111 protein-coding genes and 2 pseudogenes (1 of these 113 cut by a window edge) are annotated in these 113713 nt (G+C 62.6%); 78 read left to right on the forward strand and 35 right to left on the reverse strand.

Annotated elements, in window-relative coordinates; all coding sequences use genetic code 11:
* Positions 1–360 precede the first annotated feature (360 nt).
* Positions 361–1215, reverse strand: coding sequence for a class I SAM-dependent methyltransferase (locus IEV82_RS04645; RefSeq protein WP_188480820.1), 855 nt, complete (start codon positions 1213–1215; stop codon positions 361–363).
* Between the two features lie 285 nt (positions 1216–1500).
* Here IEV82_RS04645 and IEV82_RS04650 point away from each other — a divergent pair, with 285 nt between their 5' ends.
* The 3 genes from IEV82_RS04650 to IEV82_RS04660 all read left to right on the forward strand — a co-directional run bounded on the left by IEV82_RS04650 (position 1501) and on the right by IEV82_RS04660 (position 3557).
* The gene (locus tag IEV82_RS04650; RefSeq protein WP_188480821.1) at positions 1501–2877 is read left to right on the forward strand and encodes a site-specific DNA-methyltransferase; all 1377 of its coding nucleotides are present in this window, start codon (positions 1501–1503) and stop codon (positions 2875–2877) included.
* Positions 2874–3092 (forward strand): DUF7220 family protein, encoded by a 219-nt coding sequence (locus IEV82_RS04655; RefSeq protein ID WP_188480822.1) that lies wholly within the window; start codon positions 2874–2876, stop codon positions 3090–3092. The genes IEV82_RS04650 and IEV82_RS04655 overlap by 4 nt, the downstream gene beginning before the upstream one ends.
* Positions 3093–3167: 75 nt before the next feature.
* On the forward strand, positions 3168–3557 hold the full coding sequence (locus IEV82_RS04660; RefSeq protein ID WP_188480823.1) for a hypothetical protein: 390 nt from the start codon (positions 3168–3170) through the stop codon (positions 3555–3557).
* A gap of 76 nt (positions 3558–3633) precedes the next feature.
* Here IEV82_RS04660 and IEV82_RS04665 read toward each other — a convergent pair whose 3' ends face one another.
* Positions 3634–4206 (reverse strand): DUF3489 domain-containing protein, encoded by a 573-nt coding sequence (locus IEV82_RS04665; RefSeq protein ID WP_188480824.1) that lies wholly within the window; start codon positions 4204–4206, stop codon positions 3634–3636.
* Positions 4207–4301: 95 nt separating this feature from the next.
* Positions 4302–4574 carry a hypothetical protein gene (locus tag IEV82_RS04670; RefSeq protein ID WP_036751164.1) on the reverse strand — a complete coding sequence of 91 codons (273 nt, stop codon included), beginning with the start codon at positions 4572–4574 and terminating at the stop codon, positions 4302–4304.
* A gap of 111 nt (positions 4575–4685) precedes the next feature.
* On the opposite strand from IEV82_RS04670, the gene IEV82_RS04675 reads away from it, so the two are divergent.
* The 3 genes and pseudogenes from IEV82_RS04675 to IEV82_RS04685 all read left to right on the forward strand — a co-directional run bounded on the left by IEV82_RS04675 (position 4686) and on the right by IEV82_RS04685 (position 7588).
* Complete coding sequence (locus IEV82_RS04675) at positions 4686–5246, forward strand: hypothetical protein (RefSeq protein WP_188480825.1); 561 nt, start codon at positions 4686–4688, stop codon at positions 5244–5246.
* Positions 5194–6884, forward strand: a pseudogene (locus tag IEV82_RS04680) (phage terminase large subunit family protein). The gene IEV82_RS04675 and the pseudogene IEV82_RS04680 overlap by 53 nt, the downstream one beginning before the upstream one ends.
* A gap of 86 nt (positions 6885–6970) precedes the next feature.
* Positions 6971–7588, forward strand: a complete 618-nt coding sequence (locus IEV82_RS04685) for a DUF1989 domain-containing protein (RefSeq protein ID WP_188480826.1) — start codon at positions 6971–6973, stop codon at positions 7586–7588.
* A gap of 25 nt (positions 7589–7613) precedes the next feature.
* On the opposite strand, the gene IEV82_RS04690 is transcribed toward IEV82_RS04685, so the two are convergent.
* Entirely contained in the window at positions 7614–8504 is an 891-nt protein-coding gene (locus IEV82_RS04690) for a DUF1186 domain-containing protein (protein ID WP_188480827.1), read from the reverse strand.
* Between the two features lie 65 nt (positions 8505–8569).
* Here IEV82_RS04690 and IEV82_RS04695 point away from each other — a divergent pair, with 65 nt between their 5' ends.
* From IEV82_RS04695 to IEV82_RS04720, 6 genes are all read left to right on the forward strand, one after another.
* Entirely contained in the window at positions 8570–8785 is a 216-nt protein-coding gene (locus IEV82_RS04695) for a phage head-tail joining protein (protein ID WP_188480828.1), read from the forward strand.
* A gap of 78 nt (positions 8786–8863) precedes the next feature.
* A complete protein-coding gene (locus IEV82_RS04700; RefSeq protein ID WP_229747672.1) occupies positions 8864–10312 on the forward strand; it encodes a phage portal protein in 1449 nt (482 codons plus the stop codon).
* A gap of 4 nt (positions 10313–10316) precedes the next feature.
* A complete protein-coding gene (locus tag IEV82_RS04705) occupies positions 10317–11345 on the forward strand; it encodes a head maturation protease, ClpP-related (RefSeq protein WP_188480830.1) in 1029 nt (342 codons plus the stop codon).
* Positions 11346–11351: 6 nt separating this feature from the next.
* Complete coding sequence (locus IEV82_RS04710; RefSeq protein WP_188480831.1) at positions 11352–11723, forward strand: head decoration protein; 372 nt, start codon at positions 11352–11354, stop codon at positions 11721–11723.
* Between the two features lie 57 nt (positions 11724–11780).
* Positions 11781–12365, forward strand: a complete 585-nt coding sequence (locus IEV82_RS04715; RefSeq protein WP_229747712.1) for a major capsid protein — start codon at positions 11781–11783, stop codon at positions 12363–12365.
* On the forward strand, positions 12365–12676 hold the full coding sequence (locus IEV82_RS04720; RefSeq protein ID WP_188480833.1) for a head-tail joining protein: 312 nt from the start codon (positions 12365–12367) through the stop codon (positions 12674–12676). Before IEV82_RS04715 ends, IEV82_RS04720 begins: the two co-directional genes overlap by 1 nt.
* 26 nt (positions 12677–12702) lie before the next feature.
* Here IEV82_RS04720 and IEV82_RS04725 read toward each other — a convergent pair whose 3' ends face one another.
* Positions 12703–12984, reverse strand: coding sequence for a sll1863 family stress response protein (locus IEV82_RS04725; RefSeq protein WP_188480834.1), 282 nt, complete (start codon positions 12982–12984; stop codon positions 12703–12705).
* A 65-nt stretch (positions 12985–13049) separates the two neighbouring features.
* On the opposite strand from IEV82_RS04725, the pseudogene IEV82_RS04730 reads away from it, so the two are divergent.
* The 6 genes and pseudogenes from IEV82_RS04730 (at position 13050) to IEV82_RS04755 (ending at position 19280) form a co-directional block, all read left to right on the forward strand.
* Positions 13050–13682: pseudogene (locus IEV82_RS04730) on the forward strand (DUF6441 family protein).
* Between the two features lie 203 nt (positions 13683–13885).
* A complete protein-coding gene (locus tag IEV82_RS04735) occupies positions 13886–15049 on the forward strand; it encodes an AI-2E family transporter (RefSeq protein WP_229747673.1) in 1164 nt (387 codons plus the stop codon).
* A 754-nt stretch (positions 15050–15803) separates the two neighbouring features.
* On the forward strand, positions 15804–17807 hold the full coding sequence (locus IEV82_RS04740; protein WP_188480835.1) for a TadE/TadG family type IV pilus assembly protein: 2004 nt from the start codon (positions 15804–15806) through the stop codon (positions 17805–17807).
* A complete protein-coding gene (locus IEV82_RS04745; RefSeq protein WP_188480836.1) occupies positions 17804–18364 on the forward strand; it encodes a TadE/TadG family type IV pilus assembly protein in 561 nt (186 codons plus the stop codon). The genes IEV82_RS04740 and IEV82_RS04745 overlap by 4 nt, the downstream gene beginning before the upstream one ends.
* Positions 18365–18369: 5 nt before the next feature.
* Complete coding sequence (locus IEV82_RS04750) at positions 18370–18798, forward strand: TadE/TadG family type IV pilus assembly protein (protein WP_188480837.1); 429 nt, start codon at positions 18370–18372, stop codon at positions 18796–18798.
* Positions 18799–18911: 113 nt separating this feature from the next.
* Entirely contained in the window at positions 18912–19280 is a 369-nt protein-coding gene (locus IEV82_RS04755; protein WP_188480838.1) for a response regulator, read from the forward strand.
* Between the two features lie 49 nt (positions 19281–19329).
* Here the strand turns inward: IEV82_RS04755 and IEV82_RS04760 are convergent, their stop codons facing one another.
* A complete protein-coding gene (locus tag IEV82_RS04760; RefSeq protein WP_188480839.1) occupies positions 19330–20040 on the reverse strand; it encodes a LuxR C-terminal-related transcriptional regulator in 711 nt (236 codons plus the stop codon).
* A gap of 540 nt (positions 20041–20580) precedes the next feature.
* Here IEV82_RS04760 and IEV82_RS04765 point away from each other — a divergent pair.
* From IEV82_RS04765 to IEV82_RS04800, 8 genes are all read left to right on the forward strand, one after another.
* The gene (locus tag IEV82_RS04765) at positions 20581–23754 is read left to right on the forward strand and encodes a PAS domain S-box protein (RefSeq protein WP_188480840.1); all 3174 of its coding nucleotides are present in this window, start codon (positions 20581–20583) and stop codon (positions 23752–23754) included.
* 208 nt (positions 23755–23962) lie between these two features.
* Positions 23963–24148, forward strand: coding sequence for a Flp family type IVb pilin (locus IEV82_RS04770; protein ID WP_188480841.1), 186 nt, complete (start codon positions 23963–23965; stop codon positions 24146–24148).
* A 36-nt stretch (positions 24149–24184) separates the two neighbouring features.
* Entirely contained in the window at positions 24185–24688 is a 504-nt protein-coding gene (locus tag IEV82_RS04775; RefSeq protein ID WP_188480842.1) for an A24 family peptidase, read from the forward strand.
* A gap of 33 nt (positions 24689–24721) precedes the next feature.
* A complete protein-coding gene (gene cpaB, locus IEV82_RS04780) occupies positions 24722–25492 on the forward strand; it encodes a Flp pilus assembly protein CpaB (RefSeq protein ID WP_188480843.1) in 771 nt (256 codons plus the stop codon).
* A gap of 56 nt (positions 25493–25548) precedes the next feature.
* Positions 25549–26799: a CpaE/TadZ family protein gene (locus tag IEV82_RS04785; RefSeq protein WP_188480844.1), complete on the forward strand. Its 1251-nt coding sequence runs from the start codon at positions 25549–25551 to the stop codon at positions 26797–26799.
* 44 nt (positions 26800–26843) lie between these two features.
* A complete protein-coding gene (locus IEV82_RS04790; protein ID WP_229747675.1) occupies positions 26844–28316 on the forward strand; it encodes a TadA family conjugal transfer-associated ATPase in 1473 nt (490 codons plus the stop codon).
* A gap of 19 nt (positions 28317–28335) precedes the next feature.
* Complete coding sequence (locus tag IEV82_RS04795) at positions 28336–29331, forward strand: type II secretion system F family protein (protein WP_188480845.1); 996 nt, start codon at positions 28336–28338, stop codon at positions 29329–29331.
* Positions 29332–29343: 12 nt separating this feature from the next.
* Complete coding sequence (locus tag IEV82_RS04800; protein ID WP_188480846.1) at positions 29344–30321, forward strand: type II secretion system F family protein; 978 nt, start codon at positions 29344–29346, stop codon at positions 30319–30321.
* 94 nt (positions 30322–30415) lie between these two features.
* Here the strand turns inward: IEV82_RS04800 and IEV82_RS24000 are convergent, their stop codons facing one another.
* Positions 30416–30781, reverse strand: coding sequence for an Hpt domain-containing protein (locus tag IEV82_RS24000; protein ID WP_373285173.1), 366 nt, complete (start codon positions 30779–30781; stop codon positions 30416–30418).
* 56 nt (positions 30782–30837) lie between these two features.
* On the opposite strand from IEV82_RS24000, the gene IEV82_RS04810 reads away from it, so the two are divergent.
* The 3 genes from IEV82_RS04810 to IEV82_RS04820 are packed head-to-tail and all read left to right on the forward strand — an operon-like array spanning position 30838 to position 32990.
* Complete coding sequence (locus tag IEV82_RS04810) at positions 30838–31110, forward strand: hypothetical protein (RefSeq protein ID WP_188480848.1); 273 nt, start codon at positions 30838–30840, stop codon at positions 31108–31110.
* A gap of 59 nt (positions 31111–31169) precedes the next feature.
* Positions 31170–32141 carry a sensor domain-containing diguanylate cyclase gene (locus IEV82_RS04815; RefSeq protein ID WP_188480849.1) on the forward strand — a complete coding sequence of 324 codons (972 nt, stop codon included), beginning with the start codon at positions 31170–31172 and terminating at the stop codon, positions 32139–32141.
* A gap of 3 nt (positions 32142–32144) precedes the next feature.
* The gene (locus tag IEV82_RS04820) at positions 32145–32990 is read left to right on the forward strand and encodes an EAL domain-containing protein (protein ID WP_188480850.1); all 846 of its coding nucleotides are present in this window, start codon (positions 32145–32147) and stop codon (positions 32988–32990) included.
* Positions 32991–33094: 104 nt separating this feature from the next.
* Here the strand turns inward: IEV82_RS04820 and IEV82_RS04825 are convergent, their stop codons facing one another.
* Both IEV82_RS04825 and IEV82_RS04830 read right to left on the reverse strand, forming a co-directional pair.
* Entirely contained in the window at positions 33095–33640 is a 546-nt protein-coding gene (locus tag IEV82_RS04825; RefSeq protein ID WP_188480851.1) for a YaeQ family protein, read from the reverse strand.
* A 93-nt stretch (positions 33641–33733) separates the two neighbouring features.
* Positions 33734–34693, reverse strand: a complete 960-nt coding sequence (locus tag IEV82_RS04830) for a LysR family transcriptional regulator (RefSeq protein WP_188480852.1) — start codon at positions 34691–34693, stop codon at positions 33734–33736.
* A gap of 141 nt (positions 34694–34834) precedes the next feature.
* Here IEV82_RS04830 and IEV82_RS04835 point away from each other — a divergent pair, with 141 nt between their 5' ends.
* The 18 genes from IEV82_RS04835 (at position 34835) to IEV82_RS04920 (ending at position 54100) form a co-directional block, all read left to right on the forward strand.
* The gene (locus tag IEV82_RS04835) at positions 34835–35611 is read left to right on the forward strand and encodes a transporter substrate-binding domain-containing protein (RefSeq protein WP_188480853.1); all 777 of its coding nucleotides are present in this window, start codon (positions 34835–34837) and stop codon (positions 35609–35611) included.
* A gap of 183 nt (positions 35612–35794) precedes the next feature.
* Positions 35795–36442: an amino acid ABC transporter permease gene (locus IEV82_RS04840; RefSeq protein WP_188480854.1), complete on the forward strand. Its 648-nt coding sequence runs from the start codon at positions 35795–35797 to the stop codon at positions 36440–36442.
* Positions 36443–36460: 18 nt separating this feature from the next.
* The gene (locus tag IEV82_RS04845) at positions 36461–37117 is read left to right on the forward strand and encodes an amino acid ABC transporter permease (protein WP_188480855.1); all 657 of its coding nucleotides are present in this window, start codon (positions 36461–36463) and stop codon (positions 37115–37117) included.
* A 15-nt stretch (positions 37118–37132) separates the two neighbouring features.
* Positions 37133–37903, forward strand: coding sequence for an amino acid ABC transporter ATP-binding protein (locus IEV82_RS04850; RefSeq protein ID WP_188480856.1), 771 nt, complete (start codon positions 37133–37135; stop codon positions 37901–37903).
* Positions 37900–39252 (forward strand): aminotransferase family protein, encoded by a 1353-nt coding sequence (locus IEV82_RS04855; RefSeq protein WP_188480857.1) that lies wholly within the window; start codon positions 37900–37902, stop codon positions 39250–39252. Before IEV82_RS04850 ends, IEV82_RS04855 begins: the two co-directional genes overlap by 4 nt.
* Entirely contained in the window at positions 39249–39941 is a 693-nt protein-coding gene (locus IEV82_RS04860) for a CoA transferase subunit A (RefSeq protein WP_229747676.1), read from the forward strand. Before IEV82_RS04855 ends, IEV82_RS04860 begins: the two co-directional genes overlap by 4 nt.
* Positions 39928–40581 (forward strand): 3-oxoacid CoA-transferase subunit B, encoded by a 654-nt coding sequence (locus IEV82_RS04865; RefSeq protein ID WP_229747677.1) that lies wholly within the window; start codon positions 39928–39930, stop codon positions 40579–40581. Before IEV82_RS04860 ends, IEV82_RS04865 begins: the two co-directional genes overlap by 14 nt.
* A gap of 8 nt (positions 40582–40589) precedes the next feature.
* Complete coding sequence (locus tag IEV82_RS04870) at positions 40590–41897, forward strand: ArgE/DapE family deacylase (protein ID WP_188480858.1); 1308 nt, start codon at positions 40590–40592, stop codon at positions 41895–41897.
* Between the two features lie 3 nt (positions 41898–41900).
* Entirely contained in the window at positions 41901–43076 is a 1176-nt protein-coding gene (locus IEV82_RS04875) for a thiolase family protein (RefSeq protein ID WP_188480859.1), read from the forward strand.
* A gap of 10 nt (positions 43077–43086) precedes the next feature.
* A complete protein-coding gene (locus tag IEV82_RS04880) occupies positions 43087–44244 on the forward strand; it encodes an amidohydrolase (RefSeq protein WP_188480860.1) in 1158 nt (385 codons plus the stop codon).
* 2 nt (positions 44245–44246) lie between these two features.
* The gene (alr, locus tag IEV82_RS04885; protein ID WP_188480861.1) at positions 44247–45362 is read left to right on the forward strand and encodes an alanine racemase; all 1116 of its coding nucleotides are present in this window, start codon (positions 44247–44249) and stop codon (positions 45360–45362) included.
* 233 nt (positions 45363–45595) lie between these two features.
* The gene (locus IEV82_RS04890) at positions 45596–45832 is read left to right on the forward strand and encodes a hypothetical protein (protein WP_188480862.1); all 237 of its coding nucleotides are present in this window, start codon (positions 45596–45598) and stop codon (positions 45830–45832) included.
* Positions 45833–45887: 55 nt separating this feature from the next.
* The gene (locus IEV82_RS04895; RefSeq protein ID WP_188480863.1) at positions 45888–46379 is read left to right on the forward strand and encodes a YciE/YciF ferroxidase family protein; all 492 of its coding nucleotides are present in this window, start codon (positions 45888–45890) and stop codon (positions 46377–46379) included.
* A gap of 57 nt (positions 46380–46436) precedes the next feature.
* Positions 46437–48440 carry a protein-L-isoaspartate(D-aspartate) O-methyltransferase gene (locus tag IEV82_RS04900; RefSeq protein WP_229747678.1) on the forward strand — a complete coding sequence of 668 codons (2004 nt, stop codon included), beginning with the start codon at positions 46437–46439 and terminating at the stop codon, positions 48438–48440.
* A gap of 62 nt (positions 48441–48502) precedes the next feature.
* The gene (locus tag IEV82_RS04905) at positions 48503–49264 is read left to right on the forward strand and encodes a PRC-barrel domain-containing protein (protein WP_188480864.1); all 762 of its coding nucleotides are present in this window, start codon (positions 48503–48505) and stop codon (positions 49262–49264) included.
* Positions 49265–49363: 99 nt separating this feature from the next.
* Positions 49364–51163 (forward strand): SLC13 family permease, encoded by a 1800-nt coding sequence (locus IEV82_RS04910; RefSeq protein WP_188480865.1) that lies wholly within the window; start codon positions 49364–49366, stop codon positions 51161–51163.
* Positions 51164–51224: 61 nt separating this feature from the next.
* Positions 51225–52436, forward strand: a complete 1212-nt coding sequence (locus IEV82_RS04915) for a permease (protein WP_188480866.1) — start codon at positions 51225–51227, stop codon at positions 52434–52436.
* Positions 52437–52585: 149 nt separating this feature from the next.
* Complete coding sequence (locus IEV82_RS04920; protein WP_188480867.1) at positions 52586–54100, forward strand: malonate--CoA ligase; 1515 nt, start codon at positions 52586–52588, stop codon at positions 54098–54100.
* On the opposite strand, the gene IEV82_RS04925 is transcribed toward IEV82_RS04920, so the two are convergent.
* From IEV82_RS04925 to IEV82_RS04950, 6 genes are all read right to left on the reverse strand, one after another.
* Positions 54097–54876: an SDR family oxidoreductase gene (locus IEV82_RS04925; RefSeq protein WP_188480868.1), complete on the reverse strand. Its 780-nt coding sequence runs from the start codon at positions 54874–54876 to the stop codon at positions 54097–54099. The genes IEV82_RS04920 and IEV82_RS04925 overlap by 4 nt on opposite strands.
* A gap of 3 nt (positions 54877–54879) precedes the next feature.
* Positions 54880–56457, reverse strand: coding sequence for an FAD-dependent monooxygenase (locus IEV82_RS04930; RefSeq protein ID WP_188480869.1), 1578 nt, complete (start codon positions 56455–56457; stop codon positions 54880–54882).
* Positions 56454–57899 (reverse strand): aldehyde dehydrogenase family protein, encoded by a 1446-nt coding sequence (locus IEV82_RS04935; RefSeq protein ID WP_188480870.1) that lies wholly within the window; start codon positions 57897–57899, stop codon positions 56454–56456. The genes IEV82_RS04930 and IEV82_RS04935 overlap by 4 nt, the downstream gene beginning before the upstream one ends.
* Before the next feature lie 27 nt (positions 57900–57926).
* A complete protein-coding gene (locus tag IEV82_RS04940; RefSeq protein WP_188480871.1) occupies positions 57927–58700 on the reverse strand; it encodes an IclR family transcriptional regulator in 774 nt (257 codons plus the stop codon).
* Positions 58697–60628, reverse strand: a complete 1932-nt coding sequence (locus tag IEV82_RS04945) for a TRAP transporter permease (RefSeq protein WP_229747679.1) — start codon at positions 60626–60628, stop codon at positions 58697–58699. The genes IEV82_RS04940 and IEV82_RS04945 overlap by 4 nt, the downstream gene beginning before the upstream one ends.
* Positions 60629–60696: 68 nt before the next feature.
* Entirely contained in the window at positions 60697–61647 is a 951-nt protein-coding gene (locus tag IEV82_RS04950; RefSeq protein ID WP_188480872.1) for a TAXI family TRAP transporter solute-binding subunit, read from the reverse strand.
* Between the two features lie 111 nt (positions 61648–61758).
* Here IEV82_RS04950 and IEV82_RS04955 point away from each other — a divergent pair, with 111 nt between their 5' ends.
* Genes IEV82_RS04955 through IEV82_RS04960 form a run of 3 tightly spaced genes read left to right on the forward strand, consistent with a single transcriptional unit; the run spans position 61759 to position 64225 of the window.
* Positions 61759–62928 carry a thiamine pyrophosphate-binding protein gene (locus IEV82_RS04955; RefSeq protein WP_229747680.1) on the forward strand — a complete coding sequence of 390 codons (1170 nt, stop codon included), beginning with the start codon at positions 61759–61761 and terminating at the stop codon, positions 62926–62928.
* Complete coding sequence (locus IEV82_RS23530) at positions 62910–63476, forward strand: thiamine pyrophosphate-dependent enzyme (protein ID WP_229747681.1); 567 nt, start codon at positions 62910–62912, stop codon at positions 63474–63476. The genes IEV82_RS04955 and IEV82_RS23530 overlap by 19 nt, the downstream gene beginning before the upstream one ends.
* Positions 63476–64225 (forward strand): sulfite exporter TauE/SafE family protein, encoded by a 750-nt coding sequence (locus IEV82_RS04960; protein ID WP_188480873.1) that lies wholly within the window; start codon positions 63476–63478, stop codon positions 64223–64225. Before IEV82_RS23530 ends, IEV82_RS04960 begins: the two co-directional genes overlap by 1 nt.
* Before the next feature lie 54 nt (positions 64226–64279).
* On the opposite strand, the gene IEV82_RS04965 is transcribed toward IEV82_RS04960, so the two are convergent.
* From IEV82_RS04965 to IEV82_RS05000, 8 genes are read right to left on the reverse strand one after another with little or no spacing between them, the layout of a single operon-like run.
* Complete coding sequence (locus tag IEV82_RS04965; protein ID WP_188480874.1) at positions 64280–65830, reverse strand: flotillin family protein; 1551 nt, start codon at positions 65828–65830, stop codon at positions 64280–64282.
* Between the two features lie 23 nt (positions 65831–65853).
* Positions 65854–67329 carry an aldehyde dehydrogenase family protein gene (locus IEV82_RS04970; protein WP_188480875.1) on the reverse strand — a complete coding sequence of 492 codons (1476 nt, stop codon included), beginning with the start codon at positions 67327–67329 and terminating at the stop codon, positions 65854–65856.
* A gap of 4 nt (positions 67330–67333) precedes the next feature.
* A complete protein-coding gene (locus IEV82_RS04975; RefSeq protein WP_188480876.1) occupies positions 67334–68476 on the reverse strand; it encodes an ABC transporter ATP-binding protein in 1143 nt (380 codons plus the stop codon).
* Positions 68469–69206, reverse strand: coding sequence for an ABC transporter ATP-binding protein (locus IEV82_RS04980; protein ID WP_085632708.1), 738 nt, complete (start codon positions 69204–69206; stop codon positions 68469–68471). The genes IEV82_RS04975 and IEV82_RS04980 overlap by 8 nt, the downstream gene beginning before the upstream one ends.
* Complete coding sequence (locus IEV82_RS04985; RefSeq protein WP_188480877.1) at positions 69203–70138, reverse strand: branched-chain amino acid ABC transporter permease; 936 nt, start codon at positions 70136–70138, stop codon at positions 69203–69205. Before IEV82_RS04985 ends, IEV82_RS04980 begins: the two co-directional genes overlap by 4 nt.
* Positions 70135–71001, reverse strand: a complete 867-nt coding sequence (locus IEV82_RS04990) for a branched-chain amino acid ABC transporter permease (protein WP_188480878.1) — start codon at positions 70999–71001, stop codon at positions 70135–70137. The genes IEV82_RS04985 and IEV82_RS04990 overlap by 4 nt, the downstream gene beginning before the upstream one ends.
* Before the next feature lie 54 nt (positions 71002–71055).
* Positions 71056–72258, reverse strand: a complete 1203-nt coding sequence (locus IEV82_RS04995; protein ID WP_188480879.1) for an amino acid ABC transporter substrate-binding protein — start codon at positions 72256–72258, stop codon at positions 71056–71058.
* 13 nt (positions 72259–72271) lie between these two features.
* Entirely contained in the window at positions 72272–73717 is a 1446-nt protein-coding gene (locus tag IEV82_RS05000; protein WP_308420407.1) for an aldehyde dehydrogenase family protein, read from the reverse strand.
* 122 nt (positions 73718–73839) lie between these two features.
* Here IEV82_RS05000 and IEV82_RS05005 point away from each other — a divergent pair, with 122 nt between their 5' ends.
* From IEV82_RS05005 to IEV82_RS05040, 8 genes are all read left to right on the forward strand, one after another.
* Entirely contained in the window at positions 73840–74733 is an 894-nt protein-coding gene (locus IEV82_RS05005) for an AraC family transcriptional regulator (protein ID WP_188480880.1), read from the forward strand.
* Positions 74734–74869: 136 nt separating this feature from the next.
* Positions 74870–75598 carry a GntR family transcriptional regulator gene (locus tag IEV82_RS05010; RefSeq protein WP_188480881.1) on the forward strand — a complete coding sequence of 243 codons (729 nt, stop codon included), beginning with the start codon at positions 74870–74872 and terminating at the stop codon, positions 75596–75598.
* A gap of 44 nt (positions 75599–75642) precedes the next feature.
* Complete coding sequence (ligM, locus tag IEV82_RS05015) at positions 75643–77028, forward strand: vanillate/3-O-methylgallate O-demethylase (protein WP_444543187.1); 1386 nt, start codon at positions 75643–75645, stop codon at positions 77026–77028.
* Positions 77029–77120: 92 nt separating this feature from the next.
* Positions 77121–78095 carry a TRAP transporter substrate-binding protein gene (locus IEV82_RS05020; protein WP_188480883.1) on the forward strand — a complete coding sequence of 325 codons (975 nt, stop codon included), beginning with the start codon at positions 77121–77123 and terminating at the stop codon, positions 78093–78095.
* A 3-nt stretch (positions 78096–78098) separates the two neighbouring features.
* A complete protein-coding gene (locus tag IEV82_RS05025) occupies positions 78099–78602 on the forward strand; it encodes a TRAP transporter small permease (RefSeq protein ID WP_188480884.1) in 504 nt (167 codons plus the stop codon).
* Positions 78599–79903: a TRAP transporter large permease gene (locus IEV82_RS05030; protein ID WP_188480885.1), complete on the forward strand. Its 1305-nt coding sequence runs from the start codon at positions 78599–78601 to the stop codon at positions 79901–79903. The genes IEV82_RS05025 and IEV82_RS05030 overlap by 4 nt, the downstream gene beginning before the upstream one ends.
* Before the next feature lie 7 nt (positions 79904–79910).
* On the forward strand, positions 79911–80870 hold the full coding sequence (locus IEV82_RS05035; RefSeq protein WP_188480886.1) for a VOC family protein: 960 nt from the start codon (positions 79911–79913) through the stop codon (positions 80868–80870).
* Between the two features lie 20 nt (positions 80871–80890).
* Entirely contained in the window at positions 80891–81676 is a 786-nt protein-coding gene (locus IEV82_RS05040; protein WP_188480887.1) for an arylamine N-acetyltransferase family protein, read from the forward strand.
* A gap of 8 nt (positions 81677–81684) precedes the next feature.
* On the opposite strand, the gene IEV82_RS05045 is transcribed toward IEV82_RS05040, so the two are convergent.
* On the reverse strand, positions 81685–82884 hold the full coding sequence (locus tag IEV82_RS05045; RefSeq protein WP_188480888.1) for an ROK family transcriptional regulator: 1200 nt from the start codon (positions 82882–82884) through the stop codon (positions 81685–81687).
* Between the two features lie 195 nt (positions 82885–83079).
* Here IEV82_RS05045 and IEV82_RS05050 point away from each other — a divergent pair, with 195 nt between their 5' ends.
* From IEV82_RS05050 to IEV82_RS05065, 4 genes are all read left to right on the forward strand, one after another.
* Complete coding sequence (locus IEV82_RS05050) at positions 83080–84099, forward strand: sugar ABC transporter substrate-binding protein (RefSeq protein ID WP_188480889.1); 1020 nt, start codon at positions 83080–83082, stop codon at positions 84097–84099.
* 92 nt (positions 84100–84191) lie between these two features.
* On the forward strand, positions 84192–85253 hold the full coding sequence (locus tag IEV82_RS05055; RefSeq protein ID WP_188480890.1) for an ABC transporter permease: 1062 nt from the start codon (positions 84192–84194) through the stop codon (positions 85251–85253).
* On the forward strand, positions 85253–86020 hold the full coding sequence (locus IEV82_RS05060; RefSeq protein WP_188480891.1) for an ATP-binding cassette domain-containing protein: 768 nt from the start codon (positions 85253–85255) through the stop codon (positions 86018–86020). Before IEV82_RS05055 ends, IEV82_RS05060 begins: the two co-directional genes overlap by 1 nt.
* 187 nt (positions 86021–86207) lie before the next feature.
* On the forward strand, positions 86208–87131 hold the full coding sequence (locus tag IEV82_RS05065; protein WP_188480892.1) for a mechanosensitive ion channel family protein: 924 nt from the start codon (positions 86208–86210) through the stop codon (positions 87129–87131).
* Positions 87132–87137: 6 nt separating this feature from the next.
* Here the strand turns inward: IEV82_RS05065 and IEV82_RS05070 are convergent, their stop codons facing one another.
* The 8 genes from IEV82_RS05070 to IEV82_RS05105 all read right to left on the reverse strand — a co-directional run bounded on the left by IEV82_RS05070 (position 87138) and on the right by IEV82_RS05105 (position 93946).
* Positions 87138–87551: a universal stress protein gene (locus tag IEV82_RS05070; RefSeq protein WP_188480893.1), complete on the reverse strand. Its 414-nt coding sequence runs from the start codon at positions 87549–87551 to the stop codon at positions 87138–87140.
* Positions 87552–87580: 29 nt separating this feature from the next.
* Positions 87581–88561, reverse strand: a complete 981-nt coding sequence (locus IEV82_RS05075) for a zinc-dependent alcohol dehydrogenase (RefSeq protein WP_188480894.1) — start codon at positions 88559–88561, stop codon at positions 87581–87583.
* Complete coding sequence (locus IEV82_RS05080) at positions 88558–89319, reverse strand: SDR family NAD(P)-dependent oxidoreductase (RefSeq protein ID WP_188480895.1); 762 nt, start codon at positions 89317–89319, stop codon at positions 88558–88560. The genes IEV82_RS05075 and IEV82_RS05080 overlap by 4 nt, the downstream gene beginning before the upstream one ends.
* Positions 89312–90619: a histidinol dehydrogenase gene (gene hisD, locus IEV82_RS05085; protein ID WP_188480896.1), complete on the reverse strand. Its 1308-nt coding sequence runs from the start codon at positions 90617–90619 to the stop codon at positions 89312–89314. The genes IEV82_RS05080 and hisD overlap by 8 nt, the downstream gene beginning before the upstream one ends.
* Positions 90620–90631: 12 nt before the next feature.
* Complete coding sequence (locus tag IEV82_RS05090; protein ID WP_188480897.1) at positions 90632–91957, reverse strand: TRAP transporter large permease; 1326 nt, start codon at positions 91955–91957, stop codon at positions 90632–90634.
* Between the two features lie 13 nt (positions 91958–91970).
* Entirely contained in the window at positions 91971–92483 is a 513-nt protein-coding gene (locus tag IEV82_RS05095) for a TRAP transporter small permease (RefSeq protein ID WP_188480898.1), read from the reverse strand.
* Between the two features lie 110 nt (positions 92484–92593).
* A complete protein-coding gene (locus IEV82_RS05100; RefSeq protein ID WP_188480899.1) occupies positions 92594–93739 on the reverse strand; it encodes a TRAP transporter substrate-binding protein in 1146 nt (381 codons plus the stop codon).
* 21 nt (positions 93740–93760) lie between these two features.
* Complete coding sequence (locus IEV82_RS05105; protein ID WP_188480900.1) at positions 93761–93946, reverse strand: hypothetical protein; 186 nt, start codon at positions 93944–93946, stop codon at positions 93761–93763.
* A 143-nt stretch (positions 93947–94089) separates the two neighbouring features.
* Between IEV82_RS05105 and IEV82_RS05110 the strand changes: the two genes are divergently transcribed.
* Positions 94090–95112 (forward strand): LacI family DNA-binding transcriptional regulator, encoded by a 1023-nt coding sequence (locus IEV82_RS05110; RefSeq protein ID WP_188480901.1) that lies wholly within the window; start codon positions 94090–94092, stop codon positions 95110–95112.
* A gap of 13 nt (positions 95113–95125) precedes the next feature.
* Here the strand turns inward: IEV82_RS05110 and IEV82_RS05115 are convergent, their stop codons facing one another.
* Positions 95126–95893, reverse strand: a complete 768-nt coding sequence (locus tag IEV82_RS05115; protein WP_188480902.1) for a DeoR/GlpR family DNA-binding transcription regulator — start codon at positions 95891–95893, stop codon at positions 95126–95128.
* A gap of 246 nt (positions 95894–96139) precedes the next feature.
* Between IEV82_RS05115 and glpD the strand changes: the two genes are divergently transcribed.
* From glpD to glpK, 9 genes are all read left to right on the forward strand, one after another.
* Positions 96140–97735, forward strand: a complete 1596-nt coding sequence (glpD, locus tag IEV82_RS05120; protein ID WP_229747684.1) for a glycerol-3-phosphate dehydrogenase — start codon at positions 96140–96142, stop codon at positions 97733–97735.
* A gap of 10 nt (positions 97736–97745) precedes the next feature.
* Positions 97746–98834 carry an ABC transporter ATP-binding protein gene (locus IEV82_RS05125; RefSeq protein WP_188480903.1) on the forward strand — a complete coding sequence of 363 codons (1089 nt, stop codon included), beginning with the start codon at positions 97746–97748 and terminating at the stop codon, positions 98832–98834.
* 10 nt (positions 98835–98844) lie between these two features.
* Positions 98845–99942, forward strand: a complete 1098-nt coding sequence (locus tag IEV82_RS05130; protein ID WP_188480904.1) for an ABC transporter ATP-binding protein — start codon at positions 98845–98847, stop codon at positions 99940–99942.
* Positions 99942–100811, forward strand: coding sequence for a carbohydrate ABC transporter permease (locus tag IEV82_RS05135; protein WP_188480905.1), 870 nt, complete (start codon positions 99942–99944; stop codon positions 100809–100811). The genes IEV82_RS05130 and IEV82_RS05135 overlap by 1 nt, the downstream gene beginning before the upstream one ends.
* A gap of 4 nt (positions 100812–100815) precedes the next feature.
* Positions 100816–101682 (forward strand): carbohydrate ABC transporter permease, encoded by an 867-nt coding sequence (locus IEV82_RS05140; RefSeq protein ID WP_188480906.1) that lies wholly within the window; start codon positions 100816–100818, stop codon positions 101680–101682.
* Positions 101682–101951, forward strand: a complete 270-nt coding sequence (locus tag IEV82_RS05145; RefSeq protein ID WP_188480907.1) for a hypothetical protein — start codon at positions 101682–101684, stop codon at positions 101949–101951. Before IEV82_RS05140 ends, IEV82_RS05145 begins: the two co-directional genes overlap by 1 nt.
* Positions 101951–102229, forward strand: coding sequence for a DUF2160 domain-containing protein (locus tag IEV82_RS05150; RefSeq protein ID WP_188480908.1), 279 nt, complete (start codon positions 101951–101953; stop codon positions 102227–102229). The genes IEV82_RS05145 and IEV82_RS05150 overlap by 1 nt, the downstream gene beginning before the upstream one ends.
* A gap of 76 nt (positions 102230–102305) precedes the next feature.
* Positions 102306–104018, forward strand: coding sequence for an ABC transporter substrate-binding protein (locus IEV82_RS05155; RefSeq protein ID WP_188480909.1), 1713 nt, complete (start codon positions 102306–102308; stop codon positions 104016–104018).
* A gap of 126 nt (positions 104019–104144) precedes the next feature.
* Positions 104145–105635, forward strand: a complete 1491-nt coding sequence (gene glpK / locus IEV82_RS05160; RefSeq protein ID WP_188480910.1) for a glycerol kinase GlpK — start codon at positions 104145–104147, stop codon at positions 105633–105635.
* 48 nt (positions 105636–105683) lie between these two features.
* On the opposite strand, the gene IEV82_RS05165 is transcribed toward glpK, so the two are convergent.
* Positions 105684–106673: an NAD(P)H-quinone oxidoreductase gene (locus tag IEV82_RS05165; protein ID WP_188480911.1), complete on the reverse strand. Its 990-nt coding sequence runs from the start codon at positions 106671–106673 to the stop codon at positions 105684–105686.
* Between the two features lie 226 nt (positions 106674–106899).
* Between IEV82_RS05165 and IEV82_RS05170 the strand changes: the two genes are divergently transcribed.
* A complete protein-coding gene (locus IEV82_RS05170; protein WP_188480912.1) occupies positions 106900–108189 on the forward strand; it encodes an O-acetylhomoserine aminocarboxypropyltransferase/cysteine synthase family protein in 1290 nt (429 codons plus the stop codon).
* 78 nt (positions 108190–108267) lie between these two features.
* Here the strand turns inward: IEV82_RS05170 and IEV82_RS05175 are convergent, their stop codons facing one another.
* Positions 108268–108960 carry a metal-dependent hydrolase gene (locus tag IEV82_RS05175; RefSeq protein WP_188480913.1) on the reverse strand — a complete coding sequence of 231 codons (693 nt, stop codon included), beginning with the start codon at positions 108958–108960 and terminating at the stop codon, positions 108268–108270.
* A gap of 138 nt (positions 108961–109098) precedes the next feature.
* On the opposite strand from IEV82_RS05175, the gene bchE reads away from it, so the two are divergent.
* The 5 genes from bchE to IEV82_RS05200 all read left to right on the forward strand — a co-directional run.
* Positions 109099–110763 (forward strand): magnesium-protoporphyrin IX monomethyl ester anaerobic oxidative cyclase, encoded by a 1665-nt coding sequence (bchE, locus tag IEV82_RS05180; RefSeq protein ID WP_188480914.1) that lies wholly within the window; start codon positions 109099–109101, stop codon positions 110761–110763.
* Between the two features lie 31 nt (positions 110764–110794).
* A complete protein-coding gene (bchJ, locus tag IEV82_RS05185) occupies positions 110795–111358 on the forward strand; it encodes a bacteriochlorophyll 4-vinyl reductase (RefSeq protein WP_188481407.1) in 564 nt (187 codons plus the stop codon).
* Between the two features lie 89 nt (positions 111359–111447).
* Positions 111448–111735 (forward strand): Asp-tRNA(Asn)/Glu-tRNA(Gln) amidotransferase subunit GatC, encoded by a 288-nt coding sequence (gene gatC, locus IEV82_RS05190; RefSeq protein ID WP_188480915.1) that lies wholly within the window; start codon positions 111448–111450, stop codon positions 111733–111735.
* Entirely contained in the window at positions 111735–113219 is a 1485-nt protein-coding gene (gene gatA, locus IEV82_RS05195) for an Asp-tRNA(Asn)/Glu-tRNA(Gln) amidotransferase subunit GatA (protein ID WP_188480916.1), read from the forward strand. The genes gatC and gatA overlap by 1 nt, the downstream gene beginning before the upstream one ends.
* Before the next feature lie 23 nt (positions 113220–113242).
* Positions 113243–113713 carry the 5' portion of a hypothetical protein gene (locus IEV82_RS05200; protein WP_188480917.1) on the forward strand. The gene runs 237 nt beyond the window's last position, so the window shows 471 of its 708 coding nt (coding positions 1–471); its start codon is at positions 113243–113245; the stop codon falls past the right edge of the window.

Raw genomic sequence — 113713 nt, forward strand, 5'->3', positions numbered from 1 at the left:
CGACATCATCGCCCGCATCTCCGATATGCCGGTCTCGCGCCTGCACGAGTTGCTGCCGTGGGAATGGGACGGGGCCACGCCCCTGGTCAAGGTCGCTTGACCGCGGCCTCCAGCGAATGCTTACAATCCAGATGCCACCCGCAGCGCCTGAAACCCTCGTGAATTCAAATATATGACTGGCCGTCTAGGGTGGATACCCCGCGGATGCCGGAATCCAGCCGGAGTTCACTGGACCCCCTGCCGTGAAGTCCAAGCTCTTGCTCGTGAGCGGAGGGTAATGTTTCTGCTCAGAGGCGTCTGAGGTCGGCAATCTTTCGGAACGAACGTTCGGCTGCTTTTGCGAAGGCTGGCCTCCAACGCTCAGACGGGCGCCCTGGCCGAAAGCAGCGTCATTGTCACCGGCACCCGCAGGCCATGCTCGGTCTCAAATCGCCTGAAGCCGGCGGCGATATCTGCCTTGATGGCGGTGAGCTGCGTCTTGGTGGCACCCTTCAAATCCATGATGCGAGCCGCTGGACCCATGGAGCCGATGCTCGCCGCAGCCTCCGTCGCAGGCCCGCGCGTCTCGAGGATCACCTCGAGGGGACTGGCGCTGGCATCCATCCATCCCGCTGCCATGAGGATGGCCAATGCACGGTCAGTGTTGGCAAATGCCAGAGGGCCTGGGGCGTCGGGGTCAGAGTCGATCGGTCCCAGGTGCCGGATCGCAGCCTCAGTCGGGATGCGAAACCATGGGTTGGCCTCACCGCGTCGCCATACGACTGCGGACAAATAGCCACCGGGCCGAACTGCGCGAAGCAGGTTTGTGAAGGCGGCAGTGGGATCGGCGAAAAACATCACTCCCATCCGGGAGACGACACGGTCGAAGGAGGCGGGCGCGAAGGCATATGTCTGCGCATCGGCATGCAGATAATCGACGGAGGCGCTACCCTCTCCAGCCGCGGTGGCACGAGCCTTGTCGAGCAGCACCTCGGAGATATCCACACCGGTTACCGAGCCGTCGACTCCGACCCATTCAGCCGCTCGACGCGTCACCGCTCCGCTGCCGCAGCCGACGTCGAGCACATTCATCCCCAGTTCGATAGCCGCGCAGGTGAGCAGTGGATCATTCATGGGCGCGTGCAGCGTTTCGAGGTCTGCCTCGAAAGCTACCCATTTCGCTCCGAAATCGGAGTTCCAGAACTGCCGCTGCGCCGCGTTTGTTTCATCGGTCAACTCAATCCACCTCGCCAAACCTGTTGTTCATGTCCGTACGCGTGATCAAACGGTAGCCGGAGCCAAGGTAGCACAGGTTCGTTGGCTGGAGATTATTTTGTTATGAGATCGCTCTTCTCAGTCTGAGCCAGACTTGGCCATCTGACCAGAACCGTCAGATGCCCCTCCGCCGGCAAAGCGGACGCCGATCGTTCAGGCCGGGCCCGAGGCCAGCATTCTGCTCCGTGAGCGCGAAGTCGGAACGCGTCAGACTATCACTACCACTCTCACTCAGGATGCTCCTGCATGACCCTCGCCTTCGCCCCCGAGCGGATCGAGCACTGGCCGCTTGCGCGCCTGCAGCCCTACGCGAAAAACGCGAAGCTGCACGGAGCCGACCAGGTCGCAAAGATCGCCGCCAGCATGGCCGAGTTCGGCTGGACCGTGCCCTGCCTCGTCGCCGAGGATGGCGAACTGATCGCAGGCCACGGGCGCGTGCTGGCGGCAACGCAGCTGGGGTTGACCGAAGCGCCGGTAATCGTGCTTGGCCATCTGACCGAGGCGCAGCGCCGGGCCTACCGGATCGCGGACAACAAGCTGACCGAACTCGGTACCTGGGACGAGGCGCTGTTGTCGGCGGAACTGACCGACCTGCTGGCCGAGGATTTTGACCTGTCGCTGGTCGGCTTTTCCGATGGTGAATTGGACAAGCTGCTGGCCTACGTGCCGGAGGGGGACGGCGACGAAGGTGGCGCCGGGGGCTCCGTGCCGCCGGTGACCATCCCCGAGCCGCCGCGCAATCCGGCATCGCGCACGGGCGACCTGTGGATCCTCGGCGATCACCGGCTGCTCTGCGGCGACAGCACCAGCGCGGTCGATGTGCGCCGTCTGATGAATGGCGAGCGGGCGATCCTGTTCGCGACCGATCCGCCGTACCTCGTCGACTATGACGGCTCGAACCACCCGACCCGGAACAAGGACTGGTCGGCGTCCTACGGCACGACATGGGACGACAGTTCGCAGGGTGCGGAGCTCTACGATGGTTTCATCGCGGCCGCCGTGGCCGAGGCCATCACCGAGGACGCCGCCTGGTACTGCTGGCACGCGTCACGCCGTCAGGCAATGCTGGAAGCCTGCTGGGAAAAGGTGGGCGCGTTCGTCCACCAGCAGATCATCTGGGTGAAGGACCGGGGCGTGCTGACCCGGTCGCACTACCTCTGGAAGCACGAGCCCTGCTTCATGGGCTGGCGCCGCCCGAACCGCCCGCCCAAGGTCGCCGAGGAAACGCTGCCATCGACATGGGCGTTGCCCAGCTTCGCCAAGGACGACCGGCCCGACCACCCCACGCCGAAGCCGCTCGACGCCTTCGGCATCCCGATGCGCCAGCATGTGGCGCGGGGCGGCCTCTGCTACGAGCCGTTCTCGGGCTCCGGCTCGCAGATCATGGCGGGCGAGGCCAACGGCCGCCGCATCTTCGCGATGGAAATCAGCCCGGCCTACATCGATGTCGCCGTTGAACGCTGGCAGGCCGAAACCGGCCGCGACGCGATCCTCGACGGCGACGGTCTTTCCTTCGCGCAGGTGAGGACCGAACGGCTGGGCAACAATGCCGACGCCCCGGCCGGTACGCCGGCAACGGACACCGCCCCCGAACCCGCGCGAAAGCGCAAGACCGCCGCGTGAAACAGTCCCGCCGCATGTCGCTTGTGGAGTCCGTCGCCAACGTGACCGTCGGCTACGGCGTTGCCGTCGTCACGCAGATCCTGATCTTCCCGGTCTTCGGGCTGCACACGACGCTGGCGCAGAACCTGAAGATGGGCGCGGTGTTCACCGTGGTGAGCATCGCTCGTTCATTCGCCATACGGCGGGTGTTTGAAGCGATGCGCGGGAATAAGTAATGCCCAGAGAACAACAGTCTTTGGTTTTCCGCACATAGCTTATAGCCTGCCCACAAACGAGCAGGGATCAGAAAAATGTCTGAGCTGGAAGTCAAAGGGCTTGATCGCACTGAATGGGGCAGCTCGATCATCCGCCTGCATCGCTCCCATAGAAGTGGCATTGGACGGTACGGCGTTGCGAGAATAGTCAATGCCGCCGATCCATCACGCTCATGCGATGCGGTGCTGCTGGGCCATGATGACGAAACCGCGATCTACATGGCTTTCGACGCTAGGCAATCCCTTGGCGTCAATAAGGGCCAGCGTTTGAGTTTTGAACTGGAGGAACTTAGGTGGTTCGGCAAACTTTGCTGGTACCTTAAGACTCCGGACCCCCGGATATACATTCCTGCTTGGCTTGCAGCTTGGTCAGTGGTTCTCGGTCTCTTGGGTTTCTTGCTTGGCGTCATCTCGCTCTTGAAATAGCTGGATTCGAACACACCCAACGACTTGCCGCCGCCCCGTAGGGACGGCGGTCATCAGCTTGTCGGGGTCCGGCGCGTCAGGCGGCGGGGAGTTTGTACACGCGCCCCCGATCCTCGACCTTCTCCGAGGTCACCTCGAGCCCGAGCTTCTTCTTCAGCGCCCCGGCTATCGCGCCGCGCACCGTGTGCGACTGCCAGCCCGTCGCGGCCATGATCTCCTCGATGGTCGCGCCGTCCGGTGCGCGCAGCATGGCGATCAGCGTGGCCTGCTTGGTGCCCTCGCGCGGTGTGCGCGTCTTGAGCGCGCACTCGATCTCGGCGGGGGTGTCCGGCGCGGGCTGCTCGGTCGGTGCATCCGTCGGGCCCGCAGGCGCGGGGTTCGCGTTCTCCGGCTCGATGCCGATGGCGGCGAGGCCCGCGTCGGTGGCGACCAGCGTGACGCCGTGGCCGTCGCCGGTCTCGCGCCAGACGGGCTCGCCGTTGCGCATGTCGGCGTCGACCTCTTCGAGGAAGCCCTTGGCGAGCATCGCGCCGACCACCTTGGCGGCGGCGCCACCGCGCAGGCTTTCGGGCAGCGGCAGGGCGATGTGCTCGGGCCGCTGGGCGGCGGCGCTCAGGATCAGGGCTTGGGTATCGGAAAGCTTGGTCATGGGGTCGTCTCCGTATTCGGGCCCGCGTCATGCGGCGCCTTCTACGACCCCGAGCCGCGCAGGGCGCGCGGCAGGAGTTCCGGCTGGGCCGGAGATCAGCGGGCGTGTTCGCCTTCGCCGAAAGCGCTGTCGGTGATGCGCTTCAGGAGGCTGGCGTAGTGTTCGAGAGTGCCGACCATGGCCCAGCCCGCCTCGTCGGGGGCGCAGTTGAAATGGTCGTCGCTGAGCGCCTGCAGGCGCGCGAGCATCTCGTCGATCTCGGCCTTCTTGCCGATAAAAGCGGCGAGCGCGGCTTCCTTGTTTCGGCGCGCCTTCTCGGCGCGGAGTTCGTGGCGCGGGGTGGTGATCGGGTTCAGGCGGGTGGTCATCTCGGTTGCTCCGGGTGAGTTGCATCGTCCTTGTGGGATGGACGTTCGCTCCGTCTCGGAGGCTTATCAACTCGATAAGCACATGATCTTGAATGATAATCGGAGCCGTCGATGCAGGGCATGAGCGAGCGCCAGTACGCCGCCCATGTCGGGCTGTCGCGCGGCGCGATCCAGAAGGCGAAGTCGGCCGAGCGGCTGGTTCTCTATCCCGACGGCAGCATCAACGCGGCCGCCAGCGACGCGCGGCGGGCGGAAACCACCGATCCGTCCAAGACCCGCAAGCCGCCTGCGCCGAAGCTGAAGCCCGTCCCCGAGGCGGCGGTGGCAGCGGTCGGAGACACGCTCCGCGAACAGGGTCTGGCGGTCCCGGCCGTCGGCGGCGGCACGACGTTCCTGCAGGCGAAGACGGCGAACGAGGTGCTGAAGGCGCAGGAACGGCGCATCCGGCTGCAGAAGCTGAAGGGGGAGTTGATCGAGCGGGCCCGTGCGCTGGCGCTGGTGTTCCGGCTGGCGCGGGAGGAGCGGGACGCATGGGTGAACTGGCCTGCGCGCGCGGCGGCTCTGATGGCGGCGGAGCTGGGCGTGGAACCGGCCGCGATGCAGAAGGCCCTGGAAAAACATGTACGCGCCCACCTCATTGAGCTCGCCGAGGTCCGGCCCGACTTCAGGTGATGATGGCGCACTGACGGACTTCGACGGCGCGGGCGAGATCCTGCGCGCCTGGGGCAACGGGCTGCGGCCCGACCCGGACCTGACGGTCTCGGAATGGGCGGACCGGCACCGGATGCTCTCGGGCCGCGCCTCGGCCGAACCGGGGCGGTATCGCACGGTGCGCACGCCCTACATGCGCGAGATCATGGACCGTCTGTCGCCCGGCGATCCCACGCAGCGGATCGTGTGCATGAAGGCGGCGCAGGTCGGCGCGACCGAGGCGGGCAACAACTGGATCGGGTTCGCCATCCACCAGGCGCCGGGTCCGATGCTGGCGGTCCAGCCGACGGTGGAACTGGCCAAGCGCAACTCGCGCCAGCGCATCGACCCGCTGATCGACGAGAGCCCCGATCTGCGGGAGCGTGTCAAACCGGCCCGATCCCGCGACGCGGGCAACACGATGCTGTCGAAGGAATTCGCGGGCGGCATCCTGATCATGACGGGCGCGAACTCGGCGGTTGGGCTCCGGTCCACCCCCGCACGCTACATCTTCCTCGACGAGGTCGACGCCTATCCGGCTTCGGCCGACGAGGAAGGCGACCCGGCGACGCTGGCCGAGGCGCGGTCGGGTATCACCTCTCGGCGCTCTACTCGCCGATCGGCTGGCTGAGCTGGGAGCGGATCGTGCGGGCATGGGACGCGGCCCAAGGCTCGGACGAGGCGATCAAGGCGTTCCGCAACACCATCCTCGGCGAGACATGGGTCGAGACCGGGGAAGCGCCCGACTGGCAGCGGCTGGCCGACCAGCGCGAGACCTGGGATGGAGGGACTGTTCCAGAGCGCGGCTTGTTCCTGACAGCTGGCGCCGACGTGCAGAAGGACCGGATCGAGGTCGATGTCTGGGCGTGGGGCAGGGGACTTGAGTCCTGGCTGATCGATCACCTGGTCATCGAGGGTGGACCCGGCGATCCGGCGTGCTGGCAGCAGCTGAGCAATTTGCTCGGCCAGACATGGGAGCATGTTTCCGGTCAGAAGATGACGATCGCCAAGCTGGCGATCGACACCGGCTACGAGACGAGTGCCGTCTATGCCTGGTCGCGTCAGGTCGGCTTCGCGCAGGTGGCGCCGGTCAAGGGCGTCGAGGGGTTCAACCGCTCGAGCCCTGTGACCGGCCCGACCTATGTGGACGCGACCATCGCGGGCAAACGGCTCCGGCGCGGGGCCCGGCTCTGGACGGTCGCCACGTCGACCTTCAAGACCGAGACCTATCCCTATTTGCGTCAGTCCAGGCCGACGCGGGAGGACATCGAGGCTGGTCACCCTTGTCCGCCCGGAACGATCCATCTGCCAAACTGGGCGGACGGAGAGTGGTTGAAGCAATTCACGGCCGAACAACTGGTCACGGTCGCGACCCGCCGCGGCTTTGCAAAGCTGGAATGGCAGAAGTTGCGCGAGCGCAACGAGGCGCTGGATTGCCGGGTCTATGCGCGGGCCGCTGCGTGGATTGCCGGGGCTGACCGATGGTCCGAGGTGCGGTGGCAAGAGCTGGAGCGGCAGCTTGCGGTGGAACCGGACAAACCAGACGGCGATCCCGGCGCGACACACGCGCGACGTCCCTCGGCGCGGCGGAGGTCCGTGCGGTCCACTTACATGGGGTAAAACGACAACACGGCTGAGCCAGGTCTGCTTGCGACGCTCCTCAAACTCTGTTCTGGTTGCTCAATCCCAAGAACGGAGCCGGAAAAGTGTCCACTGAACCTGAAACATTTACCCTTCCGGCTCGGCGGGGTCGTGCAGTCCGTCTGAGCAAGGGCGAGGCGATCCAGATCGTCAACACCCATGGCACTCAAGTCGTGGACACATGGGTGTTCAACGCTGAAGATTTGACGGAATTCCTGTCGAACGAGCACATGCGTCCGACGCTTGGCAAGCTGTGGCCGGGCGAGGGCGACGCGCTGATCACCAACCGGCGCCGGCCGATCATGATCATGGAGGAGGATACGTCACCCGGGCGCCATGACACACTGATCGCGGCCTGCGACGATTATCGCTACGGCTTGCTGGGCTGTACGGACTATCACGACAACTGTACCGACAATCTGCACGCCGCGATGCGGCGGATCGGGCTCGAGGCACCGGAATGCCCCAGCCCGTTGAACCTGTGGATGAACATTCCGGTCACCGCAGATGGCGTGACCAGCTGGGGAGAACCGCTGTCCAAGGCAGGTGATCATGTCGTTCTGCGGGCGCAGATGGACTGCATTGTCGCCATGTCAGCGTGCCCGCAGGATATCCTGCCTATCAACGGCGCGGCCTGTCAGCCGACCGAGGCCCATTACAGGCTTCTTGATCGCCAAGCCTGATTGCTCGGTTTGTGCCAGCTGAACACTACAGGCAGCACTTCTTGAACTTCTTGCCGCTCCCGCAGGGGCAGGGGTCGTTGCGGCCAAGCTTTTCCGGGGCTTTTGCAAGGGCCTCGGTCCACGGCGCCACACGCAAGGCGTTGTCCACTTTGCGGAGTTTCTGTCGGGTCAGGAACTCATCGGAATAGCAGTGCCATTTCGACAGTTCGTCAATGGCGTCGGTGATCGGGGATTTCTGATACCAGCGGTTGGCGGGTGAAACGTCTTCGTTGAGGGTCGCCTCCAGATCCTCGAGAAAATGCCCGAAGTCACAATACTCTTCAGGAATGAGGCCCTGCTCGAATGCCTCGCGCACGGCCTCTGACATGTCCTCGAGCCCAAGGGCGGCGATGGCGTCCATCCAGCCGGTGAGGAGCTCCGTGGGTGCCCTGGAACAGCGCTGGCGATAGGTCTGGAAGTAGTCCTCGATCACCGGACGTTGATCGGGATGCAACAGTGCGATCAGGACGAGAGCATTCATCAACGACAGACGCGCGAATTCATCGGCCTTCCTGTCCTCGATCGCGTCGAACACGGGCTGAAGGTCCCCGTCGAATGTTCCGGCGATGACGCGAAAGCTTGTTTCGGTCACCGCGTCCCCAAGAAGATGGTCGATGACCTTGGTTGGTTGACGGAGCATCTGGACCAATGGGCGATAGGCACGTGGGTCCTGCCATTCGCCCAGCAGGTGGAAGATTGGAATGAGCGCGATCACGTCAGCGTCTTTCATCGCAGGGATACGTTGATGGGTCAGTCGGGTGACCAGATCGACGAAGACCGGTGCCATTTCCTCGCGCCGGGCGCCTGCTTCGGCCATGGCTTCCTTCGGGAAAATGTCGTCGCGCGCGAGATCGCGCATGATGTCTGCTGGGGTCATGGCTCTGCCTTCACTCGTTCGGCTGTTGGCGCAATGAAACATATTTGCAGGTCAGGTCAATTCAGATGCCGACATCGACGGAACTCCGTGCCCGACGAGACGCCCTGTCTGCACAACGTTCCTCTGGCGTGGCGCGTTTCAGCTACGACGGAAAGACGGTGGACTATCGCAGCGTGGCCGAAATCGACCGTGCCATCGAGGCGCTGGACCGCGAGATCGCAGCCCTGGAGGGACGGCGCATTGTCCGCCATGTGCGCATCACCACATCCAAGGGGCTGTAGTTCATGGGGCTGTTCGACCGGTTTCGCCGCTCCGAAAGGGGCGGTCCTGCCGCCGTGCGTGCGCGCCTGGAGGGGGCGATGTCGAAGCGCCGACTACGTGGCTGGAACCCACCGCTGGAAAACATCAACTCGCTGGTCGCTTCGGGCGGGCCAAAGCTGCTGGCCCGTGCGCGGGAACTGGTGGTCACCAATGGCTATGCGGCGAATGCCTGCGAGGCCTTTGCGTCAAACATGGTGGGCGATGGCATCAAGCCGTCCTCGCTCATCGAGGATGCAAGCCTGCGCGACCGCGTCCAGCGGCTCTGGCTGGCCTGGACCGACGAGGCGGACGCCGATGGGCTGACCGACTTCTACGGTTTGCAGGCCATGGTGGCGCGCGAGATGTTTGTGACGGGCGAATGTTTCGTACGGATGCGTCCGCGCCGGGCTGAAGATGGTCTGCTGGTGCCGTTGCAGCTGCAGCTTCTCCAGTCCGAGATGCTGCCCTTCGAGAAGACGGGCACGGCGGCAAATGGAAACCCGATCCGTTGCGGCATCGAGTTCGACCCGATCGGTCGGCGCGTGGCGTATCATTTCCGCCGCAGTCATCCCGGTGACAGCACGGATCAGCGGGTGGCAATGCCAGAGACGGTGCGCGTGCCCGCCGAGGACGTGCTGCACATCTACCGCCCCATCGATGCGGGGCAAATTCGCGGCCTGCCGCATGTGGCTCCGGCCATGGTCCGGTTGTTCCTGCTGGACCAATACGACGACGCCGAACTGGACCGCAAGAAGACCGCGGCGATGTTCGCGGGCTTCATCATCAAGACCGCGCCGGAAGACCCGATGATGGGAGAGAGCGAGGCTGACCTCGACGGCGCAGCAATCGCCAGCCTCGAGCCCGGCACGATGCAGGTGCTGCTGCCGGGTGAGGATGTGAAGTTCTCCAGCCCCGCCGATGTCGGCGGTGGCTACGAGGCATTCCAGTATCGCACATTGCTGGCGGTCTCGGCCTCGTTGGGTCTGCCGTATCATCTGGTCACAGGCGATGTTCGGCAGGCGAACTATTCGAGCCTGCGGGCCGAACTGGTCGAGTTCCGCAGACGCGTGCAGCAGCTCCAGCACGGGGTGATCGCGCATCAGCTCTGCCGCCCCGTCTGGGCGCGCTGGCTGGAGACGGCGCAACTGGCGGGTCGGCTTGACCTGTCTGATCCTGCGGCTGCGCGCATGGTGCAATGGATCCCGCCCCGTTGGGACTGGGTCGATCCATTGAAGGACATTCAGGCGCAGGTGCTTGCCATGGAGGCGGGCATCACCTCGCGGCGCAAGGTGGTCGAGGCCACGGGCTACGATGTCGAGGAAGTGGATCGCGAGAATGCGGCCGATGCCGCACGGACAAAGCAGCTGGGGCTCAGGTACAGAACCAGCCCCGGAGAGACGCAGGGTGCCCGCGCGACGCCCGCAACGCGGCCGGGTCCCGGCGACGGGGCCGAGGCCGACAAGGACGACGACGCGGCCATGAGCGACCGCGCCACCACTCAGGAGTAAGACCATGAACAGCTGGTACACGATCCGCGCCCGGGCAACGGGCGCGGAAGTGCTGATCTATGACGAAATCGGCGCCTATGGCGTCTCGGCCAAGGGCTTTCTGGCCGAGCTGGGCGCGCTGCCGGATGATGCGCCCATCGATCTGCGGCTCAACAGTCCCGGTGGCTCGGTTTTTGACGCCGTCGCCATTTACAACGCGCTGAGCCGTCACGCCGGTGCCATCACGGTCTGGATCGACGGCATCGCCGCCTCGGCGGCAAGCTATATCGCCATGGCGGGCGACGAGATCGTCATGCCGGAGAATGCCTTCCTGATGATCCATGATCCCTCCGGGCTGGTCATGGGCACGGCGGCGGACATGCGCGACATGGCCGGAACGCTTGACAAGATCGCGGCCAGCATGACCCGGGGATATGCGGCCAAGTCTGGTAAATCCGAGGAGGACATCGCGGCGCTGCTGGCGGCCGAGACCTGGTTCGACGCCAAGGACGCTCTTGAGGCAGGGCTTGCCACGCGCCTCGCGGAGCCCGTGCGCATTGCCGCCAGTTTCGACATTGGACGGTTCCGGAATGCGCCGCCTGCACTGGTCGAGGCAGTCGAGACAATAGAGCCGGAAGCAGACGCAGGGACGGGGCCCGACATCGTTGGAGATGACAACGATGTTCACCCGGTCGCGGACGCAGCGCCGCAGTTGGAGAGCGCTCCGGGTGTTCCGGACGCGAACAGCCAATCGAGCGGGGCGGAAAGCTTCGGTGAAGATGCCTTCACACTGCCTGATGCCGGGGCGATCCGCGCGGAAGCCATCGCCCATGCGCGTGCGGTGATCGACCTCTGCCGCCTTGCAGGCCAGCCGCAAATGGCAGGCCGGTTCCTCGAGGAGGACGCCAGTCTGGACGCGGTGCGCGCGAAGCTCCTTGCAGCGAAGGCCGAAGTCACGCCTCAGATCAGCTCCCATCACCCGCAACCCGGGCCCAGTGAGACCACGCGCCCCTGGGGTGATGTCATCGCCCGTACCTTCAAGTTGAAAGGATAAACCAGAATGACCACGCTATCCGAGCCCAAACACGCGGGCGGCTTCCTCGTCTGGGAAGTTCTGCGCGACTACACCCGCGAAACCGTCACGCTCGCGTCTGGCGCTGGCAAGCTCCCGGCCGGCACCGTGCTGGGCAAGATCACCACGGGCGGCAAATACACCACTCTTGCGCCGGCTGCCTCCAACGGCAGCCAGACTGCCGCCGGCATCCTCTGGGCCGAGGTTGATGCGGCAAGTGCCGATGCACCAGGCGTCGTTCTCCTGCGCGGACCGGCCATCGTGAACCGTCACGAGATCGGCTTTCCAGAGGATGCCACCGAGGGGCAGATCACCACCGCCACCACGGCTCTGGCAGCCCTCGGTATCATTCTGCGCTGAGCCACGGCGCGGTTCCCCCATCACATCAAGACCAGAAGGAGGCACGCTGTGGCCACCATGGACATCTTCGAAGGCGATGCCTTCTCCATCATCGAGCTGACCCGCGCGCTCGAAAACATCCCCTTCAAGCCCGCGATCCTGTCGGGCGCGGCGCTCTTCGGCAGCCGCGGCGTGCGGGCGCGCACCGTGATGATCGAAAGCGTGGACGGCACGCTGGGTGGGCTGGCCGCCGGGCAGGTGCAGCTGCGCGCCGAATGTGGCTCGGCCTTCTTTGCCGATCTGGTTGCCCACAAGGAGGTGCGTGAGACGTACCTGAACACAGCAGCTGCCGCTGATCTGCGGGGCAGGGTGGGGGAAGAAGTCAGCTTCGGTGGCATCACCTTTCGCCGCTATCGGGGCGGGCTGGGCTTCGGCGTGCCCACGGACAAGGCGTATTTCTATCCCGAGGGCGTCGAGGGTCTGTTCGAGATCTACTACGCTCCCGCCGACACCTTCGAGACGGTCAACACCGTCGGCCTGCCGCTTTATGCGCGCATGATCCCCTATCGGGATCGCGACGAATGGGTGCGCCTCGAGATCGAAAGCAACCCTCTGCCGATCTGCACCCGGCCGCAGGTGCTGCGCTCGGCACGGCGGACCTGATGACGGCCGTCGCCATGGCGCTGGACGCGCTGTTCGCCGATGGCAATATCGGGGTCGATGCCGTCTATACTGCTGATGGCGGTGCGCCCGTTCTTGTCCGTGTGGTCACGCGCCGCGCGGATGATATTGCGGGTTTCGGCGATGCGCGCATCTGGTCAGAAACCACGAGGTTCGACCTGCGCGTGGCCGAAGTGGCGAACCCGCGCCCGGGCGACCGGATTGAGATCGATGGCGAGGCCTTCCTCATCCAAAGCGAGCCTGTCCGTGACCGTGACCGGCTGGTCTGGACCGTCGATCTGAGGCCTGCGTGATACTGAAACCGGCGCTGATCGGTTTTCTAGAACCGGCTCCAGGCCTTCTGGAAGGAGCTTGAGATATTCTCCCAGGCACTTTCCATGCCTTTGCGCATGTCGTCCCAGGCGGCTTCGCTGGCTGCCTGTGCTTCCTTCATCTTGGCCTGAGCCTCGTCGCGCTGCTTGCGCATTTCAGCAAGCTGCTTCTCGTATTTCGCCTCGTTCTCGGCCTCAGCGACCTTGGCCTTGGCCTGCAGCTTGTCGATTTCGGCGTTCCACTCATCGAGTTGCGCCTTCATTTTTTTCACGTACGCGTCGCGATCCATCTTTTTCTCCTTCATGTTGTAAACAGAGTATCACACATGCGCCCCGAAGGCGAATTGCCGGACCAATGAAACTCAGGCTCGACATCGATCCCGACATCGTCGCGATGATGGCGGCCGATGTCGCGGCTGGCGAACGCGCCGTGTCGGCTGCCATGCGCGAGGCCGGGACCGGGCTGAAGTCGGCCTGGCGGCTGCAGATAACCGGCGCGGGGCTCGGCACACGGCTGGCCAACTCGATCCGGAGCCAGAACTTCCCCAAGTCGGGGGAGAGCCTGAATGCCGCGGCACTGGTCTGATCGAACGCCCCAGTAATTGACGGCGCGCACGATGCAGGTCCGCTGATCCGCTCCAAAGACGGGTTCTGGCTGGCGATCCTCACTCCGGCCGCAGGAAAGACCACAAAGGGTGGGCGAATTACCCCCGGCGAATGGGAACGCCGCACGGGGTTGCGCCTTCGGTTCATCTCCCGACGCCGCGGACCCAGCCTGCTGGTGGCAGAGGGGCGGTTGAATTTGAAAGGGCGGGCGGTGGTGTCGCGGTCAAAGACCGGGCGCGGCCTGACAACCGTTCCAATCTTCCTGCTGGTCCCGCAGGTAAAACTGCGCAAGCGGCTTGACCTGGCGCGGGGTTCAGAACGGGCGATGGACGATGTACCGGGGTTGATTGTGGCGAATTGGTTGGAGAGAAAAGGAAGCTGATGTCTTCCCCGCGGACGAAACAGTCATTCCTGCGAGGATGCTTCAGCCACGTCGCTCAGGTGGCAACCCCGAATGTCTGAAGCACGATCGCGAAATATTCCCCGTTTCTTTGTAACGTTCGCCGCTTGGCTGCGTTGAGCTTCGAAGACACCTGCAGACACGGAACCGATGTCGCTACTGCACGCCACCCCAGCTGTGCAGCATTGGTCGACCTGTATCATCGACCATGCTCGGTCGACCTAGTGGAGCGCATACCCATGAGCAATCCGGACAACTCTAACGCGACCAACAGGCTCCTAACAGCGATCATGATCCTGATGACCCTTGCGGTGATTTATTTTGCCAAGGATATCGTTCTTCCAACAGTGCTGGGGTTCATGCTGGCGCTGACGCTTGGACCGTGGGTACGGTGGCTGTCGCGCTGCGGTATCCCCTCAGCGCTGTCCGCAACGGTGCTGATCTTCGGCTTTGCGGTGCTGCTGGGAATTGCGGTCCTGCTGCTGGGCGGAAAGGTGACCAGCTGGTTCGACGAAATCCCCCGCATATCGTTCGAATTGCGTGAAAAGCTGCGTGGGATCACTGACTCGGTAGCAGCGGTTCAGAACGCCTCGGAACAGGTCGAAGACCTCGCCAAGGGAGGCGATGACACTGCAGAAACGGTGGTCCTGCAGCAGCCTGGCATGTTGACCACTGTCGTCAGCAACCTTGCCAGCTTTCTCACGTCGCTGGTGGCGGGGCTCGTCCTGGCGCTGTTTCTGCTGTCTTCCGGCAACCTGTTCTACGTCAAGGTCGTCGAATCCTTCCCGAGTTTCGCCGACAAGAAGCGTGCCCTGACCGCGATCTACGAGATCGAGAAACGCATGTCGCGTTACATCGTTGCGATCACCGTCATCAACGCCCTGCTGGGGCTCGCCATTGGATCGACTATGTATCTGCTTGGCATGCCCTATCCGTTTGTCTGGGGCATTGCGGCGTTTTGCCTGAACTATCTTCCGTTGATCGGCGCGATCGTTGGCATGCTGGGTGTTGGCGCCTTTGCAATCGTTCACTTCGACAACATCTACTACGCGATGCTGGCGCCCATAGCCTATCAATCGCTCACAGCGCTGGAGGGACAGTTTCTCACACCGGTGCTGTTGGGGGCTCGCCTGCAGTTGAACGCGGTCGCGGTATTTCTGACGGTCATCTTCTGGACCTGGCTATGGGGGCTTCCGGGGGCGCTGATGGCGGTCCCGATCCTCGCACTGATAAAGGTGATCTGCGATTACGTCCCCGGTCTTGCGACCTTTGGCAATTTCCTGAGCGGCCGCACCATCGATCCCACCCTCCAAACGTTGGACGCGCGTGAAAATCATCCTGCGCAATGATCAAATGGCGGAATTCCGCATCACGCCGAAAGCTTTGAAATCGGCTTTGGCGTTTACCCCATACTCACGCAAATTTCATTGCATAATGCGCATGCGGGCAATCAATCTTGGGATCGGCAACTTTTCAAACGGCCTCACACCACAACCAGCAGCTTTGGCAAACAAGGGGTCGTCCCCAGCTTCCTGAGCGTTGTCGAAGCCTGTGTGCCCCACAGCATCACAGAATGCGGCACCGCCCCAACAGGCGACTGCTTGCGACAAGTGACGAGTGTCCAAAAAGGGCTGCGACCAATCAGCTGCACCCAGCGGCATCTCAGCCTGTTAGCGTTGGCAGCAGAGGCTCCCTTGCGACTGTCGGTTAAACCTTCAATTTTGGAAACGAAATTGCCCACCCCACGGGAAACCATCCTCGCCGCACTGCACACGCGGCTCTTGTGGCTGAGCGGCATTCATTTGTGACCCGCGCAAGGCAGATTGCAGCGAGTCTGTTGTTGCGGGTTGCATGCTCAGACATCACCCTTGACCCTCGGGCATGAGTGGCCGGCTGATAACTTGGCTCTTTTCACGTCTAAGGCGATCCGGCTCGGATTGATGGCGGCTTCAGCTCAATCCGGCAGGTCAACGTGCGTGGGACTGGTCAACCGACCCGGCCATTTGGCCAGCTATTGTCGGGCGCCGAAACTGAATACGGTCTGACTTCATTCCATGCTGCAAGGTTTCCATTCTGAACTCAGGACTACGATAGGGCCATCACATGAAGCGGAACCCAAACGGAAAGCGAGTGCCGAATGTCGCACAGGCGTTCCGAGGTCTTTCGCGCAAGGCTTGTCTTGCAGCTTTCGGGATACGTCAGGATGGCGCGGTGGCGATCGTCACTGGTCTGGCGATCCCGGTTCTGTTGGGCTTTGCCGGATTGGCACTTGAATACGGGACCATTCTCGGGGTTCGGGCTCAGGCGCAACGCACAGCGGATTTTGCCTCTCATGCCGGAGCCGTCGCGTATTCGCGATCGGGAGATGAAACCCAGATGATCAATGCGGCCAGAGGTGTCGCCGAGTTGAACGGGTTCAGCGCCGCCGAAATCGTCGTGTCGCTTGATGCGTCCGTTCCGACAGCGTCCGGAGCCGCTGTCCGCGCCACCATCACGACACCAAAATCGCTTTATCTTCCGCGCATTATCGGCAGCAACGGCTCGGTCGATGTTGTGGCTTCAGCGGTCTCGGGGGCGACGGGCGGCGCGCCCGCCTGTGTGCAGGCCCTTGATCCCGGTGGCACCGGCATCACCCTGTCAGGTGGCACGGCATTGCAGTCCAACGACTGTGGCATCGCCTCGAATTCCGGAGTTGCTGCGCCCTGTGGCACCAGCATTGTCGCCGAGGCGGTCAGCTACGATTCCGACACGGCGCCCCGGACCGACGGGTGCAATACGATCACTGACCCGAATGGCGGCGCAGCAGATATCGTGCGACGGCCGACCACTGATCCGTTGGCGGGAACCAGCGCAATCTTGCTGGCACAAAGCCTGATGGCAGAGACAGAGCTGCTTCCAGCGCCTGATGCTGTGGTTGTTGGCGCAGGGCCGAACATCGAATTCGGCTGGAACGCCAACGCGACCAGAGCACAGGCGCAAGCGATCGGCTGTACGGCCAGTTTCAACAACAGCATCGATGAATGGATTTTTTCCTGTCCTGGTTTGTCCACCGTTAACATCGGGAATATCACCATCGGTGGCGGACTGCGGCTGAGCTTCAACCCGGGGGCGTCCTCGGCGATTGTCTACAACGTGTCCGGCAGTATCCGGAACACGGGCACGCAAATGACCTTTCCAGGCGGCGTCTACAATATCGCACTGGGCATCGTTACCGGCGGCGGGTCGGTCACTGAATTCGGCGCAGGCACGTACCGGATCGGTCGTTCGACCCACAGCTGTGAGGGACAGCGCTACAGTATCTGCAACACCAGTCAGCTGACCTTTGCGGGGCCCAGCAGCTTTGTTCTTACCGGAGGGTTCCGGAATACCGGTGGGTCGACCTTGACGCTGGGTACAGGGGACATGAACAGTTTCCAGTTCGGGCCGTCATCCGGTGGCGATGCGATCTCTCTTGGCGGTGGATCCCAAACCTTCATGGGGGACGCCAGTGCGGGCGTTTTCGAGATGGCGGGGCGCATCAACGGAGGTGGCGGTGGCAGTTGCTTTGTCGTCCCGCGCGCGCCCTTGCACGAAATCAAAGGATCGCTTCTGGCCTCCGGGGCCGTTCGATTTGGGGCGGGCCTCTATGTCGTTGATGGATATATGCATATGGGTGGCAACGGTGGCGGAAGCGCCAGTTGTGGGGGCGCGACGATCAGCATCCATGCTCCCGACACCACGTTTCTTGTTTCGGCCAATGGCACCGCGCCCAGCGGTTGGGAATGTCGGGATCAGGCATATTGTGTGTCTGCCGGTTACAGCAATATCCGGATGACGGCGCCTGAAAGCGGGCCCTTCGCGGATATGGCAGTGATCGGGCCTCTTGATCCGGCCCAAGCCGATGGCGCGCTTTTTACAGCCGGTGCCAGCGGTGCTGTTGTGTCCGGTGCGTTTTACTTTCCGAATGGTCCGATCACCGCATCCGGCGGTGCCAGCGCAAGTGGCGGGAGCGGCGGGTGTCTTCAGCTGATCGGGTCAGAAATCACCCTGTCAGGCGGCACTTCCCTTGCGTCCGAATGCGAGATCCCGCAATCCGGTGGCAGCGGACGAGTGGTGATCCTGAGGTGACCCGGCTTTTGACACGGCTGAGCCAATCGCTGAGGCGGACCGACGATGGCAGTATCGCCGTCGAGTTTGCTTTGGTTGCACCGCTGCTATTGCTGATATTGGCCGGGGTGGTCGATATCGGCGGTGCGGCTTATACCAAGCTTGAATTGGACGCGCGGGTGACCGCGGCAGCTGAATTCGCGCTGATCCAGCCAACGCCGGGAGATCAGGCGGCGGCACAGGACCTCGCCGAACAGCTGATCGGATTGCTTCAGGGCCGGGCGACGGAGACTGCCGAGGTCGTCGTGAACAATGCAGCTGTCGCGCAATGGACCGGTTCCACGGTGACTGCCATGGCAGGCTCCGGGAGCGCCAATGAGTGCTACTGCCCCGCTGTTTCTGACGGAACGATCTTGTGGGGATCAGCAATGGCATGCGGATCGGCCTGCAGTTCCGGCGCGACCGCCGGGCAATTTCTGCATGTCTCCGCAGCCGCCCGCCATGTTACGATGTTTCCGGGATATGCGTTCATCGAAGAAGACACGGTCAAGACAAGCACCGTTTTGCGGTTGCCGTGACCGGGATGTCCAGGGTTCGCGCCATAATCCGGGACTGTCGTGGGGCCGTTGCGGTCGAGTTCGCGGCAATCGCGATTCCGCTGATGATCATGCTTGTCGGGTCGATCGAGGTCAGCCGCTTTGTCTGGACCCGTCTTGCCTTGCAGGATGCCGCAACGACCGGGGCGCGCTGTCTGGGACTGCGACTGCCCCCTTGTTTTGTCGATGGCAGCATAAGCACAAGCGGGGTGACAGGTTTCGTACAGGATCAGGCTACGGGTTGGGGCATCGGACTTCCGGGCGCGACAGTTTCACCGACCGAGAGTGCAATCTGCAATGGGACTGCGGGCTTTGCCCAGATCGCCATCCGGCACGAGGTTACCAGCGTCCTTGCTGTCCTGCCGGCTGCGTGGATCTCGGTAGAGGCCTGTTTCCCCCTCTTGCCGGAGTCGTGATTATGTTTATTGTAGCTCCCGAAATCCAAAAAGAACAGTTTCTCGCGTGACACTAGAGGTGTCGCGCGTCCGGTATGTTCGTCGTAAAGCCTACCCAGAAAAGAGGTAAATATATGAGCAACGTTCCAAAACTGCTGGTCGTGGACGATGATCAAATGATGCTGGATTTCGCTGTGCAGGCGCTGGCCAGAATTGGTTTTGCGGCGGTCGCCTCAACGAATGCCGAAGCGGCGTTGCTCGTTTTGAAGCAGGACAGCGAGATTCGCGTGGGGATTTTCGACATTAATTTAGGACGTGGGCTCACCGGCATGGAATTGGCGGACGAAGCGCATGCTCTGCGCCCGGATATTGGAATAATTCTGACGTCGGGGGACCACAACGCATTGCACCGCGTTATGGAGGGCATTCGCTACGATATCGACATTCTGGCAAAACCGTATCGGCTCTCTACGCTGCGGGAAAAGCTGAGTCAGTTCACGTGACTGATCGGACGCCTTGCCGTCGAACCCGGTATTTCCGGTTTGCAGATCTCTATTGCTCTGTCTTGAGCAATTTGGCCCCCAGAATAGCGGCTTCAACGCGGTTCGAGGCTCCGAGAATGCGAAAAATGAATGAAAGATGAAATTTCACGGTGCTGTGATTGATGTCAAGTGCGCGCGCAATCCCCTTGTTCGGCTGCCCTGCCACGAGAAGGTGCAGGACTTCCAATTGGCGTGGCGTCAGAACAGCCAGGGTGCCTGCCGGGTTTTCGATGTCCGGAACAGGTTCCGCATCGTCCTGGCCTTCGTTCAGCATAGGTGTGAAAGGCGGCAGATACACTCCGCCGGAAGCGATTTGCTGGAGTGCGGCTTCCATCTCACCGATGCCCAGACCTTTGTTGATGAAGCCCTGCGCCCCCGCCGAAAGGGCCATCAGAATATCCTTGCGGGACCGGGATGCTGACAGAACCACCAGCCGGATCGCTGGCTGTGCGGATTTGATGGCTTCCAATAAGCCTTTGTTGTCTATGCCCGACATATTCAGATCGACAAGGCCCAGACCAAAAGTGGTGCCATCTGAAAGATGCCGGAGCGCTTCCTGGGCTGTGCTGCAGACAACAATGTGTTCGACGTCGAACCGTTTGTTCAGCACGGTTTCGATCGCAACGCGAAAAAACTCATCATCATCAATGATGATAACAGGAGCGATCGATGCCATGTTCGCTTGCGACGCTTTTGGGTCCCGATTTCCTGCGAAACTCATTTGTCTGCCTCCTCGGCACGTCAGGGTAGCTGTGTTGGGTAACAAGGCAACCTACGGTGCTACGAAATACTGGAAACACAACGTCAATTTGTGGATGGGGACCAAGCAACCTGTCGCTGCTCGAATGCAACCTGCGCGGTGCGTGTTGGCCGCGTCGGCTCCCGCCGATCCTTTACCCCGTCGTCGAAACTCTACGCAACGTTCTTTTTATACGCCAAAAGAGCAAAAGAGAACCTGCTTAAACTTCAGGACCAAGCAGACTCTGCCTTCAGTCGCAGAATTCGAAAAACCCTTCAAAAATAAAGATTTGCCGGGTGTTAAGCTCTCAAATCACGCTTGTCCAAGCCGCAAATGCGTTTCATACCAAATTAAATGTCGCCAAACACATCCCACGCCGTCTGGTCGAACATCGTACCTACCCTGCATAGGGGACGCAATGATGTCCCCCTTGATTGCACGTGCCCGAACACTGCCCGTCAGATGTTCTGATCGCTTTGATGCGCCGGACATGGCGCGGCGATTCTCTCTAAGGAGTCTGAGATGACAGGCATTTCCACGGATTTTGCGTTGACCTTCGCCATATTCGCGTCGGCGCTTGTCATCTGTCTGATTGCTTTCCAGCGTCAACGAAGCCGCCTCCAGCTTGCGAACCAACGCCTGAAGGCGCAGGCCTCGGTGGTAGAGCAAACCAATGAATTGGCCGGGCTGGGCACGTGGGTGATCCTGTCTGATCTCCGATCCGTTCGGGCCTCGCAGTACATGAGGCGCATTCTCGGATTTTCCGAAAGTGAAGACGTCGTGACGATCGATGCGCTGCGTTCGCGGATCGTTTCGGAGGACCAGCCCGTTTTCGACGCGGCCTTTCATCGGGCCGTGACGGAAAATCGGATGGCAGAGGTCGAATTCCGCGCAGTCGATGCTTCCGGAGATACACGTTTTTTCCGGGCAATCACCGGTCCGAATGGGGCGGTGCCTGAGGATGACAAGGACGCGGGTGGCATATCCGGCATCATTCAGGACATCACCGATCTCAGGCAAAACGAAACGGCACTTGCGCAGTCGCGAAAGCTTGAACGTCTGGCAGGCGATGTGGCGCGCATAGGGGGGTGGAGTTTCGACCTTGAAACACGTGAATTCAGCGGAACACGTGATACGATGAAGCTGGTTGCACTTGACAGTGAAAACAAACAGTCGATTGACGTTATCACGCACCGGTTCCTTGATCAAAAAGAGCGCGCCCATTTCGAGCAGAGCTTTTGGACATGCGTTGGGACGGGCAGTCGCTTTGATCTGGTCGCAAGATTTCTCCGGTTCGACGGCAAGGAAACCTGGCTGCGGATGATCGGCGAGGCGCAGTTCGATGCGTCGGGCGCAGTCGTGTCGATCCATGGCGCGCTGCAGGATGTCAACGAGTTGATCGAGGCCCAGAACGCTCGGGAAGAAAGCCGGACGCTGCTGGAAAAAATACTCGATTCTTTAGACGATGGATTTGTCATTCACGATCACGACGGCACGATCCAGTACATGAATTGCAGGGCCTATGGCATTATGGACGCGCCCGCTCACAACCTTGTTGGGGGCAACATTTGGGAAAATTTTTCCAATCTGGTCGGGTCACAGTTCGAGCAGGTGGTCAACGAGGCGCTGGAAACCGGCGAAAGCCAGACCTTCGAGGGTGAGGTCTGGGCCTACGAACAGTGGATTTCGGTAGCGGTACATCCGACGTCGGCCGGGGTTGCGATCTATCTCAGGGACACGACCGAAGAGCGCGCTTCCCGCATGCGCTTGCGGCTGCTGGACGCTGCAGTATCGCAAATCAGCGATGTTGTGCTGGTCACAGACGCCACCTGCACTCAGCATCCGGGATCTCGCGTGGTCTATGTCAACGACGCGTTTGAAAGCATGACCGGTTATGCAAAAGACGAGATTCTGAACCAGACGCCTTCTATCTTGCAAGGCCCCGAAACAGAACGCGATCGTTTGGACGAAATTCGACAAGCCATTGCAGACAAGCGATCAATCCGAACCGAACTGACGAATTATCGCAAGGACGGCAGCCGTTTCATTGTGGAAATGGATATCAGTCCCTTGTTCGACGCGAATGGCACCTGCACGCATTTCGTCTCTGTTGGTCGAGACACAACCGAGCGTCGGCAAGTGGAAGAAAACCTGCGGGTTCGCGAAGAGCAGTTCCGTCTGGTCGGGCAGGCAAGCCGAGACATCATCTGGGACTGGGACATACAGAAAGGCATCATCTCCAATAGCGCTGAAACCGAACCGGTCCTCGGGTCCAGATCACAAATGCTGGTTGAAATCCCTCAAAACGCGCGGATCGAGGACAAGCTGGAACGCATCCATCAAGATGATCGGCTCAAGGTCACTGAAAGCCTGGATGCTGTGCTGGCAGGTCAGTCCGACGCATGGCGTTGTGAATATCGGTTCAAGGCAGCAAACGGCTCTTGGCGGACGATCAATGACAACGCGTTTGTCGTACGCGACAAAAACGGTGAACCGCGGCGCATGGTTGGGGCGATGTCGGACATCACGGATCTGAGGTTGCTCGACGCGCAGCTGCACCGCGCAAAGAACCTGGAGACAGTTGGGGACCTGACTGGCGGGATCGCACATGATTTCAATAACCTGCTGACCATCATTCTGGGCAATTGCGATATTCTGCTCGAGGATCTCCAGTCCGACGCTCCGCAGCGGTCTTTGGTCAAGTCGATTGACGATGCGGCCGAACGCGGGGCTCGTGTCTCTCGCGACTTGCTCGCCTTTTCGCGACGCCAGCCGCTTGCCGTGCGGGCAACCGACATCAACGATTTGATTCGGCAGTCCTCCAACATGTTTGAACGCGACGTCGATGTGAGCACGGAAATCCGGTATGATCTTGCCGGGGAAGCTTTGTTGGCCAATGTCGATCCCGACAAGCTTCAGACAGCTCTCATGAACCTGATCCTCAACGCACGGGCGGCAATTCCTCAGAAAGGAACCATCACCGTCAGAACCAGGCCCACGACCATCACGGGCAATGAGGCGCAGGTCGATGTCGATCCCGGTGACTACGTCACGATCGACATCGTCGATGACGGAACAGGCATGATCAAGGAAATCAGCCAACGGGCTTTTGAACCCTTCTTCACGAAGAAAGAGCCGGGTGTCGGGACCGGCATGGGGCTCAGTTCGGTCTACGGCTTTGTGAAACAGTCTGGCGGACATGCAATGATCGAGTCGGAGCCCGGAAGAGGCACAACAGTCACCCTGTGCCTGCCGATGTCTCGACAGCAGGAAACGACCGCACCGGTTTCCGCCGTGTCTGCGACGCAGACCCGACGCAGATCGAACCGGGTTCTAGTCGTTGAAGACGACACCGATCTCAGGACGTTTGTGCGCACTGTACTGGGCCGAATTGGCTACCAAGTCGTCCAGGCCGAAGACGGGGAGCAAGCGTTGGCGATACTCCAGAAGGACGGTGATTTCGATCTTGTCTTTACCGACATCGTCATGCCAAAGGGCGTTAACGGTGTCCAACTGGCTGGAAAAGCGCTTGAATTATACCCGGGGCTGAAAGTGCTTCTTACGTCCGGGTACACTCGGGATGCTCTTGGCAAGGATCGGCACCTGCCCAACAATATTCCGATGCTCTACAAGCCCTTCCGGGCGAATGAGTTGATTGGAAAGGTCGGCGACATGCTCAAGGCGCAGTCGGCCTGAAGCAGATAAAGCCGCCCATTTTCTGCCGAACCCAGCCCCGCAAAACGGCCTGTCCAGATGGCTAGGCCACGACGCCAGCTAGCTTGTGCACGGGTAAAAGGTGATCCTTTTCGAGACGGACCAAAGTACAGGGCCGTCAAATCTCCGGCTGACGGAGTTCACTTCACAGCCGGTTTTGTCGGGAAAATCTGGAACAAGGAAATCACCCATGCTGCATTTGTTTCTCAAGCTTAACAAGAACGAGTCTGGTGCAACTGCCATCGAATACGGTTTGATCGCGGCTCTTGTTGCCGTCGCGCTGATCACTGCTCTCACTGCTCTTGGTACCGATCTAGGCGGTCTCTTCGAGAACGTCTCGACCAAGCTGAACTCGGCGATCCCCTCCGGTGGTTAATTGGTGCTGAGCGCCTGACCCGGAAGACACCAGGCCATGCCGAACGATTTTTTGGTTTTCGCACTCCTTTGGTTCATTGGCTGTCAGCTGCTCGCGGCAACCAGTGACGCCATGCGGATGCGCATTCCAAACCTGCTGATCCTGTTTCTGCTCGCAGGCTACGCGGTCACGGTCATGCTGGTGCGTCCCGAGTGGGCGAGTGTTGCCAGCAACGTCGCGACCGGTTTTGCGGTCCTGATGGGCGGAATGCTCTTGTTCGCGCGTGGCTGGATGGGGGGGGGCGACGTCAAACTGTTGGCCGTGTCCGGCTTGTGGCTTGGACCGGTCGCAACTCCGGCGTTGCTCCTTCTGACGGCCATTGCGGGCGGAGTGTTGACATTGGTGATTCTGGCCTGCCGCACCCTTGGCGCCCACCGCCTCGGTGGCACCAGGATCACCGGTCTTCACGACCCCAATGGGCGCGTGCCCTACGGGATCGCAATTGCGACGGCGGCTATCGCCGTCGCCTTTCTTCGGCCCGATGTCCTCGTTTCGGGCTGACAGACGACTTTTGCTGCTGCTCGGAGGATTGATATGCTGAGAACCATTATTTTAATCATCGCATTGGGTGCTGCCGGTGGCGCAGCGTGGATCGCGTCAGAGAAAACCGCATCGGCTCCTCTGGCCGTGGTCGCGGAACAACTGACACCCGAGATGACGTCGATCCTCGTTGCGGCTGAAGATATTCCGCGCGGACAGCAGATGACAGCGAGCGCGATGAAATGGCAGCAATGGCCAAGCGACGCCCTGGCTTCCAGTTTCATCGATCTCAAAGTGCGGCCCGACGCCGTGAAAGAGTTTTCCGGACAATTCGCCAACCGACCGATCTCTGCCGGCGAACCTGTTGCCGATTGGGCGTTCACCGATGGTCCGAACGGATTTTTGGCCGCAACGCTTACGCCCGGCATGCGGGCGGTTGCGATCGATGTAAACGCACAAAGCACCGCCGGTGGCTTCATTCTGCCGAACGACCGCGTCGATGTGCTGCATACCATGCAGGAAACGCGGGATCTTCAAGGCAGTGAAACCCGCAGCCGCACCATCCTCAGAGGGGTCCGTGTTCTGGCGATCGACCAGACCACCGAAGACACGGACAGCGGCACGGTTCTTGGCAAGACGGCAACTCTGGAACTGACAGAGGCGCAAGTCGAATACGTCACGGCTGCAGCATCGACCGGAACACTGTCGCTGGCCCTGAGACCGCTGGAGGAGCTGCCGACAGAAACGATGATGGTTGTCGAGGAACCGGCCAAGACGATCCGCGTCAGGCGCGGCATCGTACTCGAGGATTTCGTGGTCAACTGAAGTTGAATTCGCGCCGAACCAAGACGGTGTCGGAGCTCTCGGGCGAAGGAAAAAAGATGAAACATTCTGCAATCAAGATGGAAGACGGAGTTTCCGCGGAACCCGAAGATCCGATGTCGAGCACCCGCGTTCCGCACCTGAACGCAGCGGCATTCTGCGTGACACCCACGGTCCGGGGCGCGATCGAAAGCGCCAGCCAAGATCGTCGTCTGACCCGCGTCAAAACCGAGATCAGCAACGGCGGCGTGGAACGGGCGCGTCAGGTTTTCGCCACCAGACAAACGCCGTCTCTCCTGGTTGTGGAGGTGGCGAGCCATGGCGCAGCGCTCTTGAAGGAGCTCGAAATCCTTGCCGAGGTGTGTGACCCCACAACCAAGGTTGTGGTGATCGGCCCAGACAACGATATCGGTCTCTATCGAACCCTGTTGGGTCGCGGCGTTGCAGACTATCTTGTCGGGACAATTACGCCGCTGACCTATGTCTCGATGGTTCAGAACCTGTTCGGACAGGACAACCAGGCCAAGCTTGGGAAAGTATACGCATTTGTCGGTGCCAAGGGTGGGGTAGGGACCTCGACCCTTGCCCAGAACGTGGCTTGGACGATTGCTCAAGAGCAGGCAACCCCGACATTGCTGGTCGATCTGGATTTTCGGTTTGGATCGGCAGCGGTCAATCTTGACCTGAAACTGGTGACGGGGCTGGAAAAATACCTCAGCGAACCGGACAAGCTCGACGCCGCCCTTCTGGATAAATTGATCGTGCAGCGTGGCGAGCATCTGAGTGTTCTTCCCGCATTTGACGACTCTCTGGGTGACATGGAGCCTGCACCCGACGCGGTTGACCGACTGATCGAAATCGCGAGGGCATCATTCCCAAACGTTGTGCTCGACCTCCCGCATGATTGGTCGCCTGCAAGTCGTGACACCCTGACGGCCGCCGACAAGGTGATTGTCGTGGCAGCACCCGATCTGCCGAACCTTCACAACACCATGGCATTGATGGACAGACTGCGCGCCCTGCGGCCGAACGATGCTCCGCCGCAAGTCATCCTCAATATGTGCAAGATGCCCAAGCGCAAGGAAATCGGCGCGCAGAAATTTGCCAAAAGCCTGGGTGTCGAAAACTTTTCCACGATCGCGTTTGATCCTGCGACCTTTGGCTCCGCAGCGTTTGCCGGGCGTGCGCTGTCCGAACAATCACCCCGCAGCAAAGCGCAAAAATCGGTCCGTGAACTTGCCACTGTCCTTTTGGGCAAAGACAGAACCCGATCCCGCAATTGGCTTCTCAGGACGCTCGGCCTTGGCTGACACAAGACCCGTAACGTGTCTGCTTGAACCTGGAGCATAGCAACATGTCTCAATCCTTCGGAAAACGAACGGCCCAGAGCAACGCGCAGAAGCTTGCGTCACCCGTGATGCAAGGGACCGAGGTGCCTGCGGTCACTGGTTCTGTTTCCAATACCGAACCTTTGAATGTGACACAGGCGACCGAACAGCCTTCCGTGTCCAGCCGCGTGGTCGCCAAGAGTGTCTCGGCGCGGAATGGGGTGGATTATATCGAGCTCAAGAAAGAGATCCTGGGCGCGCTGATCGAGTCGATCAATATCACCGAACTCGGGCGGCTGGACCTGTCGGCGGCACGACTGGAAGTGGGCGCAGTCGTCAGCGAAATCCTGTCCGTAAAGCGGGCGGTGCTGTCGAGCAGCGAACAATCCGAACTGACCGAAGAGATCTGCAATGATGTTCTGGGTTATGGCCCATTGGAGCCCTTGCTCGCCCGTGATGACATCTCGGACATCATGGTGAACGGCACCAACCTGATCTACATCGAAGTCAAAGGCAGGGTTCAACAAACAAACATCCGCTTTCGCGACAACGAACAGCTTCTCAATATCTGCCAGCGTATCGTCAGCAAGGTCGGTCGCCGCCTTGATGAATCGAGCCCGATCTGTGACGCGCGCCTGCCCGATGGCAGCCGTGTCAACGTCATCGCGCCGCCGCTTGCGATCGACGGTCCCAGCCTGACCATCCGCCGTTTCAAGAAAGACAAGCTGACGCTGGACGAATTGGTCGAGTTTGGATCGATCACGCCGGAAGGTGCCGAGATCCTCAAGATCATTGGCCGGGTGCGGTGCAATGTCCTGATCTCGGGCGGCACGGGGTCGGGCAAGACGACGCTCCTGAACTGCCTGACACGGTATGTGGATGCGGATGAAAGGATCGTGACATGCGAGGATTCTGCCGAACTTCAGCTGCAGCAGCCACATGTCGTGCGCCTTGAGACCCGACCGCCGAATGTCGAGGGCACGGGCGAGGTCACGATGCGGGATCTGGTCAAGAACTGCCTGCGCATGCGTCCCGAGCGGATCATCGTCGGCGAGGTGCGGGGTCCCGAAGCCTTCGATCTCTTGCAGGCAATGAACACCGGTCACGACGGTTCGATGGGCACGCTGCACGCCAACACCCCGCGTGAGGCTCTGGCGCGGCTTGGGGCGATGATCACGATGGGCGGCTATGACCTGCCGTCTCAGACCATTCAGGAGATGGCGGTTTCATCCATCGACGTGATCATTCAGGCGGCACGGTTGCGCGATGGATCGCGTCGCATCACCCATGTGACCGAGGTGTTGGGCATGGAAGGCGATGTTCCGATTTTGCAGGACATCTTCGTCTACAAGCTGCTTGGTGAAGACGCGCAGGGTCGGATTATCGGTCAACATCAATCGACAGGTATCGGGCGTCCGGCGTTCTGGGACCGAGCACGCTATTTTGGCGAAGAAGTCCGGCTCTCCCGCGCGCTTGAAGCGGCGCTGCACTCCTCCTGACCTGAAAGCTGGTGCCGAGATGTCCCAATTTGACCTCACTCTTCTGATTGTCCCTCTGCTGGTTCTGGCGACAATCGCGCTGCTGCTGATCTTGATCATGCCGTGGATCGAAGCGCGAGCGCTGAACAAGCGACGGATGACCCTGGCTCTGGGACGCGGTCACAGCGCAAACGCTGCTGCCACGGGCGGTGGACAGACCGCGGCCCATCGAAAGGCCATCGAGAGAACCCTGAAAGAGATCGAGGAGCGCCAGTCGCAAAAGGTACGTCGCCGCAGCCGCCCGGGTCTGGACAAGCGCCTGCGTGAAGCCGGACTGACCTGGAGCCCGTTCACCTACTGGTTGGTGAGTGCATCGGTCGCCACGGGCGCATTCGTTGCGTCTTCATCGCTTGGGCTGCCGATTTCCGGTGCGATCGCCGTGTCGGCCGGCCTTCTGATGCCGCGTTTCTATGTCATGTTTCTCCGCCATCGGCGCCTTGCCGCGTTTGCAGCGGGATTTCCGGATGTGATTGACCTGATCGTCCGCGGGGTCCGCGCCGGGCGTCCCTTGGCCGATTGCGTGGCCGTTGTTGCAGCCGACAGCGCCGATCCGATCCGGAGCGAATTCAGACAGGTGGTCGAAGATCAATCGGTCGGGGTGCCGATGCACGAGGCCGTCGAAAAACTGGCACAGCGCGTTCCGCTGCAAGAGGTCGGGTTTCTCGCGATTGTTGTGGCCATCCAGAATCGTGCGGGCGGCAACCTGACCGAGGCGCTGAGCAACCTGTCCACGGTGCTCAGAGGGCGGAGGCAACTCCATGCAAAGGTCAAAGCGATGAGCGCCGAGGCCAAGACCTCGGCGGGTATCATCGGATCTCTTCCGGTGATCGTCGCTGCACTCGTTCAACTGACGAGTCCCGAATATCTCGCCATTCTCTACCAGACAAACGCGGGCATCATCGTGATCGTCGCATGTGCCGTCTGGATGTCCATCGGCGTGTTCGTGATGCGCCAGATGATCAACTTCGACATGTGAAGGAGACGCTGAATGCCAATCGACCTCACCTCGACACAACTCCAGCAGCTGATCATCGCGTTGTCCGCCATGTCGACCTTTGGTTTCATTCTTTGTGTCGCGTGGCCCTGGATTGTCCGCGACCGTGTCAGCGAGCGGCTGAAATTCGCCGGGAACCACCGCAGCGTCGTGCGCCGGTCCACTCAGCCAATGCGTGGCGTGAAAACGGTCACTCGATCCAAGTTGTTCGCCAAGGAACCGAACCGCATCTTCGCCGGGATCGTGCACAAGCTGCGTCTCGCCCGCCCGGGTGAAGAGGGTGAAACCTCGAAATTCCTGCGCATGGCGGGTATGCGCGGTCGGGCTCCTCTGGTGACGTATCTTGCCTCGCGGATGATTGCAGCCGTCGTCATGCCCGGAGTGACCTTTGCCTATGTCACGCTTGTGCTGCGGCCGGATTTGCCGACGGTCACGGTGGCTGTCATGGCCTGTGTTGGTGCAGTGATCGGGTTCTACCTGCCCAAGCTCTATGTCGGCAACCTGATCGCCAAGCGACATTCCAGTTTGCGGCGCAGCTGGCCGGACGCGCTGGACCTTTTGTTGATCTGCGTCGAATCCGGGATGAGCAGCGAGGCTGCGTTTCGGAAAGTGGCCGAGGAAATCGGGTCGCAGTCCAAAGAGCTCGCCGACGAAATGTCCCTGACGACCGCGGAACTCGCCTACCTGTCGGACCGTCGGCAGGCGTATGAGAACCTTGGTTCCAGAACCGGTTTGGACAGTATCAAAGCCGCCGTGCTTGGCCTGATCCAGTCGGAAAAATACGGCACATCTCTTGGACAGATGCTTCGCGTGCTCGCCAAGGAAAGCCGCGACTTTCGGATGGCCGCAGCCGAGAAGAAGGCCGCGTCGTTGCCGCCCAAATTGACGGTTCCGATGATCCTGTTCTTCCTGCCGGTTCTGTTTGCGGTAATCGCGACCCCTGCTGTCCTTCAAGCGCTTGGAGTGTCGTGATGGTGGCACTCTTGACTCAAACGCGTCACCCAAGAAACGTGCACCTCACATGCGCGTCATTTGAGACGACTGAACGGCGAGCCGCTGGGTACAGCTACGGTTTCGATCTTTCGGCTTCGATGAACTCGACCCCCCGCCAAGCCTCGGTTTTCCAACGGTCCCAAATTGGCGCAATTTCGCGATCCAACCGGATCGCCTGCTCGAGAAGGGCGGATTCATATGAAAGCGCCGACAACCCAAGAAACCCGGAACGGCCAGCGATCCTGTGTGCGGTATCTCGAAGCGTCTGTGGCTCTTGGAAATCCGGTTCAGGCGCGGTCAGAAGCTGCATCAACTCTGTCTGCAGCGCATGAAGATGAGCGCGTACGCCTTCTTCTCCGAACACCGACCGGGCTTCGCCAAAAATATTTGCATCGTGCAGAGGTCTTGCGTCCTGCGCCCTGTGCCCACGATCAACCACGATGTCTCCTTCGATGTCGCCTTGGCCCCCTGTCAACCATCATAGGAGCATGTTTGATGAAATACCCGAAATATTGCGTACCGGCGAAAGCGACCCTCGAAAACGGCAATCAGTATTTTGGCGGTTTCCATGTCGTCCAGAACCAACGGATTCTCGATGTTCTTTGCGACGACAGGCCTTTCCTTCCATTCAAGCTCCGCGACAGGACGATCCTGTTGAACAAGTCGCGGATTTTGCAGATCGATCTTCTCTCGATGCAAGATGTCTACGAAATGATCGACGTCCTGCCCGAAATGAACCTCGACTACTTGGAGGCGAACGCGTGGTGAGCCCGATGACCAACTTTTGCACGCTGATTTTCCGTTTCGAGCATTGAAAGGATATGAATATGCTGTCCAACAACCTCAGCGACGAAACGGGCCGCCTCTGCGCCCTCGAGCGACACAATGCTCTGTGCTACGCGTCTGAGGCAAGCTTTGATCAAATCACCGGGTTGATGCAAACGATCCTCGGGTTGAAAATGGTTTCCGTCAGCCTGATCACGAAAGACAAGCAGGTTCTCAAGGCCCGGCAGGGGTTCGAGCTCAATGAAAGTTCGCGGACAAACGCGTTCTGCGCTCTAACAATTCAAAGTTATGATCCGTTGGTCGTGGAAGACACTCATGAAGACGCGCGGCTGTGCGACAATCCCTATGTGACTGGAGAGCCATTTGTGCGCTGCTATATCGGTGCACCATTGACGACCACCGACGGATACAACATCGGCACGGTATGTGCATTCGATACATATCCGCGGAAGTTCACCGCACAGGAAGCAAACATCGTCACCAGATTTGCCGATTTGATCATGAACCAATTCGAACTGCGGAACATGGCCGACCGGGATTTCCTGACACAACTTCCGAATCGTCGCAATTTCGAGGCGGGGTTGCAACAAGAGCTTGGTCGTCTGAGCCAAAACAACGGAACCGCGACTCTGGCGGTTATCGATATCGATCACTTCAAACAGGTAAACGACAGGCTTGGTCACTCAAGCGGGGATCGTGTCTTGCGGGAATTCGCGACCATCCTGGCCAAGAATTGCCGTGCAAACGACCTTGTCGCCCGGCTTGGTGGGGAAGAATTTGCCGTGTTCTTGCCGGACACCAGAATCGAAACTGCGCGCATCTGGGCAGACCGCATGCGGCAGGAAGTGGCCGACGCCAGTTTCGACGCTGAAAATGCGGTGCGTGTGACGATCAGTGTAGGTTTGGCTGTGCTTGACGGGACGATAACGCCTTTCGACGCCATATCGCGCCTTGCCGACAATGCCCTTTTTGCCGCCAAACGGCAGGGCCGAAACAGAGTGGTCGCAGCCTGATCCATGGACGACTCTTCCAATTTCCGGATACCTCCACCTGTGGACGTGACGATACCCGAGTTCAGCATTCGAGAGACGAATGCGCTTGCTGTTGCATCCGCACCACGGATCGAGATCACGGATCTGAAACGTGCGTTCGAGAGGGGCGACCTGTTGCTGCATTATCAGCCGCAGGTGGATATCTCACACAATTGGCCAAAGATCACCGGCTACGAGGCTCTGGCGCGGTGGCCGCTTCCGGACGGTCGGTTTGTCCCTCCCGACAGGTTCATCCCGCTGGCCGAGGATTCTGGCTTTGCGGTCATGATCGACATGTGGGTGATTGATACGGTTTCCGCCGAATTGGCGCGCACGCAGGCTGCAGGTGCTGCGCCGGGTCTGTGCATGTCGGCAAATGTTGGCCCGCAGCAGTTCAGACAAACACGCTTTGCGCAGGCCGTTGGTGATATCCTGACCAAACACGGCGTCGCCCCGACATGCCTTACACTGGAAATCACCGAACGCGCGGTGCTCGACAGGGGGAAGGCGACATTGGACAACATCTTCGCGCTGGACGAGATGGGCATTTCACTGGCGCTTGACGACTTCGGAAAAGGCTATTCGTCGCTGTCGCAACTCAGAGACCTGCCTATCCACGAGGTCAAGTTGGACCGGAGCTTCATATCCGAGCTTCCGTATAGTCAACGGGATGTTGCCATCGTCACCTCGACGATCAATCTCGCCGATGATCTTGGGCTACACCTCGTGGCGGAAGGCGTCGAGTTGGCGTGCCAAGCGCTCTGGTTGCGCTCGAATGGCTGTCGGACGATCCAGGGGTTCCTGTACGGACGCCCCGCGCCGCGGTCATGACACCGTGAAACCGCAACGTCAGTCCCAGAAACGCGCATGCGCTGTCAGCCAATCGGCGGGGCACCGTGACAGCCGACGCCGTCCATGCGGCCGGCGTCGGCGACCTACGCGGCGCTTTTCCACTTTACGGGCGTGACATAGGCGATGTTGTCATCGACGCTGATCATCACGTCGCCGTCCTGAATGTTGACCTGCATCTTCATCGCGCGACTTGCCAGTTTGGCCAGGGCGTCGGTGTCGGTCTCGGAAAAATGGATCACCTGCAGGTTGTCGAACCGCGTTGTGCTGTTCTTGATCTTGTCCCACCAGATTTCGGCGGTCTTGCCGCCATAGGGGTAGACAATCACCTGCGCAGCCTTGCTGCAGGATTGGCGAACGACCTTTTCGCTTGGCAGGCCAAGGGCCACCCAGACATCGAGCTCGCCGCTCAGGCTTTTCTGCCAGATGTCCGGCTCGTCATCCGTCGACAGGCCCTTGGTCATTTCCAGATGCTCGTGGGCATTGAGGGCAAACGCCACGATGCGGACCATCAGACGTTCTTCCGTTTCCGACGGATGCTTGGCAATGGTCAGCTTGTGGGTCTCGTAATAGTGGCGGTCCATGTCGGACACAGACAGCTCGACTTTGTAGATGGTGGCATTCTGCGCCATGATGTGCCCCGGATTTCTAGGATTGGGATACCTACTCCGAGACGCGCCCTTTGGAAAGCGGATTGGCGGTTCGCAAGGCATCGTGCCGAGAATTCAAGCCCGGTAGGTCCGTTCGGCCAGATCCGTGGCCGACAGGGATTTTCTGCACGCGGCAAGAAAGGTGGATTCCGCGTCGGATTGGCGTCGGCCCGGATTGCTGAGCAGGTAGATATCGACCTGCGGCAGATCATGAAAGGGCGGCAGTTGGCGCAGGCGCCCGGCCTCGACATCGCGCTGCGCGACATGCAGCGGCAGCGCGCCGATTCCGATATTGGCCATGATCATGCGCCGGATTTCGTTGAGGCTGGACGACACGCCGCGCCACGTGTTGGCCAGACCCAGCTTGGTGCGCAACCGTGATATCGCTTCCAGCGGCTTGCCTTCGGCTTCGGTCTGAAAGGCGACAAAGGGATCGCCCCTCAGATCGTCCGGGGTGATCTCGGGCGCGTGGAACAGCGGATGGCGCGCACCGCAATAGAGGCCGAAATATTCGCGGTAAAGCACCATCGCATCGAGGTTTTTCGGGATTTTCGACAGCAGGCAGATGCCCAGGCTGGCCCGGTTCTGCGAGATCATCGTGGCCACGTCATCGCTTTCGTTCACCGAGAACGAATAGGTCACATGGGGGTGCACGATCGAGAACTGGTTCAGGATGTCGTCGAAATGCTCGGACACCACCGAACTGGTGATCGCGATCGACAGATGGCCGCGCAATTCGGCCTCGTCGATGTCCAGCAGAGAGGGCAGTTGCGAGATCGACCCGAAGATCTTGGCGCATTCGGTATAAAGCACCTGACCGGGGCGGGTGATGGTGAATTCATTGGGTTTGCGGATGATCAATTGCATCCCCGCCGAGTACTCCAGCCGCTTGAGCGCTGCGGACACGGTCGGCTGCTTGAGACCCAGAAAATCCGCCGCTTTCGAAATGCCGCGCTGTTCGACGACCACCATGAAGGTGCGCAGCAAATTCCAGTCGAGGTTCCAGGGAAAGCGTTGCTGATGGGGAAGGTTCATAGGTTCTATCTATAATCAACGTAGGTTATATTTATTTGCGCGATGCTATGCCGCCATGTAAGTCTTTTTGAACAGCGGAGAAAATCCGCGGCCGATTTCTGGGCGCAGCGCCCGCCAGATCAACCCAACATGGAGACCGACATGAATTCTCGCCGTACCATCCTTACGACTGCCGTTGTCGCAGCAGGCTTTGCCGTTACCGGACTGACCGCTGCCGGGGCCGAAGAACTCGAGACGCTCAAGGAAGAGGGTGTCATCCGGATCGCGATGTCCGGTGCCTACCCTCCGTTCAATTTCGTCAACGACCAGAACGAGGTGGTGGGATTTGATGCCGCCATTGGCACCGAGATCGCCAAGCGTATGGGCCTCGAGGCCGAGATCATCACAACCGCATGGGACGGCATCATCGGTGGCCTGCTGGCCAACAAGTACGACGCCATCGTAGGCTCCATGACGATCACCGATGAACGTGACGAAGTCGTTGATTTCGTCGGTCCCTACTATTCGGACAAGCGGGCCATTTTCACCCAGCCGGGGTCGGGTATCGACAGCCTCGAAGATCTCGAAGGCAAGCGCGTGGGCCTGACATTGGGCGAAACCCACGAGGACTGGGCGCGGGAACGCGGCTACGACATCAACACCTACAAGGGTCTGCCCGAGCTTCTGCTTGAGCTGGAAAACGGTCGTGTCGATGCCATAGTCAACGACTCCATCGCGGCGATCCTTGCGATGAACGCCAAGGGTCAGGAATACGAGATGTTTGCTGATCCGACGACCGAACCGTTCGGCGCAGGCATTGCCATCCGCGAAGGCTCGCCTGAACTGGCGGCGGAAATGCAGGCGGCGCTGGACGCGATGATGGCGGATGGCACGTATATGCAGATCGCCGAGGAATGGGTCGGCGCCGACATTCGCTGAATGCCTCAAGGCTCCCGCCCGATCGGGCGGGGGCCTTTGCAACCCCGTGATCCGATGCGCAAGACGGGATGCGTTTTGCGCCTGCCGGGTGCCGGTGCCAAGCCTCTGTGACCGTGCAGCAGGCCTCGCACGGACACCGGGCGCGATCCGCCCGAACCTGCCCACCACCTTAGGGAGCGTGACATGGACTTCGACCTGATGCTGCGGGTCTATCCGTTTTTCCTGGATGCCGCCTGGGTCACGATCCAGCTGTCGGTTCTGACCGCGCTTCTGGGTCTGACCTGTGGCACGCTGGGTGCCTCGGCGCGGCTGTCGCGCTTTGCGCTGCTGCGGTTTCTGGGCGCGGCCTATGTCAGCGTGTTTCGCGGCACGCCCGCGCTGATCCAGCTGTTCATCCTCTACTTTGGCGGACCGCAGATCGGCATTCAGCTTGATGCCTTCGAGGCGGGGGTGATCGGGCTGGGCATCAATGCCGGCGCCTACATGACCGAAACCATCCGCGGCGCCATCATCTCGATCGACAAGGGCCAGCGCGAGGCGGCGCGAACCCTCGGGCTGAGCCAGTGGCAGGCGACCTATAACGTGATCCTGCCGCAGGCCGCGCGGCTTATGGTGCGTCCCTTGGGGGTGAACTTGAACATGCTCATCAAGGCGACCGCGCTGGTGGCCGCGATTTCCGTGGTCGAACTGACATACACCGCGCAGCGCTATATCGGATCGACCTACAAGCCCTTCGAAATGTTTCTGCTGGCGGGCCTGCTTTACATGATCATCATCTATGCGACCGGACGGGCCGTGACCTGGCTGGATCGCAAGGTACAGATCACCTGACCGGGAAGGGATACACAGATGGGTCTGGACTTTACGGTTGTTCCCGCACACCTCGACATCATCCTGCTGGGCTGTCTCTGGACGATTGCGATTGCCGTTGCCGCCGCCGTTCTGAGCTTTTTCGGCGGCATCGTCTTTGCGGTGATCGCGCTTTACGGGCCTTGGTTCATCCGCCTGCCGTTCCGGTTGATCGAATGGGTGTTCATGGGCACGCCGCTGCTGTTGCAGTTGTTCCTGATCTATTTCGGACTGGTTCAGATCGGCATTGACCTGCCTGCCTTCGTGGCCGGGATCATCGGGTTGGGGCTGCATTTCGCCGTCTACAATTCGGAACTGATCCAGACCGCGATCCTGTCGGTGGACAAGGGCCAGATGGAAGCCGCGCGCACCGTGGGCCTCAGCCGGGGTCAGGCGCTGCGCAAGGTGGTGATCCCGCAGGCGGTGCGTGACGTGATCCCGCCCATCGGCAACAACATGATCGCCCTTCTCAAGGACAGTGCGCTGGTGTCGGTGATCGGTGTCAGCGAACTGACCCTGTCTGCGCAGCGCGCCATCGGCGCGACCTACCGTCCGTTCGAATTCTACCTTGTCGCCGCGGCGTTCTACTACGTCATCAACCTTGGCATGGAATGGGCGCAGCGCCGGATCGAGCGCCGCATCTCCATCTCTCGCTGATCCTGGAGGCTGAACATGACCGACCAAAGCCATTTCGTCGAAATCCGCCACGCGCAGAAATCCTACGGTACGCTCGAAGTGCTCAAGGATATCAGCCTGAACGTCGAGCGCGGCCAGATCGTCGCCATCATCGGCCCGTCCGGGTCAGGCAAATCCACGCTTCTCAGGGCGGTCAACGATCTGGATTCCCTGACCGGCGGAGAGGTCTGGCTGGACGGGGTGCAGGTGAACAAGGACTTGCCGCACCGGCAGTATGAAAAGCACATCAACGCGATGCGGCAGGACATCGGGATGGTGTTCCAGCACTTCAACCTGTTCCCGCATCTGACCGCGCGGGAGAACGTCGTGATGGCCCCCAAGATGCTCAAGGGGCTGTCCAAGGAAGACGCCAACAAACTGGCCGAGGAACAGCTTGAAAAGGTCGGGATGCTGGACCGGATCGACTATTACCCGTCGCGCCTGTCGGGCGGGCAAAAGCAACGCGTGGCAATTGCCCGCGCCTTGGCGATGAAGCCCAAGCTGATGCTCTTTGACGAGGCGACCTCGGCGCTTGATCCCGAACTTGTGGACGAGGTCAACATGGTGATGAAAAAGCTGGCCGAAGAACACATGACGATGATCATCGTCACCCACGAGATGGATTTCGCTGCCTCGGTCTGTGATCGCGTTCTGTTCATGGATCAGGGTGTGGTTGTCGAGGAAGGACCGCCCGAGATCGTCTTCAAGAACCCAACCAAGGACCGAACCCGCGAATTTCTTCGCAAACATCTGGCAGGTGCCGCGTGACCGAAACGCCCTCATATCTTTTCTACCAATCCCGAAATCCGCGGCCGTTTCTGGATCGCGGCGAAGGGATCTACCTCTTCGACGAGTCCGGCAAACGCTATATCGACGGGTCCTCCGGCGCGATGGTGTCCAACATAGGCCATTCCAACCCGCGCGTTCTGGCCAAGATCAAGGCGCAGATGGACAAGGCGACCTTTGGCTACCGGCTGCATTTCCGCACTCATCCGTCCGAGGATCTGGCCACCAAGACGGTTGAAATGACGCCCGACGGTCTGGACCGCGTGTTTTTTGTCTCGGGCGGGTCCGAGGCGGTGGAAAGCGCCATCAAGCTGGCCCGGCAATACGCCGTCACCCAGGGGCAGGGATCGCGCTACAAGGTGATCTCGCGGTTCCCGTCCTACCACGGCTGCACGTTCGGCGCGCTGGACCTGACCGGGTACGCTCCGCTACGCGAACCGTTCGCTCCGATGATGCCTGGCATGCCCAAGGTCGCGTCTCCCGCGACCTATCTCGACCGCGACAACCTCACCGAAGAGGCGCGCGGGCTGAAATACGCAGAGCTTTTGCGCGACAAGATCCTGGAGGAGGGGCCGGATACCGTGCTGGCCTTCATCATGGAGCCAGTCGGAGGCGCCTCGACCGGCGCGCTTGTGGCACCAGACAGCTATTATGGCCGGGTCCGCGAGATCTGCGACGAATTCGGCGTTCTGCTGATCTATGACGAGGTCATGACCGGCGCGGGCCGCACAGGCAAGTTTCTTGCCGCCGAGCATTGGGGGATCACGCCCGACATCGTTGCGCTGTCCAAGGGGTTCGGCGCGGGCTACGCCCCGCTGGGCGCGATTGTCGCCGGGGCGCGGCTGGTCGAGCCTGTGCTGGACGCAGGCGGTTTCCTGCACGGCTTTACCTATGCCGGCAACCCGCTTGCCTGTTCTGCAGGGCTGGCCGTGCTCGAGGAATTGCAGGACCAGAACCTGATCGAGAACGCCGCCCGCATGGGGGACGTTCTGATGGACGAATTGCGCGCCTTGATGGACCGTTATCCCTTTATCGGGGATGTGCGCGGCAAGGGCTTGCTCACCGCGTTCGAATTTGTCTCGGACCGCAGCACGATGGAACCGCTCGATCCGGCGCTTCAGGCGCATTCACGGCTGGTGGAACTGGCCTATGAGCGGGGGTTGATCCTCTACTCGCGGCGCACCCGTGGCGGAACATCGGGGGATCACTTCCTCGTTGCGCCGCCGCTGATCATCACCAAGGACCAGATCACCGAGATGATGGTGATCTTGCGCGACGCGCTCGATGCCTTCGCGCTCGAGATCGGTGTGCCGGTGGAGGATGCCGCGTGAGACTGCCCGACAAGACCTGCACCATGGAAGAGGCAATCTTCGGGATCAGGGATGGCGATACGGTGATGATCGGCGGTTTCGGCGTGCCCGGCACACCGATGACGCTGATCCGCGCGCTGGTCGATCACGGTGCCCGCGACCTGACCCTGATCAAGAACGACGCCAACGAACCTGGCATGGGCATCGACCATCTGCTGCAAAGCGGGCAGGTCGCGCGGCTGATCACCACCCATCTGGGGCTGAACAGCCATGCCATCGGGTTGATGAACAGCGGCGCGATCCAGGTCGAGTTCAACGCCCAAGGCATTCTGGCCGAACGCATCCGCGCCGGTGGGGCGGGGCTGGGCGCCGTGCTCAGCGATATCGGCATCGGCACCGAATTGGCGGCGGGCAAGCAGGTGGTCGAGATGAACGGCTCGCCGTATCTGGTCGAACCAGCCTTGCGCGCCGATGTGGCGCTGATCCATGCCGACCGGGCGGACCTGTTCGGCAACCTCGCCTATGTCGGCACGGCGCAGAACTTCAACCCGCTGATGGCGATGGCCGCCCGCCGGGTGATTGTCGAGGCCGAGGCGGTTCTACCGCTGGGCGGGATCGCCGCCAATGACGTGCATACCCCCGGTGTCTTTGTCGATCACGTGGTCGAACTCGAAACCCTGTCCAAGGAATACGCCGTTGTCCAACGCTAGGGAACGCATGGTCGCCCGCGCCGCGCGCGAGATCGCACCGGGCATGGTGGTCAATCTGGGGATCGGCCTGCCGACGCAGGTGGTCAATCATCTGGCGTCCGATTTTCCGGTTTGCCTGCACACCGAGAACGGGCTGACCGGGATCGGACCCGCCAAGGGATACGATACCGCCGACCGTAACCTGATCGACGCAGGTGGTGCCTATGTCTCGACCGTGCCGGGATCGGCCTTTTTCGACAGTGCCACGAGCTTTGCCATCGTACGGTCCGGGCGGCTGGACCTGACGATGCTGGGCGCCTTCGAGGTCAGCGCCACGGGCGATCTGGCCAACTGGAAGATCCCCGGCAAGTTCAGCCCCGGCGCGGGTGGCGGGATCGAACTGGCGCAAAAGGCCCGCCGCGTGGTGGTTCTGACCAGCCACATGGACCGGGCCGGAAACCCCAAGCTGAAGCAGGCCTGCGCGCTGCCTTTGACGGCGCGGGGCTGCGTGGAGCGCATTTTCACCGACATGGCCGTGATCGACGTGACGCCTCGGGGCTTTGCTCTGATCGAGACTGCCGAAGGGATCAGCACCGCCGAAGTGGTCAGGGCGACCGGCGCGCCGCTGATCCTGCCCGACGCTGCCGTGCCGACATTCTGAGGCCCGAAATGCAAGACGACCTGAAAACCCGCCTGTGTGATGCCGTGGATGCCGGATTTGACCGGCAGGTGGCGTTCCTGTCGGAGTTGACCGCGCATCCCTCGACCCGAGGCAACGAACAATCGGCACAGGGTTTCATGGCTGGTGAACTGACCGCGCGGGGCTACGAGGTGGACCGCTGGCAGATCGACATTGCCGACATTCAGCACCTGCCGGGCTTTTCCCCGGTGATCGGCCCCTACGAGGACGCGGTCAATGTGGTCGGCACCCATCGCGCCCGGTCCGGCGGCGCAAGGTCTGGCGGCGGCCGGTCGCTGATCCTCAACGGTCATATCGATGTGGTGCCTGCTGGCCCGCTGGACATGTGGGACAGTCCACCCTTCGAGCCGCGTGTGGTGGATGGCTGGCTTTACGGGCGCGGCGGCGGCGACATGAAGGCAGGGCTGGCGTCGAACCTCTTTGCGCTGGACGCGCTGACCGCGTGCGGACTGGCCCCCGGTGGCGACGTGTTCTTCCAATCGGTGGTCGAAGAGGAATGCACCGGCAACGGCGCTCTGGCCTGTCTGGCGCGGGGTTACAAAGCCGACGCGGCGCTGATCCCCGAACCCTTTGCCGAACATCTGGTCACGGCGCAGCTGGGGGTGCTCTGGTTTCAGGTGCATCTCAAGGGGCTGCCCACACATGTCGCCTATGCCGGCACCGGATCGAACGCGATTGAGGCGGCGATCCCCCTGATCCAGGCGTTGCACGAGATGGAGCATCGCTGGAACGCCGCCGAACACCGCTCCGACGATTACGCGCATGCGGAACACGCGCTGAACCTCAACATCGGCAGGATCCAGGGGGGCGACTGGACAAGCTCCGTTCCCGCATGGTGTGTCTTTGACGTGCGCATGGGCCTGTTTCCGGGCCAGTCCATAGACGCCGCAAAAGCAGAGATCGAACAGGTGATCCTTGATGCCGCGCGGGGCAACGCGTTCCTGCGCAATTCATTGCCCGATATCGTCTACCACGGCTTTCACGCCGAAGGTTATGCACTGTCGCAGGACAGCTCCGAACACGCGGCGTCGGCGATCATTGCGCTGGAGGCGGCGCATCATTCGGTCACCGGCACGGCACTGGAGCGTGCTGCGATCACCGCCACAACCGATGCGCGGTTCTTTGGCCTGTATGCCGACACTCCCGCACTGGTCTACGGCCCGCGCGCCGAGGCGATCCACGGATTCAACGAGCGGGTCGATCTGGAAAGCCTGCGCCGCGTGACGAAGGCCACCGCAATGTTCATCGCCGACTGGTGCGGCACAGAGGAGGTCTGAGCCATGCGCGACGCCGTCATCGTGTCCACCGCCCGCACGCCCATCGGCAAGGCCTATCGCGGGGCGTTCAACAATCTCGAAGCGCCAAGCCTTGCCGCGCACGCGGTCAAGGCCGCGCTGGACCGCGCCGGGCTGAGCGGTGCGGAGGTCGAGGAGGCGGTGTTCGGATCAGCGCTTACGCAAGGCACGTCGGGCGTCAACGTGGCGCGGCATATCGTGCAGGCGGCCGCACTTCCCGACAGCGTGGCCGGGGCGACGGTGGACCGGCAATGCGCTTCGGGTCTCAACGCCATCGCCATCGCCTCGCACATGATACGCGGCGAACAGGTGGATATTGCGCTGGCGGGTGGGCTGGAAAGTATCTCTCTGGTGCAGAACGCCCATTGGAACGGCCATCGCTACCGTGATCCGAACGCGCCGGACGCCTATTACCTCACCATGCTGGAGACCGCCGAGGTGGTGGCCGCCCGTTATGGCGTGACCCGTGCGGCGCAGGACGCCTACGCGCTGCAAAGCCAGCACCGCACCGCCCGCGCGCAGGAGACGGGGCTGTTCGAGGACGAGATCGTGCCGGTCGATGCGGTCAAGATCGTCACCGACAAGGCGACGGGGGAAACCTCGGAACAGCCGGTGCGGCTAGACCGGGACGAGTGCAACCGGCCCGAGACCACGGCAGAGGGGCTGGCCAAGCTGGCGGCTGTGATGGGCGAGGGCCGGACCGTGACCGCAGGCAATGCCAGCCAGCTGTCGGACGGGGCCGCAGCCCTTGTGGTGATGGAAGCGGACGAGGCCGCGCGTCGCGCGTTGACCCCGCTGGGTGCCCTGCGCGGGTTTGCCGTTGCCGGCGTGGCACCCGAGGAAATGGGCATCGGCCCGGTCATCGCCATTCCACGGCTGCTTGACCGTGCGGGGCTGGGCGTTGACGACATCGACCTCTGGGAAATCAACGAGGCCTTTGCCGCCCAGTTGCTACATTGCCGCGACCATCTTGGCATTCCCGACGACCGGCTGAACGTGAACGGCGGGGCGATTGCGATTGGTCACCCCTACGGCATGTCCGGCGCGCGCATGGCGGGGCACCTCCTGCTCGAAGGGCGACGGCGTGGCGCGAAATGGGGTGTGGTGTCGATGTGTGTCGGGGGCGGACAAGGCGCCGCCGGGTTGTTCGAAATCTTCTGAAAGCCAAGCCATGACTGTTCTGACCAAGACCCAAATCAAAGACCTGACCGCGCTGCGGCATGCGCTGCACCGTCGACCGGAAATCTCGGGCGAAGAGGCTCTGACTGCGGCCCGTATCGCGCAGGAGCTTGAGGCGCTCGGGGCGGATCGCATTTGGCGCGGGTTTGGCGGTCACGGCGTTGCGGCAGAGTTCGCGGCGCTTGAGCCCGGTCCCACAGTGCTTTTGCGCTGTGAACTTGACGGGTTGCCGATCCTCGAAATCTCCGATCTGCCCCATGCGTCCGAGGTCGAAGGCAAGGGGCATCTCTGCGGACATGACGGGCACATGGTGTCGCTGCTGGGGGTGGCCACGGGTCTGTCCAGACGTCCCGCGAAAGGCCGGGTGATCCTGCTGTTCCAACCCGCCGAAGAAACCGGCGCGGGGGCCAAGGCCGTGATCGATGATCCGCGTTGGCCGGAGATCCGACCGGATTACGCCTTTGCCTATCACAACGTACCGGGACGTCCCTTGGGCGAGATCGGGCTGCGGCCGGGACCGGGCAATTGCGCATCGCGCGGCATGCAGATCCTGCTCGAGGGAAAAAGCTCGCATGCGGCGGTTCCCGAGGATGGGTTGTCGCCGGGCCCGGCAATGGCGGCATTGATGCAGGCGCTGCCGGGGCTGGGCGCCGGGGAGATCGGTGATCCGGACTTTGCCCTCAGCACCCTGACCCATGCGCGGCTGGGAGAGCCGACCTTCGGCATCGCCCCTGGACTGGGAGAGGTGCGCGTAACCCTGCGCTGCATGACCGATGACCGGATGGAGGCGCTGGTCGCGGACGCTCAGGCGCTGGTGGACCAGCAGTGCGCGGACCTGTCCGTGGATATTTCGTGGCACGACATTTTCCTGTCGGTGACCAACGACGCCGAGGCGACCGAGATGGCGCGGAAGGTCGCGCTTTCGCAGGACCGCCCGGTCCACGAGATGCCGACGCCCATGCGCTGGTCCGAGGATTTCGGCCGCATCGGCGGGGACGGCGCGCAGGCGGCCATGCTCTATGTCGGCGCGGGCGAGAACCATCCGCAACTGCACAATCCAGACTATGACTTCCCGGATGCGCTGATCCCGATCATGACCGACATGTTCCTCGGGATCGTCGACCACATTCTGGGTCGCGCGCAGGCCTGACCATGTCCGAGCCTGTCCCAAGTTCATGGTGCGAGATTCACCTGGACCGCATTTCCGACAACCTTGACCTGGCGCTGGGGCTGCTGCCCGAAGGCACCACTTTCTGCGCGGTCATGAAGGCCGACGCCTACGGGCACGGAATCGCGCGGGTGGTTCCCGTGTTGCTGGATCGTGGCGTCACGCGGATCGGCATCACCTCGAACGCCGAGGCGCGCGCCGTGCGGGACGCGGGGTTCACCGGCAGGCTGTTCCGGTTGCGCGCGGCGACGCCCGAAGAAACCGAAGCCGCCTTGGCGGACCGTGTGGAAGAGCAGGTGGGGTCCATCCTTGCCGCCCGACAGATGCGCGCGCTCATCGAAGGGGGGCGCGCGCAGGTGGGTGTGCATCTTGCGCTGAACGCCGGGAGCATGTCGCGCGACGGGCTGGATCTGGCGACAGACGAGGGCCGGCGTGAGTGTCGCGCGATCCTTGCGGAGCTAGCGGCGCACATCATCGGCATCTGCACGCATTTTTCCAGCAATGATCCGCACCCGCTCAGGCACGGCGCCGATCTCTTCGCGGATCAGGTCACGTGGGTCTGCGCCAACAGCGGTCTGAACCGGGCTGACCTTCTGGTCCATGCGGGCAGCAGCCTGACGCTGCTTTCCGGGCAGCGGATCGAGACCGACATGTATCGCTGCGGGGCCATTCTTTACGGGGTGCTGAATGACGGGCAGGGGTTTCGCCCGACGATGGAGCTCAAGTCGCGCGTGGTGCATATCGGCGATTATCCGAAGGGCGCGGCAGTGGGCTATGATCGCGAGTGCCTCCTGTCCAGGGATCGCCGTCTGGCCTGCATTTCCATCGGCTATGCCGCCGGGTACAGCCGCATCGCACAGGATCGCGGCGCGGTCCTGATCCGGGGGCACCTTGCCCCTGTGCTGGGCAAGGTGTCGATGAATTCCATCGTCGCGGACATGACCGGGATTGCCGATGTGCAGGTCGGGGACGAGGCAACCGTGTTCGGCGGTGAGGACGCCTTGCGGGTCGCGCCATCTGACGCGGTTGCGCAATTCCTCACGATCCTGCCCGACCTCTTTGCAGACTGGGGCATACGCAACCCGCGCGTCTATCTCTGAACGCCCTGCTGCCGTGAAACACCGTTCCCGGCGTCCCTTGGCCAAACGCATCCCAACACACCAGCACAATGAAATCTTGCCGGACCTCGGAACTGTCAGACGCACCGAATGTTAGTCGGATGTAACGCCGTTTGTTCTGCGTTCGCCTTTGTCAAAGGGTGTAACGCGCTCTGAACTCTGCATTTTCTGACACGGGCCGCAGCAGTGGCCCGTCCGTGAAAGGAGGTTCCGTCATGGCCCTTTTCTGGTTCTGGCTTCTGGTTTTCCTTGTTGTCTTTGCAATCGCCGCAGCACCCGGCTGGGACTACACGCGCGAGCGTCGTCCCTATCGTTACGGCGGACGGTATCGGTACTATCCGGTCGCAGGAGCGGGCCTTGGTATCGTGATGATCCTGCTGCTGTTCTGGCTGGGCTATATCGCGATCCTCTGGCCGTGGGCCGCCGCGCCGCCGCCGCCCGTCGCAGGCTGACGCACCTTTTCGCGATGCGCGACGGCACACCCAGGAAACTGACATGGAGACCGTGATGACACTCACCACTTTCCGCGAAATCTACCTTCAGGAGTTGCAGGAGGCGCGTTCCGTCGCGATGCAACTGACCGACGCGCTGGCCCGGATGCGAGACGACGCCACGGCTGTCGCCCTGAAAGAGATGCTCGAAGGCCATCTGGTCGACACCCGCGCACAGTGTGATGATGTCGAGGCCATTCTCAAGCGGCACGATGTCGACCCCGGTCAGCATGTTGACCAGTCGATGTCCCGCCTGATCGACGAAAGCCACAAATGGGTCAACATGCTGAAGGCAGGGGCCTTGCGCGATGCCGGTCTGATCGCGTCGATCCAACGGATCGAACATTACGAAATCGCCGTCTACGGCACGCTGGCCAGCTGGGCCAAGATGCTGGGCCATGACGACGACATGAACACGCTGCTGGCGATCCGCGATCAGGAAAAGGCAGCCGACACCCTTCTGACCGAGTTGGCAAAGCAATCCATCAATGCCGAAGCGGTCGATTGACCGCGCGGGCCGTGACCGTGTCACGGCTGATCCAGCATCCATCCACGGAGTCCGGACATGGTGAAACTGATCGACAGATCCAACCAGCGCGACGCGATGGTGACGCGCCAGATCGCCGGTCGTGGCATCCGCGATCCGCATGTTCTGAACGCGATGCGCCACATTCCCCGCGAGGCCTTCGTAGCCGACGGGTTCGAGGAATTCGCCTATGCGGACAAACCGTTGCCGATCGGGCACGACCAGACGATCTCGCAGCCTTATATCGTCGCGCTGATGGTCGAAGCGGCCGAAATTTGGCCCGGTGATCGCGTGCTGGAGATCGGTGCGGGCTCGGGCTATGCCGCTGCCGTGCTGGGCCATATCGCGGACAGCGTGCATACGGTCGAACGCCATGAACCGCTTGCCGAAACGGCGCGCGAAAATCTGGCGAAGGCGGGCGTCGAGAATGTCGACATCCATGTCGGCGACGGCACGCTGGGCTGGCCCGATGCCGGGCCCTACGATGCGATCCTCGTCGCGGCGGGCGGACCGTCGGTTCCGGCCTCGCTCAAGCGTCAGTTGAAACCCGGCGGGCGTCTGGTCATTCCGGTGGGTGAAGAGGACAGTCCGCAGCGGTTGCGCAAGCTGGTGCGCATGGGGGCCGACGCTTGGGATGACGCCGATATCGGCGGTGTCCGGTTCGTGCCCCTGATCGGCGCGCAGGGCTGGACCGAGGATGGACGGCGCTCTGCATCCAACCACGTGCCGGGGCAGAACAGCGGCAGGTCGCTTGCGCAGATGATTGCGGATGCGGCAGACCCGCTGCCTGATATCGACGATCCCGAATTCGGCGCGGTCCTTGATCGCTACGCCGACAAGCGCGTCGTGCTTCTTGGCGAAGCCAGCCACGGCACGTCCGAGTTCTACCGCGCCCGCGCGGCCATCACCCGCCACCTGATCGAAAACCACGGCTTCACCATCGTCGCCGCAGAGGCCGACTGGCCGGATGCTGCTGTGATCAACCGCCATGTCAGGCACGAAAAGCCCCGCGAGGATGCAGAGCCCGCCTTTACCCGCTTTCCCACGTGGATGTGGCGAAACACGGTTGTCGCAGGTCTGGTCGAATGGATGCGCAGCCACAATGCCACTGTCTCGGATGCGGACCGCAAGGTGTGGTTCTACGGTCTCGACATCTACAACATGCGCAGTTCGATCGAGGCGGTGCTGGCCTATCTTGACGATGTCGACCCGGAAGCGGCGCGGATTGCGCGCGAGCGCTACGGCTGCCTGACACCTTGGCAGCACGACCCTGCCACCTATGGCCGGGCGGTGCTGACCCAAGGCTACCGGGATTGCGAGGATCAGGTGGTCCAACAGCTGCGCGACCTGCTGGAACGGCGGCTGGACTACGAGGCGCAGGACGGGAACGAGTTTCTTGACGCCGCGCAGAATGCCCGGTTGGTGAAATCCGCCGAACGGTATTACCGCATCATGTATTACGGCGGTGCCGAAAGCTGGAACCTGCGCGACACGCACATGTTCGAAACGCTGGAACACCTTCTGGAGGCCAAGGGGCCGGACGCCAAGGCCGTGGTCTGGGCGCATAACAGCCATATCGGCGATGCGCGGGCGACCGAAATGGGTGCCGTGCGGGACGAGATCAACATCGGCCAACTGTGCCGCGAGACATTCGGCGACGACGCTGCGCTGATCGGGTTCGGCACCCACAAGGGCACGGTCGCCGCCGCGACGGACTGGGGTGGCGACATGGAGGTCAAAGAGGTGCGCCCGTCGCGGGACGACAGCTTTGAACGGGTTTGCCACGATGCGGACGTGCCGCAGTTCCTGCTCGACCTGAAGCGCGACGAAGCGGTGCGCCGTCGCTTGACCGAGCAGAGGCTCGAACGGTTCATCGGCGTGATCTACCGCCCGGAAACGGAACTCCAGAGTCACTACGCCGCGGCGTCACTGGCACAGCAGTTCGATGCATGGGTCTGGTTCGATGAGACCCGCGCGATCACGCCGCTGGACACCGACAAGACGCGCGAGGGCGTGCCGGACACCTATCCGTTCGGCCTCTGACCGCCGGCCATGCGGCTTGGCCGGATGGCGCAACACGACCACCCACGAAAGGAGACAGGATCATGCAACGCAGTTCCCTCATCACCGGATATCAGCTTCGCGCCAAGGATGGCACGATCGGCAGCATTGACGATCTGCTGTTCGACGAAAGCCATTTCGGCGTGCGATGGGTCGTCGTGGACACCGGGACATGGCTTCCCGGTCGCAAGGTGCTGCTGCCGCCAAGCGCGCTTGGTGAGCCTGACACGGATGTGCGCGAATATCCGGTCGATCTCGACAAGGAGCAGATCAAGGACGCGCCGGGCCTTGCCAGTGACAAGCCGGTGTCGCGCCAGATGGAGACCGACATCTACGGCTATTACGGCTGGACGCCCTATTGGTATGGCGGGTTTGGCTATCCTGCACCCGGCGGGATGTTTCCGACAGGGGCGATGCCGGTCACGCCGCCTGCGTCCTCCGAAGACCCCCAGAATGTGCAGGTCGGCGATCTTGGCGATCCCCAACTCCGCAGCGCCAACGAGGTGACCGGCTATAACGTCGAAGCCACCGACGGAAGCATCGGCCATATCGAGGATGTCATGGTCGATGAGACCGAGTGGGCGGTCCGTTACCTCATGGTCGATACCAAGAACTGGTGGCCGGGCAAGAAGGTGCTGATTTCGCCCGACTGGCGGCGCGAAATCGTCTGGAGCGAGCAGAAAATCTATGTCGATGTCACCCGCGACAAGGTCAAGAACGCCCCGGAATTCGATCCGACCATGACTGTCGATCGCGATTACGAAGACAGCATGTTCGCCCATTTCGGCTTCCGCCCGTACTGGTAAGCCGCGCAACCGCCCGTCGTGCGCTGTGTCATTCGAAAGGGATGACGGCCTGTCACGGGGCGGAGTGCTGCCAGTCAACAAGGAGACAGACCGATCGAGATGATACCCCTGACACAGAATCAGATGATCCTGATCGCGATCCTCGTGGGCGCGCTGATCGGCTTCGGCCTGACGAAGCTGCGGCACGACGTGGTTGCCCTGTGCGCGCTGATCGCCTCTGTCGTGACGGGACTGACCCCCGCGGACGAGGCCTTTGACGGCTTTGGCCATCCTGCGGTGATCACCGTGATCGGCGTGTTGCTCATCAGCACCGCACTGAAGAATTCCGGGGTTGTCGATCTGATCACCGCGAAGGTGGATGCGTTCTCGAAAAAGAAGCTGACGCATCTGACCCATCTCGTGGGCAGCGTGACCTTCGCCTCCAGCTTCATGAACAATGTGGGCGCGCTGGCGCTGATGATGCCGGTCGCCATCCAGAGCGCGCGGTCGCGGGACCGGCCTCCGTCGATGTTCCTGATGCCGCTGGCGTTCGGGTCGATGCTGGGGGGGATGGTCACCCTGATCGGCACGCCTCCGAACATCATCGTGGCGAACCTGCGCACCGACAAGGCAACCGGGGCCGAACCTTTCGGCATGTTCGACTTCACCCCTGTCGGGCTTGTCGTGGCGGTCACCGGGTTCATCTACCTCATCCTTGTGGGGTGGCGGCTGGTCCCGCAGCGCCGCAGTCAGGACAGCGACAACGACACCGTCTTTTCGCGGCAGGATTTTATCGTCGAGCTCTTGCTGACCGAGGAGTCCGACTACAAGGGCCTGACCGCACGCGAGATCCAGATCCGCCTGCCGGAAAACGCCAAGATGCTCGGGGTGTTGTCGGAGGACGGCATCACGCCGACACGCAGGGTGCAGGAGGTTGGACCGGAGGATGTGATCCTTGCCCGGATCGACCACGACACGCTGGACAAGCTGATCAGCGACGGCCTCTTTTGCATCCACCGTGAAGGCGCGGAAAAGTCACCGGACGACTATGATTGGACCGATCACGAATTGTCGGAATTTCTTGTGCCCGCCGATGCACAGGCCATCGGGCAGACCTTGGGGAAACTCGACCGGATGATCGGCCGCGAGTCCGAGATCATCGCTTTGGCGCAACAGGGCCGCCGGGTGAAGCAGCGCATCGCGACCCAGAAACTTGCGGCGGGCGATGTTTTTCTTGTCGGAGGCAGCGCCGAGACGCTCGGGGAAATGCCCGACCGGTTCGGGGTGATCCCGCTGGGTCAGAAGCACCGCAACCTTGGCGCGCCAAGGCGTCTGATCGCCAGCTTGGTGATCTTTGGCGCGGCGGTTGCGTTGACCTCGACCGGGGTTTTGAGCTCTTCCATGGCCTTTCTGATGGCGGTTCTGGGGATGGTCGCCATCGGTTCGCTCAGCCCGCTTGGGCTGTATAGCCATATCGACTGGCCGCTGATCGTGCTGCTTGGGGCCTTGTTTCCCGTCGGCGATGCCATGGTGTCGACAGAGCTTGCGAATGTGCTGGCCGGAGCCATCGTTGCGCATGGGCAGGATATTCCGGTCTGGGCGCTGATCGCCATCCTGATGGCCATCACCATGCTCTTGTCGGATGTGATCAACAACGCGGCGACGGCGCTGGTGATGGCACCGATTGCCATACGGATGGCGGACAACCTGTCCTTCTCGGCGGACCCGTTCCTGATGGCGGTGGCGGTTGGCGCGTCTTCGGCGTTCCTGACGCCCATCGGGCACCAATCGAACACGCTGGTCTTTACACGCGGTGGTTACCGGTTCGGCGATTACTGGCGCGCCGGGCTGCCGCTTGAGGTGCTGATCGTGTTGGTTGCAACGCCGATGATCCTCTACGTCTGGCCTGTTGCACCCTAACGTATCACGACACGGATCGCCGAAGCTGGAACTTTCCCGGCAGGATCGGCGCTTTAACCTCATGGAACAAGACTTCTTTTCGCAATGGCATGACGCGGCGCGCACCACGACCGGGCTGTTCTGGATGGCGTTCTGGGCCTTCGGGCTTGGCTACCTGATCTCGAGCATGATCCAGGTGTTCGTCACCGAAGCCCGCATGAAACGCACGATGGGGGACGCCGGTCCGAAAAGTGTGGCGCTTGGGACGTTCTTCGGTTTCGTGTCAAGTTCGTGCTCCTTCGCGGCACTGGCGACAACGCGGTCGCTCTTTGCCAAGGGGGCAGGGCTGGTGCCGTCGCTGGCCTTTCTGCTGGCCTCCACGAACCTCGTCATCGAGCTGGGCATCATCATCGGGGTGTTCCTGTCATGGCAATTCGTCGTCGGCGAATATCTTGGCGGTATGCTCCTGATCCTGTTCATGTGGCTGGTCGTCCGGTTCACCGCGCCGCAAAAGCTGACCGAACAGGCCCGCGAACGCGCGCGCGAGCAGGAAGGGTCGGGGGACAAAGAGGTGCCGGACTGGCGCAAGCTGATCCGTCGGCGCGAAGGCTGGCGCATGGTCGCCAACCGCTATTTCATGGAATGGGCGATGGTCTGGAAAGACGTGTCCATCGGCTTTACCGTGGCGGGGATCGTCGCGGCCTTTGTCCCGCAGCGCTTTTTCCAGTGGCTGTTCATCGGATCAGGCACCGAGGAAATCGGCTTTCTCCAATTGGTGCAGCACGCGCTTGTCGGGCCGTTGGCGGCGTTCTTCACCTTCATCGGCTCGATGGGCAACATCCCCTTGGCCGCGGTGCTGTTTTCCAACGGAGTCAGCTTTGCCGGGGTGATGGCGTTCATCTTCAGCGATCTGGTGGTGCTGCCTGTGCTGCGCATTCAGGCGAAATACTATGGCTGGAGGTTCGCGCTTTACGTGCTGGGTGTTTTCCTTGTCGTCCTCGTCGCGGCGACCATCGCGATGCATTACGGGTTCAAGCTGGCGGGCATGCTTCCCGATCCGTCGAGCGCGAAAAGCGTGATCGAACGGGATTTCTTTCAGGTCGATTACACGCTGTTCCTGAACGCAGGGTTCCTCACGCTGTCCCTGGGCGCATTGGCGTGGAAAATCCGCTGCTTCGGGATCGGGCTGGATTGGGGGTCGAACGCGACCGAGAAGGGTCTCTTTGTCGTGGCGATGCTGGCCTATGCGTGGCTGTTGGGCGGCTTGCTGCTGGCACCGCTCTGGGCGGGGTGAAAACGCCACGTGGTGGGCGTGCATTGACGTAGGGCTTTGCCCGTCATGCCCCAGATTGATTTTCCCGATACTGTCGCCTAGACGCATCCTGCGAAAGGTCGGGCCGGTGCCTTGACCCGTTCCGTGACGACGAAAGGATGATCTGTCCCATGGCCAACCCGCTGTATGACGCGCTTTTTGCGCCGCATGAGGGCAAAGCGACGCCGTTTTTGCACCTCACCGAGGGGCGCACCATCACCCATGCTGCATTCCTCGACCTTGTGGGCCAGATGGCGAACGCGCTGGCGCACTTGGGTGTTGCGGCGGGCGACCGCGTTGCGGTGCATGTCGAGAAATCGGCCGAGGCGCTGGCGCTCTATGCGGCCTGCGTGAAATCGGGTGCGGTGTTCCTGCCGCTCAACACGGCCTACACCCCGTCAGAGCTGTCCTATTTCGTCGAGGACAGTGGCGCTGCGTTGTTCCTGTGTGATCCGGGCGAGGCCCAAGCAGTGGAGCCGATCGCAAGGGCCACGGATTGTACGCTTCGGACGCTTGGACCGGACGGTGAGGGCAGCTTCATGGAGACGGTGCGCGCGCAATCCCCGCTGTCCGACATCGTGCCGCGTGACCCCGATGATCTGGCGGCGCTGCTCTATACCTCCGGCACCACCGGGCGTTCCAAGGGCGCGATGCTGACGCAGATCAACCTGCTCTCGAATGCCGAGGCGCTGGTGACGGCGTGGCAGTTCACCGACCGCGACGTTCTGCTGCACGCGCTGCCGATCTTTCACACCCATGGGCTGTTCGTGGCGACCAACACGCTGCTGCTGTCGGGCGGGGCGATGATCTTTTTGCCGAAATTCGACATCGAGGCGGTGCTGACTGCCCTGCCCGTGGCCACGACGATGATGGGAGTGCCGACCTTTTACACACGGCTGCTGGACGACGCCCGCTTTACCGCCGAGTTGGCGTCGCATATGCGGCTTTTCATCTCGGGCTCTGCGCCGCTTCTGGCGGAAACTCATGTGCAGTTCGAACAGCGCACCGGGCACCGCATCCTTGAACGCTACGGGATGACGGAAACCAACATGAACACCTCCAATCCCTACGAGGGCGACCGGCGCGCCGGGACCGTGGGGTTCGCCTTGCCGGGTGTCGAGGTCAAGGTCTGCGATCCCGAAACCGGCGTCACGCTGCCACAAGGCGAGATCGGCGTGCTCGAAGTGCGGGGCCCGAACGTCTTCAAAGGCTATTGGAACATGCCCGAAAAGACCCGCGAGGAATTGCGCGAGGACGGGTTCTTCATCACCGGCGATCTGGCCCTGATCGACGCGGACGGCTATGTGCAGATCGTCGGGCGCGGCAAGGACCTGATCATTTCGGGCGGCTACAACATCTACCCAAAGGAGATTGAGCTCTTCCTCGACACGCTGCCAAGTGTACGCGAATCCGCCGTGATCGGCGCGCCGCATCCCGATTTCGGGGAAAGCGTGGTGGCGGTGCTGGTGTCCGAGACCGGCGTGACCATCGACATCGACGCGGTCAAGGCGGCACTTCGGGAAAGCCTTGCCGGGTTCAAGCGCCCCCGCGTGATCGAGGTGGTTGAGGCGCTGCCGCGCAACACGATGGGCAAGGTGCAGAAGAACCAGCTGCGCGACCGCTACGCGGATGTGTTCGGCGGTTAGACCCCGCCTGTCAGGACCGCGTATTCGATCTGGGCTGTCAGCCCGCCATCGCATTCGATGTTGCAGCCAGTGACCCAGGACGCCTCTGGCGAGGCCAGAAAGCGGATGACCTGCGCGATCTCGTCGGGCTGGCCTGCACGGCCCGTCAGATCGACACCGCGGCTGGCGCGTTCGCCGAAGGCGGTCATGAAATCGTCGAGGATCGGCGTTGCGACGGCGGCGGGGCTGACGGCGTTGATCCGCAAGCCCAGATCGCGGAACCGCGCGACATTGGACAGCCCCCATACGATCACCGCCTCCTTGGACAGGTCATAGGCGCGCACCGGGTCGATGGCTTCCGCCCTGATGAACGCCTCCGGGTCTTCGGACGGGCGCAACGCCAGAAAGCGCTGAACCTGCGCAAAGTTGCTGCGCCATCTGCCTCCCGCCTTTGAGGCCATGTTGACGATGGACCCACCCGGCGTGAGATGCGGCAGCAGGTGTTCGGTCAGCGCGATGACGGCCTGCGTGTTGACGCGCAGGATCGTTGCTTCCAACCCCGGTCTTGGCGGCAGGCCTGCGGCGTTGACCAGCGCGTCGATGCGCGACACCGGTTCGAGCATCGGGATTGACCAAAGGTCGGACAGATCGGCGCTGATCCAGCGGTCGGCGGCGCTGCCGGGATCGTTGCGGTCGATGACCGTCACCCGATGCCCATCCGCCTTGAACAGGGCCAGAGCCGCCGCCCCGATGCCGGATGCGCCGCCGGTCAGGACAATATGCCGTTGCTCTGCCATGGTTTATGCTTTGGTCCGGCCGATGGCGGTAGCAAGAACATTCTGCGCCGTATCTGGTGTGACCGTATCGCCGGACCACGCGACGAACCCGTCCGGGCGGACCAGCACGATGCGCTGTTCCCAAGGGGCGAACCAATCCGGAGTGCAAGGCGGCGTGAGCAACGGCACCTGCAATGCCGACGCGGCCTGTTGAAACGCGGCTGCATCGCCCGGATCGGCACAAAGCACCGTGAAATCCGGGCCAAGCACATCCGCCACGTCCCGACCCACTGGGCCGGCGGGGGGCAGGTGATGCCCGGCGCGCGCGACAAAGCTGTGCGATCCCTTGGCGCTGGGCTTGCCCTGGCTGTCCGGCACGATGGGGGAGCCTTCGTAATTCGGTTCGAAATCCTCGACCCCCGATCCGCCTTCGGCACGCGCTCTCCACGCGGCCTCGAAGCTGGCGGCGTCCCGTGCGGGGTCGTGGTTTTCGAGGAATTCGCGGTCTTCGCGGATGAAGCTCTCGATGAAGTCTCTTGCCGTCGAGGCAAAGACCGGCTGACGTTCAGCGCTGTAGCTGTCGAGCAGCGCATCGCTGCCCCAACCCTCGATCACAGCGGCCAGTTTCCAGCCAAGGTTGCGCGAGTCCTCGAATCCGGTGTTGATCCCGTAGCCGCCATAGGGCGGATGGCTGTGCGCCGCATCCCCCGCGATGAAGGCGCGACCGGCGCGGTAGCTGTCGGCCAGCGACACGCGCAGATCCCAGAAGCCGACATAGTCCAGATCAAGCGCGAAATCCTGACCCACCGCCTTGTGCAGCAGCGCGCGGAAATCGAAATTGTCCTCGGTTGTGCCAAGCGGCACGGGGGCGTGAAAGAACCACGACAGCCCGTGATCGACCCGGCCAAAGAACAGCCAGTAGCCTTCGTAATCCGGGTGCAACACGTTGTAGAACGCCTTGCCCGGATAGCGGGTCAGCAGGTCGTGCAGTTCCTCTGACCGAAACACCAGCAGTGCCATCAGACGGTTGTGGTCCGACAGGGTTTCGCTGATCCCGGCATGCTCGCGCACGAAGGACCGGCTGCCATCGCAGCCCACGACATAAGACGCCTCGATCACCTGCCGCCCGTCGCCATTGCGTTCCGCGATGGTCAGGCGCACGCCGCCTTCGGTCATCTCGAGGCTGTCCCCGGACCAGCCGTACAGGAGCGTGATCGCCGGAATCTCGGCTGCGCGCGCGCGCAGGACACGTTCGGTCGCGTATTGCGGGAGCCGCGCATTGGGCGCGAAATAGTAGTCTTTCACATGTGACCGGTTCAGCCAGTCATAGGTGTGATCCGACAGCAGTTTGCCGTAAGCCGTCATGCCCCCGATACCGCCGCCCTTGGGAATGGGATGGGCGGTGTGCAATTCTTCCTCGCAACCCCATGCGCGGAAATGCTCGGAGGTGCGCTGGGTGAGGTTCTGCCCTTTCGGGATCGGCTGCGGTTCGCGATAGCGTTCGACCACGCAGACACGGATGCCGCGCTGGCCCAGTTCGATGGCAAGGCCCAGACCGACAGGTCCACCGCCATTGATCACCACGTCATAGCTGTCGCTCATACGGTCCCTCCGATGCGGCCCGGTTCGGAATAGATGTGTTTGGTCTCGAGAAAGTCATACAGTCCCTCTGGTCCGTGCAATCGCCCCAGCCCCGATTTGCCATAGCCGCCGGTTTCGGCTTCGGCAAAGAGCCGCAGATGCGCGTTGATCCAGACCGTGCCTGCCCGGATCGCACGTGCCATGCGCAGGGCGCGGTGGTGGTCGGCGGTGAAGACCGACGCGGCCAGCCCGTAGGCGGTGGCATTGGCCTTGGCGACGGCCTCTTGTTCGTCCGCGAAAGTTTCGATCGACACGATGGGGCCGAACAGTTCCTCCTGCACCAAGGGTGAGGCAATATCGTCGATGCGGAACAGGGTGGGCGTCAGGAACGCGGCATCCGACAGGGGCGCGCCGCGCAGGATGATCTCGCCTTCGTCGCCCGCCTGTTCGATCAGCCGTTCGATCCGCGCGCGGTTGTCCATGTCGATCAGCGATCCCATCTGGCTGTCGGGCCGGTCACCGGGGCCGACGCGCACCGCCTTGAACGCGGCGGTGATGCGGGACTCGAAATCGGCGACGACAGCCTCGTGCACAAGGAACCGCGCGGCGGCAACGCAGATCTGACCGGCCATCGCCAAGGCTCCGTGGGTCAGTTCATGCACCGCATGATCGAGGTCGGCATCGGCAAAGATCACCGCAGGCGCCTTGCCGCCAAGCTCCAGTCCCACCCGTTTCAGGGTCGGGGCGGCGGCGGCCATGATGGCCTGCCCGGTGCGGCTGCTGCCGGTAAAGCTGATCACGTCGATATCGGGTGAGGCGGTCATGGCGCGGCCCACCTCGATGCCGTTTTCGTTGACCGAATTGACCACGCCCTTGGGCAGGGACGAGGCCTCCGCGATGGCCTGCATGATGCGCGCATGCACCAGCGGGGTCTGATGCGCGGGCTTGATCACGGCGGTGCAGCCAGCGGCCAGCGCAGGAGCAAGCGACCGCATGAGCAGTGTCACCGGCGCGTTCCACGGCACGATGATGCCTGCGACCCCCGCCGCCTCGCGATGAAACAGCGACAGGCTGCCCGGCGTGATTTCCTGCATCGAGCCGCGAATGTCGCGGGCAAGGCCGGCGTAGTAGCGGGTCTCGGAAATGGCCGCCATGGTCTCGCCCAAGGCTTCGGAGCGGATCTTGCCGTTCTCGGCCACCACCAGATCAGCGATCTCGTTCTTTGCGGCTTCAAGTCGGTCCGCGATCTCGAGCAGGGCCTGCGACCGCAGGCGCGGTGCATGGGCCCAGTCGGTGTTGAAGAAGGCGGCGCGGGCCGTGGCGGCGGCGGCGTCGGTCAGATCGGCGCTGCCGCTGTGGTACTGGCCCAGCGGGGCAAGGGTGGCGGGGTTCACGCTCTGGGCCAGCGGGCCGTCGCCAATCCAGTCGCCGCCGATGTAATGCCGTGCAGGGTCAGTGGTCATGTCGCTCTCTTTCCGGTCAGTCATGGGTCAGGCAATGGCGCGGGCGTCGGGCTGGGTCAGCGCGTCCGAGATCGCCTCGGCCCGGTCGCGGATGGCCGTGCGCAGCGCGTCCAGCCTGTCCTGTGTCAGGGCGGCTTGTTCCGTGGACAGGCACAGTGCGCCGATTGGGGTGCCGTCGCCCGCAAGAATGGGTGCCGCAACGCCGACAAGGCCCGGCGTGACTTCGCCCCGTGCGATGGCCACGCGGTTGCGGCGGATGCGTTTCAGCTCGGTCAGAACCGCCTCCTTGGTCGATCCGATGCCCGAAGTGACGAAAGCGTCGAGATAGTCGCTGACCAGCGCGGAACGGTCCTTTGGGGGCAGAAAGGCGACGATGGCGCGGCTGACAGCGCCCTTGCCGATGGGCATGGGCCGACCGCGCGGATAGGACGAGCGCGGTTCCGGTGCCGACACGCGGGACGCCACGCAGAGCATTTTCTGATCATAGAACCGGACCACGAATGCTGAGCCGATGAATGCCTCGGCCAGAGCCGCCAGATGCGGATCTGCAGCGGTGATCAGCGGATCGGAACGGCGCATGAGGAAATCAAGCTCGGTCACGCGCGGGCCCAGCGTGTAGCCTGCCTGAGGCAGCGACACGAGATAGCCCGCATCCTTGAGCGTCTTGAGGTAGCGATAGAGCGTCGGGCGCGAAAACCCAAGCGCCCGCATCATGTCCTCGGGTGTCCATTCGGGGGTGTCCTCGGAAAACAGGCCAAGGATTGCCAGAAGCCGCTCGCCGGAACCGGAGACCGATCTCATGGCGCCTCCTCCTGCGCCAGCGGTGCTGCCGCGCGGCGGCGGAACACCTCGTTGCCGATCAGCGCCAGACCCAGCACGACGCCCGCCGCGTCGGTCAGGATCGCGCCTTCGAAAGCTCCGGCAGGCACCAGCGCCATCAGGCCGGCCACGATGAACAAGAGCCGTTTGAGCGGCGACAACCGGTCCGAGAAATACCCGGCCAGCCCGGCCGAGACAAGCCAGACGCCAAGGCTTGCGGTGATCACGGCAAAGACGATCTCGGTGGTTTCACCGATCAGGAGCAGCGACGGGCTGAACACGAACAGCACCGGGATCACGTAGGCCGCCCAACCGAACCGCATCGCGGCCCAGCCGGTGGCCATTGCGGGTGCCTTGGCGATGGCGGCGGCGGCAAAGGCGGCCATGGCGATGGGCGGCGTGATCATCGACATCATGCCGAAATAAAGCACGTAAAGATGTGCTGCGATGGGTTCGATCCCCACTTCGATCAGCGCAGGGGCGACAAGCGCGGCGAGCAAGACATAAACGCCCAGCGTGGGCAGGCCCATGCCAAGGATGATGCAGACCACCGCCGACAATGCCAGCAGAGTGATCGCGCTGCCGCCACCCACCTGCACCAGCGCATAGGTCAGGTTGAAGCTGAGGCCGGTGATGTTGAGCACCCCGATCACCATGCCGGACGCGGCCGAGATGAGAAGGATCTCGACCACGCCGTGCCCGGTGCGGGCAAAGCTGCCAAAAAGCGCGCGAAGCGTAGGACGTGCGCCGCGATAGCCGAAGATCAGCGCGGTGCCGCACAAAGCCAGCGCCGACCAGAGGGCGGCGCGTTCGGGCTGGTAGCGCAGCCAGAACAGCAGGTAGATCAGCACGGCAAAGGCAGAGGCAAAATGCAGGCCGACCAGCACGGTGCGCCGGGCGGGGATCTCGGATTCGGGCACGCGCTGAATGCCCATCTTGGCCGCTTCGAGATCGGCCTGAATGAACAGCGCCACGTAGTAGAGGATCGCAGGCAGCAGGGCCGCCATGACGATCTGGCTGTAGGGAATGGCCAGAAACTCGGCCATCAGGAAGGCCGATGCGCCCATCACCGGCGGCATGAGCTGGCCTCCGGTGGAGGCCACGGCCTCGATCGCGGCCGCCTTGTGGGCGGGGTAGCCATCGCGCTTGATCATCGGGATGGTGACCACGCCGGTGCCCACCACGTTTGCGACAGCCGAGCCCGAGATCGACCCGAAAAGGCCGGAGGCCAGAACCGAGATCTTCATGGACCCGCCGCGGAACCGGCCCATGCCGATCATCGCCGCGTCGGTGAAAAACTGCGACCCGCCAGTGATGCCCAAAAGCACGCCGAACAGGATGAAGGCGATCACCACGGTCGCGGCAACCGACATCGGCAGACCCAGAACGCCGTTTGAATCCACCGCAAGATAGCCGGTCAGCAATTGCCAGTTCTGTGGTCTGCCCTGAAGCCGTCCGGGGATCAGGTCACCGAACAGGGCATAGAGCAGAAAGGCCGCGATGATGATGACCAGCGCCCAGCCGGTGGCGCGGCGCAGCGACTCCAACAGCAGCACGATGATGATGAAGCTGGGAATCCACAGCTCGGGCGGGCGGGAAAAGATCATCAGCACGAGGTCGGGATATTTGACCGCCACATACCCAAGGGCGGCCATCGACAGGCCCGCAAGGATCAGATCGTAAACCGGCACGCCCTCCCGTTCGGTTCCGCGCCGGGCGGGCAGGGTCAGGAACGCCAGCGGCAGGGCAAAGAACAGCACGCCTGCGAAGAATTGCTGCGGATAAAGGTCCAGCCCCAGCTTGCGCCGCACCGACAGCGCCCAGCCGACTGCCAGCAGGACAAGGCAGGCCGCGAAGAGGTCGGCCAAAGGGGTCGCAAGACGCGCGGGCAGGGCAGGCATGGCTGTCATGATATCCGTGATTGTTCGAGGTCAGGCAGATGGACCGCGCGCCCGCATGTCGGGGCGCGCGCCGGGGCTCAGTTCAGGCCCGCTTCCTCGAAAAAGCGCAGCGCGCCGGGGTGGTATTCCGCGACACCCTGTTCGCCCTTCATGTCTGCGGGCTTGAAGGCGCGGAACGGCGGGAAGGTGTCGATCATCACCTGCGCGTTCTCGTGGATGGCCTTGGTCATTGCATAGACCACGTCATCCGATGCGCCCGCGTGGGTGAAGATCACCTGCGGGAAGGCGATGTAGACCGTGTCCTCGAGCACTCCGGGCATGGAACCTGCGGGCAGGGTGGTGAAGAACGCGGTCGGCCAATGCTCGCGCGCGGCCGCAAGGGCTGCATCGCCGTCATCCTCGACACCCAGTGCGCGCAGTCCACCCACGGCGGCATCGGCCTCGCGGACCTTGCCGGCGCCATGCGCGAAGATAAAGCCAACGGTGTCCCCCGCCATGAAGGCATCGGCACCGGCAACGACGCTGGCGACCGAGATTTTCTGGACATCGTCGCGGGTCATGCCTGCGGTGGCATAAAAGGCGGAAAGCTGCGGCAGGATGGTGTTTTGCGCGGTGTAGCCATCGGTCATCGGCTGTCCCTTGAGGTCGGACACCTTCATGATGTCGCTGTCGGCGCGGACAAAGATCGCCTCGACCAGCGGCATCAGATGCGCGACGACGCGCAGGTTCGGGTTGGTGCGGCCCTCCCACCAGGCGTCGCCGGTCACGGCATAATCGACCTCCTGAAGGTTCGCGACGCCGAATTCGATGCCGCCCTGGTCGATGAACGGGATGAACTGGTTGGGGCTGGTGGCGGGCTGGATCGTGGTGTTCAGACCAGCCGCATTGGCGGCGTTCGCGACGGCAGTGCCGATGTTGTGGAACAGCGAGCCGGGGTTCGATGTGGCGATGCCGACATTCTGCGCACTGGCCGATGTGCCGAGTGTCGCGCTCAGGAATACCGCCGCGGCGGTGAGTAGCGTCTTCATGGTTGTCCTCCCTAATGTGGTTCTCGTTTGGGTTAGAATCCCAATTATTGAGAATAAGTTGACTTTACGAAGCGGCAGCGGAATATCAAGCCTGAGATTCACGGAGGACGTATGTTTGAAGAAACGGCCCGGCCGAAGACCGGGGGCGAAGCGCTTTTGACCGCCCTGAAACAGTGCGGGATCGACTATCTGTTCGCCAATGCCGGAACAGATTTTCCGCCCATTATCGAAGGGCTTGCGCGGCTTCCTGAAAGCGATGTGCCGACACCGGTCACGGTGCCGCACGAAACCGCGGGCATGGCGATGGCGCATGGCTACTGGCTTGTCACCGGTGCCCCGCAGGCGGTGATGGTGCATGTCAATGTCGGTCTGGCCAATGCCGTGATGGGTGTGATCAACGCCGCTTCGGACAATATTCCGGTCTTCGTGCTGTCCGGGCGCACGCCGCTGACGGAATCGGGGCGCAAGGGCGGGCGGATGACACCGATCCAGTACGGGCAGGAGATGTACGACCAGACCAGCCTCGTGCGCGACGTGGTCAAGTTCGACTACGAATTGCGCTACCCCGAACAGGCCGACAGCGTGACCAAGCGCGCGGCGTCCCTGATGGTCAGCGCGCCCGAGGGGCCGGTCTACATGAGCCTGCCCAAGGAGCCGTTGACCGAAGCGCTGCCGGACGGGTTCAAGCCCGCAGCGGTTCCCGCGCGCGCCCGTCCTGCCGCCCCGGATCCCGTGGCTATGGCCCAGCTTGCGGCATGGATCGCAGAGGCCTCGATGCCCGTTGTGCTGTGCCAGCGCGGCGATCCGCAGGGGCGGCTTTCGACGGTCCTGTCACACTGTGCCAAGGCGTTTGGCCTTGCCGTGTCGGAACCGTTCAGCATTCGCAACGTGCTGGCCTCGGAGGATCCGGCGCTGCTGGGCTACAACCCCAAACCCGCCACGGCGGAGGCCGATCTGGTGATCGTGCTCGACTCTGCCGTGCCGTGGATCGAGGCGGTGAGCGCGCCGCAAAACGGTGTCCGCGTCGTGCATATCGGACCCGATCCGCTGTTCCGCCGTCAACCTGTGCGCGGCTATCGCACCGATCTTGCGATCACCGCCGATCCGGTGATGGCGCTGGAGGCGTTGTTGTCGCACGAACCCGACGCTGCTGCCGTGGCACGTCGGCAGAGGATTCACGCCAAGGTCGCATCGCGTCGCGAGGCAAGCCCAAAACCCGATGCAGGCGGCGACGGGCCGATGTCGGCGGAATGGATGANCCGATGTCGGCGGAATGGATGAGCGCCTGCATCTCGGACATCATGGACGATAGCGCGGTGGCGTTTTCCGAGCTGGGGCTGCTCTTGCCGCATATGAAACTGAAAGGTCCGAACCGCGTGTTCTCCAACGTCCATGCGGGCGGTCTTGGTTGGGCCATGCCTGCAGCCCTTGGCGCGCAACTGGCCGACCGGGACCGGCTGGTGATCGCCTGTGTGGGGGATGGATCGTACATGTTCGCCAATCCGGTTGCCTGTCACCAGATCGCCGAAGCGCTGGGTCTGCCGATCCTCACCATCATCAAGAACAACGCGATGTGGAACGCGGTGCGCCGGTCTGTGGTCAAGGGCTATCCGGACGGGGCGGCGGTACGGCAGAACCGCATCCCGCTCACCTCGCTCGAGCCGCTGCCGGACTTCACGCAGGTGGCCCGTGCCAGCCGCGCGCATGCCGAACGGATCGAGCGGGGCGCAGACCTGCCCGACGCCCTGCGCCGCGCGGTCGAGGTGATCCGCACCGAACGCCGTCAGGTGCTTCTGGACCTGTCGGTTGCGGCGTCGGACGATCATTGATGGATCCGGTGTCTTTGGCCTTTGCCTTTGTCGGCATCCTGCTGGGCGGGTTCCTCAAGGGGGCCACCGGAGCGGGCGCGCCGGTTGTGGGCGTGCCGGTTCTGGCCATCGTGTTTGACGTGCCGATGGCGGTGGCGATCTTTTCCGTGCTCAACCTCTGCACCAATATCTGGCAAAGCTGGGCCTTTCGGGCCGAGGTGACAGAGCATCGCTTTGTCTGGACCTTTGCCGCGACGGGCGCGGTTGGGGCTGTGCTGGGGTCGATCCTGCTGGCGTCCTTGCCGGTGCCGCTTTTGATGGGGGCGCTGGCGGGGGTGGTCTTCGCCTATATCGGGCTGCGCCTGGCACGGCCGAACTGGGTGTTGTCGCGTGCGCGCGGACGGCAGATGGGGCCTTACGTGGGTTTGATCGGCGGCGTGATGCAGGGGGCGGGCGGGTTGTCCGCGCCGGTCTCGATCACCTTCCTGAACGCGCTGAACCTGCCGCGCAAGGAGTTCATCGCGACCATCGCCATCTTCTTTCTGGCAATGTCGGTCACGCAGGTGCCTGCGCTTGCCGCACTGGGCATTCTGACCTGGGACCGGTTGCTGCTGGCGTTTCTCGCGCTGATCCCGATGTTCCTGGGCATTCCCATCGGATCATTCGCGGCGCGGTTCCTGTCGAAACAGGCCTTCGACCGGCTGATCCTGTCGCTTCTCGCGGTGATCGCGGTCAAGCTGATCTGGGACGCGGTGCAGGCGGGTATGTAGACGACAAACGCCACCCCCGGTCGGGGGTGGCGCTTTGCGTGAGTTCGGCAGGGCTCAGCCCTTCTTGTCGCTCGCGGGCAGAACCCCGTCCATGTTGATGCCGATCTGATCGCCGATCTTCTTCATCGCGGGCAGGGCCACGGCCATGTCGAGGATCGAGTCGATGGTCTGGCTGACGGGGGACGTGCTGCCGCCACCTTCGGTCTTGCCAAGCCCGGTGACATGGTTGATGTTGATGCCGCGGATCTTCTCGGCCGGTTTCACCATTTCGGCAAGAATCTTCGGCATCGCGTCCAGCCGTGCCTTTTCCAGCTCCATCGCCATCAGCGCCTCTGACCGGGTGTTCTCGGCCTTGATGCGCTCACCTTCGGCGTCGGCCTCGGCGGTCTTGTAGACCTTCATCGACGCCGCCTCCTCGCGGCGAATGACACCCTTGGCCTTGGCGACCTCCTGATCCGCAATCGAGGTGATGCGGGCGCGTTCGGCATTCGCCTCGGCGTCCTGCTGGGCCGCGATCAGGGCCAGCGACTTGCGCCGTTCGGCCACGGCCATTTCGCGCAGGGTCTGGATTTCCTCTTCGGCCTTGACCAATTGCGCGCGGGCCATGGTCGCCTCTGCGCGTGCCTTGGATTCCTCTTCACTCTTGGCGGCGGTCTGGATGACCTTTTCCTGCTCTGCGATCTCCAAGGACCGCAATTGCGCGATCTCGGCTTCGCGGATCTGCAATTCACGCTGGATCGAGGTGGCCTGAATCTCCTGCTCCATGCGGATGCGGGCCTGTGCGGCCTCGCGTTCCGCATCGGCCTTGCGGCGCGCCACTTCGGTCAGCTGCGCGGCCAGCAGGGTTTCGATTTCCTGCGTCTGCGCGATCTCGGCGCGGCGTTCCTCCAGTTCGATCTCGAGCCGGCGCTGGTTCGCCTGAACCTCGGCGCGGCGCACGGCGACGGCGGTTTCGCCTTCGATCTCGGCGCGTTCCTTTTTGGACTTGGCGATCACCTCGGCCAGCTTGCGCATGCCCACCGCGTTGAAGGCGTTGTTCTCGTCCAGCGACGAAAACGGCGTCTGATCCAGCGCGGTCAGCGACACGCTGTCAAGCTGCAACCCGTATTTCACCAACGTGTCCGCCAGAGCCTCGTGCACCTCGCGCACGAACTCGGTGCGGTTCTCGTGCAGTTCGTCCATCGTCATCTGGGCCGCGACCGCGCGCAGGGCGTCGACCATCATCCCGTCGATCAGCGACTTGAGCTGATCGGGCTGGAAGGTGCGCTTGCCCAGCGTCTGCGCGGCGCGCACGATGGCCGCGTCTTCGGGCAGAACGGAGGCATAGAATTCAGCGCCCACGTCGATGCGCATCCGGTCCTTGGTGATCAGCGCGCTGTCGCCCGCGCGGGTCACCTCCATGCGGATCGTCTGCATGTTGACGCGGCTGATCTCGTGGAAGAACGGAATGGCAAGCGTGCCGCCGTCAATCACCACCTTGCGCCCGCCGATGCCGGTGCGCACGAGGCTGACCTCGTTTGTGGCGCGTTCATAGAACCATGCCGCCAGCACCACCAAGATGGCGGCGATGACCAGAAGCAGGATGATCCATCCAAGGGCTGTCATGTGTAATCCTCCCTGTGTGCTGATCAAAAGACCGGCGGGTAATGGCGGCCGCCGCGTTCGAGCGTGATCCACCGGAGTTCCGTAAACGCATCGAGCGACCAGCGCCCGCCGTAGCGGCCCACGCCCGAGGCCTTGACCCCGCCGAACGGCACTTGCGGCTCGTCGTTGATGTTCTGATCGTTGACGTGGACCATCCCTGTCTCGAGCCGCCCAGCCATGCGCAGCGCGCGGCCTTCGTTCGCGGTCCAGACAGCGGCCGTCAGCCCATATTCTGTGTCGTTGTTCATCTCGATCGCCTCGTCCTCGGTGCGGAACGGGCTGACGATCACCACGGGGCCGAAGGTTTCGTCATGCCAGATGTCCATCGACCGGTCGACATGGGTCAGCACGGTGGGTTCGACGAAGTTCTCCCACGCGTTGCCCCCGAGTGCGACATGCGCGCCCTTGGCGACCGCATCGTCGATCAGCGCCTTGACCCGGTGCGCCTGACGGGTGTTGACCAGCGGTCCGATCACGTTGGACTTGTCGTTGACATGCCCGGTCTTCAGCTTGGCCGCGCGGGCAAGGAATTTCTGCATGAAGGGCTCGTAGATGCTTTCATGGATCAGCAGCTTTTCCGTCGACATGCAGACCTGGCCCTGGTGCATGAAGCTGCCGAAATTCGCGGCTTCGGCGGCCTTGTCGAGATCTGCATCCTCGAGCACGATCATCGAATCCTTGCCGCCCAGTTCGACGCAGCATTTCTTGAGATGCGCACCGCATTTGGCCGCGATATGCCGACCCACCGCGGTGGAGCCGGTAAAGGAAACCGCCTTGACGCGCGGGTCCTCGATCAGGGCATCGCCCACCTCGGCCACGCTGTCGCGCGAACAGGTCACGACGTTGAACACACCTGGCGGAACGCCGGCTTCCTCGAGCACTTCGGCATGGAACAACCCGCCTGCGTAGGGCGTGTCCTCGGACGGCTTCAGCACGACGCAATTGCCTACTGCCAGCGCCGCCGCATAGCCGCGCGAGGTCAGGATGCCGGGCATGTTCCAGGGCGAGATCACGCCCACGACACCCAGAGGCCAGCGCGTTGCCATCGACACCTTGCCATCGGCAGAAGGCAGCACCTCGCCGGTGGCTTGATAACAGAGCGACGCGGAGGTGCGGAAAATCTCGGCCACGAAGCCGGCCTCGAACACGCCCTTGCCGTACCATCCGCCGCCTTCGTGCATGACCGCATGGATGAAATCGTCCTTGCGGCTTTCCCAGACCTCGGCAATGCGCAGCAGCATCTTGGCCCGCTCCTGGAAATTGCGCGCCGACCATTCGGGAAACGCGGCCTGTGCGGCGGAAATGGCGCGGTCCATGTCAGTGGCGCTGCCATCGGGGATGCGGGCATAGAGCGAATTGTCCGACGGGTTGAGATCGTCAAAGGTGCGGGCGGCGGGCACCCAGCTTCCCCCGATATACAGGCCGCGGATCGTCGGGGCGGAGGCGGTGGAGTCGAGCATGGCGTTATCTCCTTGGCTTGTAGGTTTCGGCCCGGCGGGCGGCGGCTTCGATCTCTTCGATCATGGCGCGCAGCCGGTCCGAGGATGAGGCGAAGTCGGGAATGGAGGGCTGCGCCGGGCGTGAGGGTGTGCTTGGCTGGAGCGGCGCAGGGGCGCGGGGCGGTGGCGCGGCACCGTTGCGACGCGAAGCCGAGGCGCTGGCCTTGGCGACCAGATCGGTGATGTTCGGTGTATTGGGCTTTGGAGCGGGCGCTGCGCTTTTGGTCACCGGTGCGGGTTTGGGCGCGGGCGCGGCTGTAGGCGCAGGGCGTGTCGGTGCGCCGACCGATTTCATCGCCGCCGCCGCGATATCGCTGGGTTTTGGCCCTGCCGCAGGACGCGGGGGTGTGGCTTTCGGCATCGCCGCCGGGGCAGGGCGCTTGGCCCCGGTCGCGGCTCCGCCGCCACCCAGATAGGCTTTTTGCACCGCGGGGTCATTGGCCAGCCGGTCTGCATCATCCTCGTGCACGATCTCTCCGTTCTCCAGCAGGTACCCGCGATCCGCGATGCGCAGGCTCTGCTTGGCGTTCTGTTCGACCAGCAGAATGCCCAACCCCGCCTGTTTCACCACGCGCAGGCTCTGGAACAGGTCCTTGCACAGGAGCGGCGACAGACCCAGGGACGGCTCGTCCAGAGCAAGGATCGACGGGTTCGACATCATCGCGCGGCCGATGGCGACCATCTGCTGTTCGCCGCCCGACATGGTGCGCACGGTTTGCTTGCGGCGTTCGCCCAGCTTGGGAAACAGCGACAGCACGCGGTGCAGGTTGCCCGCCTCATCGTCGCGGGCGCGTTCGGCATAGGCGCCAAGGGTCAGGTTTTCCTCGACCGTCAGGTCGCCGAACACGCCGCGCCCCTCGGGCACCAGCGCGATCCCGGCCTCGACGATCCGGTGCGGCTTTTCACCGACCAGATCGGTGTTTTCGAGCAGGACCTCGCCGGTCACGTGGCCTTCGCAGATGCCGCAGACCGCCTTGAGCAGCGTCGATTTTCCGGCCCCGTTCGCGCCAAGGATCACCACGATCTCGCCCTTGCCGACGCGCAGGGACGCGCCGTGCAACGCGCGGTGCTTGCCATAGATGACGGACAGGTTGCGAACCTCAAGCATCGTCATCCCCCAGATAGGCGCGGATCACCTCGGGGTCGGACAGCACCTGTTCCGGCGTGCCTTCGGCGATCTTGAGCCCCGTTGACATGACCACGCAGCGATCACAGAGCGACCGGATCGCGTCCATCACGTGCTCGACCAGAATGATCGTCCGCCCCTCGTCGCGCAGCCGCTTGATGAGCGTGATGCCTTCCTCAAGCTCGGTCGGGTTCAGCCCGGCCAGCCATTCGTCCAGCAGCAGAACCTTGGGTTCGGATGCCAGCACGCGGGCCAGTTCGACGCGCTTGGTGTCGATATAGGTCAGCTCTCCGACATGGGCATTCGCCCGGCGGTCCAGCCCGACCAGCGCCAGCATCCGCAGCGCGTGGGCATCCGCCTCGGCCCCCCAGCGGCGGCGATGGCCAAACACGGCGCCCGCGCGGACGTTTTCAAGCACGGTCATCGATGGCAAAAGGCGCACAAGCTGGAACGTCCGGGCAATGCCGCGCCGGGCGATGTCGGCGGCGGACAGGTGCGAGATTGGCGTGCCGCGCAGGGAAATCGTGCCCTCGGTCGGTTTCAGCGCGCCCGAGATCAGGTTCAGCGTCGTGGACTTGCCCGACCCGTTGGGGCCGATCAGACCCAGCACTTCATGCTCGGTCACGTCGAAATCCATGTCGTTCACGGCAACCAGCCCGCCAAAGCGTTTGGTGGCCCCGCGCAGTGACAGTACCGTGGGTCCGGTGGTCATGCAAACGCCTCCCGGTCGCGCAGCCTGCGCTTGCCGCTTTCGATCAGCCCGACAAAGCCGCGCGGCAGCAGGTAGACGATCACCAGGAAGCTGAGACCCAGCAACAGCGTCGTCTGGTTCGGGAAACTGGCCGAAATGGTTTCAAACAGCAGGGTGAACGGGATCACGCCCACCAGCGGTCCCCAAAGACGGCCCGTGCCGCCCAGAAGCGCCATGATGACCACCAGGAAGGACAGCATCGGGGAAAAGGCCAGCGCCGGTTCGATGTAGATATAGCGCGGTGCCAGCATCGACCCGACCACCGCAGCGGTCGCACCCGATACCATGAACAGCAGGATCTTGGCGCGCGAGGTGTTGATGCCGGAGTGGCGCGCGACCTCTTCGTCGTCGCCGATGATGCGCAGGGCAAACCCCAGCCGCGACCGTCCGATGGCCCAGCCGGTCAGGTAGACGATCCCGGCCAGCGCCACGAGCTGCCAGTAGATATGCACCTCGGTGATGTCGGTCAGCACATAAAGGCCTTTCTGGCCGGACACGTTCTGCCCCCATGTCACCACCTGTCGCACCAGTTCGGCGAGGCCCAGCGTGAAGATCACGAAATAGACCCCCGACAGGCGCAGAGTGGCAAAGCCCACCAGTGCCGCAAGCACCGCGCCCAGAATGGCGGCGATGGGCAGGGTCAGCCAGTAATTCATCCCGTTCTCGATCCCGATGGCAGTGGTGTAGGTGCCAAGGCCGAAAAACGCGGCGGTCGCGAGCGAGATGTAATGCGTCGGGCCCGAAAACAGCGCCCAGCTTGTGGCAAGAACCGCATACATCGCGATGGTGATGCCGATGGACAACATGTAGGCGTCGCCGGTCAGCGGCAGGCAGGCGGCCACCGCCAGCAAAACCGCCGACAGCGTGAGGGATTGCCAGTCGCGCTTGGTCATGACGTGCGCCTTCCGAAGAGGCCCTGCGGACGGAAGAGCAGGATCAGGACAAAAAGCAGATAGGCAGCGGCCAGCGTCAGGCCGGGATCGATCAATGTGGCCACGACGGTCTCCAGTATCCCCAGCAGCAGTGCTGCAACGATGGTGCCGCGCACGTCACCGACACCGCCCATGATGACGATGACCAGCGCCTTGAGCGTGAACATCACACCCGTGGAGGCATCCAGCGTCAGGAAGGTGGAAATCAGCGCGCCACCCACTGCCGTGACGGCGCCTCCCAAAGCAAAGGCCAGCGCCGACAGCCGGGGCACGTCGATGCCCACCAGCCGCGCGCTTTTGGGATCGACCGCAATCGCACGGATCGACATGCCCGCGCGGGTCCGGTTGAGCCAGAGCCACAAGCCACCGCAGATGATCACCGCCGCCAAAGCTGCCGTCACACGGTTCAGTGCGTAGGTGTCGCCGATCAGAGTGATGGGGCGCGCGAGGTAGGAATAGGAAAAATAGTCACCGCCAAAGAGCGCCAGCATGATCCCGACCGATACGAAGGCCAGACCGAAGGTGGTCAGGATTGCATCCACCTCGAGCTGACCCTGCGACTTGGCGCGTCTGACCAGCGGGCGCAACATGACGACATAGATCAGCCAGTTCACGGCAAAGGCCAAGGGTGCCACGATGAAGATCGTCAGAAGCGGGCTGACCTGTCCGGCGGTGTAGAACCAGAAGGCGGCAAAGCCACCCGCCACAAGGAACTCCCCGTTGGCGAGGTTCATGATCCTTGCCATGCCGTATTGCAGGTTCAGCCCCATCGCGATCAGCGCGTAGGTGCCGCCCAGCAGCAGACCTGTGATCAGAATGTCCATGTGGTCTCCGGGTTTGGTTTGGATGGCCCCGGACATGCCGGGGCCGTCACGGGATTATTCCCAGCCGGTCTTGGGCTGCGCGGGAACGGCACCCTCGCGTCCGGTGGAGGCGACGCCCTTGAACACGCCGTCCTGCCACTGGCCGACAGTCCAGTACTGCGCGTTCGAATTGTTCTCGTCCCATGTGATCGGGCCGACGATCGTATCGAACGCGTTGTTGGCAAGATACTCGGACACGGCGGCGCGGTCGGTCGTACCCGCACCTTCGATGGCTTGCTGAAGGATCTGGAACGACGCATAGACCGCCGCAGAGGCCCAGAAATCAGGCTTGGCCCCGGTCACCGCTTCGTGACGGGCGGCGTAGTCCTTGAACGCATCGCCATCGGCGAAGACGCCACCGGCCCCAAGCACACCTTCGGCAGCGGCTCCGAACCGTCCGCCATAAGACGGGAAGGATGTGGCCACGGCGGTGTAGAACGCCTTGGGCGCAAGCCCCGCGATCTGCGCCTGTTCGGTCAGGCCGAACGTGTCGGGCGGGTAGGACCACGCGACAAAAGCGTCAGGGTTTGCATCGCGCGCCCCGTTGACGACGGGCGACAGGTCCTGCGTGCCCAGCGGATAGGAGGAATCGTAGACGATCTCGAACCCGGCTGCCTCGAATTGTGGACGTGCCGCCTCGGCCAGTTCGATGCCGAACGCGTCGGCCACGTTGACCATGGCGACCCGGCTGCCGATCTCGCCGGCCTCGCGCATCTGGGTCAGAACCTCGACGACGCCGCCCGACAGGCCGGTGGCCCCGCCCAGCAGGAAGAACATGTTGGGGAACTTGCCCGACAGGTCTTCGATCTGGTCCGAGATGGCCGTGTGCGTGATCATCGGATAGCCGTAGCGTTCAAAGATCGGTGCCGACGCGATGTTCAGGCCCGTGCCATAGGGCGCGAGGATGAAATCCGCCTCGTCCTGTGTTGCCAGACGCTGGACCGCCTTGATGGTTTCGCCGGGGTTGGTCTGGTCATCGTACTCGATGATCTCGACCATCATTTTTGTGCCGCCGACGTCGATGCCGCCCGCTTCGTTCACGTCATGCGCCCAAAGCTGCACGTTCGGCCAGAACGTGACCGCGCCGCCCCCGGCAAGCGGGCCGGTTTTCGGGCCGACCGCGCCGATCTTGAGCACGTCCTGTGCCGCGACCGGACCGGCCAGGGCTGTTGCGACCGACAGCGCCGCTGCCAGGCCGAAGAGTTCTCTGCGTTTCATGTGATGTCCTCCCTTATTGACTTTTTGTGGTTTGTTTTGCCGATGGGTGGTCGTGCAGGGCAATCCATTGGCATTCGGTGAATTCCGCCACCGCGTCGCGCCCACCGAACCGGCCATGGCCCGACGCCTTGACGCCGCCAAAGGGCAGGCGGGGGTCGTCGTAGACGGTCGATCCGTTGACATGGCCGATCCCGGTCTCGATCTGGAACAGCATGTCCTGCGCCGCCTTGGTGTCTTGGCTGAAGACCGAGGCGACAAGGCCGAATTCCGTATCATTGGCGATGGCCAGCGCCTCTTCGGCATCGGCCACGCGGATCACGCCGGTGACCGGGCCGAACGCCTCATCGTCATAAAGCATCATCCCGGGGGCGACGCGATCCAGAACCGCGGGCTGCAATCCTCCGCCCGACAGTTCTCCGCCAGTGACGAGCACCGCGCCCTTGGACACTGCATCGTCGATCATGGCGCGCACCCGCACCGCGGCCGCCGGGCTGATGAGGGCACCCAGAGGGCTGGGCTGACCGGGGGCAAAGCGCAGCGTCTCGGCCTCTGCCGCCAGCCGCGCCACAAACTCCGCCGCGATGGAGGTGTCGACGATGACCCGTTCGGTCGACATGCAGACCTGCCCCTGATTGAAGAAACTGCCATGCGCGATGGCGCGTGCGGCATGGTTGAGATCGGCATCCGCCAGAACCACCGCCGTGCCCTTGCCCGACAGCTCGAGCAGGCAGGGCTTGAGATGCTGCGCCGCCGTCATCGCGATTTCGCGCCCCACACGTGTCGATCCGGTGAAATTCACCCGCCGCACCGCAGGATGCGCAATCAGTGCCTCCACCACCTCTTCGGCGTGATCGGGCGCGTTGGTGATATAGTTCAAAACCCCGTCCGGGAGCCCCGCGCTGCAGATCGTCTCGGCCACCCATTCATGCGTCTTGGGGCAAAGTTCAGACCCCTTGAGCACGATCGTGTTGCCACAGGCCAGCGGGGCCGCCACGGCACGAGTGGCGAGCGTCACTGCCGCGTTCCACGGTGCGATGCCCAGCACCACACCGGCAGGACGACGGCGCAGGATATGACCCGCAACCGGGCTTTCGGTGTTGTCGAGAACCTCTGCCAGATCGGCGGTCTGGCGCAACATCGCTGCCGCAATGCCCACGTTGAAGCGCACCCAGTCTGGCGAGGATCCGACCTCGGCGCAGGCGATCTCGACAACCTCGTCTGCGCGGGCGGTCATCGCATCGGCGGCGTTCATCAGCAGGGCAATGCGCTCGCGCACCGGCGTCGCCGCCCAATCGGCAAAGGCACAGGCGGCGGCAACTGCAGCAGCGCGCGCCTCGGTGGCGCGTCCGGCGGCGGCACGGGTGACAACTGCATCCGACACCGGGTCTCGTCGTTCGAACGCGACAACCGGGTCAGGCGCGACATGTCGCCCTGCAATTATCAGGCGGGTCTCGTACAGTTGCTCCTCCCCAGGCTCACTGAACGCAGCCGACTCCTCGCGGCTGCTCTATAAAAAGGCTCTGGCTTACGCGGAGTAAATGATATTCTGCGGCAATAATTTTACATTCTGTGGGATTCTTCATGCCAGACCGACGATTTCGCGATTCTGCCACGGTTCGCGCAGGGGCTTTGACCGGGGATTTGCGCAGCCGCATCGTCGGTCTGGCCGAAAGCCTGCATGGCCCCTCGTGGTGCGCCATCCTGCTCGAGGACGGGGGTGCGGTGCTGTCGGGCGAAGACGCCCGGATCGAGGCGCCGGTGCTGGCATGGCGCCCATGGGACGAGACATCGCGCCTGCGGTTCGATGCAGGGGCGGTCGGCACCTATGTGCTGCTCAGCGCCAGTGCTCTTGGCAATACCATCGGACACCTGCCCGAAGCCCGCGACCTGCGGGATGTGGCCGATCACGCGCTCACCGTGCCGCTGACCGCTTCGACCGAACGCCGGTTCGCCTTGCGCACCGCCTTTGCAGGCATTCGACGCGAGCTCGAGGAAGACGCCGTGGCGGCGCACGTCGTGGTCGAAGCCTATCTGCGGGTCATCCTGATCGCGCTTCTGCGCGCCGCGCCGTCCTATTCCGAGGGTCCACAAGGGGCCAGCCCGTCGCACCGCGCCTTCACCCGGTTCAGCACCCTGGTCGAACGGCATTTCCGTGACCGCTGGTCTGTGTCGCTTTATGCGCAAACGCTGGGGCTGACGCGCGACCGGCTGGGCGACATGTGCCGGCGGGTGCGGGGGCTTGGCCCCAAGGACATCATCGACCGGCGGGTGATGATCGAATCGCGGCTGCTGCTGGAAACCTCGGGCCGGTCGGTGAACGAGATCGCCAGCGCTCTGGGCTTTGGATCAGCCGCGCAGTTCAACCGTTTCTTCGTGCGCCATGCTGGTCAGCCACCGGGGGCATACCGGGTCGCCTTCCTCCGCGGAATCGAGAAGGGCGTATCGGATCCGGCCCGGCCATTCGATTGGCCCTAACGCATCTCTGTATACAGGATCGGGCTGAATTTTTCATATTGATGACGAAATTCCCAGATTGACAGATTCCTGTATACAATTTACCCAAGCTCTCGGGACGTCGCAGGGGAGAGCGGCGCGCGCCTGGGGAGAGTGCATGTCTGATCGCAAGACGCAGTTCGAAAAGGCGTTGCTGGGGCTTCGGTCGCTGGTGATGAGCGGCGAATTCACGGGCAGCACACGCTTGCCCGAGGTCGCTCTGGCCGACCGGCTGGGCCTGTCGCGCACGCCGCTGCGGCAGGCGATGGATCAGCTTGTCTCAGAAGGTCTGCTCGAGAGGATCGAAACCGGCGGCTGCCGCGCGGCGCGGTTCACGCTCGATGACATCAACGACGCCATCGAACTGCGCGGCGTGATCGAAGGAACGGCGGCGCGGTTGGCGGCAGAGCGGGGGGCCGATCCCGCGATCATGCTTGATGCGGAGCGCGTGCTGGACAGGATCGACACGGCGCTGGCGCGTCCCGATCACATCGACTTCGACGCGTATATTATTGAAAACGCGGCCTTTCACCAAATCCTGTCACGTCTTGCCGGCAGCCAGCTGATGCAGCGCGAGGTGGACCGTGTCAGCCGCCTGCCGCTGGCGTCCCCCAGCGCGTTTCTGCGCGAACAGGAGCTGATCCCGGATTTCAGCGCATCCCTGTTGCGCGCACAGCACCAGCACCGCGCCATCGTCGAGGCGATCCGCGCCCGTGAAGGCGCGCGCGCCGAACACCTGTCCCGCGAACATGCCCGCCTTGCGCGGCGCAATCTCGACCACCTCGCCAATGCCGGTCCGGGGGTCGCGACACGCGTGCCCGGCCTGTCTCTACTATCAGCAGAATAACACTTTTAGAGGAAAACACACCTATGCCCAGCTTGTCCGACAAGATGAAAGAATGGGGAAATCCCGTTGAAATGCTTCGCAATTCCCAGATCGGGATGTATGTCTACCCGGTCGTGACACCGGAATTCCGCAACTGGCGCGTGGAACAGGAAGCGTGGCGTCACAGCGCCGTGCTGTTCGACCAGTCGCACCACATGGACGAGCTGATCGTCGAAGGTCCGCAGGCCGAGGAGTTCCTTGCCTATCACGGCATCAACGCCTTCGGGAATTTCGACCTGAACCGCGCCAAGCATTACGTACCCGTCACGCCGAACGGCCACGTGATCGGGGACCACATCATCTTCCGTGAACGCGAGGACAAGTTCATCCTCGTGGGTCGCGCGCCGACCTCCAACTGGCTGATGTTCGCGGCGGCCTGGGGCAAGTGGAACGTGCGGATCAAGCACGATCCCCGCTCCACATCCCGCCCCGAAGGCGAGCGCGTGCTGCGTACCCATTACCGCTACCAGATCCAGGGTCCGGACGCGCCGAAGATTTTCGAAAAGATGAACGGCGGCCCGATCCAGGACATCAAGTTCTTCCATGTCGACTGGATCAACATCGGTTCCAAGAAGGTGCAGGCACTGCGCCACGGCATGTCCGGCGCGCCGGGTCTCGAGGTCTGGGGTCCCTACGAGGACAAGCACTACATCCATTCGACCATCCTTCAGGCGGCCAAGGACGCGGGCGTTGATCTGGTCCAGTGCGGCAGCCGCGCCTATTCGACCAACACGCTGGAATCCGGCTGGATTCCGTCGCCGCTGCCCGGCATCTATACCGGCGACGGCATGCTGGCCGATTACCGCGACTGGCTGGGCACCGACATGTACGAAGCCGCAGGCGCCATCGGCGGCAGCTTTGTGTCGGACAATATCGAGGATTACTACGTCAACCCGTTCGAGCTGGGCTACAACTTCTACATCGGCTGGAAGAAAGACGATTTCATCGGCAAGGATGCGCTTCTCAAGATGAAAGAGAGCAAGACCAACCGCAAGAAGGTCACCTTCGAGTGGAACAAGGAAGACGTGCTCAAGGTCATCGCATCGGCCTTCGAGGACGGCATCCCCTACAAGTGGATCGACTTCCCGCAACCGAACTACGCGTCAAGCTCGGCCGATATGGTCATGCATGGCGACAAGATGGTCGGCATGAGCATGTTCAACGGCTACAGCTACAACGAACGCTGCGTGCTGTCGCTGGGTGTCGTCGATCAGAGCGTCGAGATCGGGGACATCCTGACCATGCGCTGGGGCGAATCCGACGATACGGCAAAAACATCCGCCGAAAAGCACAAGCAGGCCGAAATTCGGGTGCGGGTGTCGGAAACACCGTACTCAAGCGAGGCACGGGAAAGCTATGCTGCTGACAGTTGGCGGGCAAAAGCCGTCTGATCAGCAGGGTTTCGGGGCGGCGGTCACGCAGAAGGATCGCCGCGCCCTATCACATGGCCTGACATGGATCAGGCCGCTTTTGGGAGGACATCATGACACTGAGAACCACCTTTATCGGCGCTGCACTGGCCGTGGCCGCTGCCGCACCTCTTGCGGCGCAGGAGTTGAAATTCGCCAATTTCACGCCGCCGTTCCACACGGTCAACGCCAGCGTGATCGAAAAGCTGAACGCCGATCTGACGGCGGCCACCAATGGCAGCCTGACCGTGCGCGGCTATCACGGCGGTGAACTGGGCGCAGGTCCGGTCGAGCAATATATCCGCGCCGTGCAGGGCGTGGCCGACATGGTCTGGGGCTTGCCGGGCTATACCTCGCAGCAGTTCGAGAAAACCATGATCGTCGAACTGCCGGGCGTCCTGCCCGAAGGCAAGACGGGAGCCGACGCGCTGTGTGACGCGATGGACGAGATCTCGGGCGAGTTTCCCGGCACAGTGCCGGTCGCGCTTTGGACGTCCGAGCCGAACATCATGATCATGAAGGACAAGGTTGTCCGCACCCCTGCCGATCTGGCGGGGCTCAAGATCCGTGTCGCTGGTGCCACGGCTGGCAAGGTGGCCGAAGCACTGGGCGCAACCCCGGTGCAGATGCCGATCAACCAGGTCTACAACGCGATGCAGACCGGCTTGATCGACGGTGTGTTCACCGGCGCCTCGACGCTCAGCGACTTCAAACTCGACGAGGTCGCGGATGCCTACACGCTGGGTGCACCCTTGGGTCGGCTGGCGTTCTTCGCGGTGATGGGGCAGGGATCGTATGACGCCCTGTCGGACGACGCGAAAGCGGCGCTGGATGAGGCGCGTGGCTGTGGTCTTGGCAACAATGCCGAAACGGCATGGAATGCCACCGCAGCCGAGGCGCTTGAAGTCGCCCGTGCGGATGCGGGCAACACCGTTGTCGATCTGACCGCCGAAGAGGCACAGGCCTTCGAGGATGCCGTGTCGAACGTCGTGGCCGATTACGTGGCCAGCGTTGGTGGCGAAGCGGCTCTTGCAGCGATGCAGAACTGAGCCTTGGAGCGGATACGCACCCTTGCGGACAGGCTGATCGGCCTGTCCGCTGCCCTCGGCGCCACGGCGCTGATCGTGGTGGTGGTCGTGATCCTGATCGACGTGGTGGGGCGTGCCCTTGGCAGTCCCCTTTACGGCAGTCAGGACATCACCACGATGGCCACGGTGATCCTCGTCTTTGCGCCCATGGCGCTTTGTGACCGCCTGGGTGGTCACATCTCGGTCGACCTTTTCGAACGGTATTTTCCCGCATCCATGAACCGCGCCATCGACATCACCGTTGCCCTGTCAGGGGCCGTGATCTTTGCCGCGCTGGCATGGGCCACGTGGGACAGTGCCAAGCTGTCGGTCATGCTCAACCTGTCCACAAACCTGCTCTATCTGCCCAAGGCATATTTCCAATGGGCCGCGATCGGCTTCATGGGCGTTGCCGCAATGGGCCTTGCCCTCCGGGCGCTGGAACTGGCCGTGACCGGACGCGATGTCCGTGCGGAGCAGCAGTCATGACCGCCTCCATCACGGGTATTGTCGGTATCCTTGCGCTTTTTGCCTTGCTCGTGCTGCGCATGCCGGTGGCCTTTGCGATGTTCGTCGTGGGCTTCGTGGGCATCTGGGCCCTGAACGGCCTCAACGCCGCAACCTCGCTTCTCGCGTCCGAGGCGTTCACGCTCGCGTCCTCACCCGAACTGGTGGTGATCCCGCTCTTCATCCTGATGGGCAATGTCGCGTCACATACCGGCATGAGCCGCCGCTTGTTCGACGCGGCCTATGCCGTGATCGGCTCGGTCCGGGGTGGTCTTGCCTCGGCCACGGTGATCGGCTGCGGCGGCTTTGCCGCGCTGTCCGGATCATCCGTTGCCTCGGCCCTCACGATGGGCAAGGTCGCGCTCGCTGAAATGGAGCGGTTCAAATACGATGATCGCCTGTCGACCGGCGTTGTTGCCGCTGGTGGCACGCTGGGCATCCTGATCCCGCCCTCGACCGGCTTTGTCATCTACGCCATTCTGACCGAGCAATCCATAGGCCGGCTGTTTCTGGCCGGGGTGTTTCCGGGGCTGCTCTTGCTGGCGATGTTCGTGCTGGCCGTCACGATCCTGTGCTGGCTGCGCCCCGAATTGGGACCGGCCGGTCCAACCACGGCCCTGTCCGAGAAACTCCGCGCCGTGGGCGGTGCCGGGCCTATCGTTCTGGTGATCTTCATCACCATCGGCGGCATGTATGGCGGGTTCTTTTCACCCGTCGAGGCGGCGGCTGTCGGGGCAGGGTCGGTCATCCTGATCGGCTGGATCACCCGCACTCTGGACCTGTCCATGCTCTGGGTCGCGGCGAAGGACAGCGTGGTGACCACTGCCACCGTCATGCTGATCCTGATTGCCGCGCACATGATCAACCCGTTCCTCGCGCTCAGCCACATGACCGACCTCGTGGCACAGGCCTTTGTCGCGCTGGAACTGGGGCCGATGGGCAGCCTCATGCTGATCCTCGGCATCTACCTCGTTCTGGGCTGTTTCCTCGAAGGCTTCGCGATGCTCGTGCTGACCCTGCCGATCTTCTTTCCCATCGTGCTCGAGCTGGGGATCGACCCGATCTGGTTCGGCGTGCTGGTGGTTCTCTCACTTGAAATGGGCCTGATTTCGCCCCCCGTGGGGCTGAACGTGTTCATCGTGAAATCCGTGGCCCCCGGCGTGGCGCTTGGGCGCATCTTTATCGGCGTCATCCCGTTCTGGATCATGATGATGGTCACGCTGGCGATCCTCGTGGCCTTCCCGCAAATCTCGCTTTTCCTGCCCAACACCATGTTCAATTGAGGCGCTTATGACCGAACCCTGCTTTGACGTTGCACATCTTGGCCATGTGGAGGTCCTGACCAACACCTTCGACGAGAGCCTTGATTTCTTCACGCGGGTCTATGGTCTGAAACTCTCGGCGATGGACGGCGACAGTGCCTACCTGCGGGCGTGGGACGATTACGAATTCCACACGCTCAAGTTGACCAAATCCGACACCACCGGCGTGGCCCATATCGGCTACCGCGTGTCGTCCGAGGCGGCGCTGGAACGGCGTGTGAAGGTGATCGAGACGTCAGGCTATATGGTTCATGGCTGGGTCGACGGCGATCTGGGGCATGGCCGCGCCTACAGGTTCGAGGATCCGTTCGGCCATGTGTTCGAGCTTTACTGGGACACTGTGAAATATGACCCGCCCGAGGACGACAAGCCGGCGCTCAAGAACATGTCCAGCCGCTTTCACGCGCAAGGCGTGTCGCCGCGCCGGATCGACCATTTGAACCTGCTGGCCGAAGACGTGATCCAATTCCGCGACTTCATGATCACCTGCCTTGGCAGCCGCGTGACCGAACAGATCCGGCTCAACAACGGGCGGTTGGGCGGCTGCTGGTTCACCATCAACAACAAGACCTATGATCTGGCCTGCACCGAGGAACACGGGCGCGGCCAGAACCGCCTGCACCATGTCACCTACGCCACCGACCAGCGCGAGGACATCCTGCGCGCCGCCGACATCTTTCTGGAAAACGGCGTCCATATCGAAACCGGCCCGCACAAGCATGCCATTCAGGGGACGTTTTTCCTGTATGTCTGGGAACCGGCGGGCAACCGGGTGGAACTGGCGAACGCAGGCGCGCGCCTGATCCTGCAACCCGACTGGGAAACGATCACCTGGACCGAGGACGAGCGCAAGAAGGGGCAGGCCTGGGGGCTCAAGACGATCGAGACCTTCCACACCCATGGCACGCCGCCCGTCACCGCTGAGTGATGGAGGCAGCGCCCGCAGACATGGTGGATGCGTGGCTGTCCCGGCTGGGGCTGACTGCTGCGCCGCCGGTGACACTGGGCGGGTTGACCACCATAACCCGCGCGCATCTGGACCGTATCCCGTTCGAAAACCTGACCGTCTTTTGCGGCGATGTTCCCGAGCTTGGGCTCGAGGCGCTTGCCGCCAAAATGCTCCATAACCGGCGCGGAGGATATTGTGTCGAGGTCAATCCGCTGCTCTGCGCCGCTTTGCGCGGTCTGGGTTTTGACGCCCGTCTTCGCATGGCGCGGGTCATTTGGCAGCGCGATGTGCCGGGGCCGCGCAGCCATTGCGTCTGCATCGTGACGCTGGACGGGGTCGAGCACCTTGTCGATGTGGGCTTCGGCGGGCCGGGGCCAATCGCGCCGGTGGCGTTGAACAATGATGCAGGTGATGTCGACCTGCGCACCCGGACCCGCGCCGGGCTGGGCACCGTGCTGAGCCGACAGGTCGATGTGGATGATTGGCGCGATCTCTACACCTTCACCGACGAACTGACGACGATGTCGGATGTGCAGGCGGGCAACTGGCTGGCGGCCACCATGCCGGGATCCCTGTTTGCCCGGACGCTGGTCGTCACCCGCCAGAGCGGCGACACGCGACTGGTGCTGGACGGTGCCCTGTTTCGCAAGTTTGCAAAGGGCAGGGAGTTGCAGGCGGAAACTTTGCAAACTCCGGACGCGGTGATCACCTGCCTGCAGGATTCCTTTGGACTGGACCCGGTGCCGGGGCTGAAAGACGCGTTGATCCGCAAAGGCATTTTTTGACCGGATGGTCAGAAAACCGCCAGACCCGCATTGGTGTTCAACAGGAACTGCGTGAAGATCGGGCTGCTGGCCGCACCGATGGCGCGGGCATTGCCGCCCACGCTGCCGGGTTCGATCTGCGGCGCGATCAGGCCGCGCGTGTCCTGGTTGACCAGATAGCGCCGTACCCGTTCCACCAGTTCGGTCCGCACCGAGGCGGGGAACGCCCCGTCGATCAGCACCGCCTCGAAGTCGATCACCGCGCAGACCGACAGTGACGCCTTGGCCAGTTCCTGCGCGGTTTCCCCGATCCACGGCTCGACATAACGGGACAGGTCGGTCCAGTCCTGCGGCTGATGCCAGAGCACGCGCGGATCGACCCCGGCCTGCACCAACCGCCCTTCGAGCAGGTGGATGGAGGCCACGTCGATCAATTGCTGGCTTTCGCCCAACGGCCCTGTGCTGCGCAGCGACCCCAGCGCGCCCGCATTGCCCTGATTGCCTTCGAACACCGTGTTATTGAGAACAACGCCACCACCCACGAACGAGCCGATGAAGAAATAGGCGTAGTCGCGAAACCCGTGATTGTGGCCGTAAAGATGCTCGGCCCGGCAGGCGGCGGTGGCGTCATTCACCACGAACACCGGAAGGTCGCTGAACCGGGAGACCTGTTCCTCGAAATCCAGATCCTTCCACGATCTGAACCGCTGCGACGGCGCGCCGATCAGGTCGTTCCATTTCCAAAGCTCGAAAGGGGCCGCGATCCCGATGCCACAGACACGGTCCACCGCGTCGGGCGCAAGACCGCCCAGCAGGGTGGTGATGCCCTGTTCTAGAAAGGCGAACACATCGTCTGGCAGGGGGTACTGATAGGCCGTCGAGACCTGAGCGCGCACGGTGCCGGTGAAATCCAGCAACAGCAACTCTGCGCTGCGCCGCCCGATCTTGAGGCCCAGCGACAGCACCCCGTCGGGCGACAGCTCCATCGGGATCGAGGGCTTGCCGACCTTGCCGCGCACCGGATCGCCTCGGCGCAGAAATCCGTCCTGTTCCAGCTTGCGAAAGATCACCGACACGGTCTGCGGAGACAGCCCCGTCAGGCGCGCAAGATCGATTCCGGCCATGCCGCCACGGCGCTGCAACATCGACAGGAGCAAGCGTTCATTATGGTTGCGCACACCGCTCTGGTTGACGCCCCCACTTGCCCCTCTGATCTTACCACCGTCCATGGTGATGACCTTAATCCAGGAAAATCCTTTGTTTAAGATGGCAGAGTGTATTTAATAAATAAAGTTTATTTATTTATTGACAGCACTGCGTTTCTCTGGCCTTTTCGATACCAACCTGTTGCGGGATCGCAGGCAGGGGGAGCGGGCATTGCATGGCCCGAAGGACTTAAAAGCGATTATTTCTGGGAGGAAATCATGAAGAAACTTCTGCTGAGCTCGGCTGTTGCCCTTGCGTCCATGTCCGGTGCGGCCTTTGCCGCAGGTCACGGCGTCAGCGCGTGCCTGATCACCAAAACCGACACCAACCCGTTCTTCGTCAAGATGCGCGAAGGCGCAGAGGCCAAGGCCGCCGAACTGGGCATGACGCTCAACAGCTATGCAGGCAAGATCGACGGTGACCACGAAACACAGGTCGCCGCCATCGAGACCTGCATCGCCAATGGTGCCAAGGGCATCCTGCTCACCGCGTCCGACACCGGTTCCATCGTTCCGGCCGTTCAGCAGGCCCGCGATGCGGGCATCCTCGTGATCGCCCTCGACACGCCGCTTGATCCGATCGACGCGGCGGACATGACCTTCGCGACCGACAACTTCCTTGCCGGCGAACTGATCGGTCAGTGGGCCGCTGCCGCTTTGGGGGATGACGCTGCCAATGCGCGCATCGCGACGCTTGACCTTGCGGTCAGCCAGCCGACCGTGGACGTGCTGCGCAACCAGGGCTTCCTTCAGGGCTTCGGCATCGATCTGGGCGATCCCAACGTGATCGGCGACGAAACCGATCCCCGCATCGTCGGCAGCGACGTGACGCAGGGCAACGAAGAGGGCGGTCGCCGCGCGATGGAGAACCTGCTGGCGCAGGACCCGACCATCAACGTGGTGCACACCATCAACGAACCCGCTGCTGCCGGTGCCTACGAGGCGCTCAAGGCCATCGGTCGTGAAAACGACGTGCTGATCGTGTCGGTCGATGGTGGCTGCCCCGGCGTCCAGAACGTCAAGGACGGCGTGATCGGTGCAACCTCGCAGCAATACCCGTTGCTGATGGCCTCCAAGGGCATCGAGGCGATTGCCGCATGGGCCGCGGATGGTACCAAGCCGTCGGCAAGTGATGGCAAGGACTTCTTTGACACCGGCGTGGCGCTTGTCACCGACAAGCCGGTCGACGGGGTGGACTCCATCGACACCGACGAAGGCATGGAGCTTTGCTGGGGTTGATCCGACTCAGCTCAGACTGAACAGTCAGGACAGGGGCGGGGAACGACCCGCCCTTGTCACAAGAACGGCCGTGTCTTCGGGGGAGGAGTCTCATGCCATCATCAGACAATTATGAATCGGTTGTCGGCAAGGCGAATGCCGAAATCGCATCCTTCGGTGGACGCGAGAAAACCCTGATCGACCGGTTTCACCACGCCTTGCACACCACGCCTGCCTTGGTGCCGCTCATCGTGCTCGTTTCCGCGATCATCGTGTTTGGCCTCGCGCTTGGATCGCGGTTCTTTTCACCCTTCGCGCTGACGCTGATCCTGCAACAGGTGCAGATCGTCGGCATCGTCGCCGCCGCGCAATCGCTGGTGATCCTGACCAAGGGCATCGACCTGAGCGTTGGTGCCATTGCCGTGATCTCGTCGGTGGTGATGGGGCAGTTCGCGTTCCGCTACGGCTTGCCGCCGGGCCTTGCGGTGATCTGCGGGCTGGTGGTCGGCACGGCCATTGGCGCGGTCAATGGCTGGCTGGTGGCGCAGATGAAACTGCCGCCCTTCATCGTGACGCTGGGCATGTGGCAGATCGTGCTGGCGGCGAATTTCCTTTATTCCAAGAACGAAACCATCCGGTCGCAGGAGATCGCTGAGCAGGCCCCTCTTTTGCAGATCATGGGGGCCAAGTTCGAAGTCGGCGGTGCGGTCTTTACGTTGGGCGTTGTGTTCCTTGTCCTTCTGGTGGCGGTGCTGGCCTTCGTGCTCAAACACACCGCCTGGGGCCGGCATGTCTATGCCGTGGGCGATGACCCCGAGGCGGCGGAGCTGGCGGGCGTGAACGTCAAGCAGACGCTGATTTCCGTCTATGCGCTGGCCGGTCTGATCTGTGCCTTCGCGGGCTGGGCGCTGATCGGGCGCATCGGGTCGGTGTCGCCGACCTCCGGGCAATTGCTGAACATCGAAAGCATCACCGCCGTGGTGATCGGGGGCATCTCCCTGTTCGGAGGGCGCGGGTCGATCCTTGGCACCTTCTTTGGCGCGCTGATCGTCGGGGTGTTCACCCTTGGTCTGCGCCTTGCCGGGGCGGATGCGCAATGGACCTTCCTTCTCATCGGTGTGCTGATCATCGCCGCCGTGGCCGTGGACCAGTGGATCAGAAAGGTGGCAGCCTGATGGAACCGATTTTGAAAGGCCGTGGACTGGTCAAGCGTTATGGCCGCGTGACTGCGCTGGACCGCTGTGATTTCGACCTGATGCCCGGCGAGATCCTAGCCGTGATCGGCGACAATGGCGCGGGCAAATCCTCGCTCATCAAGGCGGTGTCGGGCGCGGTCATTCCCGACGAAGGCACCGTGACGCTCGAAGGCAAGGACGTGCGGTTCACCACGCCGATCGAGGCGCGTGCGGCGGGCATCGAAACCGTCTACCAGACGCTGGCCATGTCGCCCGCGCTGTCGATTGCCGACAACATGTTCATGGGCCGCGAGATCCGCAAGCCCGGCTGGCGGGGCAAGTGGCTGCGCCAGCTGGACCGCCCGATGATGGAGAAACTGGCCCGTGACAAGCTGACGGAGCTGGGGCTGATGACGATCCAGAACATCAATCAGGCGGTGGAAACCCTGTCCGGGGGCCAGCGTCAGGGCGTGGCCGTGGCCCGTGCCGCCGCGTTCGGATCGAAGGTCATCATCCTGGACGAGCCGACCGCAGCCCTGGGCGTCAAGGAAAGCCGCAAGGTGCTGGAGCTGATCCAGGACGTGAAATCGCGCGGCATTCCGATCATCCTGATCAGCCACAACATGCCCCATGTGTTCGAGGTGGCCGACCGCATCCATGTTCACCGTCTGGGCAAGCGGCTCTGCGTGATCGACCCCAAGGATTATACCATGTCCGACGCGGTGGCCTTCATGACCGGGGCCAAGGATGCACCGGAAGCGGCGTAAACCTTCTTGTTCTGCACATTGGCCCTGCCTTTCGGCGGGGCCTTTTCTTTGGGGTCTTGCCACCCCGATCCGACAAAGCCGCCTCCTGAATGCACTTTTTTCGGAACCATTCCGCGCGGTGGGAGTTGACCCACCCGCAAGGTGGCTTTGAGCCGCCTCTAAAGCGTGGAAACAAGGAATTACGAGCATGGAAGAGGTGGAAGCCGTTGCCAACGGCCTGTGGGATCAGATCAACGCGGTCTTCACGATGGAGATCTACAATGGCCGGTCGCTGGCGGACCTGCTGACTCTCGAGGCGCTTTTGTCCCTGCTGGGCAGCGCGCTGGGGGCAACGCTGATCCTCGTGCTCGGCTTCGTTGTCTCGGGCGTCCTGAGCCGTCGGATCACGCGGATCGGGTCGATGCATGCGAGCCTCGACGACACGCTCTTCGTGTTCTTCGGCAACATCGTCCGTTACATCATCCTCGGGTTCACCACGCTGTTCGTGCTCAACACGTTCGGGGTGCAGACCACGTCGATCATCGCCGTCATCGGTGCCGCCGGTCTGGCCATCGGCCTGGCGCTGCAGGGCACGCTGTCCAATGTCGCGGCGGGGGTCATGCTGATCCTGTTCCGCCCGCTCAAGAACGGGGATTTCGTGCAGGTGAACGACGTGCTGGGCACGGTCAAGGAGATCACGCTGAACTACACCGAGATCGCCGATATCGGCAACGTCAAGGTCGTGGTGCCCAATTCCGAAGTCTGGGGCAAGACGATCAAGAACTATTCCGGCTACAGCACCCGCCGCGCCGAATGGGAATTCGGTGTCGGCTACGGGGTCAATCTTGCCAAGGCCGAAGAGGTGATCCGGGACACGATCATGTCCGATCCCCGGTCCCACTCAGAGCCTGCACCGTTCATTCAGGTCAACAATCTCAACAGCAGTAGCGTCGATTTCCTGGTCCGCGTGTGGTGCGCGGCGTCGGATTACTTTCAGTATCAGGCCGACATGAAGCGCAAGGTCAAGGAAGCGCTGGACGCGGCGGGTGTCGATATTCCTTTCCCGACCCGCATGGTTGTGATGCAGGGCAACGGATCGGTACAGGACGCGGAACGACTGGCCGCCGAATAGGTCAGGTCAGTCGCCCTTGCGATGCACATGAACCGCGCAGGGCGCGTGGCGCACCACGCGGGCGGCGGTCGAGCCGAGGAAAAAGTCGCTCAGCCCCGGTTTGTGCGATCCGATCACGATGCAGTCGAACCCGTGCTGGGCCGCATAGTCGATGATGGTGCGCGCCGAATGACCCGTGACCAGAGCGGGTGTCACGTCGTCCAGCCCGGCGATCTTTTCGTTCAGCCGTTCGCGGGCCGTGTCGAATCCGGCCTTGACCACCTCGTCGTCCAGATAGGCCTTCACCGTGCCTTGCGGGGCTTCGTAGACATGCAGCGCGACGATCTCGCCGCCCTCGGATCGCAGCACCCGCGCCACTTCGAGCGTTTGCGGTGATACGCCGTGATCCAGCGCCATGGGAACAAGGATTTTGCTGTACATCTCAAATCTCCTTTGGGTGTGGGGCAGGTTCAGCCCCAGGGCTGCAGAACGATTTTCGGTGTCGCGATCTTGCCGTGGCGCAGGTCGTGAAAGGCGCTGGCCCCATCGCTCAGAGGGCGTGTGCGAAACCAGTCCAGCGGCCCCAGACGCCCGTCAAAGATCGCCTGCGCGGTGTCGCGGAAATCCTGCGCGGTGTAGGTATAGGTGCCGACGAAGGTGATTTCCTGCAACGTCATGCGGCGCACATCCAGCCCGCCGGTGTCTTCGCCCAGCCCCACATGGCCGATCACGCCACCGGGCAGGGCATGGGCCGACGCTGCGGCGCGGGTGGCGGCATAGCCCACCGCGTCGATGATCAGGGGGTAGAACCCGGTCGGTTCCGCCACGGCGGTTTCGCCGCATTCATCGCTGAGAAACGCGCGGCGGGCCGGGTTCGGCTCGACCACCGTGACATCCGCGACCCCCATCGCCTTGAGCGCCAGCGATGCCGCAAGGCCGATGGCACCGCCTCCCAGAACCAGCGCGCGACGGTCCATCGACGGGTGCAGTGCGGCCAGCGCCAGCCTGACCGTGTGCCAGCTGACCGCCAGCGGTTCCGCCAGCGCGGCCTTGTCCAGCGGTACAGCGTCCGGGACGGTCACAAGGTTCGATGCGGGCATCGACACGAATTGCGCAAAGGCGCCCGGTCGCGGCTCCATCGAGATGATCTGGCGCGTCGGACACAGGTTTTCCCGCGCGGCTTGGCAGGCGGCACAGGTGCCGCAGGTCACCAGCGGATTGATCGTCACGCGGGTGCCGTCCATCGGCCCGCCCTGAACCACGCCCGCTGCTTCATGCCCAAGGATCAGCGGGGCAGGGCGGCGCGCGTCATGGCCCAGATAGGCATGCATGTCTGACCCGCAAATCCCGACCGCCTCGATGCGGATGAGGTGTTCGCCCTCGCGCGCGGTGATGTCCGGCACCTCGCGATAGGCCAGCGTTTCCAAGTCTTCGTAAACCAGCGCCTTCATTTTGCGGTAAACCCTCCGTCCACCATGAGAACCTGACCCGTGACATAAGACGACGCATCCGAGCACAGGAACAACACCGGCCCGTCGATATCCTCCATCCGGCCATTGCGCCCGATGCACGTCTGCGCCGCGTTGCGGGCGGCGCGGTCGGGGTCGGAGAACACAGCCTGTGTGAGTTCGGTCGGAAAGAACCCCGGCCCGATGGCGTTGGCGGTGATCCCGTGGGGTGACCAGGCTTCGGCCATGGCGCGGGTCAGTTGCGCGATGCCGCCCTTGGTGGCGCCATAGGCGATGCCGCCCGGAAAGGCGCGGGTGGTCTGGAGCGAGGCGAAGTTGACGATCCGGCCCCAGCCCTTGGCCTTCATCGCGGGCACCAGCGCTTGCGACAGGAAAAACGGTGCCGACAGGTTCAGCGCCAGTGTCATGTCCCAGCCATCGGGCGTCACGTCATCCGCCGCTTCGCGCGTGTTGACGCCTGCCGCATGGATCAAGATGTCAGGCGCACCGAACGGGGCCGACACAGCCTCGACCAGCGCAGGCAGTCCGTCGCGGTCGGTCACGTCGCCCACGACATATGCGGCTGCCGCACCGATCTCGGCGCACAGGCTGGCCAGCGCGTCCTGCCGCCGGGCCACACCCACGACGCGCGCCCCCGCTGCGGCCAGCGTGATCGCGGCACGCCGTCCGAGGCCGGAACTGGCGCCGGTGATGACAGCCACCTTGCCCTCAAGGTGGAACAGCTTTGCGGGATCAGCCATCTGCGGTCAGATCGAAATTGGTGCCGGGAAAGTACTTGGCCAGACGCACATCGGCCGCACGGGCGTGGCCTTCCATGCCTTCGAGCCGGGAAATCCGGGCTGTCGCTTCGGCGATCGCCTTTGATCCCTCTCGGGTGGCGCGCTGCCACGTGACGATCTTCATGTACTTGTGGACAGACAGACCGCCGGTATAGCTGGCCGCGCCCGAGGTCGGGAGGACATGGTTCGTGCCCGTCGCCTTGTCGCCATAGGACACGGTGGTTTCCTCGCCCAGAAACAGCGAGCCATAGCAGGTCAGGCGGTCCAGCCACCAATCCAGATCCTCGGCCTGCACCGTCAGGTGTTCGGGTGCGTATTCATCGGAACAGGCGGCCATGTCCTCGCGGTCTGAACACAGGATCACCTCGGCATAGTCGCGCCACGCAGCGGCTGCGTTCTGGCTGTTCACCTCGGGCAGATCGGCGATCAGGCCGGGGACGATATCCATCACCTTTTGTGCCAGTGCGCGGTCATCCGTGACCAGCCAAACGGGCGAATTGTAGCCGTGCTCGGCCTGGCTCACCAGATCGGTTGCCACGATATGCGGATCGGCGGTCTCGTCGGCAAGGATCAGGCTGTCGGTCGGTCCGGCGATCATGTCGATCCCGACACGGCCAAAGAGGATGCGCTTGGCCTCGGCCACGAACTGGTTGCCGGGTCCGACAAGGATATTGGCCTTGGGCAGACCGAAGAGACCAAACGTCATCGCGGCCACACCCTGCACGCCGCCCATCGCCATGATCTGGTGCGCACCCGAGATATGCGCGGCATAGACGATTGCGGGCGCGATGCCGACACCGGGGCGGGGGGGCGAACAGGCGGTGATATGACGGCAGCCCGCCACCTTGGCGGTGGTCACGGTCATGATGGCCGACGCGATATGGCTGTAGCGCCCACCGGGCACATAGCAGCCTGCCGCGTCCACGGGGATCGCCTTTTGCCCGGCGATCATGCCCGGCACGATCTCGACCTCGACATCCGACATGGTGGCCTTTTGCGCCTCGGCGAAACGGCGCACATTGTCCTGCGAAAACTCGATATCGCGCTTGAGCTTTTCGGGCACCAGCGCGCTGGCCGCTTCGATGTCTTCGGGTGTCAGCAGGACATTGCCTTCGTACTTGTCGAACTTGCGGGCATAGTCCATCGCGGTCGCATCGCCGCCCGCCTCGATATCGGCAAGGATGGTCTTGACGGTCTCGTGCACTTCGGAGGCATCGGATTTCGCCGTCAGGGTCGCTTTTTTCAGGTATTCTCGTGTCATAATCGTTAAGTCCTACTTGTAGATATCAGGCAGCAGCGTTGTGGAAATCGCCGGCACATAGGCGATGAACAGAACCACGACGAGCATGCCCAGAACGAAAGGAATGGCGCGGGCTGCAATCTTGAGGATGGATTCCCCGGTGATGCCGGAAACCACGAACAGGTTAAGCCCAAGCGGTGGCGTGATGAAACCGACACCCAGAGCGGTGATCATCATGATGCAGAACTGGATCTCGTTCATGCCGATATTGTCGGCAAGCGGCTTGAGAATGGGCGCAAGGATCACGATGTTCGGCGTCGTCTCCATCACGCAGCCCGCCGCGATCAGGATGCCGATCATCAGCAGGATGAGGATCCACGGCTCGTCCGTCAGCGCGGTCACCGATGTGACAAAGCCCTGCGGCACACCCATGATGGCCAGCGCTTCGGCCAGAGGTGCGGAAAAGGCGATGATCGGCAGGATCACCCCGTTGACCTTGGCGGAACTGAGCAGCATTGCCGGGAAATCGGCGAATGACAGCGTGCGCAGGATGAAGCCCATGATGATGGTCACGACCACCGCCGTCGCCCCGGCCTCGGTCGGGGTCAGCCGCCCCGAGAAGATGCCGTAGAAGATGATCCCCGGCACGATGAAGGCGTACCAGCCGGATTTCAGCGCACGTCCCAACTGGGCCAGATATTCGCTCATCGAGATGTTGCCGCCACCTTCGTAGCCGTGGATTCGGTTGACGATCACGTTGGTGACGAGGATCGAGATCAGGATCGCCAGACCGGGGATCAGCGCCGCCAGAAACAGCGTCGAGGCGGAAATGCCCAGCACAAGGCCGATGATGATATAGGCAATCGACGGCGGAATGAGGATGCCGGTACAGGCACCCGCCGCGACCAGCGCGCAGGCATAGGGGCGGGGATAGCCCGACTCCACCAGCCGCGCGATGGTCATGCGCCCGACGGCGGCAGCGCCTGCCGCATCAGAGCCCGAGATGGCGGCGAACATGCCGCAGACCAGCACCGTGGCCGATCCGAACCCGCCCTTGGCGAATTGCGTCAGCGCCTCTGCCACGTCCAGAAACTTGCGACTGAGCCCGGTGCGCACCAGCACGTCGCCCGTGAGGATGAACAAGGGCACGGCGGTCAGCGCAAAGGCGTCGATCCCGGTGAACAGGCTCTCGCCCACAGCGCTCAGCGGCAGGTCGCCCGACATCATCAGCATGATGATGGCCGCAGCGCCGATGGCGGCCCAGACCGGCACCGCCAGCGCGATCAGTGACACGAAGAGGATCACCGGAACGTAGAAATCCCAGCCAAGATCGACTGTCTGATTGATTTGTTGCCACATGGGTCAGGGTCCCTCAGTCAAACAGCTTGTCGCCTTCGTAGACGTCGGTTCCATCCCGGAGGGATTTGACATCACGAAGGAAGGATTGGATCAGTCGCCACACGATCAGGGTGAACCCGACCGGGACCGCCATCAGGAACCAGGCCTGCGAAATCCGCAGACCCGCTGTGACCGATCCGAAATTCAGCGACACATGCACGGTTTCCAGCGACCAGTAGAGCGCGACCAGCGCCACGAGGAACATCACGATATCGCCGAAGATATAAAGCAGCGCCTTGGCGCGCGGGCCGAGGTAATGCATCACCACGTCGATGCGAATGTGGGCGCGTTCCTTGACGGCTGCTGCGGCCCCGATCCACGCTAGGTAGATGAAGGAATAGCGCACGATCTCTTCGCCCCAGATCGACGAATAGGAGAAGATTTCGCGCCGCAGCACTTCGATCGCCATGGTGATGACCAGCATCACGTAAAAGGTCAGAAGCAGCCACCGTTCGGCGTTGCGGTCGATGGTACGCAGAGTTTTCATGGGTCCCTCGGGGCGTCACGGCACATCCATACAATCCCGGTGGACCGGAGCGCGGACAGACCGTTGTGAGAAGGGGCGGGCGCTGCTGGACAGCGCCCGCATGTCGGGGATCAGGCGTCGTGGACGTAATGCCTGCCCATCGTGCCAGCCGCTTCGACCAGCTTGTCGAAGGTCTCCATCGACCCGGCCAGTTCGGTCTTGAAGCTGTCCCATTCGGACCGCTGATAACCGACGGTGTCCTGCCATTCGGCCAACTGATCGGCGCTCAGCGAATGGAATTCGACACCCGCCTTGCGCATCTCCGCCATTGCGAAGGTTCGCGACGACGGCACCTTGGCAAGGTTCTGGTGGAAGCTCATTTCCGACGCCCACTCGATGGCCTCCTGCACGTCGCCGGGCAGGGTGTTGTACCATTCGAGGTTGCAGGCGTAGCACTGGCTGTCCGGCACCGCCTGGGTGAAGGTGACATGGCTCAGGATGTCCTTGAAGCCGAACGCGTACAGCGCGCCAACCGCCGGGTCGAGAGCATCGGCAACACCCTGCTTGATCGCGGACGGTGTTTCGCCCCAGGCCACCGGCGTCGGGTTTGCGCCGCCCATCCGGTAGAACTGCTGCAGCATCTGCGATCCCGGCACCCGGAACTTGACGCCTTGCAGGTCTGCGGGGGTGATGATCGCGTTGCCACCTTGACGCACGGCCATGACGCGCGGGTCGATGCAGAAATAGAACATCGGCTTGAACCCGCGCTGTTCGACCGCCGCGTTCACTTCGGTCTTCCAGATGTCCGAGGTGACAAGGTTCACGAAGCGTTGGTTGGCCCCGCAGAAATACGGCATGTTGATCAGGTCGACCGCAGGCGCAAAGGGCGCGAAGTTGGACAGCGAGAACTGGCCGGCATTGATCGTGCCGCCCTGAACCTTCTGGGCCAGTGCCGACCCGGTGCCGAGCTGCCCACCCGGAGCCAGCTTGACATAGATCTTGCCGTTCGATGCGTTCTGAAGGTTTTCCTTCACGTCCAGCTGCATCATCGGGTAGCTGCGCGTCGTTCCGATCACGTACTCGGTGGCCAGCGTCATCACGTGGTCGGCTGCAGCCTCGCGGTCGCGCTCTTCGTTGGCGGTCTGGGCGGACGCCTCGGACGAGGTCAGCACACCTGCAGCACCGGCCACGATGGCCGCCGTGAAGCCGCCGGTGCCCATGATCTTCAGGAAGTTGCGGCGCTCTTCGGATGCGAGCTCGTTGTGGTCATCAGTCATATGGTCTCCTCCCAATTGACGTCAGCTGCCGTTTTTGTTCTTTCGGTCAGCTTCTTTTTTCAGAATGGCAACGACGAACAGCATCGCCGCCGCGAACAGAACCAACATCTCCCCGATATCCGAAAGGAACGCGGTCCCCGCAAAAGCACCCAGCGCGACATTGGCGAAGTAGATCCCAAAGACGATGGCGGATGCAGCAAGAAACATGGCGAACCCCGGATATCATGTTGATTCTGAAATCAGTGTAAGCGCTTGCATTTGCATCATGCAAGCGCTTACATCTTAACCATGCATCGTTTATGACGCGTCCGCGATGCACTTGATGGGCACTGGCACGGAAAAGGAGACCGATGTCACAACTGCGCTCCGTACCCACACTGGATGACGTGGCACGCGCGGCTGGCGTGTCGACAGCGACCGTCTCGCGCTGCCTGAATTCGCCCGAACGGGTGGTCGAGGACACCCGCAAGCGGGTCATGTCGGCGGTGGAACACCTGGGCTACACGCCCAATTTCGGCGCGCGGGTGATGGCGGCCAGGCGCACGTTCACCATCGGCGCGATCATCCCGACGATGGAAAACGCCATTTTCGCTCGTGCGCTTCAGGCCTTTCAGGAAGAACTGCACGCCCGCGGCTACACGCTGCTGGTCGCGAGCTCTGCCTACCAGCCCGAGATCGAGGAAGAGCAGATCCGGTCACTCGTGGCGCGGGGTGCGGACGGGCTGTTGCTGATCGGCCATGACCGCGATCCGGCGGTCTACGACTATCTCAAAAGCCGCGAGATCCCGGTTCTGTCGGCCTGGGTCTACCTGCCCGACACCGGCCAGCCTGCGGTCGGGTTCGACAATCGCCGCTCCATGTTCGCACTGGCGCAGCAGGTGATCGACTTCGGGCACCGTCGCATCGCTATGATCTCGGGCATCACCAAGGGCAATGACCGCGCGGCGGGACGTGTTCTGGGCCTGCGCGATGCGTTGCAGGCCAACGGGCTTGATCCCGAGGCGATGCCGGTGATCGAAACCCCGTATGGTGTGGAAAACGGGGCCGACGCCCTCAGGTCCCTGATGCAGGCCGATGCACGGCCCACGGTCGTGATGTGCGGCAATGACGTGCTGGCCGTGGGCGCCTTGCGCGGCGCGCAGGACATGGGGCTGTCGGTGCCGCAGGACGTGTCGGTCACCGGGTTCGACGATATCGAACTGGCCCGCATCGTCACGCCGCAGATCACCACTGTGCATGTCCCGCACCGCGAGATGGGGCGCAAGGCGGCCATCGCCCTTGTCGACATGGTGGAAAAGCGCAGTACGGGAGACGTTGTTGAGCTGAAAAGCACGCTGAAGATCCGCGGCTCGCTGCGTGATCTCAACGGCTGATTACCCGCCTGCGTCAACTGGCCTGCGTCACCACCACCTCGGTGTCCCATGCCGCGCAGCGCTCCGGCAGGTCGGCGGGCAGGGGGGCATCGGTGAACAGGGTGTCGATCTCGGACAGCGACGCGATCCGCGCGGGCGCGTTGCGCTTCATCTTGGACGCATCGGCGACGAGATAGGTCTTGCGCGATTGCTGCAGGATCGTCTGGCTGACCCCCACCTCCTGAATGTCGAAATCCAGCAGGTCGCCATCCCGGTCCAGCGCCGAACAGCCGATGATCGCAAGGTCGAACTTGAACTGCAGGATGGTCTCGATGGCCAGCTTGCCCACCAGCCCGCCATCGGCGCGCCGCAGGTTGCCGCCGGTCACGACCACTTCGCAGCCCTGCGTTTCGGCCAGGATATTGGCCACGTTCATGTTGTTGGTGACAACCAGCAGGTTCTGGTGCGCACGCAGCTCGCGCGCCACGGCCTCGGTGCTGGTGCCGATGTTCAGGAACAGCGAGATGTTGTTGGGGATGCGCTGTGCGCAAGCCTTGGCCATCGCCGCCTTGGCCTTGGCGTTCAGCGTCTGGCGCTGTTCATAGCCGATATTGCTCGTGCTCGACGGAAGCATCGCACCGCCATGCACCCGCTCGAGACGTCCATCCTCGGCCAGATCCGACAGGTCGCGGCGGATGGTTTGCAGCGTCACGCCGAAATGTTGCGCCAAGCCTTCGACCGTGACCTTTCCTTCCTGTCGCGCGATTTCAAGGATGTCTCGGTGGCGAAAGGCGTGGGACATGGGCGATCTCGGAGCTGTGTCGTTCAAGGGGTGCAGCGAAGGCGATTCCGCCGGAAAGTAGGACCGGCCAGAGACCGCGTTCGATCATGATACCGGTCTTAGCGCGCAAAACCCTAATGCCAAATTTTGTGTGAATTCATGGGGATAGATAAAAACGAACATAAACGAACAAATTCGCCTTGCGTGATGGCTGCTCAATCCGCATAAATCGCAGAGGATTTACGTGGCCTTGGGAGGTGGTACGCGGTGATCGACCAAACCATCAAACCAGCAGATCTTTTCGTCATCGGTGGTGGCATCAACGGATGTGGCATCGCACGCGACGCGTCGGGCCGCGGATTGTCGGTGACACTGGCCGAGATGAACGACCTTGCCTCGGCCACATCCTCGGCCTCGACCAAGCTGTTCCACGGCGGGTTGCGCTATCTGGAATATTTCGAATTCCGTCTTGTTCGCGAGGCGCTGGTCGAACGTGAAGTGTTGCTCAAGGCAATGCCGCATATCAGCTGGCCGATGCGCTTTATCCTGCCTTATCATGAGGATATGCGGTTCGAATCCGACACGCCCACATCACGCCTGCTGAATTTCGTGATGCCGTGGATGAAGGGACGCCGTCCCGCCTGGCTGATCCGGTTGGGGCTGTTTCTCTATGACAACCTCGGGGGCCGCAAGATCCTGCCGGGGACCAGGACCCTGTCACTGGACGGAACGCCGGAAGGTGCGCCGCTGGAAGACCGGTTTTCCAAGGCTTATGAATATTCCGACTGCTGGATCGAGGATTCGCGCCTTGTCGTGCTGAATGCCCGCGATGCCGAAGCGCGCGGTGCCACGATCCTTCCCCGCACCAAGGTGCTGTCGGCAGCGCGCGAGGGTGACCTGTGGCGCGTAGAAACGCAAAATACCGAAAGTGGCGAGACCCACACGCATTACGCCCGGATGCTGGTGAATGCCGGTGGTCCGTGGGTGGGCGACATCATCCAGACCAAGGTGCGGCTCAATTCCACCGAAGGTGTGCGTCTTGTTCGCGGCTCGCATATCGTAACGCGCAAGCTTTACGATCACGACAAGTGCTATTTCTTTCAAGGTACGGATGGCCGGATCATCTTTGCCATTCCCTACGAGACCGATTTCACCCTGATCGGCACCACCGACGCCGAACACGACGATCCGTCCAAAACGCCCGAATGCACCCCGGAGGAACAATCCTACCTGCTGAACTTCGCCAACCAGTATTTCAAGCAGGACCTCGGCGATGCCGATGTGGTCTGGACCTATTCCGGCGTTCGTCCGCTTTATGACGACGGGGCCAGCAGCGCGACGGCGGCAACGCGGGATTACACGCTCAAGGTCGATGCCACCGGCGGCGCACCGGTGCTCAACATCTTTGGCGGCAAGATCACAACCTATCGCCGCCTTGCCGAAAGCGCGCTGGACAAGGTCTCCGAACATCTGCCCAATGTCAAAGGTCCGTGGACAGCCGGTGTCACGCTGCCCGGCGGGGATTTCCCGGTCGACGGGTTCGACGCGCTTGTCGCGGACCTGCAAGACAAGTTTCCCTTCCTCGATGCCTTCTGGGCGCGCCGCCTTGCGCGCGCCTATGGCACCGAAGCGCCCGAGATCCTCGGGACCGCACGGGAAGCCGCCGACCTGGGCCGCGATTTCGGCGCGACCCTGACCGAGGCCGAGGTGAACTGGCTGATGTCACAGGAATATGCCCACACCGCCGAAGACGTGGTGTGGCGGCGCAACAAGCTGGGCCTGCGCCTGAGCGCGGATCAAATCAAGGGTTTGGACAACTGGATGGCGGATCAGCGCCAATCCCGGTCCAAAGCCGCAGAATAGGGGGCCGGACATGACGCTTGAACTCAAAGGCGTGTCCAAGGTGGTCGAGGGGCAAACCCATATCTACCCCACGGACCTGACACTGGAAAAGGGCACGATGAACGTGCTTCTGGGGCCAACCCTGTCTGGCAAGACGTCGCTCATGCGCCTGATGGCGGGGCTCGATGTGCCTGCGACCGGACGGATCATCTGGCAGGGCAAGGATGTCACCGGCATGCGCGTTCAGGACCGCAAGGTGGCGATGGTCTACCAGCAGTTCATCAACTATCCGTCGATGACCGTCTACGAGAACATCGCGTCCCCGATGAAGCTGATGGGCGTCGACCGCGCCGAGATCGACCGCCGCGTGCGGGACACCGCCGCGATGATGAAACTGACACCGATGCTCGACCGCAAGCCGCTGGAATTGTCCGGCGGGCAGCAACAGCGCTGTGCCTTGGCCCGCGCGCTGGTGAAGAATGCAGGGCTTGTCCTGCTTGATGAACCGCTCGCCAACCTGGACTACAAGCTGCGCGAGGAATTGCGGATCGAGATCCCCAAGATTTTCGAGGAATCGGGCTCGATCTTCGTCTACGCGACCACCGAACCCGAAGAGGCTCTGCTTCTGGGTGGCAATACTGCCACGCTGTGGGAGGGCCGGGTCACGCAGTTCGGTCCCACGCCCGAGGTCTACCGCCAGCCGGTCGATGCCACCACGGCGCGGGTGTTCAGCGATCCGCCGATGAACTTCCTGCCAATCACCAAATCGGGCGACCAGCTCAGCTTTGGCGACAACAAGACGACGCAGGCCATGGGCCGCCTTGCTGATCTGCCGGACGGCACCTACACCGCCGGGTTCCGCCCCAATCATCTTGAAATAGGTCAGCACGCGGGGGACGCCATGTTCTTTACGACGCGCCTGACCGTGACCGAGCTCACCGGGTCGGAAACCTTTGTGCATCTCGATCACCACGGCCAGCGCTGGGTCGGGCTGATCCACGGCGTGCACGATCTGAAACTGGGCGAGGATCTGACCGTGTGGCTCGATCCGCGGCATGTCTATGTCTTTGACGAACAGGGCAGGATGATCGCGCCAGCATCTTACGCGCTGGCGGCCTGAAGGAACGGAAATGGCAAAGATCACACTCGATAACCTGGCACATTCCTACCTGCCCAATCCGAAATCCGAGGATGATTTCGCTCTCAAGGAGCTGAATCACGATTGGGACGATGGCGCGGCCTATGCGCTTCTGGGGGCGTCCGGATGCGGAAAATCCACGCTTCTCAACATCATATCCGGCCTTCTTCATCCCAGCCAAGGCCGCATCCTGTTCGACGGGCAGGACGTGACGCATGCCCCCACGGCCCAGCGCAACATCGCGCAGGTGTTCCAGTTCCCGGTCGTCTACGACACGATGAGCGTCTACGACAACCTCGCCTTCCCGCTGCGCAATCGCGGCTGCGACGAGACCTATGTGGCGCAGCGCGTGCAGGAAATCGCCCGGATGATCGGCATGGAAGACACGCTGCGCAAAAAGGCGCGCGGGCTGACCGCAGATGCCAAGCAGAAGATCAGTCTTGGCCGGGGCATGGTGCGCAAGGACGTGAACGCCCTGCTGTTCGACGAACCGCTGACCGTAATCGACCCGCATATGAAGTGGGAATTGCGCACGCAGCTGAAAAAGCTGCACCATGATTTCGGCCATACCATGATCTACGTGACCCATGACCAGACAGAGGCGCTGACCTTTGCCGACAAGGTGGTGGTCATGTATGACGGTCGTGTGGTGCAGATCGGCACACCCGAACAGCTGTTCGAACAGCCGGAACACACGTTTGTCGGCTATTTCATCGGCTCTCCGGGCATGAATGTTCTGCCCGCCGAGGTCGAGGGCACCATGGCGAAAGTCGGCTCGCAGACCATCCCGCTTGCGGGCGGCTACCGACCGGCCAGCGGCAAGGTCGAGATCGGCGTGCGCCCCGAGTTTGCCCGCCTCAGCCAGTCCGAAGGTCTGCCCGTGACGATCCGTCGGATCGAGGATGTGGGCCGTCACAAGATCATTCGCGCGCAGTTCGAAGGCCATGACATCAACATCATCGCAGGCGAAGACGACCCCGTCAGCGCCGACATGAACCGCGTCAGCTTCGATCCGGCGCATGTGAATGTCTATGTCAACGACTGGCGCATCGCGCCCGATCGCTCGCAATCCGTGGGGGAGGCCGCGTAATGGACAAGACAGTCAACCAGAAGGCATGGTTCCTCGTCCTGCCGGTGCTGATCCTCGTGGCGTTCTCGGCGGTGATCCCGCTGATGACGGTCGTCAACTATTCGGTACAGGACACGTTCGGCAACAACGAGTTCTTCTGGACGGGACTCGAATGGTTCGAGGAAATGCTCAACGACGACCGCATGTGGGGCGCGCTGGGGCGGCAATTGATGTTCTCGGGCATCATCCTGCTGATCCAGATTCCGCTGGGTGTGTTCGTGGCGCTCAACATGCCGAAAAAAGGCTTCTGGGCCAGCTTCTGCCTTGTCTTCATGTCGCTGCCGCTCTTGATCCCGTGGAACGTGGTCGGCACCATCTGGCAGGTCTTCGGTCGCGTCGATATCGGCCTCTTGGGTCACACGCTGGCCGCACTTGGAATCGACTACAACTATACCAACGATCCGTTTGACGCCTGGGTCACGATCATCGTCATGGATGTCTGGCACTGGACCTCGCTGGTCGCGCTCTTGGCTTATGCGGGTCTGCAATCCATTCCGGACGCCTATTACCAGGCCGCCAAGATCGACCAGGCGTCGCGCTGGAAGGTGTTCCGCTTCATCGAATTGCCGAAGATGATGGGTGTTTTGATGATTGCAATCCTGTTGCGCTTCATGGACAGTTTCATGATCTACACCGAGCCGTTCGTCGTGACTGGCGGTGGACCGGGCAGCACCACAACGCTTTTGTCCATCGACCTGGTGAAGATGGCCCTGGGACAGTTCGATCTTGGGCCGGCAGCCGCGTTCTCGCTGATGTATTTCCTTGTTATCCTGTTGATTTCGTGGGTGTTCTACACAGTCATGATCAATCTCGACAAGCGGGAGGGCTGAGCCGATGACCGATGCAACCACGACCCGCATTCCCGGCGATCTGACCGCTGGCGGCACCAAGAAGCGTGTCCGCGTCAACGGTTCGGTCATCGTGATGGGGCTCTACCTGCTGTTCCTCATGCTGCCGATCTACTGGCTGCTGAACATGAGTCTTAAGACGAACACGGAGATCGTGAACTCTTTCACGCTCTGGCCGCGCAGTTTCACGCTGGACAATTACCGCACGATCCTGACCGACCCGAGCTGGTACATGGGCTACGTGAACTCGCTCATCTATGTGGTCATGAACACGGTGATCTCCTTGGCCGTGGCCTTGCCCGCAGCTTACGCGTTCAGCCGCTATCACTTCATGGGTGACAAGCATCTGTTCTTCTGGCTGCTGACCAACCGCATGGCGCCGCCCGCCGTCTTCGCGCTGCCGTTCTTCCAGCTCTATTCGTCGGTTGGCCTCTTCGACACGCATATCGCCGTGGCCCTCGCGCATTGCCTCTTCAACGTGCCGCTCGCGGTGTGGATCCTTGAAGGCTTCATGCGCGGCGTGCCGAAAGAGATCGACGAGACAGCCTATCTGGACGGCTACAGCTTTGGTCGTTTCTTCACCCGCATCTTCATGCCGCTCATCTCGAGCGGTATCGGGGTCGCCGCGTTCTTCTGCTTCATGTTCTCATGGGTGGAATTGCTGCTGTCCCGCACTTTGACCACCGTCGACGCAAAACCCATCGCCGCGATCATGACCCGCACGCAGGGCGCATCGGGCATCGACTGGGGCGTGCTGGCCGCCGCGGGCATCCTGACCATCGTGCCGGGGGCCTTGGTGATCTACTTCGTGCGCAACTACATCGCCAAGGGCTTTGCCCTGGGGAGGGTGTGATGACGGAACTACAAAAACAGCTGTGGGCTGCTCACGGTGGTGATTTCCTTGAACGCTTGGAGAAATTGAGAACTGGGCCACAGTACCGGTTGGAAGACGTTTTTGCTGCCGATTGGGAGGGCTTAGGCGACGGAACGCTAAGGCAGAACATCGGACGAGCGATTTCGGCGGCTTTCTTGGAAAAACACCCCGACATCGACCCAACTGTCTTTGAGCAAACCGTAGTGAACGGAACGCCGAACCGTATGCAATACAGGAGATTAAAATAATGGATCTCTCATGGATGGCATGGACATGGCCTACCGCGATCTTCTTCATGGTCATCGCGAGCCTGCTGATCGTCTTCACGATCCTGGCCATCAAATTTCCCGAGACGCCGCGCACCGGCATCTTGCGGATCGAAACGACGCGGGGTGACCGTTTGTTCATCACGCTTCTGGGCAGCGCCTTCATCAACCTCGCCTGGCTTGGACTGGTCGGAGAAAACCAGCCTTGGGCCCTCGGGGTTTGCGCGCTCTATGCACTCGCGGTGTTCCGCTGGGTGTGACGAACACGCCGGCGCCCTCCCGATGACGGGGCGGCGCCAAACTTCAACCAAGTTCTCAATACCGGGGAGGAACCTAATGAACTTGAACCTGAAATCCTCAACAGCGGCGCTGCTGATCCTTGCGGGTCCGGCATTCGCCGACATGGACGCAGCGCGTGCGTTCCTGGATGCAGAGATCGGCGATATGTCGTCGCTCGACCGCGCCGCCCAGGAAGCCGAGATGCAGTTCTTCATCGACGCGGCCCAGCCCTTCCAGGGGATGGACATCAAGGTGGTGTCGGAAACCATCACCACACACGAGTACGAAAGCCAGGTGCTGGCACCCGCCTTCACCGCGATCACCGGCATTCAGGTTACCCATGACCTGATCGGCGAAGGCGACGTCGTTGAAAAGCTGCAGACGCAAATGCAGTCGGGCGAAAACGTCTATGACGCCTATATCAACGATTCCGACCTGATCGGCACCCATTGGCGCTACCAGCAGGTGCGCAACCTGACCGACTGGATCGCCGGCGAGGGCGCGGACGTGACATTGCCGACGCTCGATCTCGACGATTTCATCGGCACGCAGTTCACAACCGCACCGGATGGCAAGCTCTACCAGCTGCCGACCCAGCAGTTCGCGAACCTGTACTGGTTCCGCTACGATTGGTTCAACGACGAGCAGAACAAGGCGGATTTCCAAGAGAAATACGGCTATGAGCTTGGCGTTCCGGTCAACTGGTCAGCTTACGAGGACATCGCCGAATTCTTTACCGGCCGTGACCTGAGCCGTATGGGCGTCGAAGGCGAAGTCTTCGGCAACATGGACTACGGCAAGAAAGACCCGAGCCTTGGTTGGCGCTACACCGACGCGTGGATGTCGATGGCCGGCATGGGCGACGTGGGTGAACCCAACGGCCTTCCGGTCGACGAATGGGGCATCCGCGTGAACGAGAACTCGCAGCCCGTCGGTTCTTGTATGGATCGTGGCGGTGCGACCAACGCGCCTGCAGCGGTCTATGCCGTCGAAAAGGCGATCGAATGGCTGGAAAAGTACACGCCTCCCGCTGCGGCTGGCATGACCTTCTCTGAAGCGGGCCCGATCCCCGCTCAGGGCAACATCGCGCAGCAGATGTTCTGGTACACCGCCTTTACCGCGGACACCGTGAAGCCTGATCTTCCCGTGATGAACGAAGACGGCACACCCAAGTGGCGCATGGCTCCCAGCCCGCATGGCGTCTATTGGAAAGAAGGCCAGAAGGTCGGCTACCAGGACGTGGGGTCGTGGACGCTGATGAAATCCACCCCGGTGGATCGTGCGCAGGCCGCGTGGCTCTATGCACAATTCGTCACCTCCAAGACCGTGGACGTGAAGAAATCCCATGTGGGACTGACCTTCATCCGCGACAGCTCGATCAATCATGAAAGCTTCACCGAACGCGCACCGCGTCTGGGTGGTCTGGTCGAATTCTACCGCTCGCCGGCACGGACGGCATGGTCGCCCACCGGCACCAACGTGCCTGACTATCCGCGTCTGGCACAGCTGTGGTGGCAGAACATCGGCGATGCCATGTCCGGTCAGAAGACCGCGCAGGAAGCGCTTGATGCGCTTTGTGAAGCACAGGAAGACGTGATGGCGCGTCTCGAGCGTGCAGGCGTCCAGGGCGATCTGGGTCCGGTCCTGAACGAAGAGCGCGATCCCCAGTACTGGCTCGAACAGCCGGGTGCACCATTCCCCAAGCTGGAGAACGAGGACGAAGAGCCTCAGACCATCGCCTATGATGAGCTGATCAAGTCCTGGCAGTAAGCTGCCTTTGATCGGGGCGCGCATTCCGCGCCCCGATCCCCTTTATTCCCTTTCCTGTTTGATCCTTTCCAACTGTCCTGAAAAACTGGACCGATAAAACACGTCACCACGGGAGGCCCGCCGCACATGACCCATATCCTTGCCATCGATCAGGGCACGACCTCGACGCGCGCCATCCTGTTTGACGAAACCCTGACCGTCATCGCGTCGGCGCAGGAAGAATTCGACCAGCACTACCCCAGGAGCGGCTGGGTCGAACACGACCCCTCGGACCTCTGGTCCACCACAGCCGCAACCTGCCGCGCCGCCATCGAAAAGGCGGGCGGCACCACCGACGACATCGCCGCCATCGGCATCACCAACCAGCGCGAAACCACGCTGGTCTGGGACCGCACAACCGGCAAGCCTGTGTTCAACGCCATCGTCTGGCAGGACCGGCGCACCTCCGAGGTCTGCAAGACGCTCAAGGCCGAAGGGTTCGAAGAGGTGGTGACCGACCGCACCGGGCTTTTGCTTGATCCCTATTTCAGCGGCACCAAACTGGCGTGGATTCTCGACAACGTGGACGGCGTGCGCGCCCGCGCCGAGGCTGGAGAGTTGGCCTTCGGCACAGTGGACACCTGGCTGGTCTGGAACCTGACCGGGGGTAAGGTCCATGTGACCGACGCCACCAATGCCGCGCGCACCATGCTTTACGACATCCGCAAGGGCCGCTGGTCGCAGACCATCTGCGACAAGCTGGGCATTCCGATGTCCCTGCTGCCCGAGGTCAAGGATTGCGCCGCCGATTTCGGCGAAACCCGCCCCGATCTTTTCGGCCGCGCCATCCCGATCTGCGGCATCGCGGGCGATCAGCAGGCAGCCACCGTGGGGCAGGCGTGCTTCAAGCCAGGGATGATGAAATCCACCTATGGCACAGGGTGCTTTGCGCTGCTCAACACCGGCGACACGCCCGTGACCTCGACCAACCGTCTGTTGACGACGATCGCCTACCAGCTGGATGGCAAACCGACCTATGCGCTGGAGGGCTCGATCTTCATCGCGGGGGCCGTGGTGCAATGGCTGCGTGACGGGCTCAAGATCATCCGCGAGGCCAAGGAAACCCAGCCGCTGGCGGAAAAGGCCGACGCGATGCAGGAGGTGGTGCTTGTGCCGGCCTTTACGGGCCTCGGCGCACCCTACTGGAATGCCGAGTGCCGCGGCGCAATTTTTGGCCTGACGCGCAATTCCGGGCCAGAGGAGTTCGCCCGCGCAGCCCTCGAAAGCGTGGGCTACCAGACCCGCGACCTGCTGGACGCGATGAAGGCGGATTGGTCCGGGACATCGGAGACCGCCCTTCGCGTGGACGGCGGAATGAGTGCCTCGGACTGGACCATGCAATTCCTGTCAGACATCATCGATGCGCCGGTCGAACGGCCCAAGGTGCTCGAGACCACCGCGATGGGGGCCGCGTGGCTTGCGGGCTACAAGGCGGGCGTGCTGCCCGACATGGAGGCGTTTGCCGCGCAATGGGAAGTCGATGGCCGGTTCGAGCCGGACATGGCGGCGGAGGTGCGGGACCGAAAATACGGCGGTTGGAAGCGGGCTATCGAGGCGACGATCGGGTTTGCGGGGTAAAAGCCGCGTCGACGCGGCTTGAAGGGCTTTCGAAAGCCCTGTCCCGCGTTACCCCACCTTCAGCACGATCTTCCCGATATGGACCGAGCTTTCCATTCGCGCATGCGCCTGTGCGGCATCCTCCAGCGCGCAGATGCTGTCCATCACCGGCGCGATCCGGCCCGAGGCCAGATGCGGCCAGACCTCGGATTCGAGATCGCGGGCGATGGCGGCCTTGGCGGCGACCGACTGGGGCCGCAGGGTCGATCCGGTGATCGTCTGACGGCGCATCATCAGCGGCGCGAAATTGATCTCGGCCTTGGGGCCTTGCAGGAACGCAATCTGCACCAGCCGACCGTCATCGGCCAGTGCCCGCAGGTTGCGCTGGATGTAGTCGCCCCCCACCATGTCGAGGATCACATCCGCGCCGCCCATCGCGCCCATCAGATCGACGAAATCCACATCGCGGTAGTTCCACGCGGCCTCGGCCCCCAGCGCCACGCAGGCCGCACATTTGTCGGCGGATCCGGCGGTGGTGAACACCCGCGCGCCGCGCAGATGCGCCAGTTGGATCGCGGTTGTGCCGATGCCGGATGACCCGCCATGCACGAGGAATCGCTCCCCGGCCTGCAGGTCACCGCGCCGGAACACATTTGACCAAACGGTAAAGAATGTCTCGCAGAGCGCCGCCGCCTGATCCATCGGCATGCCCTCGGGCACTGGCAACGCATGATCGGCGTGGGTGGTGACGTATTCCGCGTAACCGCCACCGGGAAGAAGCGCTGTCACCGCATCGCCCACGGTCCAGCGCGACACACCGGCACCGACAGCCGCCACGGTGCCAGACGCTTCGAGCCCGGGCAGGGGGGACGCACCCGCCGGAGGGTTGTAGGCTCCGGCCCGTTGCAGCGCGTCGGGGCGGTTGACCCCGGCATAGGCGACCTTGATCAGGATTTCGCCCGCCTTGGGCGCGGGCACCGGCACGGTCACGGGCTGCAGGACCCCGGGTCCGCCGTGGGTGGTGATTTCGATGGCGGTCATTGTAGCGGGAAGGGTCATGGCGCTGCGGTCTCCTGTCTCGATCCTGCCCCTTGTGTCGCAGATTGCGCCCGCGCTGCAAGCCCGCAGTACGGTCGTTTCGCCCGGTGTCCCTGACTCGGAACGCTGTTCTTCAGGCACCCGACGGGCAGGGGGCGGCTGTTCTTTCGCGCAGGTCAACAGTTGTGAGGCCTCACGTGATGCCCTAATCCTGTGCGCAACCAGACAGTTCCAAGGGGAGAGAACCATGACAGACGGACCAAATTACGGCTTCGACACGCTTCAGATCCACGCAGGCGCACGGCCCGATCCGGCCACAGGCGCGCGGCAGGTGCCGATCTACCAGACCACCGCTTATGTCTTCCGCGATGCCGATCATGCGGCGGCGCTCTTCAACCTGCAGGAAGTGGGCTACATCTACTCGCGCCTGACCAACCCGACCGTGGCCGCGTTGCAGGAACGCATGGCGACGCTGGAAGGCGGGGTCGGCGCGGTCTGCTGTTCCTCGGGCCATGCAGCGCAGATCATGGCGCTGTTCCCGCTGATGGGACCGGGCAAGAACATCGTCGCCTCGACGCGGCTTTATGGTGGCACGATCACCCAGTTCAGCCAGACGATCAAACGCTTCGGCTGGTCCGCGACATTCGTCGATTTCGACGATCTGGACGCGGTGAAAGCGGCGATCAACGACGACACCCGCGCGGTGTTCTGCGAATCCATCGCCAATCCGGGCGGCTACATCACCGATCTGGACGCGATCTCGGCCATCTCCGACGCGGCGGGCATCCCGCTCATCGTCGACAACACCAGCGCCACGCCGTATCTCTGCCGCCCCATTGAACACGGTGCCACTCTGGTTGTGCATTCGATGACCAAGTACCTCACCGGCAACGGCACGGTCACGGGTGGCGTCGTGGTGGACTCAGGCCGCTTCGACTGGTCCGCCAATGACAAGTTCCCGTCGCTCAGCGCGCCCGAGCCTGCCTATCACGGGCTCAAGTTCCACGAGACCTTCGGATCATTGGCCTTCACCTTCCACGGCATCGCCATCGGCCTGCGCGATCTGGGCATGACGCTCAACCCGCAGGCGGCGCATTACACGCTGATGGGGATCGAGACCCTAAGCTTGCGGATGCAGAAGCACGTCGAGAACGCCATGGAAGTGGCGGGCTGGCTCGAAACCCATGACGCGGTCGAAGCGGTGACCTATGCCGGTCTGCCGTCCTCGCCCTACAACCATCGGGTGGCCAGCATTTGCCCGAATGGCGCAGGTGGGCTCTTCACGGTCAAGCTCAAGGGCGGCTACCAGTCCTGCATCAAATTCGTCGATGCGCTGCAAATCTTCAGCCACGTGGCCAACCTTGGAGACACGCGCAGCCTCGTGATCCACTCTGCCTCGACCACGCACCGGCAACTGACGCCCGAGCAGCAGGAAGCGGCGGGCGCGGGCCCCAGCGTGGTGCGCATTTCCATCGGCATCGAAGACCCGACGGACCTGATCGCGGATCTGGACCAGGCGCTGAACGCGTCGAAGTGATCCGGAAGGCGTTTCGAAACGCCTTCCCGCATTTTCGAAAATGCGGTCAAGCCCGTTCGAACGGGCTTGCCGCCCACCTCAGAGGCTGATCGCCTCCATCACCTGCGGTTCGATCACGTCCACATCCGGCAGCGCCCGCACCAGCCCTTCGGCGGATTGCTCCAGCGCCGGGAAGGTGCGGTAGTGGCACGGGATCAGCGTCTTGAAGTCGAAATATCGTTTCGCGGCATAGGCCACGCCCGACATGTCCATCGTGTAATAGCCGCCCGCCGACAGGATGCCGATGTCGGGATTGTAGTAATCCCCGATCCAGTCCATGTCGGCCATGATCGACGTATCCCCCGAGAAATAGAGCGTCTTGCCGTCGCCGCGCAGGATGAACCCGGTTTCCATCCCCATGTAGCGCGGGGTATCGCCGACCTGCATGGTTGAGGAATGCGAGGCTGGCACCAGCGTCACCGCCACATTGCCCAGCGTGATCGTGCCGCCCTTGTTGAAGGCATGGCCCTCTTTCGCGCCAAGTCCGTGCAGGTGTTTGGCGAGTTCCACCATGCCCGAGACCGGTGCGCCGGTCTTGCCCGAGATCTCGACCACATCCGCCGTGTGATCGCCATGTCCATGGGTCACGAGGATATGCGTCGCCCCCGCGATGGCCGCGTCCTTGTCCTGACCCTCCATCATCGGATTGCCGTTCAGCCACGGATCGACCAGCAGCACCTGATCGCCGATCTCGATGCGGAACGATCCGTGTCCAAGCCATATGATGTTCATCTGAATGCCCTCCCTGTTGGTTCGGGAAGGCTAGCACAGCGACGGCTGTGGAAAAGGTCTGATGCTGTTTTGATCTGTGTCAATTTTTTCTGACGAACAAAGTGTCAGAATAAGTTGACACATACGGGGAGAGTCGCAATGCGCATTTTATTTGTCCATCCCAACTACCGCTCCGGCGGTGCCGAGATTGCAGGCACATGGCCGCCCGCCTGGGTCGCCTACCTGTCCGGCCATCTGCGGCAGGCAGGGTTCGACGACATCCATTTCATCGACGCCATGACCGACAATGTCGACGATGCCGAACTGGCGCGTCAAATGGAAGAGATCAAACCGGATGTGGTCGGAGTGACCGCGATCACCCCGTCGATCTACCGCGCCGAGGATGTGCTCAAGGTCGCCAGCGACGTGGTGCCGAATGCCGTGCGTATGCTGGGCGGCGTGCACGCGACCTTCATGTACAAGCAGGTCCTGTCCGAGGCACCTTGGGTCGATGTGATCGTGCGCGGCGAGGGCGAGGAGATCTGCACCGAACTGATGCTGGCCATCGAGGACGGGCGCTGGCCCGCCGACAAGCACAAGATCAAGGGTCTGGCCTTTCTGGACGACGGCCAGATCGTCGCGACCCCGGCGGCAAGCACGGTCAAGGACCTCAGCAAGATCAAGCCCGACTGGACCGTTCTGGAATGGTCGAAATACATCTACATCCCGCTGAACACGCGCGTGGCGATCCCCAACCTTGCGCGCGGCTGTCCGTTCACCTGTTCCTTCTGTTCGCAATGGAAATTCTGGCGCGACTACCGCGTGCGCGATCCCAAGGACGTTGTGGACGAGATCGAGGATCTGGTGGACAACCACGGCGTCGGCTTCTTCATCCTTGCCGACGAGGAACCCACCATCAACAAGAAGAAGTTTGTCGCCTTCTGTCAGGAACTGATCGACCGGGGTCTGCCGGACCGCGTCAAGTGGGGCATCAACACCCGCGTGACCGACATCTACCGCGACCGCGATCTGCTCAAGTTCTATCGCAAGGCGGGGCTGGTGCATGTGTCGCTTGGCACCGAAGCGGCGGCACAGATGAAGCTCGATATTTTCAACAAGGAAACACGCGTCGACGAGAACAAGACCGCCATTCGCCTGCTGCGCGAGGCCGACATTCTGGTCGAGGCGCAGTTCATCGTGGGGCTGGACAACGAGACGCCAGAGACGCTGGAAGAGACCTACCAGATGGCCTGGGACTGGCAGCCTGATCTGGCGAACTGGTCGATGTACACGCCTTGGCCTTTCACACCCTTGTTCCAGGAGTTGAAGGATCAGGTCGAAGTGTTTGATTTCAGTCGATATAACTTTGTCACCCCCATCATGAAACCCGCCGCGATGGAACGCGGGGAACTGCTGGACGGGGTGATGAACAATTACCGCCGCTTCTACATGAAAAAGGCGCTGTTCCATTATCCGTGGCGCGGCACCGGGTTCCGGCGGCGCTATCTGCTGGGCTGTCTCTACGCCTTCCTCAAGGCGGGCGTGGGCCGCACCTTCTACGATCTGGGCAAGGTGGGCTATACCGGGCCGCAATCGAAGAACAAGCTGGATTTCCATTTCGACGAGACCCGCACCATCGCCGAGGCGCAGATGGACGATTGGGTGTCCTCGGCCGACAAGGCCGCCGCTGCCAAGGAACGGCGCGAGGCGGTGAAGGCTCAGATGAAGGAACGGTCGGCCACGCGCACGCAGGATTTCAAGCTGCCCAACGGGGCCGAGATCAAGGCCTGTGGAGGTGGACCGCAACAGATGGAGGACGTCTGAGGATGTCCGCCACGAGGCCGGTCAAGATGCCCTGATCGGCCCCAACGCGATCCTGCAACTTCTGCCGCCGCTGGACCGGGCGTTTGGTCCAGCACGCACCGCACAGATGCTCGCCGAAGCGGGGGTGACGGCGATGCCCGACGGCACCCGCATGATCCCCGAAACCGACGCCGCACGACTGCACCAGTTCTTGCGCCGTGACGCACCCGAGATCGCGGCGTGCCTGAGCGCAGAGGCGGGAAGAGGCACCGCCGATTACATCCTCGCCCACCGCATCCCCAAGCCGGTGCAAACACTCCTCAAACTGCTGCCTGCGTCCCTCGCAGCCCGTGCACTCTCGGGGGCCATCGCCAAACACGCCTGGACCTTTGCCGGATCGGGCACATTCCGCGTCGTGTCGCCCTGGTGCTTCGAGATCGGGCAAAACCCCATCGTGCGGGGCGAGACCAGCGCAACCCCGCTCTGCCACTGGCACGCAGCGGTGTTTGAACGGCTCTACCGCGTGCTGGTGCATCCGGCAGCGACCTGCGTCGAGACCGCCTGTTGCGCCAGCAGCGCTGCGGGCATCTGCCGGTTCGACATAACAAGCGGGTGACGCGCGCCACCCTGCCACTTGAACCCGGCACCCCGGATCGCTAAACGCTGGCCAACACTCTGCCACCGCGATCCAAGGGGAAAGCACGCATGTCCATCGACACCGAAACAGCCGCCCGCGTGGCCAAGCTTGCACGCATCCGCGTCGAGCCCGAGGCGCTGCCTGCACTGGCGCAGGAATTCAGCAACATCCTTGGATTCATCGAGCAACTGAACGAAGTCGATGTGGACGGTGTGGAACCGATGGTCAGCGTCACCCCGATGCGGCTCAAGCGGCGCACGGACGGTGTCACCGATGGCGGCATGCAGGACAAGATCCTCGCCAATGCCCCCGATGCCCGCGAAGGATTTTTCGCCGTGCCGAAGGTGGTGGAATGATGTCCGACCTGACCAAGCTCAAAATCTCCGAGGCCCGCGACGCGCTGCGCAAGGGCGACGTGACATCCGTGGAACTGACCGACGCGTGCCTCAAGGCCATCGACACCGCCGACGCGCTGGGTGCCTTTGTCCACAAGACCCCCGAACTGGCGATGGGCCAGGCGAAATCCGCCGATGACCGGATCAAGGCCGGGGGCGCGCCCGACCTCTGCGGCATCCCGCTGGGCATCAAGGATCTGTTCTGCACCAAGGGCGTGCCGTCCCAGGCCGCCAGTGCCATCCTGAACGGCTTCAAGCCGGAATACGAAAGCACCGTCACCAGCCAGCTGTTCGATGCAGGCGCGGTCATGCTGGGCAAGCTCAACATGGACGAGTTTGCCATGGGGTCGTCGAACGAGACCTCGACCTATGGCAACGCGATCAACCCATGGCGGCGCGGCAATGACGCGACCGCGCTGACGCCGGGTGGCTCCTCGGGTGGCTCGGCCGCTGCCGTCGCCGCCGACCTCTGCCTCGCCGCCACCGGCACCGACACCGGCGGGTCCATCCGCCAGCCCGCCGCCTTTACAGGCATCACCGGGATCAAGCCCACCTACGGGCGCTGCTCGCGCTGGGGCATCGTCGCCTTCGCGTCCAGCCTCGATCAGGCCGGCCCGATGACCAAGGATGTGCGCGACGCCGCCATCATGCTCGAGGCGATGTGCGGCCACGACCCCAAGGACAGCACCAGCGCCGATCTGCCCGTGCCGAATTTCGAGGCGATGCTGACCGGCGACATCCGCGGCAAGACCATCGGCATCCCGCGCGAATACCGCATGGACGGCATGCCCGACGCGATCGAGACGCTCTGGTCCGAGGGGCGCTGCATGCTCGAAGATGCAGGCGCGGCGATCAAGGATATCTCCCTGCCGCACACCAAATACGCGCTGCCCACCTATTACGTCATCGCCCCCGCCGAAGCGTCGTCGAACCTCGCGCGCTATGACGGCGTACGTTACGGCCACCGCGCGAAACTGGCGCAGGGCGACGGCATCACCGACATGTACGAGAAAACCCGCGCCGAAGGCTTCGGCCCCGAGGTGCAGCGCCGCGTCATGGTCGGCACCTACGTGCTGTCCGCAGGCTTCTACGACGCCTATTACAACCGCGCCCGAAAGGTCCGCACCCTGATCAAGCGCGACTTCGAAGACGTGTTCGCCCAAGGCGTCGATGCGATCCTGACCCCGGCCACGCCCTCTGCCGCGTTCGAGCTCGGCAAGAAGCACGTCGATCCGGTCGAGATGTATCTGAACGACGTCTTCACCGTCACCGTGAACCTCGCCGGTCTTCCGGGCATCTCGGTACCGACAGGTGTCGACAGCAACGGCCTGCCACTCGGCCTGCAACTGATCGGCCGCCCATGGGAAGAGGGTGATCTGCTGAATACCGCCTACGCGCTCGAGCAGGCAGCGGGCTTTGTGGCAAAGCCAACCCAATGGTGGTAATTTTTCACCCAATGAGGCAGAACATGACCCCGAGACTTTGCACTTTCCGCGCACTTGCCGGAGGCATCGCACTTCTGGCGGTCACCGCGTGCACGTCGACCATTCCCGACAGCGGCGTCGGGTTCGACCGCATCGACGGTTACAACCAGCAACGCGACGCGGTGCTCGAAGGGCGCGCGGCCCCGACCACCATCGGCGCGCCCCCCACCGTGACCGGCGCACCTCTTTCGGCGACCGGCCCGCTTGATGCGGCGGCGCTTGACGCGCGCCGTACCAATTCCGGTGTCGAGCCGGTGCAGGCGTCACCCGGCAACCCCGCACCCCAGATCGTCGAAAACGCCTCGGGCATCTCGGGCGAGAACGATTTCGACGCGGTCGCCAACACGCGCTCGATCGAAGGTGACGCAGCGCTGATCGCGCAGAACCGCGCCCGCTACGAAATCATTGCCCCCGAGGAACTGCCGACACGCCCCGGCACCAACACGCCCAATATC

This window comes from Marivita lacus, from assembly GCF_014637725.1.
Classification (GTDB): domain Bacteria; phylum Pseudomonadota; class Alphaproteobacteria; order Rhodobacterales; family Rhodobacteraceae; genus Marivita; species Marivita lacus.

Bases quoted from the DNA above. Each gene is read 5' to 3' on its own strand.
- IEV82_RS04650 (WP_188480821.1), top strand. From the start codon at position 1,501: ATGACCCTCGCCTTCGCCCCCGAGCGGATCGAGCACTGGCCGCTTGCG.
- IEV82_RS04660 (WP_188480823.1), top strand. From the start codon at position 3,168: ATGTCTGAGCTGGAAGTCAAAGGGCTTGATCGCACTGAATGGGGCAGC.
- IEV82_RS04665 (WP_188480824.1), bottom strand. From the start codon at position 4,206: ATGACCAAGCTTTCCGATACCCAAGCCCTGATCCTGAGCGCCGCCGCC.
- IEV82_RS04670 (WP_036751164.1), bottom strand. From the start codon at position 4,574: ATGACCACCCGCCTGAACCCGATCACCACCCCGCGCCACGAACTCCGC.
- IEV82_RS04675 (WP_188480825.1), top strand. From the start codon at position 4,686: ATGCAGGGCATGAGCGAGCGCCAGTACGCCGCCCATGTCGGGCTGTCG.
- IEV82_RS04690 (WP_188480827.1), bottom strand. From the start codon at position 8,504: ATGACCCCAGCAGACATCATGCGCGATCTCGCGCGCGACGACATTTTC.
- IEV82_RS04695 (WP_188480828.1), top strand. From the start codon at position 8,570: ATGCCGACATCGACGGAACTCCGTGCCCGACGAGACGCCCTGTCTGCA.
- IEV82_RS04700 (WP_229747672.1), top strand. From the start codon at position 8,864: ATGTCGAAGCGCCGACTACGTGGCTGGAACCCACCGCTGGAAAACATC.
- IEV82_RS04705 (WP_188480830.1), top strand. From the start codon at position 10,317: ATGAACAGCTGGTACACGATCCGCGCCCGGGCAACGGGCGCGGAAGTG.
- IEV82_RS04710 (WP_188480831.1), top strand. From the start codon at position 11,352: ATGACCACGCTATCCGAGCCCAAACACGCGGGCGGCTTCCTCGTCTGG.
- IEV82_RS04715 (WP_229747712.1), top strand. From the start codon at position 11,781: ATGGACATCTTCGAAGGCGATGCCTTCTCCATCATCGAGCTGACCCGC.
- IEV82_RS04720 (WP_188480833.1), top strand. From the start codon at position 12,365: ATGACGGCCGTCGCCATGGCGCTGGACGCGCTGTTCGCCGATGGCAAT.
- IEV82_RS04725 (WP_188480834.1), bottom strand. From the start codon at position 12,984: ATGGATCGCGACGCGTACGTGAAAAAAATGAAGGCGCAACTCGATGAG.
- IEV82_RS04740 (WP_188480835.1), top strand. From the start codon at position 15,804: ATGAAGCGGAACCCAAACGGAAAGCGAGTGCCGAATGTCGCACAGGCG.
- IEV82_RS04750 (WP_188480837.1), top strand. From the start codon at position 18,370: ATGTCCAGGGTTCGCGCCATAATCCGGGACTGTCGTGGGGCCGTTGCG.
- IEV82_RS04755 (WP_188480838.1), top strand. From the start codon at position 18,912: ATGAGCAACGTTCCAAAACTGCTGGTCGTGGACGATGATCAAATGATG.
- IEV82_RS04760 (WP_188480839.1), bottom strand. From the start codon at position 20,040: ATGAGTTTCGCAGGAAATCGGGACCCAAAAGCGTCGCAAGCGAACATG.
- IEV82_RS04765 (WP_188480840.1), top strand. From the start codon at position 20,581: ATGACAGGCATTTCCACGGATTTTGCGTTGACCTTCGCCATATTCGCG.
- IEV82_RS04770 (WP_188480841.1), top strand. From the start codon at position 23,963: ATGCTGCATTTGTTTCTCAAGCTTAACAAGAACGAGTCTGGTGCAACT.
- IEV82_RS04775 (WP_188480842.1), top strand. From the start codon at position 24,185: ATGCCGAACGATTTTTTGGTTTTCGCACTCCTTTGGTTCATTGGCTGT.
- cpaB (WP_188480843.1), top strand. From the start codon at position 24,722: ATGCTGAGAACCATTATTTTAATCATCGCATTGGGTGCTGCCGGTGGC.
- IEV82_RS04785 (WP_188480844.1), top strand. From the start codon at position 25,549: ATGAAACATTCTGCAATCAAGATGGAAGACGGAGTTTCCGCGGAACCC.
- IEV82_RS04790 (WP_229747675.1), top strand. From the start codon at position 26,844: ATGTCTCAATCCTTCGGAAAACGAACGGCCCAGAGCAACGCGCAGAAG.
- IEV82_RS04795 (WP_188480845.1), top strand. From the start codon at position 28,336: ATGTCCCAATTTGACCTCACTCTTCTGATTGTCCCTCTGCTGGTTCTG.
- IEV82_RS04800 (WP_188480846.1), top strand. From the start codon at position 29,344: ATGCCAATCGACCTCACCTCGACACAACTCCAGCAGCTGATCATCGCG.
- IEV82_RS04810 (WP_188480848.1), top strand. From the start codon at position 30,838: ATGAAATACCCGAAATATTGCGTACCGGCGAAAGCGACCCTCGAAAAC.
- IEV82_RS04815 (WP_188480849.1), top strand. From the start codon at position 31,170: ATGCTGTCCAACAACCTCAGCGACGAAACGGGCCGCCTCTGCGCCCTC.
- IEV82_RS04820 (WP_188480850.1), top strand. From the start codon at position 32,145: ATGGACGACTCTTCCAATTTCCGGATACCTCCACCTGTGGACGTGACG.
- IEV82_RS04825 (WP_188480851.1), bottom strand. From the start codon at position 33,640: ATGGCGCAGAATGCCACCATCTACAAAGTCGAGCTGTCTGTGTCCGAC.
- IEV82_RS04830 (WP_188480852.1), bottom strand. From the start codon at position 34,693: ATGAACCTTCCCCATCAGCAACGCTTTCCCTGGAACCTCGACTGGAAT.
- IEV82_RS04835 (WP_188480853.1), top strand. From the start codon at position 34,835: ATGAATTCTCGCCGTACCATCCTTACGACTGCCGTTGTCGCAGCAGGC.
- IEV82_RS04840 (WP_188480854.1), top strand. From the start codon at position 35,795: ATGGACTTCGACCTGATGCTGCGGGTCTATCCGTTTTTCCTGGATGCC.
- IEV82_RS04845 (WP_188480855.1), top strand. From the start codon at position 36,461: ATGGGTCTGGACTTTACGGTTGTTCCCGCACACCTCGACATCATCCTG.
- IEV82_RS04850 (WP_188480856.1), top strand. From the start codon at position 37,133: ATGACCGACCAAAGCCATTTCGTCGAAATCCGCCACGCGCAGAAATCC.
- IEV82_RS04870 (WP_188480858.1), top strand. From the start codon at position 40,590: ATGCAAGACGACCTGAAAACCCGCCTGTGTGATGCCGTGGATGCCGGA.
- IEV82_RS04875 (WP_188480859.1), top strand. From the start codon at position 41,901: ATGCGCGACGCCGTCATCGTGTCCACCGCCCGCACGCCCATCGGCAAG.
- IEV82_RS04880 (WP_188480860.1), top strand. From the start codon at position 43,087: ATGACTGTTCTGACCAAGACCCAAATCAAAGACCTGACCGCGCTGCGG.
- alr (WP_188480861.1), top strand. From the start codon at position 44,247: ATGTCCGAGCCTGTCCCAAGTTCATGGTGCGAGATTCACCTGGACCGC.
- IEV82_RS04890 (WP_188480862.1), top strand. From the start codon at position 45,596: ATGGCCCTTTTCTGGTTCTGGCTTCTGGTTTTCCTTGTTGTCTTTGCA.
- IEV82_RS04895 (WP_188480863.1), top strand. From the start codon at position 45,888: ATGACACTCACCACTTTCCGCGAAATCTACCTTCAGGAGTTGCAGGAG.
- IEV82_RS04900 (WP_229747678.1), top strand. From the start codon at position 46,437: ATGGTGAAACTGATCGACAGATCCAACCAGCGCGACGCGATGGTGACG.
- IEV82_RS04905 (WP_188480864.1), top strand. From the start codon at position 48,503: ATGCAACGCAGTTCCCTCATCACCGGATATCAGCTTCGCGCCAAGGAT.
- IEV82_RS04910 (WP_188480865.1), top strand. From the start codon at position 49,364: ATGATACCCCTGACACAGAATCAGATGATCCTGATCGCGATCCTCGTG.
- IEV82_RS04915 (WP_188480866.1), top strand. From the start codon at position 51,225: ATGGAACAAGACTTCTTTTCGCAATGGCATGACGCGGCGCGCACCACG.
- IEV82_RS04920 (WP_188480867.1), top strand. From the start codon at position 52,586: ATGGCCAACCCGCTGTATGACGCGCTTTTTGCGCCGCATGAGGGCAAA.
- IEV82_RS04925 (WP_188480868.1), bottom strand. From the start codon at position 54,876: ATGGCAGAGCAACGGCATATTGTCCTGACCGGCGGCGCATCCGGCATC.
- IEV82_RS04930 (WP_188480869.1), bottom strand. From the start codon at position 56,457: ATGAGCGACAGCTATGACGTGGTGATCAATGGCGGTGGACCTGTCGGT.
- IEV82_RS04935 (WP_188480870.1), bottom strand. From the start codon at position 57,899: ATGACCACTGACCCTGCACGGCATTACATCGGCGGCGACTGGATTGGC.
- IEV82_RS04940 (WP_188480871.1), bottom strand. From the start codon at position 58,700: ATGAGATCGGTCTCCGGTTCCGGCGAGCGGCTTCTGGCAATCCTTGGC.
- IEV82_RS04945 (WP_229747679.1), bottom strand. From the start codon at position 60,628: ATGACAGCCATGCCTGCCCTGCCCGCGCGTCTTGCGACCCCTTTGGCC.
- IEV82_RS04950 (WP_188480872.1), bottom strand. From the start codon at position 61,647: ATGAAGACGCTACTCACCGCCGCGGCGGTATTCCTGAGCGCGACACTC.
- IEV82_RS23530 (WP_229747681.1), top strand. From the start codon at position 62,910: ATGTCGGCGGAATGGATGAGCGCCTGCATCTCGGACATCATGGACGAT.
- IEV82_RS04960 (WP_188480873.1), top strand. From the start codon at position 63,476: ATGGATCCGGTGTCTTTGGCCTTTGCCTTTGTCGGCATCCTGCTGGGC.
- IEV82_RS04965 (WP_188480874.1), bottom strand. From the start codon at position 65,830: ATGACAGCCCTTGGATGGATCATCCTGCTTCTGGTCATCGCCGCCATC.
- IEV82_RS04970 (WP_188480875.1), bottom strand. From the start codon at position 67,329: ATGCTCGACTCCACCGCCTCCGCCCCGACGATCCGCGGCCTGTATATC.
- IEV82_RS04975 (WP_188480876.1), bottom strand. From the start codon at position 68,476: ATGCTTGAGGTTCGCAACCTGTCCGTCATCTATGGCAAGCACCGCGCG.
- IEV82_RS04980 (WP_085632708.1), bottom strand. From the start codon at position 69,206: ATGACCACCGGACCCACGGTACTGTCACTGCGCGGGGCCACCAAACGC.
- IEV82_RS04985 (WP_188480877.1), bottom strand. From the start codon at position 70,138: ATGACCAAGCGCGACTGGCAATCCCTCACGCTGTCGGCGGTTTTGCTG.
- IEV82_RS04990 (WP_188480878.1), bottom strand. From the start codon at position 71,001: ATGGACATTCTGATCACAGGTCTGCTGCTGGGCGGCACCTACGCGCTG.
- IEV82_RS04995 (WP_188480879.1), bottom strand. From the start codon at position 72,258: ATGAAACGCAGAGAACTCTTCGGCCTGGCAGCGGCGCTGTCGGTCGCA.
- IEV82_RS05005 (WP_188480880.1), top strand. From the start codon at position 73,840: ATGCCAGACCGACGATTTCGCGATTCTGCCACGGTTCGCGCAGGGGCT.
- IEV82_RS05010 (WP_188480881.1), top strand. From the start codon at position 74,870: ATGTCTGATCGCAAGACGCAGTTCGAAAAGGCGTTGCTGGGGCTTCGG.
- ligM (WP_444543187.1), top strand. From the start codon at position 75,643: ATGAAAGAATGGGGAAATCCCGTTGAAATGCTTCGCAATTCCCAGATC.
- IEV82_RS05020 (WP_188480883.1), top strand. From the start codon at position 77,121: ATGACACTGAGAACCACCTTTATCGGCGCTGCACTGGCCGTGGCCGCT.
- IEV82_RS05030 (WP_188480885.1), top strand. From the start codon at position 78,599: ATGACCGCCTCCATCACGGGTATTGTCGGTATCCTTGCGCTTTTTGCC.
- IEV82_RS05035 (WP_188480886.1), top strand. From the start codon at position 79,911: ATGACCGAACCCTGCTTTGACGTTGCACATCTTGGCCATGTGGAGGTC.
- IEV82_RS05040 (WP_188480887.1), top strand. From the start codon at position 80,891: ATGGTGGATGCGTGGCTGTCCCGGCTGGGGCTGACTGCTGCGCCGCCG.
- IEV82_RS05045 (WP_188480888.1), bottom strand. From the start codon at position 82,884: ATGGACGGTGGTAAGATCAGAGGGGCAAGTGGGGGCGTCAACCAGAGC.
- IEV82_RS05050 (WP_188480889.1), top strand. From the start codon at position 83,080: ATGAAGAAACTTCTGCTGAGCTCGGCTGTTGCCCTTGCGTCCATGTCC.
- IEV82_RS05055 (WP_188480890.1), top strand. From the start codon at position 84,192: ATGCCATCATCAGACAATTATGAATCGGTTGTCGGCAAGGCGAATGCC.
- IEV82_RS05060 (WP_188480891.1), top strand. From the start codon at position 85,253: ATGGAACCGATTTTGAAAGGCCGTGGACTGGTCAAGCGTTATGGCCGC.
- IEV82_RS05065 (WP_188480892.1), top strand. From the start codon at position 86,208: ATGGAAGAGGTGGAAGCCGTTGCCAACGGCCTGTGGGATCAGATCAAC.
- IEV82_RS05070 (WP_188480893.1), bottom strand. From the start codon at position 87,551: ATGTACAGCAAAATCCTTGTTCCCATGGCGCTGGATCACGGCGTATCA.
- IEV82_RS05075 (WP_188480894.1), bottom strand. From the start codon at position 88,561: ATGAAGGCGCTGGTTTACGAAGACTTGGAAACGCTGGCCTATCGCGAG.
- IEV82_RS05080 (WP_188480895.1), bottom strand. From the start codon at position 89,319: ATGGCTGATCCCGCAAAGCTGTTCCACCTTGAGGGCAAGGTGGCTGTC.
- hisD (WP_188480896.1), bottom strand. From the start codon at position 90,619: ATGACACGAGAATACCTGAAAAAAGCGACCCTGACGGCGAAATCCGAT.
- IEV82_RS05090 (WP_188480897.1), bottom strand. From the start codon at position 91,957: ATGTGGCAACAAATCAATCAGACAGTCGATCTTGGCTGGGATTTCTAC.
- IEV82_RS05095 (WP_188480898.1), bottom strand. From the start codon at position 92,483: ATGAAAACTCTGCGTACCATCGACCGCAACGCCGAACGGTGGCTGCTT.
- IEV82_RS05100 (WP_188480899.1), bottom strand. From the start codon at position 93,739: ATGACTGATGACCACAACGAGCTCGCATCCGAAGAGCGCCGCAACTTC.
- IEV82_RS05105 (WP_188480900.1), bottom strand. From the start codon at position 93,946: ATGTTTCTTGCTGCATCCGCCATCGTCTTTGGGATCTACTTCGCCAAT.
- IEV82_RS05110 (WP_188480901.1), top strand. From the start codon at position 94,090: ATGTCACAACTGCGCTCCGTACCCACACTGGATGACGTGGCACGCGCG.
- IEV82_RS05115 (WP_188480902.1), bottom strand. From the start codon at position 95,893: ATGTCCCACGCCTTTCGCCACCGAGACATCCTTGAAATCGCGCGACAG.
- IEV82_RS05125 (WP_188480903.1), top strand. From the start codon at position 97,746: ATGACGCTTGAACTCAAAGGCGTGTCCAAGGTGGTCGAGGGGCAAACC.
- IEV82_RS05130 (WP_188480904.1), top strand. From the start codon at position 98,845: ATGGCAAAGATCACACTCGATAACCTGGCACATTCCTACCTGCCCAAT.
- IEV82_RS05135 (WP_188480905.1), top strand. From the start codon at position 99,942: ATGGACAAGACAGTCAACCAGAAGGCATGGTTCCTCGTCCTGCCGGTG.
- IEV82_RS05140 (WP_188480906.1), top strand. From the start codon at position 100,816: ATGACCGATGCAACCACGACCCGCATTCCCGGCGATCTGACCGCTGGC.
- IEV82_RS05145 (WP_188480907.1), top strand. From the start codon at position 101,682: ATGACGGAACTACAAAAACAGCTGTGGGCTGCTCACGGTGGTGATTTC.
- IEV82_RS05150 (WP_188480908.1), top strand. From the start codon at position 101,951: ATGGATCTCTCATGGATGGCATGGACATGGCCTACCGCGATCTTCTTC.
- IEV82_RS05155 (WP_188480909.1), top strand. From the start codon at position 102,306: ATGAACTTGAACCTGAAATCCTCAACAGCGGCGCTGCTGATCCTTGCG.
- glpK (WP_188480910.1), top strand. From the start codon at position 104,145: ATGACCCATATCCTTGCCATCGATCAGGGCACGACCTCGACGCGCGCC.
- IEV82_RS05165 (WP_188480911.1), bottom strand. From the start codon at position 106,673: ATGACCCTTCCCGCTACAATGACCGCCATCGAAATCACCACCCACGGC.
- IEV82_RS05170 (WP_188480912.1), top strand. From the start codon at position 106,900: ATGACAGACGGACCAAATTACGGCTTCGACACGCTTCAGATCCACGCA.
- IEV82_RS05175 (WP_188480913.1), bottom strand. From the start codon at position 108,960: ATGAACATCATATGGCTTGGACACGGATCGTTCCGCATCGAGATCGGC.
- bchE (WP_188480914.1), top strand. From the start codon at position 109,099: ATGCGCATTTTATTTGTCCATCCCAACTACCGCTCCGGCGGTGCCGAG.
- gatC (WP_188480915.1), top strand. From the start codon at position 111,448: ATGTCCATCGACACCGAAACAGCCGCCCGCGTGGCCAAGCTTGCACGC.
- gatA (WP_188480916.1), top strand. From the start codon at position 111,735: ATGTCCGACCTGACCAAGCTCAAAATCTCCGAGGCCCGCGACGCGCTG.